Annotated in this window: 102 protein-coding genes and 1 pseudogene (2 of these 103 cut by a window edge); 52 read left to right on the top strand and 51 right to left on the bottom strand. The window is 65.0% G+C overall.

What is annotated here, in order from left to right; genetic code table 11:
* The 3 genes in view from XH79_RS32715 to XH79_RS32705 are tightly spaced (each overlapping or abutting the next) and all read left to right on the top strand, a layout consistent with a single transcriptional unit that may run on beyond the window.
* Positions 1–1,047, top strand: the 3' portion of a protein-coding gene (locus XH79_RS32715; RefSeq protein ID WP_271584336.1) for an ABC transporter substrate-binding protein. Its footprint begins 375 nt before the window's first position; the window shows 1,047 of its 1,422 coding nt (coding positions 376–1,422); its start codon lies off the left edge, out of view; its stop codon occupies positions 1,045–1,047.
* Positions 1,044–1,946, top strand: coding sequence for an ABC transporter permease (locus XH79_RS32710; protein ID WP_212344101.1), 903 nt, complete (start codon positions 1,044–1,046; stop codon positions 1,944–1,946). Before XH79_RS32715 ends, XH79_RS32710 begins: the two co-directional genes overlap by 4 nt.
* Positions 1,943–2,815 carry an ABC transporter ATP-binding protein gene (locus XH79_RS32705; protein ID WP_271584335.1) on the top strand — a complete coding sequence of 291 codons (873 nt, stop codon included), beginning with the start codon at positions 1,943–1,945 and terminating at the stop codon, positions 2,813–2,815. Before XH79_RS32710 ends, XH79_RS32705 begins: the two co-directional genes overlap by 4 nt.
* Before the next feature lie 141 nt (positions 2,816–2,956).
* Here XH79_RS32705 and XH79_RS32700 read toward each other — a convergent pair whose 3' ends face one another.
* The 7 genes from XH79_RS32700 to XH79_RS32670 form a co-directional block, all read right to left on the bottom strand.
* On the bottom strand, positions 2,957–4,015 hold the full coding sequence (locus XH79_RS32700) for a YeiH family protein (protein WP_271584334.1): 1,059 nt from the start codon (positions 4,013–4,015) through the stop codon (positions 2,957–2,959).
* Between the two features lie 111 nt (positions 4,016–4,126).
* Positions 4,127–4,345, bottom strand: coding sequence for a hypothetical protein (locus XH79_RS32695; protein ID WP_018647704.1), 219 nt, complete (start codon positions 4,343–4,345; stop codon positions 4,127–4,129).
* A 164-nt stretch (positions 4,346–4,509) separates the two neighbouring features.
* Positions 4,510–5,223, bottom strand: coding sequence for an ABC transporter ATP-binding protein (locus tag XH79_RS32690; RefSeq protein WP_271584333.1), 714 nt, complete (start codon positions 5,221–5,223; stop codon positions 4,510–4,512).
* Positions 5,220–5,975, bottom strand: coding sequence for an ABC transporter ATP-binding protein (locus tag XH79_RS32685; RefSeq protein WP_271584332.1), 756 nt, complete (start codon positions 5,973–5,975; stop codon positions 5,220–5,222). Before XH79_RS32685 ends, XH79_RS32690 begins: the two co-directional genes overlap by 4 nt.
* Before the next feature lie 2 nt (positions 5,976–5,977).
* A complete protein-coding gene (locus tag XH79_RS32680; protein ID WP_271584331.1) occupies positions 5,978–6,997 on the bottom strand; it encodes a branched-chain amino acid ABC transporter permease in 1,020 nt (339 codons plus the stop codon).
* On the bottom strand, positions 6,994–7,896 hold the full coding sequence (locus XH79_RS32675; protein ID WP_211401104.1) for a branched-chain amino acid ABC transporter permease: 903 nt from the start codon (positions 7,894–7,896) through the stop codon (positions 6,994–6,996). Before XH79_RS32675 ends, XH79_RS32680 begins: the two co-directional genes overlap by 4 nt.
* An 83-nt stretch (positions 7,897–7,979) precedes the next feature.
* Complete coding sequence (locus XH79_RS32670; RefSeq protein WP_271584330.1) at positions 7,980–9,239, bottom strand: ABC transporter substrate-binding protein; 1,260 nt, start codon at positions 9,237–9,239, stop codon at positions 7,980–7,982.
* Positions 9,240–9,412: 173 nt separating this feature from the next.
* Here XH79_RS32670 and XH79_RS32665 point away from each other — a divergent pair, with 173 nt between their 5' ends.
* The 4 genes from XH79_RS32665 (at position 9,413) to XH79_RS32650 (ending at position 14,278) form a co-directional block, all read left to right on the top strand.
* A complete protein-coding gene (locus XH79_RS32665) occupies positions 9,413–10,906 on the top strand; it encodes an AMP-binding protein (protein WP_271584329.1) in 1,494 nt (497 codons plus the stop codon).
* Entirely contained in the window at positions 10,903–11,544 is a 642-nt protein-coding gene (locus XH79_RS32660; protein WP_212344083.1) for a TetR/AcrR family transcriptional regulator, read from the top strand. The genes XH79_RS32665 and XH79_RS32660 overlap by 4 nt, the downstream gene beginning before the upstream one ends.
* A complete protein-coding gene (locus XH79_RS32655) occupies positions 11,541–13,451 on the top strand; it encodes a flavin-containing monooxygenase (RefSeq protein ID WP_271584328.1) in 1,911 nt (636 codons plus the stop codon). Before XH79_RS32660 ends, XH79_RS32655 begins: the two co-directional genes overlap by 4 nt.
* A gap of 191 nt (positions 13,452–13,642) precedes the next feature.
* The gene (locus XH79_RS32650) at positions 13,643–14,278 is read left to right on the top strand and encodes a 2-hydroxychromene-2-carboxylate isomerase (RefSeq protein ID WP_271584327.1); all 636 of its coding nucleotides are present in this window, start codon (positions 13,643–13,645) and stop codon (positions 14,276–14,278) included.
* A 3-nt stretch (positions 14,279–14,281) separates the two neighbouring features.
* Here XH79_RS32650 and ald read toward each other — a convergent pair whose 3' ends face one another.
* Positions 14,282–15,397 (bottom strand): alanine dehydrogenase, encoded by a 1,116-nt coding sequence (gene ald / locus XH79_RS32645; protein ID WP_271584326.1) that lies wholly within the window; start codon positions 15,395–15,397, stop codon positions 14,282–14,284.
* Positions 15,398–15,541: 144 nt separating this feature from the next.
* Between ald and XH79_RS32640 the strand changes: the two genes are divergently transcribed.
* The 3 genes from XH79_RS32640 (at position 15,542) to XH79_RS32630 (ending at position 19,043) form a co-directional block, all read left to right on the top strand.
* Positions 15,542–16,021, top strand: coding sequence for an Lrp/AsnC family transcriptional regulator (locus tag XH79_RS32640; RefSeq protein WP_211401110.1), 480 nt, complete (start codon positions 15,542–15,544; stop codon positions 16,019–16,021).
* An 82-nt stretch (positions 16,022–16,103) separates the two neighbouring features.
* A complete protein-coding gene (locus tag XH79_RS32635; RefSeq protein WP_271584325.1) occupies positions 16,104–18,461 on the top strand; it encodes an Orn/Lys/Arg decarboxylase N-terminal domain-containing protein in 2,358 nt (785 codons plus the stop codon).
* Positions 18,462–18,467: 6 nt separating this feature from the next.
* A complete protein-coding gene (locus XH79_RS32630) occupies positions 18,468–19,043 on the top strand; it encodes a GNAT family N-acetyltransferase (protein WP_212344073.1) in 576 nt (191 codons plus the stop codon).
* A 3-nt stretch (positions 19,044–19,046) separates the two neighbouring features.
* On the opposite strand, the gene XH79_RS32625 is transcribed toward XH79_RS32630, so the two are convergent.
* The 3 genes from XH79_RS32625 to XH79_RS32615 form a co-directional block, all read right to left on the bottom strand.
* Entirely contained in the window at positions 19,047–19,259 is a 213-nt protein-coding gene (locus XH79_RS32625) for a hypothetical protein (RefSeq protein ID WP_212344071.1), read from the bottom strand.
* Between the two features lie 279 nt (positions 19,260–19,538).
* Positions 19,539–19,979 carry a flagellar basal body rod protein FlgC gene (locus XH79_RS32620; RefSeq protein ID WP_271584324.1) on the bottom strand — a complete coding sequence of 147 codons (441 nt, stop codon included), beginning with the start codon at positions 19,977–19,979 and terminating at the stop codon, positions 19,539–19,541.
* A gap of 116 nt (positions 19,980–20,095) precedes the next feature.
* On the bottom strand, positions 20,096–21,145 hold the full coding sequence (locus XH79_RS32615) for a hydroxyacid dehydrogenase (protein WP_271584323.1): 1,050 nt from the start codon (positions 21,143–21,145) through the stop codon (positions 20,096–20,098).
* Between the two features lie 242 nt (positions 21,146–21,387).
* Between XH79_RS32615 and XH79_RS32610 the strand changes: the two genes are divergently transcribed.
* The 3 genes from XH79_RS32610 to XH79_RS32600 all read left to right on the top strand — a co-directional run bounded on the left by XH79_RS32610 (position 21,388) and on the right by XH79_RS32600 (position 22,999).
* Positions 21,388–21,939 (top strand): thiamine pyrophosphate-binding protein, encoded by a 552-nt coding sequence (locus XH79_RS32610; RefSeq protein ID WP_271584322.1) that lies wholly within the window; start codon positions 21,388–21,390, stop codon positions 21,937–21,939.
* A gap of 22 nt (positions 21,940–21,961) precedes the next feature.
* The gene (locus XH79_RS32605) at positions 21,962–22,558 is read left to right on the top strand and encodes a thiamine pyrophosphate-dependent enzyme (RefSeq protein ID WP_271584321.1); all 597 of its coding nucleotides are present in this window, start codon (positions 21,962–21,964) and stop codon (positions 22,556–22,558) included.
* Between the two features lie 78 nt (positions 22,559–22,636).
* Positions 22,637–22,999 (top strand): VanZ family protein, encoded by a 363-nt coding sequence (locus tag XH79_RS32600; protein ID WP_271584320.1) that lies wholly within the window; start codon positions 22,637–22,639, stop codon positions 22,997–22,999.
* A 57-nt stretch (positions 23,000–23,056) separates the two neighbouring features.
* Here XH79_RS32600 and XH79_RS32595 read toward each other — a convergent pair whose 3' ends face one another.
* The 11 genes from XH79_RS32595 to XH79_RS32545 form a co-directional block, all read right to left on the bottom strand.
* Positions 23,057–23,440, bottom strand: coding sequence for a DUF1236 domain-containing protein (locus tag XH79_RS32595; RefSeq protein ID WP_130367836.1), 384 nt, complete (start codon positions 23,438–23,440; stop codon positions 23,057–23,059).
* A 114-nt stretch (positions 23,441–23,554) separates the two neighbouring features.
* Entirely contained in the window at positions 23,555–24,442 is an 888-nt protein-coding gene (locus tag XH79_RS32590) for a 2-hydroxy-3-oxopropionate reductase (protein WP_271584319.1), read from the bottom strand.
* A gap of 12 nt (positions 24,443–24,454) precedes the next feature.
* The gene (gene hyi / locus XH79_RS32585) at positions 24,455–25,240 is read right to left on the bottom strand and encodes a hydroxypyruvate isomerase (RefSeq protein ID WP_212344060.1); all 786 of its coding nucleotides are present in this window, start codon (positions 25,238–25,240) and stop codon (positions 24,455–24,457) included.
* An 11-nt stretch (positions 25,241–25,251) separates the two neighbouring features.
* On the bottom strand, positions 25,252–27,036 hold the full coding sequence (gene gcl, locus XH79_RS32580) for a glyoxylate carboligase (RefSeq protein WP_271584318.1): 1,785 nt from the start codon (positions 27,034–27,036) through the stop codon (positions 25,252–25,254).
* Between the two features lie 155 nt (positions 27,037–27,191).
* Positions 27,192–28,994 carry an adenine deaminase C-terminal domain-containing protein gene (locus XH79_RS32575; protein ID WP_271584317.1) on the bottom strand — a complete coding sequence of 601 codons (1,803 nt, stop codon included), beginning with the start codon at positions 28,992–28,994 and terminating at the stop codon, positions 27,192–27,194.
* A gap of 85 nt (positions 28,995–29,079) precedes the next feature.
* Positions 29,080–29,880 (bottom strand): NYN domain-containing protein, encoded by an 801-nt coding sequence (locus tag XH79_RS32570; RefSeq protein ID WP_271584316.1) that lies wholly within the window; start codon positions 29,878–29,880, stop codon positions 29,080–29,082.
* A gap of 55 nt (positions 29,881–29,935) precedes the next feature.
* A complete protein-coding gene (locus XH79_RS32565) occupies positions 29,936–31,435 on the bottom strand; it encodes a tripartite tricarboxylate transporter permease (RefSeq protein ID WP_271584315.1) in 1,500 nt (499 codons plus the stop codon).
* Positions 31,435–31,917 carry a tripartite tricarboxylate transporter TctB family protein gene (locus XH79_RS32560; protein WP_212344054.1) on the bottom strand — a complete coding sequence of 161 codons (483 nt, stop codon included), beginning with the start codon at positions 31,915–31,917 and terminating at the stop codon, positions 31,435–31,437. Before XH79_RS32560 ends, XH79_RS32565 begins: the two co-directional genes overlap by 1 nt.
* Positions 31,914–32,882: a Bug family tripartite tricarboxylate transporter substrate binding protein gene (locus tag XH79_RS32555; protein ID WP_212344053.1), complete on the bottom strand. Its 969-nt coding sequence runs from the start codon at positions 32,880–32,882 to the stop codon at positions 31,914–31,916. The genes XH79_RS32560 and XH79_RS32555 overlap by 4 nt, the downstream gene beginning before the upstream one ends.
* Before the next feature lie 113 nt (positions 32,883–32,995).
* The gene (locus XH79_RS32550; RefSeq protein WP_271584314.1) at positions 32,996–33,838 is read right to left on the bottom strand and encodes an IclR family transcriptional regulator; all 843 of its coding nucleotides are present in this window, start codon (positions 33,836–33,838) and stop codon (positions 32,996–32,998) included.
* A 130-nt stretch (positions 33,839–33,968) separates the two neighbouring features.
* On the bottom strand, positions 33,969–36,098 hold the full coding sequence (locus XH79_RS32545) for an acetate--CoA ligase family protein (protein ID WP_271584313.1): 2,130 nt from the start codon (positions 36,096–36,098) through the stop codon (positions 33,969–33,971).
* A 349-nt stretch (positions 36,099–36,447) separates the two neighbouring features.
* On the opposite strand from XH79_RS32545, the gene XH79_RS32540 reads away from it, so the two are divergent.
* The 5 genes and pseudogenes from XH79_RS32540 to XH79_RS43345 all read left to right on the top strand — a co-directional run.
* Complete coding sequence (locus XH79_RS32540) at positions 36,448–37,143, top strand: GntR family transcriptional regulator (protein WP_164936202.1); 696 nt, start codon at positions 36,448–36,450, stop codon at positions 37,141–37,143.
* Between the two features lie 61 nt (positions 37,144–37,204).
* Positions 37,205–38,935, top strand: a complete 1,731-nt coding sequence (gene oxc / locus XH79_RS32535; protein ID WP_271584312.1) for an oxalyl-CoA decarboxylase — start codon at positions 37,205–37,207, stop codon at positions 38,933–38,935.
* Between the two features lie 62 nt (positions 38,936–38,997).
* Positions 38,998–40,275 (top strand): formyl-CoA transferase, encoded by a 1,278-nt coding sequence (gene frc / locus XH79_RS32530; RefSeq protein ID WP_212344039.1) that lies wholly within the window; start codon positions 38,998–39,000, stop codon positions 40,273–40,275.
* A 495-nt stretch (positions 40,276–40,770) separates the two neighbouring features.
* Positions 40,771–40,953 (top strand): hypothetical protein, encoded by a 183-nt coding sequence (locus XH79_RS32525; protein WP_271584359.1) that lies wholly within the window; start codon positions 40,771–40,773, stop codon positions 40,951–40,953.
* A gap of 4 nt (positions 40,954–40,957) precedes the next feature.
* Positions 40,958–41,101, top strand: a pseudogene (locus tag XH79_RS43345) (DUF6894 family protein); the annotation flags it as partial.
* Positions 41,102–41,137: 36 nt separating this feature from the next.
* Here the strand turns inward: XH79_RS43345 and XH79_RS32520 are convergent.
* The 7 genes from XH79_RS32520 to XH79_RS32490 form a co-directional block, all read right to left on the bottom strand.
* Positions 41,138–41,353 (bottom strand): hypothetical protein, encoded by a 216-nt coding sequence (locus XH79_RS32520; RefSeq protein WP_212344037.1) that lies wholly within the window; start codon positions 41,351–41,353, stop codon positions 41,138–41,140.
* A 62-nt stretch (positions 41,354–41,415) separates the two neighbouring features.
* Complete coding sequence (locus XH79_RS32515; protein WP_271584358.1) at positions 41,416–41,670, bottom strand: transcriptional regulator; 255 nt, start codon at positions 41,668–41,670, stop codon at positions 41,416–41,418.
* Positions 41,671–41,783: 113 nt separating this feature from the next.
* The gene (locus tag XH79_RS32510; protein WP_080135923.1) at positions 41,784–41,993 is read right to left on the bottom strand and encodes a cold-shock protein; all 210 of its coding nucleotides are present in this window, start codon (positions 41,991–41,993) and stop codon (positions 41,784–41,786) included.
* A gap of 312 nt (positions 41,994–42,305) precedes the next feature.
* A complete protein-coding gene (locus XH79_RS32505) occupies positions 42,306–43,331 on the bottom strand; it encodes a hypothetical protein (protein WP_271584311.1) in 1,026 nt (341 codons plus the stop codon).
* Between the two features lie 324 nt (positions 43,332–43,655).
* A complete protein-coding gene (locus XH79_RS32500; protein ID WP_442869987.1) occupies positions 43,656–46,061 on the bottom strand; it encodes a cytochrome c3 family protein in 2,406 nt (801 codons plus the stop codon).
* Between the two features lie 79 nt (positions 46,062–46,140).
* Positions 46,141–46,419 carry a hypothetical protein gene (locus tag XH79_RS32495; RefSeq protein WP_212344028.1) on the bottom strand — a complete coding sequence of 93 codons (279 nt, stop codon included), beginning with the start codon at positions 46,417–46,419 and terminating at the stop codon, positions 46,141–46,143.
* 72 nt (positions 46,420–46,491) lie between these two features.
* Positions 46,492–49,170 (bottom strand): arylsulfatase, encoded by a 2,679-nt coding sequence (locus XH79_RS32490; protein WP_271584309.1) that lies wholly within the window; start codon positions 49,168–49,170, stop codon positions 46,492–46,494.
* 365 nt (positions 49,171–49,535) lie between these two features.
* On the opposite strand from XH79_RS32490, the gene XH79_RS32485 reads away from it, so the two are divergent.
* Entirely contained in the window at positions 49,536–50,225 is a 690-nt protein-coding gene (locus XH79_RS32485; protein WP_271584308.1) for a hypothetical protein, read from the top strand.
* Between the two features lie 122 nt (positions 50,226–50,347).
* Positions 50,348–50,791 carry an SRPBCC family protein gene (locus tag XH79_RS32480; RefSeq protein WP_271584307.1) on the top strand — a complete coding sequence of 148 codons (444 nt, stop codon included), beginning with the start codon at positions 50,348–50,350 and terminating at the stop codon, positions 50,789–50,791.
* A gap of 29 nt (positions 50,792–50,820) precedes the next feature.
* Here XH79_RS32480 and XH79_RS32475 read toward each other — a convergent pair whose 3' ends face one another.
* Positions 50,821–52,152 (bottom strand): Hsp70 family protein, encoded by a 1,332-nt coding sequence (locus tag XH79_RS32475; protein WP_271584306.1) that lies wholly within the window; start codon positions 52,150–52,152, stop codon positions 50,821–50,823.
* A 346-nt stretch (positions 52,153–52,498) separates the two neighbouring features.
* Here XH79_RS32475 and XH79_RS32470 point away from each other — a divergent pair, with 346 nt between their 5' ends.
* From XH79_RS32470 to XH79_RS32395, 16 genes are all read left to right on the top strand, one after another.
* A complete protein-coding gene (locus XH79_RS32470; protein ID WP_212344022.1) occupies positions 52,499–52,636 on the top strand; it encodes a hypothetical protein in 138 nt (45 codons plus the stop codon).
* Positions 52,637–53,091: 455 nt separating this feature from the next.
* Positions 53,092–54,099, top strand: a complete 1,008-nt coding sequence (locus tag XH79_RS32465) for a Bug family tripartite tricarboxylate transporter substrate binding protein (protein ID WP_271584305.1) — start codon at positions 53,092–53,094, stop codon at positions 54,097–54,099.
* A gap of 87 nt (positions 54,100–54,186) precedes the next feature.
* Positions 54,187–54,684, top strand: coding sequence for a tripartite tricarboxylate transporter TctB family protein (locus XH79_RS32460; protein ID WP_271584304.1), 498 nt, complete (start codon positions 54,187–54,189; stop codon positions 54,682–54,684).
* 42 nt (positions 54,685–54,726) lie between these two features.
* Positions 54,727–56,226 (top strand): tripartite tricarboxylate transporter permease, encoded by a 1,500-nt coding sequence (locus XH79_RS32455; protein WP_018647758.1) that lies wholly within the window; start codon positions 54,727–54,729, stop codon positions 56,224–56,226.
* A gap of 414 nt (positions 56,227–56,640) precedes the next feature.
* Positions 56,641–57,930 (top strand): oxalate/formate MFS antiporter, encoded by a 1,290-nt coding sequence (gene oxlT / locus XH79_RS32450; protein WP_212344014.1) that lies wholly within the window; start codon positions 56,641–56,643, stop codon positions 57,928–57,930.
* A 262-nt stretch (positions 57,931–58,192) separates the two neighbouring features.
* Positions 58,193–59,515 (top strand): oxalate/formate MFS antiporter, encoded by a 1,323-nt coding sequence (gene oxlT / locus XH79_RS32445; protein ID WP_212344012.1) that lies wholly within the window; start codon positions 58,193–58,195, stop codon positions 59,513–59,515.
* Between the two features lie 183 nt (positions 59,516–59,698).
* A complete protein-coding gene (locus tag XH79_RS32440; RefSeq protein WP_212344010.1) occupies positions 59,699–60,127 on the top strand; it encodes a CBS domain-containing protein in 429 nt (142 codons plus the stop codon).
* Positions 60,128–60,312: 185 nt separating this feature from the next.
* Positions 60,313–61,332, top strand: a complete 1,020-nt coding sequence (locus XH79_RS32435; protein ID WP_212344008.1) for a 2-dehydropantoate 2-reductase — start codon at positions 60,313–60,315, stop codon at positions 61,330–61,332.
* Positions 61,332–62,117 (top strand): fumarylacetoacetate hydrolase family protein, encoded by a 786-nt coding sequence (locus XH79_RS32430; protein ID WP_271584303.1) that lies wholly within the window; start codon positions 61,332–61,334, stop codon positions 62,115–62,117. Before XH79_RS32435 ends, XH79_RS32430 begins: the two co-directional genes overlap by 1 nt.
* A gap of 576 nt (positions 62,118–62,693) precedes the next feature.
* Positions 62,694–64,100 (top strand): hypothetical protein, encoded by a 1,407-nt coding sequence (locus XH79_RS32425; protein WP_271584302.1) that lies wholly within the window; start codon positions 62,694–62,696, stop codon positions 64,098–64,100.
* 180 nt (positions 64,101–64,280) lie between these two features.
* The gene (locus XH79_RS32420) at positions 64,281–64,484 is read left to right on the top strand and encodes a hypothetical protein (protein WP_209965301.1); all 204 of its coding nucleotides are present in this window, start codon (positions 64,281–64,283) and stop codon (positions 64,482–64,484) included.
* Positions 64,485–64,528: 44 nt separating this feature from the next.
* On the top strand, positions 64,529–65,179 hold the full coding sequence (locus XH79_RS32415) for a hypothetical protein (protein ID WP_271584301.1): 651 nt from the start codon (positions 64,529–64,531) through the stop codon (positions 65,177–65,179).
* Positions 65,180–65,523: 344 nt separating this feature from the next.
* Positions 65,524–66,519, top strand: a complete 996-nt coding sequence (locus tag XH79_RS32410; RefSeq protein WP_271584300.1) for an NAD(P)H-dependent flavin oxidoreductase — start codon at positions 65,524–65,526, stop codon at positions 66,517–66,519.
* A gap of 25 nt (positions 66,520–66,544) precedes the next feature.
* Positions 66,545–67,513: a zinc-binding dehydrogenase gene (locus XH79_RS32405; RefSeq protein ID WP_271584299.1), complete on the top strand. Its 969-nt coding sequence runs from the start codon at positions 66,545–66,547 to the stop codon at positions 67,511–67,513.
* A gap of 251 nt (positions 67,514–67,764) precedes the next feature.
* Entirely contained in the window at positions 67,765–69,138 is a 1,374-nt protein-coding gene (locus XH79_RS32400; RefSeq protein ID WP_212343997.1) for a cation-efflux pump, read from the top strand.
* A gap of 226 nt (positions 69,139–69,364) precedes the next feature.
* On the top strand, positions 69,365–71,695 hold the full coding sequence (locus XH79_RS32395) for an ATP-binding protein (protein WP_212343987.1): 2,331 nt from the start codon (positions 69,365–69,367) through the stop codon (positions 71,693–71,695).
* Between the two features lie 216 nt (positions 71,696–71,911).
* Here XH79_RS32395 and XH79_RS32390 read toward each other — a convergent pair whose 3' ends face one another.
* Entirely contained in the window at positions 71,912–72,805 is an 894-nt protein-coding gene (locus XH79_RS32390) for a LysR family transcriptional regulator (protein ID WP_212343986.1), read from the bottom strand.
* 224 nt (positions 72,806–73,029) lie between these two features.
* Between XH79_RS32390 and XH79_RS32385 the strand changes: the two genes are divergently transcribed.
* From XH79_RS32385 to XH79_RS32365, 5 genes are read left to right on the top strand one after another with little or no spacing between them, the layout of a single operon-like run.
* Positions 73,030–73,518 (top strand): formate dehydrogenase subunit gamma, encoded by a 489-nt coding sequence (locus XH79_RS32385; RefSeq protein ID WP_212343984.1) that lies wholly within the window; start codon positions 73,030–73,032, stop codon positions 73,516–73,518.
* The gene (locus tag XH79_RS32380) at positions 73,515–75,071 is read left to right on the top strand and encodes a formate dehydrogenase beta subunit (protein ID WP_271584298.1); all 1,557 of its coding nucleotides are present in this window, start codon (positions 73,515–73,517) and stop codon (positions 75,069–75,071) included. The genes XH79_RS32385 and XH79_RS32380 overlap by 4 nt, the downstream gene beginning before the upstream one ends.
* A 10-nt stretch (positions 75,072–75,081) precedes the next feature.
* Positions 75,082–77,955 carry a formate dehydrogenase subunit alpha gene (gene fdhF, locus XH79_RS32375; protein ID WP_271584297.1) on the top strand — a complete coding sequence of 958 codons (2,874 nt, stop codon included), beginning with the start codon at positions 75,082–75,084 and terminating at the stop codon, positions 77,953–77,955.
* 4 nt (positions 77,956–77,959) lie between these two features.
* Positions 77,960–78,787: a formate dehydrogenase accessory sulfurtransferase FdhD gene (gene fdhD, locus XH79_RS32370; RefSeq protein WP_271584296.1), complete on the top strand. Its 828-nt coding sequence runs from the start codon at positions 77,960–77,962 to the stop codon at positions 78,785–78,787.
* Positions 78,777–79,010 carry a formate dehydrogenase subunit delta gene (locus XH79_RS32365; RefSeq protein ID WP_271584295.1) on the top strand — a complete coding sequence of 78 codons (234 nt, stop codon included), beginning with the start codon at positions 78,777–78,779 and terminating at the stop codon, positions 79,008–79,010. Before fdhD ends, XH79_RS32365 begins: the two co-directional genes overlap by 11 nt.
* Here the strand turns inward: XH79_RS32365 and XH79_RS32360 are convergent.
* Together XH79_RS32360 and XH79_RS32355 are read right to left on the bottom strand one after the other, a co-directional pair.
* Positions 78,967–81,954 carry a bifunctional [glutamine synthetase] adenylyltransferase/[glutamine synthetase]-adenylyl-L-tyrosine phosphorylase gene (locus XH79_RS32360; protein ID WP_271584294.1) on the bottom strand — a complete coding sequence of 996 codons (2,988 nt, stop codon included), beginning with the start codon at positions 81,952–81,954 and terminating at the stop codon, positions 78,967–78,969. The two genes, XH79_RS32365 and XH79_RS32360, sit on opposite strands and share 44 nt — an antisense overlap.
* A complete protein-coding gene (locus XH79_RS32355) occupies positions 81,951–83,411 on the bottom strand; it encodes a sensor histidine kinase (RefSeq protein WP_271584293.1) in 1,461 nt (486 codons plus the stop codon). Before XH79_RS32355 ends, XH79_RS32360 begins: the two co-directional genes overlap by 4 nt.
* A 411-nt stretch (positions 83,412–83,822) precedes the next feature.
* Between XH79_RS32355 and XH79_RS32350 the strand changes: the two genes are divergently transcribed.
* The gene (locus XH79_RS32350) at positions 83,823–85,253 is read left to right on the top strand and encodes a DUF1254 domain-containing protein (protein WP_271584292.1); all 1,431 of its coding nucleotides are present in this window, start codon (positions 83,823–83,825) and stop codon (positions 85,251–85,253) included.
* 56 nt (positions 85,254–85,309) lie between these two features.
* On the opposite strand, the gene XH79_RS32345 is transcribed toward XH79_RS32350, so the two are convergent.
* From XH79_RS32345 to XH79_RS32290, 12 genes are all read right to left on the bottom strand, one after another.
* Positions 85,310–85,990, bottom strand: coding sequence for a response regulator transcription factor (locus XH79_RS32345; protein ID WP_080136885.1), 681 nt, complete (start codon positions 85,988–85,990; stop codon positions 85,310–85,312).
* 282 nt (positions 85,991–86,272) lie between these two features.
* Positions 86,273–87,853: a Do family serine endopeptidase gene (locus XH79_RS32340; protein ID WP_212343969.1), complete on the bottom strand. Its 1,581-nt coding sequence runs from the start codon at positions 87,851–87,853 to the stop codon at positions 86,273–86,275.
* Positions 87,854–88,076: 223 nt separating this feature from the next.
* Positions 88,077–89,420 carry a methyl-accepting chemotaxis protein gene (locus XH79_RS32335; RefSeq protein ID WP_271584291.1) on the bottom strand — a complete coding sequence of 448 codons (1,344 nt, stop codon included), beginning with the start codon at positions 89,418–89,420 and terminating at the stop codon, positions 88,077–88,079.
* Positions 89,421–89,526: 106 nt separating this feature from the next.
* Positions 89,527–90,009 (bottom strand): cytochrome c-type biogenesis protein, encoded by a 483-nt coding sequence (locus tag XH79_RS32330; protein WP_271584290.1) that lies wholly within the window; start codon positions 90,007–90,009, stop codon positions 89,527–89,529.
* A gap of 4 nt (positions 90,010–90,013) precedes the next feature.
* Positions 90,014–91,996 carry a heme lyase CcmF/NrfE family subunit gene (locus tag XH79_RS32325; RefSeq protein ID WP_271584289.1) on the bottom strand — a complete coding sequence of 661 codons (1,983 nt, stop codon included), beginning with the start codon at positions 91,994–91,996 and terminating at the stop codon, positions 90,014–90,016.
* Positions 91,993–92,502, bottom strand: coding sequence for a cytochrome c maturation protein CcmE (ccmE, locus tag XH79_RS32320; RefSeq protein WP_271584288.1), 510 nt, complete (start codon positions 92,500–92,502; stop codon positions 91,993–91,995). Before ccmE ends, XH79_RS32325 begins: the two co-directional genes overlap by 4 nt.
* A 37-nt stretch (positions 92,503–92,539) precedes the next feature.
* On the bottom strand, positions 92,540–93,655 hold the full coding sequence (ccmI, locus tag XH79_RS32315; protein ID WP_271584287.1) for a c-type cytochrome biogenesis protein CcmI: 1,116 nt from the start codon (positions 93,653–93,655) through the stop codon (positions 92,540–92,542).
* A 132-nt stretch (positions 93,656–93,787) separates the two neighbouring features.
* Positions 93,788–94,057: a hypothetical protein gene (locus tag XH79_RS32310; RefSeq protein WP_212343960.1), complete on the bottom strand. Its 270-nt coding sequence runs from the start codon at positions 94,055–94,057 to the stop codon at positions 93,788–93,790.
* A gap of 100 nt (positions 94,058–94,157) precedes the next feature.
* A complete protein-coding gene (locus XH79_RS32305; RefSeq protein ID WP_271584286.1) occupies positions 94,158–95,558 on the bottom strand; it encodes a hypothetical protein in 1,401 nt (466 codons plus the stop codon).
* 161 nt (positions 95,559–95,719) lie between these two features.
* A complete protein-coding gene (locus XH79_RS32300) occupies positions 95,720–97,096 on the bottom strand; it encodes a sensor histidine kinase (RefSeq protein ID WP_212343957.1) in 1,377 nt (458 codons plus the stop codon).
* A 94-nt stretch (positions 97,097–97,190) separates the two neighbouring features.
* Positions 97,191–97,865: a response regulator transcription factor gene (locus tag XH79_RS32295; RefSeq protein WP_011085905.1), complete on the bottom strand. Its 675-nt coding sequence runs from the start codon at positions 97,863–97,865 to the stop codon at positions 97,191–97,193.
* Positions 97,866–98,094: 229 nt separating this feature from the next.
* Positions 98,095–98,250: a hypothetical protein gene (locus XH79_RS32290; protein ID WP_018315820.1), complete on the bottom strand. Its 156-nt coding sequence runs from the start codon at positions 98,248–98,250 to the stop codon at positions 98,095–98,097.
* Between the two features lie 235 nt (positions 98,251–98,485).
* Between XH79_RS32290 and ku the strand changes: the two genes are divergently transcribed.
* The 7 genes from ku (at position 98,486) to XH79_RS32255 (ending at position 106,772) form a co-directional block, all read left to right on the top strand.
* A complete protein-coding gene (gene ku / locus XH79_RS32285) occupies positions 98,486–99,469 on the top strand; it encodes a non-homologous end joining protein Ku (RefSeq protein ID WP_271584285.1) in 984 nt (327 codons plus the stop codon).
* Positions 99,470–99,528: 59 nt separating this feature from the next.
* Positions 99,529–99,765 (top strand): hypothetical protein, encoded by a 237-nt coding sequence (locus XH79_RS32280; protein WP_271584284.1) that lies wholly within the window; start codon positions 99,529–99,531, stop codon positions 99,763–99,765.
* Between the two features lie 141 nt (positions 99,766–99,906).
* Positions 99,907–100,089: a hypothetical protein gene (locus XH79_RS32275; protein ID WP_212343949.1), complete on the top strand. Its 183-nt coding sequence runs from the start codon at positions 99,907–99,909 to the stop codon at positions 100,087–100,089.
* A gap of 197 nt (positions 100,090–100,286) precedes the next feature.
* Positions 100,287–100,451: a Flp family type IVb pilin gene (locus XH79_RS32270; protein WP_018647793.1), complete on the top strand. Its 165-nt coding sequence runs from the start codon at positions 100,287–100,289 to the stop codon at positions 100,449–100,451.
* 151 nt (positions 100,452–100,602) lie between these two features.
* Positions 100,603–102,129 carry a thymidine phosphorylase family protein gene (locus tag XH79_RS32265; protein ID WP_271584357.1) on the top strand — a complete coding sequence of 509 codons (1,527 nt, stop codon included), beginning with the start codon at positions 100,603–100,605 and terminating at the stop codon, positions 102,127–102,129.
* Between the two features lie 4 nt (positions 102,130–102,133).
* Positions 102,134–103,723, top strand: a complete 1,590-nt coding sequence (locus XH79_RS32260) for an MBL fold metallo-hydrolase (RefSeq protein ID WP_271584283.1) — start codon at positions 102,134–102,136, stop codon at positions 103,721–103,723.
* Positions 103,724–104,018: 295 nt separating this feature from the next.
* A complete protein-coding gene (locus tag XH79_RS32255; RefSeq protein ID WP_271584282.1) occupies positions 104,019–106,772 on the top strand; it encodes a beta strand repeat-containing protein in 2,754 nt (917 codons plus the stop codon).
* Between the two features lie 713 nt (positions 106,773–107,485).
* Here the strand turns inward: XH79_RS32255 and XH79_RS32245 are convergent.
* From XH79_RS32245 to XH79_RS32220, 6 genes are all read right to left on the bottom strand, one after another.
* The gene (locus XH79_RS32245; protein WP_271584280.1) at positions 107,486–107,791 is read right to left on the bottom strand and encodes a putative quinol monooxygenase; all 306 of its coding nucleotides are present in this window, start codon (positions 107,789–107,791) and stop codon (positions 107,486–107,488) included.
* 93 nt (positions 107,792–107,884) lie between these two features.
* The gene (locus XH79_RS32240; RefSeq protein ID WP_271584279.1) at positions 107,885–108,556 is read right to left on the bottom strand and encodes a type 1 glutamine amidotransferase domain-containing protein; all 672 of its coding nucleotides are present in this window, start codon (positions 108,554–108,556) and stop codon (positions 107,885–107,887) included.
* 63 nt (positions 108,557–108,619) lie between these two features.
* A complete protein-coding gene (locus XH79_RS32235; protein WP_271584278.1) occupies positions 108,620–109,255 on the bottom strand; it encodes a hypothetical protein in 636 nt (211 codons plus the stop codon).
* Between the two features lie 5 nt (positions 109,256–109,260).
* Entirely contained in the window at positions 109,261–111,516 is a 2,256-nt protein-coding gene (locus XH79_RS32230; protein ID WP_271584277.1) for a xanthine dehydrogenase family protein molybdopterin-binding subunit, read from the bottom strand.
* Position 111,517: 1 nt separating this feature from the next.
* Positions 111,518–111,982: a (2Fe-2S)-binding protein gene (locus XH79_RS32225; RefSeq protein WP_271584276.1), complete on the bottom strand. Its 465-nt coding sequence runs from the start codon at positions 111,980–111,982 to the stop codon at positions 111,518–111,520.
* 82 nt (positions 111,983–112,064) lie between these two features.
* Positions 112,065–113,000 (bottom strand): helix-turn-helix domain-containing protein, encoded by a 936-nt coding sequence (locus XH79_RS32220; protein WP_271584275.1) that lies wholly within the window; start codon positions 112,998–113,000, stop codon positions 112,065–112,067.
* 337 nt (positions 113,001–113,337) lie between these two features.
* Here XH79_RS32220 and XH79_RS32215 point away from each other — a divergent pair, with 337 nt between their 5' ends.
* From XH79_RS32215 to XH79_RS32205, 3 genes are all read left to right on the top strand, one after another.
* Entirely contained in the window at positions 113,338–114,093 is a 756-nt protein-coding gene (locus tag XH79_RS32215; RefSeq protein ID WP_442869985.1) for an alpha/beta fold hydrolase, read from the top strand.
* 55 nt (positions 114,094–114,148) lie between these two features.
* Positions 114,149–115,162 carry an aldo/keto reductase gene (locus tag XH79_RS32210; protein ID WP_271584274.1) on the top strand — a complete coding sequence of 338 codons (1,014 nt, stop codon included), beginning with the start codon at positions 114,149–114,151 and terminating at the stop codon, positions 115,160–115,162.
* Between the two features lie 96 nt (positions 115,163–115,258).
* Positions 115,259–115,343: the beginning of a VOC family protein gene (locus XH79_RS32205; protein ID WP_271584273.1), read on the top strand. 767 nt of this gene lie beyond the right edge of the window; 85 of the gene's 852 nt are visible here — the first part of the coding sequence; the start codon lies at positions 115,259–115,261; its stop codon lies off the right edge, out of view.

Genomic DNA, 115,343 nt, shown 5'->3' with positions numbered 1-115,343 from the left:
TACAGCCTTTCCGGCTCGGGCAACGGCCTCGTCGTCCACAAGGACTCGCCCTATTACGATCTCGCCGATCTCAAGGGCAAGCTCGTCAGCGTGCCCTTCGGCTCCGCCGCGCACGGCATGGTGCTGAAGGCGATGCAGGATCGCGGCTATGCGTCCGACTTCTTCCAGCTCGTCAGCCAGAGCCCCGAGGTCGGCTCGACCAACCTGCAGGAGAAGAAGATCGACGCGCATGCCGACTTCGTCCCCTTCGCCGAGCTGCTGCCGTTCCGCGGCTTTGCACGCAAGATCTTTGACGGCGTCGAGACGAACCTGCCGACCTTCCACGGCATCGTCGTCCGCACCGACTTCGCCGAGAAATATCCGGAGGTCGTCGTTGCCTATTTCAAGGCGGTGATCGCCGCCAACCAGTGGCTGCGCGACGATCCGAAGCTGGCCGCGGAAAAGATCCAGGAATGGACCGGCATCAGCAAGGAAGTCGTCTACATCTTCCTCGGCCCCAGCGGCAACATGACCACCGATCCCACGATCAAGCCGGCGCTCATCGATGCGGCCGCAACCGACGTCAAGGTTCTGCAGAATCTCGGCCGCATGAAGGAGTTCGATCCGAAGAAATGGGTCGACGACAGCTATGTCCGCAAGGCCTATGCCGAGATGAAGCTCGACTATGACGCGCAGCTGGCCAGCACGAAGAATTACGAGATCTCGGGCGAAGACGCCTTCTGCAAGAAGCCGATCGCAGATCCGCGCAAGGCCGGCGAGGTCTGGGTGGATGAGGCCGGCATCATGCCCTTCTCGTCAGCCAGCTGCACGCTCGGTGCCTATGCCGACTTCAAGGCCAAGGGCAAGAAGATCAACGTCGCCTATGTCTTCGACACCACGCGCGGCATCAAGCTGTTCGCAGACCAGGCCTTCTTCGCGGTCGGCAATGGCGATGTCGCGCCGTTCCTGCTGAAGAAGGACGCCGAAGCCTATGCAGCCAAGATCGGCGGCAAGGTGCTCGGCTTCGATGACGCCGTGAAGGCGGCCGTCGGTGGAGGCAAGACGTGAGCAGTCCCGCGCTGGTCAGACATCCCGAGGACAACATGCCGGCAATTGCAGAGGCGGGCCCTGTGCCCGCCGTCACGCCGCCCGCAACGCCCCCTTCCTTCGGCACGCTTGCGCTGCGCTGGTACCGGCTCAACCAGGGCCGGCTGCGTGCGACCGCGATCGGCATCGCCTCCCTGATCGCGTTCCTGCTGGTCTGGCACCTGCTCACGACCTATCGCGTCGTGTTCTTCGTGCGCTTCACCAACGTGCCCTCGCCGCTCGCGGTCTATGCCAGCTTCACCAAGGCGATGCACGATCCCAAGTTCCTGATGCATATCCTGCTCAGCTGCCGGCGCATCTTCATCGGCTTCTCGCTGGCGGCCATCGTCGGCGTGCCGCTCGGCCTGATCATGGGCCGCTTCAAGCTGGTGCACGAGATCATCTTCCCGGTCGCGGAAGTGCTGCGGCCGATCCCGGCGATCGCCTGGGTGCCGATGGCGATCATGCTGTGGCCGACCAACGAGCAGAGCATCGTCTTCATCACCTTCCTCGGCTCGTTCTTCCCGATCCTGGTCAACACGCTGCACGGCATGTCGCTGGTCGATCCCGTGCTGGTGCGCGCCGCGCAATGCCTCGGCGCACGCGAGCGCTCGATCTTTCGCGAGGTGTACTTCCCGGCCTCGCTGCCGCACATCTTCACCGGCCTCACCGTCGGCATGGGCGTCGCCTGGGTGTCGCTGATCGCCGCCGAGATGATCTCGGGCCAGTACGGCATCGGCTATTTCACCTGGGAAGCCTATTCGCTGGTCCAGTATGCCGACATCGCGCTCGGCATGATCGCGATCGGCGTGCTCGGACTCGGATCGAGCCTGTTGATCCGCGGCGCCGGACAATTGGTGATGCCGTGGAGGTCGACATGAGCGAGATGCTTGCGAACACGTCGAAGGGCCACATCGAGGTCAAGAATTTTTCCCTCGCCTACGAGACGATCGAGGGACCGGTCCAGGCCGTCACCGACACGCAGATCCATGTGAAGCCCGGCGAGTTCGTCTCGATCGTCGGACCCTCGGGCTGCGGAAAATCGACGCTGCTCAATGCAGTCGCCGGCTTCCTTAAACCCACAACGGGGATCGTCACCGTCGACGGCGAGCGCGTCAACGGCCCCAGCGCCGAGCGCGGCATGGTGTTCCAGCAATACTCGCTGTTTCCCTGGAAGACCGTGCGGGAGAACGTCGAGTTCGGCTTGAAGATGCGCGGCATGCCGCGCTCGCAGCGCGAGCGCGCCGCGCGCACGCTGCTGGGCCTCGCTGGCCTCGAGGCGTTCGAGAAGCATTATCCGGAAAAGCTCTCCGGCGGCATGAAGCAGCGCGTCGGCATCGTGCGGGCGCTCGCCACGGGGCCAAAGGTGCTGCTGCTGGACGAGCCCTTCGGCGCGCTCGATGCGCAGACGCGCGTCATCATGCAGCAGATCCTCACCAACATGTGGCAGCGGCTGAAGATCTCCGTGCTGTTCGTCACCCACGACATCGACGAAGCGATCTTCCTGTCGGACCGCGTCTACTGCATGACCGCGCGTCCGGGCTCCATCAAGGCGGAGATCCCGATCCCGCTGGAGCGGCCGCGGCAGCAATCGATGATGATGTCGTCGGAGTTTTTGGCGCTGCGCCGCGGGCTGATGTCACTGATCCGAGAGGAGAGCCTGAAGGCGATGGGCGGCGAGATCAACGACATGGGCATGCAGGGGCTGAACATCGAGCTGCACGGACATTCGCTGGCGGATGTGATCTGATTTACCCGACCCGCTAACGGCGATGACGGTCTCGTAGGGTGGGCAAAGCGAAGCGTGCCCACCATCCTCACCTCGAATGCGGATGCATGGTGGGCACGGCGCTTTCGCGCCTTTGCCCACCCTACGGCAGTTTTGCCCTGATCATTTGAACCAATGCACCAGCGCGATGCTGATCCCGAGCAGCAGTATCAGCGACAGCGTCACGGCGGCCGTCACCCGGCCGCCGACATTCGCGAGCACGCGCACATCGACGCCGAGCCCCAGCGCCGCCATCGAGACCACCGTGAGAAAGCTGGTGATCTTCGTCACGGGGCCAACCACCGTGGCCGGCACGATCTCTAGGGAACGCAGCGTCGCGAGCGCGAGGAAGCCGAGGATGAACCAGGGGACCAGGCGGAAGAAGCCGACACTGGTCTTCTTGGCGTCGGCCTGCCAGCGCGAGGCGACCAGCGAGAGGCCGACGACGACGGGCCCGAGCATCAAGACGCGCATCAGCTTCACCAGCGTGCCGATCTGGGTCGAGACGAGGCCGGCCGGCACCGTCGCCGCAAGCACCTGTGGCACCGCGTAAACGGTGAGGCCGGCGAGGATGCCGTATTGCGTGGCGGACAGCTGCAGCAGCGGGATCAGCAGCGGCAGGCCCAGCACCATCATCACGCCGAGGATGGCGGTGAAGGAGATCGAAGATGCGATCTCGTCGTTGTTGGCGCCGATGATGGGCGCCACCGCGGCGATCGCGGAGTTGCCGCAGATCGAGTTGCCGCAGGCGATCAGGATCGAGAGGCGCGTCGACAGGCCGAGCAGCCGGCTGAGGCCGAAGGAGACGCAGAGCGCGACCACGACGACCGCGGCGATCGACGCGAGCAGCGCGATGCCCGAAGCCGCGATCGCGGCGAAGCTGATGGAGGCCCCGAGCAGCATCACCGCGACTTCGAGCAGCTGCTTGGCGCTGAAGGCGATGCCGGCCTGCCAGCGCGGGGCCGGCTTCCAGAAGCTGCGGAGCGCCATGCCGAGCAGGATCGCCATCACCAGCGCCTCGACATAGGGGTGCTCGAACACGCCCAGTTCCGCCCGCTCCAGCAGGGCCGAGACGCCGGCGACGAGAATGCAGAGGAGGATGCCCGGAATCAACGCCGCAATGCGGCTGACGGCGGTGGCCGGCTTGGACTCGGCCGGGCTGGATGCTTGATTCTGCGACACAAATTTCTCCCGGAGGAGAAGGATTTATACGCAGCGCGACCCGATTGGGAAATATGTTTTCGACATATCAGGGCCGAGAGAAGTTCTATCCTCGGCCCGGAATAATCGGGATCAGAAGATCAGGCTTTTCGCCAGCGAGGCGACGCGGCTGAAGCCGTCATAGATGCCGGGCTCGAAGAAGGCCGCACGCGCCAGCACGATGCCGGCGACCAGCGACCAGAACAGCGTGGTGCCGGCCCGCAGCAGGAGCTTCGAGGCGCGCGATTTCGGCTGGGCGTCCGTTGCGGACACCAGCTGCTCGCCGAAGGGCTCAAATGCGGTGCGTTCCATAGCTGCCGATCCATCGATTTCTGGCAGAAATGTCGTCGTTTCGGCCCAAAACAGCAATGGAAGCGATTGGCGTTTTTACCCTCCGGAGGGGAAACTCCTTCCTCGCGGCAGCGCCACGGCAATAGTTTTCTTCTTCCGGCCTATTTGGACACCGGCGGCGCGGGCTACAGGGCCAGATAACGCCGCCGGATCGTGTCATTGGCCTTCAGCTCGTCGATCCCGGCGGCATAGACGATCTGGCCCTTGTCGATGACGGTGGCGTGGCTGGCGAGGCCCAGGCAGAAATGCATGTTCTGCTCGGCGATCAGCACGGTCGAGCCGAGCTGGCGGAGCTGCCGCAACAGCTCGCCGATCCGCTGCACGATGATCGGCGCCAGCCCCTCGCTCGGCTCGTCCAGCAGGAGCAGCGCCGGATTGCCCATCAGCGTGCGCGCGATCGCGAGCATCTGCTGCTCGCCGCCGGAGAGGCGTCCGGCGATGCGGTGGCGCAGCGGCTCCAAGAGCGGGAAGACCTCATAGATGCGCTTGATCGGCCACTCGTCCTGGCCCTCCGGCCCCTTCTTGCGACCGATGACGAGATTGTCCTCGACCGTGTGCTCCGGAAAGATCTGACGATCCTCCGGCACGAAACCGAGACCGGCGCGCGCGATCGTATGCGGCTTGCGGCCCGAGATCACCGTGCCGCGCAGGCTGACTGTGCCGCGCCGCGGCGGCGCGAGACCCATGATCGCCTTCATGGTCGTCGACTTGCCTGCACCGTTGCGGCCGAGCAGCGCCATGGTCTCGCCCTGCCGCACCGAGAGGCCGACGCCGAACAGGATCTGGCTGGTGCCGTAATAGACGTCGAGATCGGCGACTTCGATGACAGCTTCGCTCATGCGGCAGCCCCCGCATGCTCGGTGCCGAGATAGGCGTCGATCACGGCGCTATTGTTGCGGATCTCGTCGGGCGTGCCGGTGGCGAGGATCCGGCCGTAGCAGAGCACGACGATCTTCGGGGCGATCTTGAACACGATGTCCATGTCGTGCTCGATGAAGACGACGGTGATCTTCTGGCTCTCCCAGAGCTCGCGCACCTTGTCGATCATGCGCCAGCGTTCCTCCGGCCCCATGCCGGCGGTCGGCTCGTCCAGCAGCAGCACTTTTGGTTCGAGCACCAGTGCGAGCGCAATGTCGAGCAGTTTCTGGTCGCCATGCGAGAGCGTCGCCGCGGTACGGTTGCGTTTGCCGGCGAGACCCAGGAGCTCCATCACATGCTCGGCGCGGTCGCGCGTCTCGGGCAAGGGAAAGCGCTTGTGCAGCACGGCGGAGGTGCGCTGGTCGGCGCTGACGGCGGCGAGCATGGTCTCCTGCACCGTGAGCGACTTGAAGATGCTGGCGACCTGGAAGGCGCGGCCGATGCCGTGACGCACGATCTCCGGCGGCGAGCGGCCGGCGAGATCGACGCCGTCGAGCAGCACCTGGCCGGAATCCGGCTTCAACGCGCCGGTGATCAGATTGAAGAACGTGCTCTTGCCCGCGCCGTTCGGGCCGATCACCGCGGTGAGCGAGCCGTCGGGGAAATCCAGCGAGACGTCGTTGGTCGCCTTCACGCCGCCAAAGGACTTTGCGAGGTTGCGGATCTCGAGCATGGCTAGCGCCCCTCGCCTGTCTCGCGCCGGTGCGCGTACCAGTCGGCGACGAAATCGAGCAAACCTTTGCGCAGGCCTAGCGCGAAGAACAGGATGACGATTCCGAGCACGATGCCGTGGTACTCGGTGAACCGAGTCACGGTGTCGTTGAGCAGCAGCAAGAGCACGGTGCCGACCATCGGACCGAGGAAGGTCGAGACGCCGCCGAGCATGTTGATGAAGATGGCTTCGCCTGAGATCGTCCAATAGGCGAACTCGGGATAAGCGCCGGAGACGAACAGCGCCATCACCATGCCGCCCATGGACGCGAACAGCGCCGCCAGCACGAACACCGTCAGCTTCGCCCGCCAGACGTCGATGCCGAGGAAGCTCGCACGCGCGGCGTTGTCGCGGATCATGCGCAAGGTGTAGCCGAACGGCGATTGCGCGATCTGGCGCATCGCCAGCAGGCCGAGGATGAGCAGCGCACAGCTCGCGATATAGAGATGGATGTGGTTGGCCAGGTTGATGCCGAGGAAGGCAGGCCTGGGAATGCCGCCGCGCAGGCCCTGGTCGCCGCCGGTGAAGGACGCCCAGGACAAGATGGTCGAGTGGATCAGCATCTGGAAGGCGAGCGTAACGAAGGCGAAATAGATCTCCTTCAGCCGCACGCAGATCGCGCCGATGACGCCCGCGACCACCGCCGTGATCGCCAGCGTCGCAACGAAGGCCACGGGAATCGGCACCCCGAGCTTCTGCATGATCAGGCCAAAACTGTAGGCCCCAAGGCCGAAGAACATGCCGTGGCCGAACGAGGTCAGGCCGGTGTAGCCGACCAAGAGATTGAGCGAGGTCGCGAACAGGCCGTAGGCCGAGCAGCGGATGACGAAATCGAGCAGCGCCTTGCTGCCCGTAAACAGCGGCAGGCTCGCCAGCACGGCGAAGGCGATCAGCGCGATCAGGACGTCGCGATAGCGGCGAAGCGCCGCCCCACTCTGCACCGGCGCTAGCGCCTGCGTGCGCCCGGCCTCGAGCTCGGTCATGCCGCCTCCTTGCCGAACAGGCCGGTGGGTTTGGAGACCAGCACGATCACCATGAACAGGTACATCAGGCCTTCCGTGAACAGGGGAAAGCCGAGCGAGCCGAACGAGCGGATGAGGCCGAGCAGCAGCGCACCGATCAGCGCGCCCAGGATCGAGCCCATGCCGCCGATCACGGTGACGATGAAGGACTCGATCAGCACGGAGAATCCCATGCCGGGGGTCAACGACCGCACCGGCGCGGCCAGTGCGCCGGCAAGCCCCGCCAGCATGCCGCCGAGCGCAAACACGCCGCCATAGATCAGGCCTGTGTTGATGCCCAGCGCCGAGACCATGCCGGGATTATGCGCGGCGGCGCGGATCACCTTGCCGATGCGGCTGCGCGACAATCCGATACCGAGCACGATGGCCGCGACCAGCGCGACGCCGATCAGCAGCAGATAATAAGGCGGCACCACGCCGCCGGCGATGAACAGCGGCATCACCTGGAACGCCGCCGGCATGCCCATCGCCTTGAACTCCGGCCCCCAGATGATGCGCACGACATCGTCGAAGATCAGCACGAAGGCATAGCAGACGAGCAGCTGCATCAGGACGTCGGCGCCGTAGACGCGGCTCATGAAGACGCGCTCGAAGATCAGGCCGAGGATCGCGGTGCCGGCCGCGCCGGCCAGCATCGCCAGCGCGAAGCTTCCCGTGAGCTGATAGGCCGTCATCGCAAAGTAGGCTCCGAACATGTAGAAGGCGCCGTGGCTGAAATTGACCACCTTCAGCACGCCGAAGATCAGCGTCAGCCCGACCGCCACCAGGAACAGCAGCATGCCGATGATGAGGCCGCTGGTGGTTTGCGTCACCAGGCAGGCGGAGCTGGAGAGACAGCCGGCGAGCGCGTCGAGATCCACGGGAGCACTTTCATTGCAGCGCGCCTGATGTGGCGCGGAAAACAAAAGGCGGAGACGGTCGCCCGCCTCCGCCGCACATCAGATCAGGTGTAGCCCTTGCTCTTCTTCCACTCGGCCTCGAGTTCGAAGATGGTCTTCCAGTCGCCGGCCTTGACCTCGGGCACATAGGGCTCTTGCGGGATCGTGGTGCCCCAGCCGATGGCGTAGCCGACCAGCGTGTGGTCGTCGCCGCGCATGGTCACGGTGCCGTCGGCACCGAACGGGCACTTGATGGTGAGGCCCTTCAGCGCCTCCGCGATCTTCTTGCCGTCGGCGGAGTTCGCCTTTTTCGCAGCTTCCGCCATCAGCATGATGGCGGTGGCATTCTCCCACGACCAGTTGGTCGGATATTCGTTGTACTTGGCCTTGTAGGCGTCGCCCCAGGCAGCGTTTTCCGGCGTAGTCGGGAACGTCTTGATGTAGCGGTTGCCGGAGTGGATGCCCTTGGGCAGGTTCTTCACCACGGTGAGCGCGGTGTAGTCGGCCATGTTGACCGCGAACACCTCCATCTGGCCGAACATCGCGTAGATGTTGGCCTGGTCGATGTAGGAGGTGAGATCGCCGCCCCACAGGCAGGAATAGAGCGCCTGCGGCTTGGCCTGCAGGATCTTGGTGACCACTTCGGTATAGTCGGGCTGAAACAGCTTCGGCCAGGACTCGCTGATGATCTCGACCTCGGGCGCGAAGCGCTTCAGGTACAGCGTGAACTCCGCCGTGGTGTCGCGGCCATAGGCATAGTCGGGCGAGCAGGTCGCCCATTTCTTCAAGCCCTTCGCCTTGGCGATCGCCGCGGCATAGCTGCCGCCGACGATGGAGTCGTGCACGCCCTGCCGCGCGGTACGGAACGCGTTCGGGATGTGCTGCTTGGGATCCGCAGTCAGCGACGAGGTCTCCGAATTGGTGTGGATGCAGAACACGCCGAGATCGCGCGCGACCTCGTGCACCGCGAAGGCGCCGGACGAGGCTTCGGCGTCGATCATCAGCTCGCAGCCGTCGGTGTTGACGAGCTCGCGCGCGACGCGGGCGGCTTCCTGCGGCTGCCCCTTGGAGTCGCGGATCACCATCTCGATCTGCCGGCCGGCAAGACCGCCGGCGGCGTTGATCTTCTCGACTTCGAGCATCACCGCATTGCGCGAGGACGTGCCGAGCTGCGCGACGCGCCCCGACAGAATGGTCGGCATGCCGATCTTGATGGTCTTGGCCTGGGCACGCGCCACCCAGGGCGCGGCAAATGTCATCGCACCGGCGCCCATCAGCGCCAGTGTTGAACGGCGGCTGATGCCCGGCGTGCGGGTTCTCGTCATTTTCCCCTCCCTCTTTCGGGTCGGCGTTTTCCTGGTCCCTTGCCGGAGATCATCTCGTCTCCGTGTTCCCAAGGATTTCAGAGGCAGGGGGTGACGTCAAGCCAAAGATGAACTATGAGTCAGAATTCAGAGGAGAGGAAACGAGGCCGGCAATCGGCCCGAAGCCAGCGAAAATGATCAATCTGTCGAGCTTCATCGCCTTTCATGCCCGGCGCACGCCGGAGCGGCCCGCGCTGAAATACCGCGGCGAGGAGATTTCCTACGCCGGTTTCGACACGCGCATCCGGAAAGCGGCCGGCTGGCTCGCCGCGCAGGGCATCGGCGCCGGCGATGTCGTGGCCGTGCTGATGAAGAACAGCGCGGCGTTCTTGGAGCTGGTGTTTGCCACCAGCCATCTCGGCGCGGTGTTCCTGCCGATCAATTTTCGTCTTTCGCGCGACGAGGTCGGCTACATCGCCGGCAATGCCGGCGCGCGCCTGCTGATCGTCGATGAGGAATTGGCGGCGAATGCCGCGGGCGCGAGGATCGTCGTGCTCGATGAGGCCGCGCAGCAGAGCATCGCGCATCTGGCGGGCGACGCGCCGCCCGCCTCGATGCACGTTCGTCAGCCATCCGACCTGATGCGGCTGATGTACACCTCGGGCACGACTGACCGCCCCAAGGGCGTGATGCTCACTTACGATAATTTCTACTGGAAGTCGGCCGACCAGACCATCGCGCTCGGCCTCAGTGCCAAGACGCGCCTTCTCGTCGTCGGCCCGCTCTATCACGTCGGCGCGCTCGACCTCCCCGGCATCGCCGTGCTCTGGCATGGCGGCTTCATCCGCATCGAACGCAATTTCGAGGCTGAGACGGCGCTTGCCGCGATCGCGGAGGACCAGCTCAACGCCGCCTGGTTCGCGCCTGTGATGACCACGGCGATGCTCACCTGCCCCACCCGCGATCGCTACGACGTCTCCAGCCTGAAATGGGCGATCGGCGGCGGCGAGAAGACGCCGGAGCTGCGCATCCGCGCCTTCTCCGAATACTTCCGCAATGCGCGCTACATCGATGCCTATGGTCTTACCGAGACTGTCGGCGGCGACACTTTCATGGAGGCCGGACGCGAGATCGAGAAGATCGGCTCCACGGGCCGCGCCATCGCCCATGTCGAGATCGAGATTCGCGACGAGGACGGCAAGACGCTGCCGCCGAACGTCAATGGCGAGATCTGCCTGCGCGGCCCCAAGATCACCCGCGGCTATTGGAGGGATCTAGAGAAGACGGCGTCAGCCTTCTTCGGCGACTGGTTCCGCAGCGGCGATGTCGGCTATCTCGACGACGAGGGCTTTCTGTACCTGACCGACCGCAAGAAGGACATGATCATCTCCGGCGGCGAGAACATCGCCTCCTCCGAGGTCGAGCGCGTCATCTACGATCTGCCTGAGGTGCGCGAGGTCGCAGTGATTGGGCTGCGCGATGCGCGCTGGGGCGAGCGTCCCGTCGCCATCGTCGTGCTCGCCGAAGGCGCCAGCCTCGAGCTCCCTGCCCTCATCGAGCACTGCCGCGCGCGGCTCGCGAGCTTCAAGGTGCCGAAACAGCTGATCATCCGCGACAGCCTGCCGCGCAATCCAAGCGGAAAAATCCTCAAGCGCGTGCTGCGCGCCGAGCTGGAGACGTCTGAATGACGCAAGCGAATGCCAAGGTGACAAAGCTCAACCGCGTCGAGCGCAATGCCTGGACCAAGCAGAAGATCTTCGACGCCGCGACGAAAGTCGTCGGCAAGTATGGCTATGCCGAAGCCTCCGTCGCCCGCATCACCGAACAGGCAGGCGTCGCGCAAGGCACCTTCTACAATCATTTCGAGAACCGGCAGGAGCTGCTCGACCAGCTGCTGCCGAAGATCGGCCTCGACATGGTCGAGTTCATCCGCGCCCGCACCGGCAATGCGCACGCGGCGCGGCAGGAGATCGAGCGCTTCTCCGCCTTCTTCGACTTCATCCGTGAAGTGCCGGAATTCCTGCGCATCCTCAACGAGGCCGAGTTCTTCGCGCCGATTGGCTACCAGAAGCATCTCGACAACATCTCGGTCGCCTATGTCCGCATCCTGCGCCGGGCTCGCCTTGCCGGCGCGATCGAGGATTACAGCGACGAGGAGTTCGAGGCGATCGTCCACATGCTGATGGGCGCCCGCGGCTATCTCAGCCGCCGCTATTCCTATTCGGAAAGTGGCGTCACCGCCGTGCCCGATCACGTCATCTCCGCCTATCGCAAGCTGATGACGCGCGGCCTTTTCACTGCCTCCGGAGATCAGGACACGCCATGAACATCGAATCTCCGCACAAGCCGCTCGACCTCGCCTCTGCGATCGCCGAGGGCGATATCCGTTGCCTGCTGATGGTGCTGGTTCACATGACCGGTGACGAGAAATGGCTTGAGCCCCCATACCTGCCCAAGCGCGACATCCGCCTCATTCCCGATCCCGATGCTGGCGTGCCCCGGGAGGTCCAGGACGAAATTCGCGCCGCCGTGGTCAGGCTGTTTGCCGACGGCACGCCAAAGCCCGTCATCACCGACCCCGGCGAGGGCTTGCTGCTGAGGATGATGCGCGCCTGCCTCGGCGAGAACGTCGCGCCGGAATACGCGCCCCTGATGCGCGAAGAGATGGGTTTTGTGCCGCGCGAAGCGCGTTGGACCAAGCAGCCGTCGAACGAGAAGCTCGCCGACCAGCATGTGCTGATCGTCGGCGCCGGCGTCTGCGCCATCGCGCTTGGCGTCGGGCTCGGGCATCTCGGCATCCCCTACACCATCGTCGAGAAGAACGCCGAGCTCGGCGGCACCTGGTGGATCAACCGCTATCCCGGCTGCGGCGTCGATACGCCGAACCACTCCTATTCATATTCGTTCGGCTCGCGCAATGCGTGGACGCGCTACTTCTGCCAGCGCGAGGAGCTGCTCGGCTATCTGCTGAAGGTCGCCGAGGAATACGGCATCCGCAAGCACCTGCGCGTCAACACCGAGCTGACATCGTCGCGCTGGGACGAAGACAGGAAGCGGTGGATTTCGACGCTGAAGACCAGGGACGGCGAAGAGATTTTCGAATCTACCGCGCTGGTCTCGGCCATTGGCCAGCTCAACGATCCCTCACGGGCACACTTCAAGGGCGAAGACAACTTCAAGGGAACGATCCTGCATTCGGCGCTATGGTCGGGCGATATCGAGCTCGAAGGCAAGCACATCGCCGTGATCGGTACCGGCGCGACCGCGATGCAGTTGGTGCCGTCGATCGCCGGCCGCGTCGCCTCGGTCACGGTCTATCAGCGCAGCGCGCAATGGGCGCGACCGGTGAAAGGCTATTCCGATCCGATCAGCGAGGGCGCGCGCTGGCTGCTCGCGCATCTGCCGTTCTATGTGCAATGGTACCGCTTCAACATGTTCTGGCGCTACGGCGATGGCCTGCTGCCGTTCCTGCGCAAGGATCCGGCTTGGCCGCATCCCGAGCGCGCTGTCAACAAGGGCAATGACAGGCACCGCCAGGAGTTGACTGACTTCATCCTGTCCGAATTGCAGGGCCGCCCGGACCTGATCGCAAAATGCGTGCCGACCTATCCGCCCTATGGCAAGCGCATCCTGCTGGACAACAATTGGTTCAAGACGCTCACGCGGAACAATGTCGAGCTGGTCACCGACGCGATCGACCATTTCGACCAGGGCGGCATCATCACCGCCGACGGCAAGCACCGCCCCGCCGACATCATCGTGGTCGCCACCGGCTTCAAGGTGACGGAGATGGCGGCGCGCCTCAACATCAGCGGCCGCGACAGCAAGGATTTGCGCGAAGCCTGGGGCAACGACAATCCGACCGCCTTCCTCGGCCTCACCGTGCCTGATTTCCCCAACTTCTTCTGCATGCTCGGCCCGAATTCAGGCCCGGCCCATGGCGGCAGCGTCATCTTCCAGTCGGAATGCCAGAGCCGCTACATCTCGGCGTGTCTCGCCAGTATGATCGAGCAGAACGTCGCCGCGATCGATGTCCGCCAGGACGTGCTCGACGATTATGTCCGCAAGGTCGATGCCGAGCACGAGGCGATGATCTGGACCCATCCGGGCATGACGACCTACTATCGCAATTCGAGCGGCCGCGTGTTCTCGGCGATGCCGTGGCGGTTCGTGGATTACTGGCGCATGACGCACGATCCGGATCTGCGGCAGTACAGGCTGACGACGGGGTAATTGCTGCCGCCACGGACCAGTTGTAGCGTTGGCGCCGCACTCTCGCCACGTCGTCATTGCGAGCGCAGCGAAGCAATCCAGAATCTTTCCGCGGTGGCACTCTGGATTGCTTCGCTGCGCTCGCAATGACGGAATATGCGGCGGCCCCTCGCCTCCTCGCAGGTAGCGCCGCGCCTATGAAGGAAACGCCAATGCCAAAACCAATCGTCCACGTCTACACCGATTACAAGAGCCCCTACGCGTTCGTGGCCAACAAACGCCTGTTCGCGCTCGAAGAGACGCACGGCGTCGCGCTGGAATGGCTGCCCTACACGCTACGGATCGCTGAGTTCATGGGCAAGGTCGAGGAGCGGACGCCGCATTTCTGGCGCAAGGTGCGCTACGCCTACATGGACGCACGGCGCTATGCCAATGCGCAAGGGCTCGTCATGAAGGGCCCGCGGCGAATCTACGACGCCTTCTATTCCAGTGTCGGTATGCTGTTCGCCCAGCGGCACGGCTTCTTCCGCACCTACCACGACACGGTGTTCCGTAAATTCTGGAGCCATGAGCTGGAGATCGACGATCTCGCCGCGATCACCGAAGTCATCACCTCGTGCGGAGGCTCGGCCAGCGAGTTCGCAGCCTACGTCAACGGCCCCGCCCGCGCCGAGCACGACCGCATCATTGACGAGGCCGAGGCACTTGGCGTGTTCGGCGTGCCGACCATGGTGTTCAACGGCGAGTTGTTCTGGGGCGGCGACCGCATCGACATGCTGATCGAGCGCATCAAGAAGCCCGAGACGATCGAGGCGGCGCTCGGTAGCCGCCATCGCAAGCCGGTATAACAATTACGCCGCCAGCCCGCTCTCCACCGGAGCAAACTCCAGCCCGAGACTCTCCGCCACCGCCTTGTTCGTAATCCGCCCACGATGGACGTTGAGCCCATTGCGCAGATGCGGATTCTCCAGCACCGCGGCATAGCCCTTGCTCGCCAGCATCAGGCCGAACGGCAGCGTCGCATTGTTCAGCGCCTGGCTCGAAGTCACCGGCACCGCGCCCGGCATGTTGGCGACGCAATAATGCACGACGCCGTCGACCTCGTAGGTCGGCTCGGTATGCGTGGTCGGGTGCGAGGTCTCGAAGCAGCCGCCCTGGTCGATCGCGACGTCCACCAGCACCGCGCCGGGCCGCATCGATTTGAGCATGGCGCGGGTGACGAGTTTCGGCGCGCTGGCGCCCGGCACCAGCACTGCGCCGATCACGACGTCGGCGGCGAACACCTCCTCCTCGACCGACTCGATCGTCGAAAAGCGCGTCCGCACGCGTCCCATAAAGAGATCATCGAGCTGCCGAATCCGGGGTATGGAGCGGTCGATCACGGTGACTTCCGCACCAAGGCCAGCGGCCATGCGCGCGGCCTGCGTTCCCACCACGCCGCCACCAAGCACGACGACGCGCGCCGGCTGCACGCCGGGCACGCCGCCAAGCAGCAGACCGCGGCCGCCGGCTGACCGCTTGAGCGCGGCGCCGGCTGCCTCGATGGCGAGGCGGCCGGCGACTTCGCTCATCGGCGCGAGCAGGGGGAGGTTGCCGGCCGCGTCGGTGACGGTTTCATAGGCGATCGCGGTGCAGCCGGAAGCAAGCAGGCCCTTGGCCTGTTCGGGATCCGGCGCAAGATGCAGGTAAGTAAACAGGATCTGGCCTTCGCGGAGCTGAGCCCATTCGCTTCGCTGCGGCTCCTTCACCTTCACGATCATGTCGGATTTGGCGAAGATCTCGCGGGCGCTGTCGGCGATCGCAGCCCCTGCCTTCCGATAGACCTCGTCGGACGCGCCGATGCCGCTTCCGGCGCCGGTCTCGACCGTCACCTGGTGCCCGGCAGCGACATATTCACGGACCGCCCCCGGCGTGAGCCCGACGCGATATTCCTGCACCTTGATCTCCTTGGGAACACCGACGTGCATCTTCCGCTCCTTCGCCAACGAAATTGATTCCGTTGTTGATCGTAGCGAGAGGGCCGGTTTGGTTTCGTGCAAATATCCGCTAGTTTGACTGAGCCCGCGCCGGTTTCCGGCGTGGAAACATCTTTTCACGCTGGAAACAAAACTTTGGCCCTGGACCGGAAAGACCTCGCCATCCTCGCGGAACTCACGACCAACGCGCGGGCCAGCCACACCGAGCTCGCCAACAAGGTCGGGCTGTCGAGCACCGCGCTGGCGCGGCGGCAGAAGGCGCTGGAGGACGACGGCTACATCCAGGCCTACCAGGCCGCGCTCGATCTGACGCAGTTCGGCCTCACCACGACGGTGCTGGTGCGTATCGCACTCGAAAGCCAGAGCGACGAGGCGCTGAAGGCGTTCGAGGCGGAAGTGGGGAAGTGCCCCTCCGTCGTGCGCTGCTTCCTGATGTCGGGCACCGACGATTACATCCTGATCGTGCTCGCCCGCGACATCCAGGATTTCGAGCGCATTCACCGCACCGAGCTGTCACGCCTGCCGCGCGTTGCCCGGGTGCAATCGAGCTTCGCACTGCGCGAGATCGTCAACCGCACGGTGCCGACCGTGGTGTTCGGCGAGGTGAAGCGCTAGCGGACGCGATCCCGCACCCCTGTCATCCAACTGTCATCGAATGTGCCGAGAGCTGTATCCACTGGCACATTCGGGACGGACCATGGACTATTTCAAGCGCTTCAACTTCCTGTTCGCAGCACCCATGTTCGACGCCGACGACCTCGAGGGCGTCCGCTTCAACCAGATCATCGAGGAGATCCAGCGTTCCGGCTTCGAGGTGGTCCGGGCCCGCAAGCTGGAGGACGCCGAGATGGCGGTGCAGACCGATGCCGCGATCGGTTGCATGGTGGTGGACTGGGGCAAGAAGGGCCTGGAGGGCAAGACCTCGGCGCTGATCAATTTGATGCGCCGCCGCGGCCTCGACTTCCCGATCATCCTCTTGATCCGGCGCAAGCGGTTCGAGGACCTGCCGGTCGAAGTGCTCGATTTCATCGACGGCTACGTCTTCCTGTCCGAGGAGACGCCGCCCTTCATCGCCAAGAACCTGATCAGCCGTCTCAAGCAATATGCCGAGACGCTGAAGACGCCGTTCTTCGGCGCCCTCGTCGACTATGCCGAGGAAGGCAACCAGCTCTGGACCTGTCCGGGCCACAATGGCGGCGTGTTCTACAACCGCAGCCCGATCGGCCGTGTGTTCGTCGAGCATCTCGGCGAGTCCGTGTTCCGCGACGACCTCGACAATTCCGTGCTCGACCTCGGCGACCTCCTTACCCATGAGGGGCCGGCGCTGAAAGCGCAGAAGGAAGCCGCCGCAATCTTCGGCGCGGAAAAGACCTATTTCGTGCTCAACGGCACCTCGACCTCGAACAAGGTCGCGCTCGGCGCCCTCGTCACCGACGGCGATCTCGTGCTGTTCGACCGCAACAACCACAAGGCCGCCCATCACGGCGCGCTGATGATCAATGGCGGCATCCCGGTCTACGTCCCGACCGTCCGCAACGCCTGGGGCCTGATCGGCCCGATGCGCTGGGACATGCTCGACGAGAAGACCCTGCGCGAGGCGATCCGCAACCACCCGCTGGTGAAAGATCGCGATGCCTGGCGCAAGGAGCGGCCGTTCCGCGTCGCCGTGGTCGAGCAGTGCACCTATGACGGCTCGATCCACAGCGCCGAGATGATCATCAAGCGCATCGGCCATCTCTGCGACTACATCCTGTTCGACGAGGCCTGGGCCGGCTTCATGAAATTCCACCCGCTCTATGCCGGCCGCTTCGCCATGGGCCTTGCGAACCTTTCCCCTGAAGCGCCGGGTATCATCGCGACCCAGTCCACCCACAAGCAGCTCGCGAGCTTCTCGCAGGCTTCGCAGATCCACATCAAGGACCGTCACATCCGCGGCCAGAAGCGGCGCGTCGAGCACCGCCGCTTCAACGAGAGCTTCATGCAGCACGCCTCGACCTCGCCGTTTTATCCGCTGTTCGCCTCGCTCGACGTCGGCGCACAGATGATGAAGGGCCGCTCCGGCGAAGTGCTGTGGGACGACACGATCCGCCTCGGCATCGAGCTGCGCAAGAAGGTCCGCGCGATGCGCCGGGAGTTCGAGGAGAAGGAGCAAAATCCGGATCGCCGCTGGTTCTTCGAACCCTTCGTTCCCGATCGCATCGCCATTCCCGATGTCAGCCGCCCCGGCGCGGCGCATAACGTCGCCTGGGAGACGCTCTCCACCGACGAGCTCGCGACCAATCCCGCGCTGTGGCAGCTCTCTCCTGATACCAACTGGCACGGCTTTCCCGATCTCGCGGAAGGCTTTGCCATGACCGATCCGAACAAGCTGACCTTGCTCACGCCCGGATTCGATCGTGCCACCGGCGCCTATGCCGAGCACGGCATCCCCGCGCCGGTCGTCGCACAATATTTGCGCGAGAACCGCATCGTCCCGGAGAAGAACGACCTCAACTCCCTGCTCTTCCTGCTCACCCCCGGCGTCGAGGCGAGCAAGGCCGGCACGCTGATCTCCGGTCTCGTCGCGTTCAAGAGGCTGCATGACGACAATGCGCTGCTGGCCGACGCGATCCCGGAATTCTATCAGCGCCGGCAGGCGCGCTACGCAGGCGTGCGCCTGCGCGACCTCTGCGGCGACATGCACCGCTTCTTCCGCGCCGCCGATGTCAGCGCGCTCCAGGCGCGGCAGTTCATGCCCGAGCACATGCCCGAGATCGCGATGTCGCCGCGCGATGCCGCGCGCTACCTGTTCAAGAACGACGTCGACTATCTGCCGATCGAGGCGATCGCGGGCCGGATCGCCACCACGCCCTTCGTCGTCTACCCGCCCGGCATCGCCACCATCGTGCCAGGCGAGCGGCTGACGGAACGGGCCAAGCCCATGATCGATTATCTCAAGATGTTCGAGACCTGCTTCAACACGTTCCCGGGCTTCGACGTCGAGATCCAGGGCGTCTACAAGGAGATCGATGCCCAGGGGCGCGTCGGGCTCTATACTTACGTCGTTGCCGAGTAGGTGCCGATGAACGAAACAGCTGCGCGCGCGAGTGATGAACCAGTCCTGGTCAGGCCGTCACGCGAGAGCGATGTCGAGGCGATGCTGGCGATCTACCGCCATCACGTCCGCACTGGCGTGCCGCGCGACGTCGAGGGAACCGGTGCGCCGGAGCCGGACGACTTGCGCGACCGCCGCAAGAATTTGAAGCAGACCCGCCTGCCGCATCTGGTTGCGACCTGGCGCGGCGAGGTCGTCGGCTATGCCTATGCCGTGCTCTTCCGCAAGCGCCCGGCCTATCGCTACACAGCCAAGCACTCGATCTATGTCCATCACGCGCAGCTCGGCCGCGGCGTCGGACGGCTTCTGCTGCAGGAATTGATCGATGCCTGCGCGGCGGCCGGCTTCCGCCAGATGATCGGCTATATCGATGCCGACAATGCACCCTCGCTGGCGCTGCACGAGAAGTTCGGCTTCGCGCGCGCAGGGCTGCTCGGCGGCGTCGCCTATCGCCACGGCCGCTGGTCCGACACCGTCATGGTGCAACGCTCGCTCGGCGCGGGGACGACGGCGCCCCCGCCGGTCACGGCCCCGGGCCGGTAGGCCTTACGACGGAAAGTCAGCCGGTTTGACGTGGATGCGATCGGCATGCAGCGACCAATGGTGCAACGCCTGGTCCTTGCAGAACTTCGCCTTCGCCCGTTCCCTGGCCTCGTCCTCGTCGGCGGCATCGATCTCGAGCGTGCCCTGGCAGACCTCGATCTCGCGGCCGTACTGGCCGAGCACATCCTTCATGAACTTGACCACAAAAGTTGTCATGGGACCTCCCTGCTGCCCCGGCGGCACTCTAATCCCATTTAGGCCGGACAGGGGAAGGAGATTTTGACGCGGATCAAGTGCTGTCCGTCCGAGCGGAAGATTCGTTGCGGAACCTGCCGTGCGGGTTTATGGGCAAATGCCGGTCGCCCATGAGGATTTTGCCTTGCACTTTGTCGGGCGGCGGCCATCTCGACCTCATGACCTGCGAGGCCGTGTTCCGGCAGCTTGGCGCAAAGCTGGGGTAAACGACCTACCGCGAGACCGGGCCAACCTCAGTCATCACGCCTTGATATCGAGGAGTGTGTCTTCCGTCTCGGCGTAGGCTTGAATCACCTTCGCATTGGCGATGAAGCTGTACTTTGCGGTCGCCAGCTCAGCGAACTCGCTGGCGAGATCGACATTCGGCGCGGCGACCAGGCCGTCCTGGTTTGCGAAGGGAGCGCCCGGGTCGGATTGGGCGGTATAGCTCGGCGAGACCGTCGACACGGTCGCAACCGTCCCGCCCGGCGTCGAGCCGTTCGATTGGGAGACCTGATCGACTCGCAGCGGCACATAAGCGGCGGGAAACGTCGGAGCAATGCCCGAACTGGCCGGCGTGCTCGATCCGCCTGATGCTGGGAGCGGGCCGGTCGTGTTGACGTTGGCGATATTGCTCGCGGCCGCGCTCACGCGCAGGCTCGCCGCAGAAAGTCCGGATGTCGCAATCGAAAGTATGCTCATGCTCCTTGATCTACAGGACAAGTTATACGCGTTCATTCACGCCATCGATAAGATGCGCCCCTCTGTATTTCCCTCGCGGTAACCAATGGCTGGCGCGCAATAGCCCTTCGCGCGCCCTACCCCGGCGTCACGCCAAAAGCCTGCTTGAAGCGTTCGGCGTAGCGCGGCCAGACCTCGGGATTGATGATGCGAGGCGGGCGCTTGCCGTCGAGCGTCTCCAGCACCTGCTCGGCGGCAATGCGGCCCATGTTCTGGCGCGCCTCGATCGTGACGCCGGCGGTGTGCGGGCTCGCCAGCACGTTGTCGAGCTGAAGCAGCGGATGCTCCGGCGGCGGCGGCTCCTTGGACCAGACGTCGAGGCCGGCGCCCGCAATGCGCTTGTCGCGCAGCGCCTGCAGCAGCGCATCCTCGTCGTGGATGAAGCCGCGCGCGGTGGTGATGAAGTAGGCATGCGGCTGCATCAGCGCGAACTCGCGCGTGCTGATCATGTTGCGGCTCTTCTTGTCGAGCGGGCAGGAGATCGAGACGAAATCGGCGCGGCGCAACAACTCGTCGAGTTCGACCTTCTCGCCGCCCCGCTCGGCCATCACCTCGGCGGTGAGATAGGGATCATAGGCCAGCACCTTCATGCCGAGCAGGCCCTTGCACAGCGCTGCGATGCGGCGGCCGACATTGCCGAGGCCGATGATGCCGACGGTCTTGTGCTCGACCTCGTTGCCGACGAGCTCGTTGCGGTTGACGTCGCGCTCGCGGCGCAGGCGGCGATCGGACTGGATGATCCGCTTGGACAGCGTCAGCATCATCGCCAGCGCGTGCTCGGCGACGGAATGGGCGTTGCCGCCGGACTGGTTGACGACCAGGACGCCGGCGGCCGTGCAGGCCTCGACATCGACGGGGTCGAAGCCCGCGCCATTGCTGGACACGAGCAGGAGGTTCGGCGTGCGCTTCAGGAACGCGGCGTCGACATGGAAGTGCGGCGCCAGTTCGTCCCGGGCTGCACCGATCTGATAGACATGGGCCGCGCTCAGGATCGGCGCGTAGAAATCTTCAGGGCTCTCGTTCTCGATGCGATCGAGCCGGACGTCCGGCCGCGCCTTCAGGATGTCGACATAGATCGGATTGGCCAGATATTTGACGTAGAAGACGCGCTTGCTGTTGACGGACATCAGGACCCTTCCGGCTCTCTCGTGGGAGATCCGCAAGGTCAGCGCGATGCGCGCCCATCCGTGCCCCTCCCGCTTTCTGGTTATAGCCGCTTATGCCATGGCGGCGCCGGTCACGGCAGGCCGTCTGGCGCAGATCACGGTGCCGGCCCGGACATGTTGACAATCCCGCTGCCTGCGTCAAGTTCGGCAGACCGCCGCGACGGCCAGAACCAAGAAGCATGCGCGGCTCGAGGGAGAACGCAATGGCGATTGCGGAACAGCAGACACAGGGGGCCAGCGACAGAAGCTGGCATGGCATCGTCCTGCAGACCCTGAAGCGGAACGAGATCAGCCTGATCCCCTACGTGCCCGACCGCGTGCTGACGCCGCTGATCAAGAATTTGCACGCCGATCCCTTCTTCACCACCTTCGCCACCGCCCGCGAGGAAGAGGCCGTCGGCATCGTCTCCGGCGCCTGGATGGGCGGACGGCGCGGCGCGGTGCTGATGCAGACCTCCGGCTTTGCCACGCTCGCCAACGTGCTGGCCTCGCTCGCAGTGCCCTACCAGATCCCGCTGATCATGTTCGTCTCCGAGCGCGGCACACTCGGCGAGTTCAACTACGGCCAGTCGCTGGTTTGCCGCACCATGCGCCCGGTGCTGGATTCGCTGGCGCTGGAGCATCACACCATCACCCGGCTCGACGAGCTCGAATTCATCGCCGACCGTTCGATCAAGCAGGCCGTCACCACGCAGGCGCCGGTGGCCCTGATCCTCAACCCGCTGCTCACGGGCGGCAAGACGTTCGACAAGTGAGCGCCGCCAAATGAGTTCAGATATGAACACTGGCAATACCAAGGTGATGAACCGGTTCGATGTGACCTCGCGGCTGATCGCAAAGCTCAAGCACGAGGAAGCCGTGATCGGCGGCATCGGCAACACCAATTTCGACCTCTGGGCCGCCGGCCACCGCCCGCAGAATTTCTATATGCTCGGCAGCATGGGCCTCGCCTTCCCGATCGCGCTCGGCGTGGCGCTGGCGCAACCCGACCGCCGCGTCTTCGCGCTCGAGGGCGACGGCTCTCTGCTGATGCAGCTCGGCGCGCTCTCGACGATCGCGGCGCTGAAGCCGAAGAACCTGATCATGATCGTGATGGACAACGGCATCTACCAGATCACCGGCGCACAGCCGACGCCGGCCGCTGGCGTCGCCGACATCGTCGGCATCGCCACCGCTTCGGGGCTCGTCAGGAGTTCGTGGGCCGCGGACGAGGAGGATTTCGAGCGCCTGCTCGACGAGGCCATGTCGGCTGACGAGCCCAGCCTGATCGCGGTTCGCATCGACGACAAGCCGGGCGTCGGCACCACCCGCAGGGATCCCGTGCAGATCCGGGAACGCTTCATGCACGGCCTCGGCGTGCGCGAGCCACTCTAAACATTTCGTCATTAACTACACGGCGATCTGATCCGCATCCCGCGGCAGGCCCCTGCCAATCCGTGCTAAGCGGCGCGGATGTCCATTCTTGTTCGCGCCTTTGCCTGGCTGCTTGCCGCCGCCGTGACCTTTGCCACCCTCGGGCCTCCGGGCCTGCGGCCCCATTCCGATCTCGGCCAGGACGGCGAGCATGCGCTGGCCTTCATCCTGATCGGGCTGGCCTTCGGCCTCGCCTACCGGCAGCGGCGGCTCGCAGTGGCGGTCGTTTCAGTGATCCTGATCGGCGTACTCGAGCTCATGCAATTCTGGGCGCCGGGGCGCCATGCGCGACTGGAGGATTTTCTGGTCGATGCCGGCACCGCCTGCATCGGCTTTGCACTCGCCGCCGTCGCCGATTGGGTCATGACCCGGTTTCGGACAAGCTCGGCCCTCACAAGCTGAGGCCCCGCGGAGCGACGCTCCGCAGGGCCCAAGTCCTCAAAGCCTGTATCGCGCCGATCAATCGATGATCTTGACGACGCGGCGCGTGCGCGGCTCGACGATCACGCGGCGATCGTTCACGACCGCATAACGATACTCGGTATAGTTCGGAACGGGCCGCAAGACCACGGTCGGAGGCAGCGGCTCGCCGACGACGACGCGCTCGTGGATCACGACGGAGTCATTGCGCGGGATCCCGCCTAGCACCGCGTTCGGAATTTCGAGGCCTGCGCCGACCGCAGCACCGACGGTGCCGCCGACCATTGCGCCGACCGGGCCGCCGATATCGCCGCCCGCGCGCGCGCCATCTCGGGCGCCCTGTTCGGTCGTCGACTGGGCAAAGGCTGCGCTCGAAGCCAGCAGCGACGCGGCAGCCAACGTAATCGCAAGACGGGTTTTCATGTCCTGATGTCTCCAGTGATTGTCCCTCGCTTTCAACCGCGGGACCGGATCATTGTTCCGGTTCCCGCTTGCCGAAGGACACACCAAAACTGGCGACTGTTACCGCGTAACAGTTCAGGCGGCAGCGATCTCGTGGCCCGCCATCAGTTCCAGTGCCCGCACCATGGCCGAGTGATCCCAGGCCTTGCCGCCATGCGCGGTGCAGGACGAGAACAATTGCTGCGCCACCGCCGTGCTCGGCAGCGAGAGGCCGAGCGCACGCGCGCCTTCGAGCGCGAGATTGAGATCCTTCTGGTGCAGCTCGATGCGGAAGCCCGGATCGAAATTGCGCTTCACCATGCGCTCGCCATGCACTTCGAGAATTCGCGACGAGGCGAAGCCGCCCATCAGCGCCTTGCGCACCAACGCGGGATTCGCGCCGGCCTTCGATGCGAACAGCAGCGCTTCACTTACGGCTTCGATGGTCAGCGCGACGATGATCTGGTTCGCGACCTTCGTGGTCTGGCCGTCGCCATTGGCGCCGACATGGGTGACGTTCTTGCCCATCTTGTCGAAAACCGGCTTCATGGTGCCAAAGGCCCGCTCCGGACCGCCGACCATGATGGTGAGGCTCGCAGCCTTCGCCCCGACCTCTCCGCCCGACACCGGCGCGTCGAGATAATCGGCGCCGAGCGCCTCGATCTTCTTTGCGAACTCCTTCGTCGCCAATGGCGAGATCGAGCTCATGTCGACGACGATCTTGCCCTTGGAGATGCCGCTTGCGACGCCGTCCTTGCCGAACAGCACCGCTTCCACATGCGGTGTATCCGGCACCATGATGATGACGGCGTCCGCTTCCTCCGCGACCTCCTTGGCCGATTTGCAGGCGATGCCGCCCGCCGAGATCAGCTCAGGCGCGACCGGCGCGACGTCATGCAGGAGAACGCGATGGCCAGCGGCCAGGAGGTGGCCGGCCATCGGCCGTCCCATGGTGCCAAGTCCGATGAAGCCGATGTCGATCATATCAGGATGTCCTCACGTCTCAAACGTCTGTGCCGCGTGCCAGGAGAGGCCTTCCAGCGTCGTGGTGCGCGGCTTGTATTCGCAGCCGATCCAGCCGCGATAGCCGATCGCGTCGAGATGACGGAACAGGAAGGGATAGTTGATCTCGCCGGTGCCGGGCTCGTGGCGGCCGGGATTATCGGCAAGCTGGATGTGGGCGATCTGGGGCAGATATTCCTGCATGGTGCGGGCGAGATCGCCCTCCATGATCTGCATGTGATAGATGTCGTACTGGATGAAGAGGTTGTTCGACCGCACCTCGGAGATCAGCTGCACCGCCTGCTCGGTGCCGTTGAGGTAGAAGCCGGGAATGTCGAGCGTGTTGATCGGCTCGACCAGCAGCTTGATGTTCTCCCGCGCCAGCGTCGACGCGGCGAAGCGCAGGTTGCCGACCAGCGTCTCCTGAAGCTCGCGCGGATCGGCATCGGAAGGCGCGATGCCGACGAGGCAGTTGAGCTGGTCGCAATCGAGCGCCTTGGCGTAGTCGATGGCGCGGAAGACGCCGTCGCGGAATTCGGCGGTGCGATCGGGCAGGATCGCGATGCCGCGCTCGCCGCCGGCCCAGTTGCCTGCGGGGAGATTGTGCAGCACCTGCGTCAAGCCATGGGCCTCTAGCTGCTCGCGCAGCTGCGCCTTGTCGAAATCATAGGGAAAGAGATACTCGACCCCGGCAAATCCCGCCGCCTTCGCCGCAGCGAAGCGGTCGAGAAACGGCATCTCGTTGAAGAGCATGGTGAGGTTGGCGGCAAACTTCGGCATGATGCTCTCCCCTATTCCGCCGGCTGCAGCACGCGTGTGGTGCCGACTTCGTCGAGCGGCAGATCCAGCACCTCCTCGAACTCGACGATGTTGTCGATCTCGGTGCCCATCGCGATGTTGGTGACGCGTTCGAGGATGAACTCGACCACCACGGGCACGCGGTGCTTGGCCATCAATTCGCGCGCGGTCGCGAATGCCGCCTGCGTGTCCTTGGGATCGGTGACGCGGATCGCCTTGCAGCCGAGACCTTCGGCGACCGTGACGTGGTCGACGCCGTAGACGCCGATCTCGGGCGCGTTGATGTTCTCGAAGGAGAGCTGGACGTGATAGTCCATCTCAAAACCGCGCTGGGCCTGGCGGATCAGGCCGAGATAGGAATTGTTCACGACGACATGGATGTAGGGCAGGTTGAACTGCGCGCCGACCGCGAGCTCCTCGATCAGGAACTGGAAGTCGTAATCGCCCGACAACGCGACGATCTCCCGATCCGGACACGCCGCGCGCACACCGAGGGCTGCTGGCAGCGTCCAGCCGAGCGGACCCGCCTGCCCCGCGTTGATCCAGTTGCGCGGCTTGTAGACACCGAGGAATTGCGCGCCGGCGATCTGCGACAGGCCGATCACGGTGACATAGGTGGTGTCGCGGCCGAACGCCTTGTTCATCTCTTCATAGACGCGCTGCGGCTTGATCGGCACGTTGTCGAAATGGCTCTTGCGCAGCATGGTCTTCTTGCGATCGCGGCAGGACGCGGGCCACGCCTGGCGCTCGCGGAGCCTGCCTGACCGGCGCCACTCCCTGGCGACGGTGACGAACAGCTCGAGCGCGGCCTTGGCGTCCGAGACGATGCCGAGATCGGGATTGAACACGCGCCCGATCTGGGTCGGCTCGATGTCCACGTGAACGAATTTGCGGCCCTTGGTGTAGGTCTCGACCGAGCCGGTGTGGCGGTTGGCCCAGCGATTGCCGATGCCGAGCACGAAGTCGGATTCGAGCAGCGTGGCGTTGCCGTAGCGGTGGCTGGTCTGAAGGCCGACCATGCCGGCCATCAGCACGTGATCGTCGGGGATCGCGCCCCAGCCCATTAGCGTGGGCACGACGGGCACGTTGGCGATCTCGGCAAACTCGACCAGCAGGTCCGACGCGTCGGCATTGATGATGCCGCCGCCCGCCACGATCAGCGGCCGCTCGGCGGCGTTGAGCATCTCCAGCGCCTTTTCGACCTGCTTGCGCGTCGCGGCAGGCTTGTAGACCGGCAGCGGCTCATAGGTCTCGTCGTCGAACTCGATCTCGGCGAGCTGCACGTCGAGCGGCATGTCGATCAGCACCGGTCCCGGCCTCCCTGAGCGCATCACATGAAACGCCTGGCTGAACACGCGCGGCACCAACGCCGGCTCGCGCACCGTCACGGCCCATTTGGTCACGGGCTTTGCAATCGACTCGATGTCGACGGCCTGAAAATCTTCCTTGTAGAGCCGCGCCCGCGGCGCCTGACCGGTGATGCAGAGGATCGGAATGGAATCGGCGATCGCCGAATAGAGCCCGGTGATCATGTCGGTGCCCGCCGGCCCCGAGGTGCCGATGCAGACGCCGATATTGCCGGCCTTCGCCCGCGTATAGCCCTCGGCCATGTGCGAGGCGCCCTCGACATGGCGCGCCAGGATGTGGCGGATCGAGCCGCGCTTCTTCAGTGCCGAGTAAAGCGGATTGATCGCAGCGCCGGGAACACCGAAGGCGGTCGAGATGCCTTCCTTCTCCAGGATACGCACGGCCGCATCGACAGCTCGCATCTTCGCCATATCGGACCTCGCTCAGGTTTAAGTCAGCGAGCGAGATCATCAGATGCGCAGGATGCGATCTCAACGAGATCGATTTTATTTTCCACGATGCGGCAACCGCTGGAAAAATCGCGGATGTCTCAATCGGTTAGATGAAACGGTGCGTGAAAGCCGCTTCACTCGAACAGCGGCGCCAGCTCCATCTGCGGCACCAGCACGAGGCCCTTGTCGGTGATGCGAATTTCCGGAATGACCGATAGGGGAATCAAATTGAAGCCCATGTAGGGGATGGTGCAGCCGGCTTCCGCCCATTCCTTCTTCAGCGCCTTGACCTCGTCGGCCACTTCCGTGACGCGCTTGTCGGAGAGCAGCCCCGCGATCGGCAGCGGAACCAGCGCCCTCACCTTGCCATCGGCCACGACGCAGACACCGCCCTGCTGCTCCCTGATCGCCGCGATCGCGACCTGCATGTCGGCCTCGTTGGTGCCGGCGACGATGATGTTGTGGCTGTCGTGGCCGACGCTGGAGGCCACTGCGCCGCGCTTCAGGCCGAAATCCTTCAGCAGGCCGTAGGCGACGTTGCCGGCCGATTTGCCGTGGCGCTCGACCACCGTGACGAAGCACAGGCCGTAGCGCGCGAACAGCGACGGCCAGTCCTTGGCCGGCTCGATCGCGACCTTCTCGTGGATCAGGGTGATGCCGGGCAACGCGGTCTTGATCGCATTGACGGTGCAGGCCTTCGCGGGCAGCTCCGGCGTCAACTTCATCTTCTCCGGCAGTTTTACGGTCACATAAGCCGCCTTCGGATATTGATAGCGCTGCGACAATGCCTGATCGAGACGGGGCGTGATCTTGCGGTTCTCCACCACGAGCTCGCCGCCATACCAGGTGCATTGCGGCTTGAGCTGATCGTCCATCAGCACCAGATCGGCGCGGCGGCCGCCGCCGAGGCCGCCGATGTCGCCCTCCATGCCGAAACGCGTCGCGCCGTGCAGCGAGCCCATCGACCACGCCTGCTCCGGCGACATCCCCGCCTTCACCGCCTCGCGCACCACCCAATCGAGCCCGAACAGAAGCAGATCGTCAGCGTCGCGGTCGTCGGTGCACACCGCCGTGCGCTTGTGCGAGGCCCCGAGCTCGGTGATCGTTCGGATCGCCTGCGGTAGCGAATGCCAGGGCGTGGTCGGCGGTCCCCCGCGCAAAAACACCCAGACGCCGGCGTCGAGCAGATCGTCGGCGATGTCGCGGTCGATCGCCTCATGGGTGTCGGTAACGCCGGATGCCGCGTAGGCCGCGACGAATTCGCGGCCGTAGACATGACCGGACACCGGTCGTCCGCGCTTCAAAGCCGCCGCTAGGATCGCATGACTGCGCTCGTCGCCCATGGTCACCGGCACGAAATCCATCTTCTCGCCGAGTGCGACCGCCTCAGGCCAGCGATCGAACAGGCCGGCGATCTTGTCCGGCGTGAGATCGCCGCCGGCCGTCTCCAATTCGGCCGACGTCGCCGGAACCGTGCTCGGCACCGTCAGGAAGATCGAGAGCGGCGCCTCGCGGGCGTCCTCCAGCATCGCCTCGACGCCCGCGACGTCCATCACGTTGCCGATCTCGTGGCTGTCGCAGAAGATCGTGGTGGTGCCGTTGAGCAGCGCGGCCTCGGCATAGGCGCAGGCCGTCACCATCGAGGATTCGATATGGATGTGCGGATCGACGAGGCCGGGCGCGATGATGCCGCCGGCGGCGTCGTAGAGCGGAACGTTGGGCCACGCCTTCTTCGCCGCCCCGGCCGGCTTCACCGCGGCGATGCGGCCGCCCGTGATCCAGACCTCGCGACCGGAGTGGATGCGCTCCGAATAGGTCGAGAGCACCCGCGCGCCGGTGATAACGAGATCGGGCGCAGCGCGCGCGGAGGCGACATCGGCCAGACGCCGGGTCATCGAATGCAGCGGTGCGACGGCGAAGCGGGTAAGTCTGGTCATCGGGACCCTCGCGTGGCGTTACAGCCCAGCGATGGTTACGCCCCCCGCCATAGCGGGCAAGCGCAAATATAACGGCAGGCCCTGCTTACGCCTTAGGCGCTGAGCCGCCCGCCGCCCCCGCCCTCGCAGGCCTGCGCGGGTTCCGCCTTCTCGGCGGCGCTGCGGCAGCGGGCTTGATCCGAATTCGCATCGACCGGCCCTTTGACTCGTCGATCTCGAACGAATTCGTCTTCCGCACGAGGTCGCTCAGCTTGCGGAACCCGAACGTTCTCGGATCGAAATCGGAGGCAAGATTGGCGAGCTGCCGGCCGACTTCACCGAGCGCGACCCAGCCGTCCTCGCTCTCCATCTGGGTGATCACCTTCTTGATGATGGGGGTCGCGGCATCAAGCGGCTGAAGCGACGTCGATCTTGAGGCGGCGTCCTGGTTGGTCGTCGGGACGGCAAGCAGGTTCTCGGTGTAAACGAACCTTCGGCAGGCCTGCCTGAAGCTTTCCGGAGTCTTCTGCTCGCCAAATCCGAAGACGTCGACGCCCTGCTCCCGGATGCGGGCGGCCAGACGGGTAAAGTCGCTGTCGGATGACACCAGGCAGAAGCCGTCGAACCGGCCGCTGTGGAGCAGATCCATGGCGTCGATGACCAAGGTTATGTCGGACGCATTCTTTCCCGTCGTATAGGCGAACTGCTGCTGCGGGATGATGGCGTGCTTCGACAGGATGTCAGCCCACCCCCTTGATCGCGCATTGGAGAAGTCGCCGTAGATGCGGCGAACGCTGGCCTCGCCGATCTTGGCAATCTCCTCGAACAGTCCATCCGCGATCTTTGCGGAGGCATTGTCGGCGTCGATCAGGACGGCGAGACGCGGCGAACGAAGTTCCGACGGCATGGCGTTTCCTCAACGAGATGGACGCAGCATTTGAAGACGCAACGCGTCGGAACGTCTAGTCCTCGTTCGCCTTGAATCGGCCGAGCCCCTTGAGCACGAAGGGGGCCAGCAGCGCAATCAGCGCGACGCCGAGCAGCGTCGCCGAGATCGGGCTCTGCAGCAGCGTCATGGGATCGCCGAGGCTGATGGCGAGCGCGCGGCGGAGCTGGCTCTCGGCGATCGGGCCGAGGATCAGGCCGACCACGACGGGCGCGATCGGAAAATCGAACCGCCGCATCAGGAAGCCGAGCACGCCGAAGCCGGCCAGCATCGACAGTTCGACCACCGACGGCTTTGCCGCGATGGTGCCCATGGTGGCGAACACGAGGATGCCGGCATAAAGCCAGGGCTGCGGGATCGCGAGCAGCCGCACCCACAGGCCAACCAGAGGCAAATTGAGCACCAGCAGCATCATGTTGGCGATGAACAGGCTGGCGATCAGGCCCCACACGAGGTCGGGCCGCTCGGCGAACAGCAGCGGGCCCGGGTTGAGGCCGTATTGCTGGAAGCCCGCCAGCATCATCGCGGCGGTCGCCGAGGTCGGCAGACCCAACGTCAAGAGCGGCACCAGCGTGCCGGCGGCCGACGCATTGTTGGCCGCTTCCGGTCCGGCGACGCCTTCGATCGCGCCCTTGCCGAACTCTTCCGGATGTTTGGTGAGACGCTTCTCGGTGGAATAGGACAGGAAGGTCGGGATCTCCGCGCCGCCCGCGGGCAGCGCGCCGATCGGGAAGCCGAACATGGTGCCGCGCAGCCACGGCTTCCATGACCGCTTCCAGTCTTCCCTGGTCATCCACAGCGAACCGCGCACCGGCTCGAGCTTCTCCTCGGTGTGGTGACGGCGCGAGGCGACGTAGAGCGCCTCGCCCACCGCGAACAGGCCGACCGCGAGCGTCGTCACCTCGACGCCGTCGAGCAGCTCGGGGACACCGAACGCAAGCCGCGCCTGCCCCGTCAGCTTGTCGATGCCGACGAGGCCGAGCGTCAGCCCGATGAACAGGCTGGTGAGGCCGCGGACCGGAGAATCGCCGAAGGTCGCCGAGACCGTGACGAAGGCGACGCACATCAGCGCGAAGTAATCTTCGGGGCCGAACCGCACGGCGAAATCGACCAGCCACGGCGCGAGAAACGCGAGCCCGATGGTGGCGATGGTGCCGGCGACGAAGGAGCCGATCGCGGATGTCGCAAGCGCCGGCCCGCCGCGGCCGGCCTTCGCCATCTTGTTGCCTTCGAGCGCGGTCGCCATCGAGGCGCTTTCACCGGGCGTGTTGATCAGGATCGCGGTGGTCGATCCGCCATACATGCCGCCATAGTAGATGCCGGCGAACATAATCAGCGAGCCGCCCGGGTCGAGCTTGTAGGTGACCGGCAGCAGCAGCGCGACCGTCAGCGCGGGGCCGATGCCGGGCAGCACGCCGACGGCCGTACCGAGGAACACGCCGATCAGCGCATAAAGCAGGTTCATCGGCTGGACGGCGACCGCCATGCCGTGCGCCAGGGCGGCAAAAGTGTCCATCACAGCAGTCGCTCCAGGGGGCCGGCCGGAAGGCTCAGCGTCAACAACCGGTCAAAGGCGAGATAGATGAGGGTCGACATCACGAGGGCGATGACGCTGTCGACGAGGACGGCGCGGCGCCCAAAGGCCGTAGACGTCGTCACGAACAGCGCCGACGTTGCCAGGATGAAGCCGCCGCCGAAGCCGATGATGGCGATCAGCAGCGCAAGGCCGACGAGGATCAGGACGACAGGTACGGGATCGGCACTCTCGCGCGCCGGCAAATTGCCGCGCATCGCATCGATGAAATTGCCGATTGCGAGCAGCGCAAGGCCGCTGGCGACGACGACCGGCATCGCCTCCGGCCCCATGCCGTACATCGCGGCGGATTGCAGGCCGCGCGCGTCCCAGACCAGCACGGCCGCAAGCACGGCGAGCAGTGCAGCGATGACAATGCCGGCGCGATCGACGCGCCGCGGCTGCGCAGGATCGCCTGAGCTCATGATTTGACGAGGCCAACCGATTTCAGCACGTCGGTGACGCGCACCGTTTCCTTCTTCAGGAAGTCGGCGAAGGCGTCGCCGCCGAGATAGGCGTCCTCCCAGCCCTTCTGCTTGAGGATCTCCTTCCAGGCGTCCGATTTCACCATCTTCTCGACCGCGTCGCTCAGGGTCTTCTTCTGCTCCGGCGTGATGCCGGGAGGCGCGACCACCGAGCGCCAGTTGGCGATCACGAGGTCGATGCCTTGCTCCCTGAAGGTCGGGATGTCGCTGCCTGCGATGCGCTTCTCCGAGGTCACGCCGATCGCGCGCAGCTTGCCGGACTTGATCTGCCCCTCATATTCGCTGAGCCCCGAAATGCCTGCAGTGACCTTGCCGCCGAGGATCGCGGCGAGCGACTCGCCGCCGCCGGAGAACGGGATGTAGTTGATCTTCTTGGCGTCGGCGCCGACAGCGCCGGCGAACAGCGCCGCCATCACATGATCGACGCCGCCGGCCGAACCGCCGGCGAAGGTCACCTTGGCGATATCGGCCTTCACCGCGGCGGCGAGGTCCTGCGCAGTCTTGATCGGCGAATTCGCGGGCACCACGATCACCTGGATTTCCTCGGTGAGGCGCGCGATCGGCGTCACCTGCTCCAGCGTGACGGGCGACTTGTTCATGGCGAGCGCGCCGACCATGACGAAGCCGTTGACCATCATCTGGTTGCCGTCGCCCTTGGCGCCGTTGACGAACTGGGCGATGCCGACGCTGCCGCCGGCGCCGGGAACGTTGGTGACCTGCACGCTGCGCGCGACGCCGGACGCCACCAGCGCCTGCTGCATCGAGCGCGCGGTCTGGTCCCAGCCCCCGCCCGGGGCCGCCGGCGCCATCAGCTTGAGCTCGAGCTGCTGGGCAAACCCCGGTGTGGCTGCCGCAAGGGTCAGCGCGACGGCTGCGCCGGCAAGGCGCGCGGGAAATTGAAACATGGGGGCATTCTCCAGGCTGGTGCGGACGTGTTGATCGTTTGCCGCATTGTGTCGTTTGGTCGCATATCAGCCAAAACGGCCGATGCTGTCCAGCGACAGGCCTGGGTTCCCGGTTAGCGGGAGGTCGGCATCACCCCGCCGAGTGCGACGGTCAGCTCGGCAGCGACATCGCGCACGATTTGGCCGATTTCCGGCAGCCTGTCGTCGGTCAGGCGGCTGGTCATGCCGGAGACGGAGATCGCGGCCAGCGGCTCGGCGCAGTCGCTGTAGACGACTGCGGCAATACAGCGCAGGCCCATAGAGGCCTCCTCGTCGTCGACCGCATAGCCCTGCTTGCGGATTTTTTCGAGCTCCCTGAACAGGTCGCTCGGCCGCACGATCGACTTTTCGGTCAGGCGCGGCATGCCGTGATGGCGGATCACCGCGCCGACATCCTCGTCCGAATAGGTCGCGAGCACCGCCTTGCCGACGCCCGACGTCACCATGGGGACGCGGCCGCCGACCTTGGTCAGCGAGCGCATAATCTCGCGGCTCTCCATGCGGGTCAGCACGATGATGAACTCGTCGTCGACGACGGCGAGATTGGCGGTTTCGCGGGTGAGATCGCGCAGCTTGCGCAAGTAAGGAACGGCCTGCGCCGAGAAATTGCGCCGCCGGGCGAAGCTGGCGCCCACCGTGAAGCTGCGCACGCCGACATGCCACTTGGATTGGGCGCGGTCGAACTGCACGAAGCGGCGGCTTTCAAGCGTCGCCAGCAGCCGGTGCACGGTCGAGGCCGACAGGCCAGTGCGGACGGCAAGATCGCTGAGGCGGTAGCCCTCGTCGTCCTCGGCCAGGGTTTCGAGAATCGACAGCGCACGGTCGACAGACTGCACGCCGCCGTCACGCGCCTCGTGCTCGGCCTCCGATGGCGGCCGGGCTTCGAGCGATTTGCGCCGGATCACGTTCTTGCTCATCGCGTGCGTCCGTCATTCCGGGATGGTGCGCCGGGACTGCGCGCAGCGCGGGCCCGGCGTACCAGACCCGGAATCTCGAGATCCCGGGTTCGACGCTGCGCGTCGCCCCGGGATGACAGGAGAGTTAGGCTCAGAGCAGCCCTGCCCCGCGCGCCCACTTGTACTTGGCACCGAGCACCTCGACCGGAAGCTCGGTCGAATAAGCATAAGCCGGGATGCCGTGCTGATAGAGATATTCGGCGGCTTCCTCGACCTCGACGTCGCCGGCGAGCGAGGCGACCATGGGCTTCACAAAGCTCTTGGCCTCCATCTCCTTCTTCACCTCGACCATGTTGCGGGCGAACACCATCGGCGGGGTGACGATGGTGTGCCAGTAGCCGAGGATCAGCGCATGGATGCGCTCATCCGACAGGCCGAGCTTCACGGTGTTGACGTAGGTGATCGGCGGCTCGCCGCCGGTGATATCCACAGGATTTCCGGCCGCACCGAACGGCGGGATGAACTTGCGGAAGGCCGCGTCGAGATCCGGCGGCATCGACATCAGCGACAGGCCGTTGTCGACACAGGAGTCCGACAGCAGCACGCCCGAGCCGCCCGCGCCGGTGATGATCAGCACGTTCTCGCCCTTCGGCGTCGGCAGCACCGGCACGCCACGGGCGAACTCGAGCAATTGACGCAGGGAGCGGGCGCGGATCACACCGGACTGCTTGAACACGTCCTCGTAGATGCGGTCGTTGCCGGCGAGCGCGCCGGTGTGCGAGGACGCCGCCTTCGCACCGGCCGATGTGCGGCCGGCCTTGAGCACGACGACCGGCTTCTTCTTGGAGACGCGCTTGGCGGCTTCCGCAAAGGCGCGGCCGTCCTTGAGGTCTTCGCAGTGCTGCGCGATCAGGTTGGTGTTCGGGTCCTGCTCGAAGAAGGCGAGCAGATCGTCCTCGTCGATGTCGGACTTGTTGCCGAGGCCGACGATCGCCGACACACCCATTTTCGCCGAGCGCGAGAAGCCGATGATGGCCATACCGATGCCGCCCGACTGCGACGACAGCGCCGCGTGGCCCTTGACGTCATAGGCGGTGCAGAAGGTCGCGCAGAGGTTGGCGGGCGTATAGTAGAAGCCGTAGATGTTCGGCCCCATCAGGCGGATGTCGTACTTCCTGCCGACCTCGACGATCTCGGCCTGAAGCTCCGGCGCGCCGGCTTCAGCGAAGCCCGACGGAATCAGCACCGCGCCCGGGATTTTCTTCTCGCCGCATTCGGTCAGCGCCGCCGCCACGAACTTGGCGGGGATCGCGAACACCGCGGTGTCGATCACGCCCGGCACGTCCTTGACGCTCTTATAGGCCTTGTAGCCGAGGATCTCGGCGGCCTTGGGATGGATCGGATAGATCTCGCCCTTGTAGCCGCCATTGATGAGGTTCTTCATCACGGAGTTGCCGATCTTGCCATCCTCCGCGGAGGCGCCGACCACGGCGACCGCCTTCGGCTGCATGATGCGGTTCATGGCCGCGACGATCTCTTCGGTCGGGCGCGGCTTGGGCTTCGGCACATAGGCGAAGTCGACGACGATGCGGACGTCGGCGGCGATCGCGCTCTTCGCCGTCGCGAACACCGGGTTGAGGTCGAGCTCGACGATCTCGGGGAAATCGGTGACGAGCTGCGAGACCTTGACGATGACGTCGGCGAGCGCCGTCCGGTTCACCGGCTCGCCGCCGCGCACGCCCTTCAAAATCTCATGCGCCTGGATGCCGTCGAGCATCGAGAGCGCGTCTTCCTTGGTCGCCGGCGCGAGGCGGAAGGTGATGTCCTTCAGCACTTCGACCAGCACGCCGCCCAGGCCGAAGGCGACCAGCTTGCCGAACGAGCCGTCGGTGATCGAGCCGACGATGACCTCGGTGCCGCCGGCCAGCATCTGCTGGACCTGGACGCCCTCGATCTTGGCGTCGGCCTTGTACTTCTTGGCGTTACCGAGAATGGTTTCGTAGGCCTTCTCGGCCTCCTCGGCCGTCTTGAGGCCGACGATGACGCCGCCGGCTTCGGTCTTGTGGAGAATGTCCGGCGAGACGATCTTCATCACGACGGGGAAGCCCATGGACGAAGCCATCTTGCCGGCCTCGCCCGCCGACTTGGCCACGCCTTCCTTCGGAACCGGAATGCCGTAGGCGTCGCAGACCAGCTTGCCTTCCGGCGCCGTCAGGCTGGTGCGGTTGTCCGCCTTGACCTGGTCGAGCACCTTGCGGACGGCATCTTTGGAATTGGACATATGGCTTCTCCCTTGACCTGAGTTCGTTCTTTGCAAAGCGCGCGCGTGTTGCGGCCGCCCGTGATGCTTGCCATTCGCCGCGCTCTGTTCCATGCCGCGGAACGGAGTGGCATAAAGCCTGAGACTACTCCGCCGGCTTGGATCAAAAATGGCTGGCGATGGCATTTGGTATGCCAGAAGCCAACTTGTCAAGTCGCGGTGCACCTTAGAACGCCGCAAAAAATAGCCAGCTTGACATTCTGGCATGTGGTATGCCAAAAACTTTCCCGTTAATATTCCTGTAAAAGACGACTCCCACTGGAGGAGATTCGTCGTGTCACTACGGAAACCAACCAAGGCGTTGCCGAACATGGCCGAGGCAGACATCGCAATCGTTCGTATTGCCCCGGAGAGCAGCTTCAAGAACAAGGCGTATGACGCCTTGAAGGAAGCCATCCTCAAGATGGACATCTATTCGACGCCCGAGCCGGTGATGCTCGACGAGCGCGCGTTGTCCGAACGCCTGGGTGTGAGCCGCACGCCGATCCGCGAAGCCATCGCGATGCTCGAGCAGGACGGTTTCGTGAAGACCGTGCCGCGCCGCGGCATCATGGTGGTGCGCAGGACCAAGAGCGAGATCGTCGACATGATCCGCGCCTGGGCGGCGCTGGAGAGCATGGCCGCGCGCCTCATCACCACCACCGCGCGCAAGAAGGACATCACCGCGCTGCGCGACTTCTTCAAGGACTTCGGCAAGGACCGCCTGCCCGAGGATCATGTGGAGGAGTATTCCAAGGCCAACATCGCCTTCCACCAAGCGCTGATCTCGCTGTCGGAATCGCCGGTGCTGGTCGATCTCACCAACGACCTGCTGCTGCACGTGCGCGGCTACCGCCAACTGACCATCGGACGCAAGGACCGCACCGCGACCTCGCTGCCCGAGCATCTCGGCATGATCGAAGCGCTCGAAGCGCGCGATACCGAGCTCGCCGAGAAGCGCGCCCGCGACCACACCCTTGGCCTTGCCGCTTACGTCGAAGCGCATGGCCAGGAACTCTTCACTTAGCAACGTTCACCAGAAGGGCGAAAAATTCGCCCCGTTACTTGAGACCAGGGAGACAAGGCCCATGCTGAATACCGCGACCAAGTCCGAAGCACCGGGCACCGAGCAGGAGCTGACGGATGGCTTCCATCTCGTCATCGACGCGCTCAAGCTGAACGGCATCAACACCATCTATAATGTGCCGGGCATCCCGATCACGGATTTGGGCCGCATGGCGCAGGCCGCCGGCATTCGCGTGATCTCCTTCCGCCACGAGCAGAACGCCGGCTACGCCGCAGGCATCGCCGGCTACCTCACCAAGAAGCCCGGCGTCTGCCTCACGGTGTCGGCGCCCGGCTTCCTCAACGGCCTCACCGCGCTCGCCCACGCCACCACCAACTGCTACCCGATGATCCTGGTCTCGGGCTCCTCCGAGCGCGAGATCGTCGACCTCCAGCAGGGCGACTACGAGGAAATGGACCAGCTCGCGATCGCAAAGCCGCTGTGCAAGGCGGCCTATCGCGTGCTGCACGCCCAGGACATCGGCATCGGCTTCGCCCGCGCCATCCGCGCCGCGGTCTCGGGCCGTCCGGGCGGCGTCTATCTCGACCTGCCGGCAAAACTGTTCGGTCAGGTGATGAACGCCGAAGCCGGCCAGAAGTCGCTGGTCAAGGTGATCGACGCTGCGCCCGCGCAGATCCCCTCGCCCGCTTCGGTCAAGCGCGCGCTCGACGTGCTCAAGAGCGCCAAGCGTCCGCTCATCATCCTCGGCAAGGGCGCGGCCTACGCGCAGGCCGATGAGGAGATCAAGACCTTCGTCGAGAAGAGCGGCGTGCCGTTCCTGCCGATGAGCATGGCCAAGGGCCTGCTCCCCGACACGCATCCGCAGTGCGCCGGCGCGGCCCGCTCGACCGTGCTGAAGGATTCCGACGTCGTCATGCTGATCGGTGCGCGGCTGAACTGGCTGCTCTCCCACGGCAAGGGCAAGAGCTGGGGCGAAACGCCGAAGAAGTTCATCCAGGTCGATATCGAACCGCGTGAGATGGACTCCAACGTCGAGATCGTCGCGCCCGTCGTCGGCGACATCGGCTCGGTGGTCTCCGCCTTCAACCAGGCCATCGGTGCGGGTTGGACCGCGCCGGCCGACTGGACCAAGGCCGTCTCGACCAAGCGCGAAGAGAACGTCGCCAAGATGGCGCCGAAGCTCATGAACAACAAGTCGCCGATGGACTATCACGGCGCGCTCGGCGTCTTGAAGAACGTCATCAAGGAGTATCCCGAGGCGATCCTCGTCAATGAAGGCGCCAACACGCTCGACCTCGCCCGCGGCGTCATCGACATGTACAAGCCGCGCAAGCGTCTCGACGTCGGCACCTGGGGCGTGATGGGCATCGGCATGGGCCAGGCGATCGCGGCCGCGCTCGAGACCGGTCATCCCGTGCTCGCGGTGGAAGGCGACTCGGCCTTCGGCTTCTCCGGCATGGAGGTCGAGACCATCTGCCGCTACAACCTGCCGATCTGCGTCGTCATCTTCAACAATGACGGCATCTATCGCGGCACCGACGTCAACGGCGCCAACGACGATCCGGCGACCACCGTGTTCGTCAAGGGCGCGCGCTACGACAAGATGATGGAAGCCTTCGGCGGCGTCGGCGTGAACGCGACCTCGCCCGACGAGCTCAAGCGCGCGGTGAACGAGGCGATGAAGTCCGGCAAGCCGACGCTCATCAATGCGGTGATCGATCCGGCCGCGGGCTCGGAGAGCGGCCGCATCGGCAACCTCAATCCGCAGAGCGTTCTGCAGAAGAAGAAGTAAGTCCACCCCTCAACCCTTATTCCCTGCCGGGTGCAGGGGCAGACAGAGTACGGAGCAACCTAATGACCAAAGCGCTCGAGGGCGTTCGCATTCTCGACTTCACCCACGTCCAGTCCGGACCGACCTGCACGCAGCTGCTGGCCTGGTTCGGCGCCGACGTGATCAAGGTGGAACGCCCGGGCGTGGGTGACATCACCCGCGGCCAGCTGCAGGACATCCCGAACGTGGACAGCCTGTATTTCACCATGCTCAACCACAACAAGCGCTCGATCACGCTCGACACCAAGAACCCCAAGGGCAAGGAAGTCCTCACCGAGCTGATCAAGAAGTGCGACGTGCTGGTCGAGAATTTCGGCCCCGGCGTGCTCGATCGCATGGGCTTCCCCTGGGAGAAGATCCAGTCGATCAACCCGAAGATGATCGTCGCCTCGATCAAGGGCTTCGGCCCGGGACCGTACGAAGACTGCAAGGTCTATGAGAACGTCGCGCAGTGCACCGGCGGCGCCGCCTCCACCACCGGCTTCCGCGACGGCCTGCCGCTCGTCACCGGCGCGCAGATCGGCGATTCCGGCACCGGCTTGCACCTGGCGCTCGGCATCGTCACCGCGCTCTATCAGCGCACGCATTCGGGCAAGGGCCAGCGCGTCACCGCCGCGATGCAGGACGGCGTGCTCAACCTCGCCCGCGTCAAGCTGCGCGACCAGCAGCGCCTCGCCCACGGCCCCTTGAAGGAATACAGCCAGTTCGGCGAAGGCATTCCGTTCGGCGATGCCGTGCCGCGCGCCGGCAACGATTCCGGCGGTGGCCAGCCCGGCCGCATCCTGAAGTGCAAGGGCTGGGAGACCGATCCCAATGCCTACATCTACTTCATCACCCAGGCCCCGGTCTGGGAGAAGATCTGCGACGTGATCGGCGAGCCCACCTGGAAGACCGATCCGAACTACGCCAAGCCCCCGGCCCGCCTGCCCCGGCTCAACGAGATCTTCGCCCGCATCGAGCAGTGGACGATGACCAAGACCAAGTTCGAGGCGATGGAAATCCTCAACAAGGACGACATCCCCTGCGGTCCGATCCTGTCGATGAAGGAGATCGCGGAAGACCAGTCGCTGCGCGCGACCGGCACCGTGGTCGAAGTCGACCACCCCACCCGCGGCAAGTACATCTCGGTCGGCAACCCGATCAAGCTGTCGGACTCGCCGGCCGAAGTGACCCGCTCGCCGCTGCTCGGCGAGCACACCGACGAGATCCTGCGCTCGGTGCTCGGCTTCAGCGATCACCAGGTCGCCGACATCCACAAGTCCGGCGCGCTCGACCCGCCGCAGAAGCAGGCCGCCGAGTAAGCCCGTCTGTCAGAGAACGACGAAAGGGCCGCCCGAAGGGGCGGCCCTTTTTGCTTGCGAAGGCGTGAAGCCGCAGGGCGCAAACTAAAAACTGGAAAAACAACCCCATGCACAGTAGCCACCCCCTTGGCACCAAAGGCAATTTCTGATTTAGCGAAAATGCCTTTGACCCGTCGGGCAAAACAGGGGTACTATGCCATCGTCGGGAAAAGCGAACGTTCTGTCCCACACGCTACCAGCCTGCGGCCTACAGTTGCGGCGGCCTTTTCGTTGGCGCCAGACGATAGCACTGCGATCCTCCGACAAGCGATCGACGCCGAATTAAGGCCGGCTCCAGGGAACAGACGGGGTCCTGCCCCGTTGTTCTCTGCACCGGTGCGCCCGTGGGAGCGCAGGCGGCCATCCGACGACAAGTCGATCGCTACCGGCCGCGAGCCGGACACGCCGGGTCCGGCGCGTTTCGAGATCGCGCCTATCCATCCAATCGAGGTCGAAATGACGAGAGATCATCCCGCGTCCCGGGCTCTGCGGGAGGCCCACAAGGCATTCAAGCCGGTCGAGACCAAGAAGCCGATGACCGACTATGCGAAGGCGCAACAGTCTCTTCATGAAAATCGCGAGCGCCTGAAAGCGGAACGGCTAGCTCGAGAAGCCCAGCAGGGACATCGTCCCAGATAAGGCAATGCCGGTGCCGCATTATTACTTCGACATCAGGGACGGCAAGGCACTCGCCGTGGACGAAGAGGGACTGAATCTGACGGACCATAGAGCTGCCGAGGTCGAAGCTGCGCTGTCGGCGCACTTTGCGTGGTCTGCCTCTCCCCGACGGAGAGAGGTGGACCGCATCCTGAGCCCGCGCGATTCAGAGCATCGAGAGGACGACGACGCCGTCCTCGAGCTCGCCGGAAGCCAGTCGCGCCCGCGCGATACGCTCGAACTCCGTCCGGTACTTCTGAAGATAGCTGAAGGCCTGCCTCTGCGTCTGAAACGTCGTCGCAAGACGGCATAGCTGTCGGCCTGCGCCGAGCGCGAGAAAGAAGGTGATTGTACCGCCGTCGTCCGGCTTGATCCTAGGCACGACCCGTACTCCTCGGCATGTGACCGGCCTTCCCCAGATTTCGCCGACGCTGTCGAGTTCGGCTATCGCGGCAATTTCCTCATCCGCTTCTTCGGTGCTGGCGCGGGCAACGATGCGCGAAGGTCGGCCTCGGCCGCTTGCTCAGCGGCTTCCTTGGCCTCACGCAGCCCGCGAAGCCGCGCCATGTTCTTGCGAACGTCGATCGCCCGTCTTTCGACATCCGCGATCGCGCGCGCACCTTCTTCAGCGGCCAGGCGCTGACGCTCGGACCGCGCGATGGATTCCGGGGACGGTTCGGCCGATTTCCTGGCGCTCATCTCTTGGCGCTCATCTTTCACCCTGCCCGGCAACGGAGAAAACCCGCTCAATCCCAGGGATCGAGCGGGTCGCATGGCCGTTTCAGTACATCCGTGAAACGGCAGTCCAGAGCTCAAGCCAGCGAGAGATTCTCAGCGCTGACCTTGCCTCGCATCTTGTCGGTCTTGGTCTCGAAGTTGACCTTCTGGCCCTCGGCGAGACCCGCAAGACCAGCCCGCTCGACCGCGCTGACGTGAACGAACACGTCATTGCCGCCGTCGTCGGGTTGAATGAATCCAAAGCCCTTCTGGCCGTTGAACCACTTCACAGTACCTGTCGCCATTCTTCCTCTCCAAAGCGCATAGACGCGCATTCCGCGTGACGCTCACGCAGATCGATTCAATTCGTCGATGTCTCTGGAAAAAGAGCCCGCAGGCGCATTCAACAAGCACAGCGGCTGAACGAATAAAGCGACGCTATACCTCACCATCGACCTTAGCAAGGCTTCGGGCAAACTTAATCATGCAGTTTCAATGGAACCTTTGCAGGTTTGAGGACTCGCGGTTGAAGGCATCGCACGCGCGCGAATGGATCCTGCGCGAACCTCCATCCGAGGTTCGCGCTCAATTCGCATCACCTCGGCGACGCACCGCGGTCATGTCGGTGCAGGAGTTGAGCGAGCAACGACCGCAATTGTGGCCTCGATCCGGCTAGTACCGCGCCCGTGGGACGATCCTCGCGAGCAGAGGCACGCGTGAGTGCCACAGCATGCAATCGCGCGCCCGGGCCGTCTGGCCGGCCGCCAGCTCGGAAAGCTGCTGCCGCGAGAACACATGCCGTTCGCAGAAGAACGGTCGAAGCGGCGTGCGCGAGAAGAACTTGTAGAACAGCGCACAACGGTGCGTGCGACCGCCGGACGGCCGCGATGGTAGTGGCTTGCGACATCGGCGAAGATCACGGTGCCGGCCACGCCGGTGCAGGTGGTCACGTTGCCGGCATCCAGCGTCGAGCCCAGTCTCTCCTCCAGCATTTCCTGCGTCAGGACCGGAAAGTTGGCGCCGTCGAGCACGTCGCTGCCGGGAAAGGAGCGGTGCAGGATTTCAAGCGGGCCGGTATCCTCATCGACATCGTGCAGGTAGACGATCACCCTGACCATCCGCCGATCCTCGACATCGCGATGCCATCTGCGGGCCGCGACCTGCCGGCCGTCGGCCTGGGTATAGAAGAGATTCACCGTGTCATAAGCTGCAGGCAGGCCGAGATAGGTCTCGACGATGTTGAGGATGCGATCGTTGAGGGGCCAGCGGACGATATGCGGATGACGCATCAGGTCCTCGGCGCCGACCTGCACGGTATAGTCACCGGCAAACTCGCCCGTTCTGGCACGCAGCGAATAGGCGTCCGCGAGACCGGTTGCCGATGCCCAGAGCGCGTCCGTGCCGGGCAGATCCAGCTCGTCGAGCGAGGTGATGTAGACGCCGTTCTTCTCCAGCCCGGCGACGATGTCCATGTCGGGCGGCGAGAGCCTGGGCAGGCGCGGCCTGTGAGATGCGCGCGCCCTTTCGTAGGCCTTGTTCAATTCCCGACTGATGGCTGGCATTCCGACCAATCTCGAGGCGGTCTCCGCTGGCAGGCTGCGGACCCGGCGCAAGGCCCGGTAACGCAGCGTCGTCTGCTTCATGTCGCAATTTCCCCTGATGCGATGGATTCGTAGCGCGGCCACGTCGCAAGACGCGACCGACGACTGACTCATCGCCGAGACCGGAGGCAAAAATCCGGCTCAAATGTTTCGAAGTATATCGGCCCACATGCTCGCAAATTGCGCGGATGCTGCAGGCGTGCAGTCGCAAGGGCTCAAACCAAAACCGGGAAAACAACCCCATGCACGGCAGCTGCCCCGTCGGGCAAAGCAGGGGCATGATGTCATCATCAGAAACACGCGCCGGAGCGCTTCGTGCCCTTTGGCGAAAGCCCGCCAGCACGGGCGGCTCGCTTCCTGAGCCGGCTATCGCTTGAGCTCTCTGATGAGGTTCGCCAATCGTGGATCGTCGGGCCGGAGGAGCGACAGTCGCTCGGCGTAACCAAGCGCCGCCGCGATGTCTCCCTTTTCCCTGCTGAAGTTCAAAGCGGCTGAAAGCAGCTCCAGATTGTTCGGATGTCCGCGCAGGCTCTGGCTCAGCACGGAAAGTGCATCGTCGCGCCGACCCATTCCGTTCAGTCCTACAGCATAGACGTAGGCGTACCGCATTTGGCCGGGGTCGAGAGAAGCAGCCCGATGCAGCTCGCCGAGGGCCTCCTCGCTGCGCTTCTGGCGCACGAGTGTCAGACCAAGCGCGTAGTGGAGTGATGCGTCCTGCGCCGACGTGGAGATCGCTTCACGCAGGATTTTCTCCCCGTCACTGTCGCGTCCGAGCTGCCGATACAGGTCGGACAGGTTGACGGCGGCCGCCGCAAACGAGGGATCGAGCCTGAGGGCGGCGCGGTATTCGGCCTCCGCCGCGCCGGGATTGGCCTGGCGCCGGAAGAAGTCGCCGAGCGCCGTTCGCGAATCCGGCCGATCAGCATTCAGCTTCTGCGCAACAAAGAATTCGGTAGCCGCCCGCATGAACTTGTCGCGATCGGCCGCTGGCTGGCGTGCTGGGGGCATGACGGCCAGAAGTTCGGCGGCGCGAATGCGCACACCACGCACGGGATCGCCCAGATGCGGCGAAGCGAGCGGCCAGAGCTGATCGGCCGGCACTCCTTCGAGCCGATCGAGCGCGCCGAGCCTCACGAGCGGATCGGAATCGGAAAGCCCCTGCCGGATCGGATCGAGAATCGGCGCCGGAAGCTCCGCCAGCGCGCTGGCGCGGACGATACCGGGAACGTCGGCCGATCCAGCGATTGCGGCGAGCTGCGCTTGCGCGTCGGCAGCCTCGCTCCAGGCAGCCTGAAACGCCCGCGCATAGGTCTGATGGCCGCGCCGCTCCGGCCCGTACCAGCCCTCGATCTGATGCGCTGCCCAGGCCGCCGGCTTGTCGCGATGGCAGTCGTTGCACGCATTCGGTGCGCCCGTCTGCACCGAGAGATCGGGGCGCGGAACGCGGAAGCCGTGGTCGTGGCGGCGGTCGACGACCATGTAGCGGCGTTCCGGCATGTGGCAGGATGGGCACCCCGGCGGCGGCGAGACATCGGCGTGATGTCGGTGCGCCACGGATTCATACTTTGCCGGCGCATGGCACTGGGCGCACACGCCATCGCCGGGCGCCCTCAACGCTGCACTGTGCGGGTCGTGGCAGTCGCTGCAGGTGACGCCCTTGGCGAACATCCTGCTCTGCTTGAACGGCGCGTAATTGTAGGTCTCCTCGTCGTCGCGCATCTGGCCATCGGCATGAAAGCGCTGGCGGTCGAGCAACGGTACGCGGTGCGTGTCAGAGAGCGGCCGGCCCGGTATCCAGTCTTCCGAAAGTTGCCCGCGGCGTGCGTGGCAGCGCCCGCAGGTCTCCACTTCCTTGCGCAGGGCCGGCGCCGGCGCGCTGCGTGCCGGCGTCAACGTGCCCGCGGAGGCGGACCAGGTGATGCCGGTGCGCTCGTCGAAGCGGACCAGCAGGCCGTTGTCGGCGGCACGCGCCACCGGCTTGCCGCGCGCCCAGGTGACGTGGCGCGAGCCCGCGCCGTGGCACGCCTCACAGCCGACGCTGATCTCGGAAAAGGTGGTCGCGAACATGTCCCGGTCGGCATTGTAGCCCTTGTGCACATCAGTCGAATGGCACTCCGCACACATGAAATTCCAGTTCTGGTTCAGTTTCGTCCAGTGCAGGGGATCGCTGCTGGTGATGGCGCTGTCCGGGTAGAGATGAAACCAGCGCTGACCGCCCTGCTCTTTCGGCCGCGTGTCCCAGGCGATGGACAGAGCCTGGACACGGCCGTCCGGGAATTGGATCAGATATTGCTGCAGCGGGTCGATGCCGAAAGTGTATTTCAGCTCGAAGGTCGCGAGCTTGCCATCGGTCCCGTCGGTCTCGACCATGAACTTGTCGTTCTTCCGGAAGAAGCGCGAGCGGGTGCCAGCGTAGTCGAAGGTCGCGTCGTTGAAATCGCCGCGCACGGATTGTGCGGTCGCATGATCCATGGCGTGGCGGTGTTGCGACGTCCGCCAGAGTTTCGCCTCTGCCTGGTGGCAGCCGGCACAGGACTCGCTGCCGACGAAGGCCAATTCGACCGCTGCGGGAAGCTGGATCGGGGCCTTTGACGTCGCGAACCAGAGCAGGCCGACGGCGATCGCGGCGGCAAATAGGCTCGCGACGGCGATCCACCACCTCGTGGTGCCCTCGGAGGCAGGCCGTGACTGCGGTGAGGAATGATCTGGCTCAGGCGCTCGCGCCGTACGGACCTTGTCGCGCTTGCGGTTCTTTCGCGAGCCTCGTGCCACGTCTGCTTACCGCTCCAGCCGTTCAACCGTCGTTTGGCTTACACGTGAAGATCGCTGCCATGAACCGCCGCGCGCTTCGTCACCGCAGCGGCTCGATCTTGGCGGGCATGTCTGGCCAGCGGCTAACCCGATAGCTCGCATTGCTGCATCTGAGCACCCAGACCCCATGATCGGCCCTCGAGCGCGCGGCATCCTTGGTTGCGCCCAGCGGCTTGTCGCAAGTAAACCCCTGCGAGCGGATTTGTGCGGCAAGCATGCCCTGAAGCGTCTCCGCCGCGCCCTGCGCTGCAGCGCGGCCGACGGCCAAGACGTCGATCAGCGCAAGCGCTGAAATGAAGATCCAACGACCGTTCTTCATGAGCTTCTCCGATCACGCATCCCGTGCATTTGGCCGGGAAGCCGATTGGCTTCCCCGCGGTCTCGCGCCGAGCTATTGGCGGGCACACTCCTGAACGAACTTGACGCGGTCCACCATACCAAGGCCCTTCGCCTCGGCCTGCTTGCGACAGCCTTCTCGCTTGTCCATTCGGACCTGGATCTTGTCGACAAGGCTCAGGCCAACGGTGCCCACTTGCGCCCCGGACGAAGCAGTTTGTCCGTCGTCGGCAGATGGCCCATCACCGGCGGCGCGGGCGGCCTCCTGCAGCCGCTTGACGTCGTCCGGGCTCAGCTTGGGTCGGTCGATGTCCAGCGCAAGCTTGTTGATCTTGCCGGTGAAGGCGAACGGCGCCTGATAGTCGTTGTCGTCGACCGGCGTGCCGGTGTCGGACCCGATGTCGAACGCCTCGTCCCATTGCAGGATGAACGGCAGCGTGTGCTCCATCTTCTCGGTGGCCACCACCTTGCCGTCGACCTTGAGCGTCCCGGTGCCGCCTTGTCCGATGCCGGTATAGTTGCCGAACACCATGGTGCCCGCACCAAGACCATCGTACTTGAAGTCAAACTCGATGAGGTGCTTGCCCGGTGTGAGCTCCGGCCCCTCCCAACGCACGCGCTTGAGGTCGACGAGGTTCCAGGTGAACACAGGCTTGCTCTTCAGGACATAGAGGCCATAGCCGCCGAAACGGCCGCCTTGCGTCACCAGCACACCTTCGGCGCCGCCATCGGGAATGTCGACGTCGACCTTGAAGCTGTAGGAGGAGTTGAGCAGGCTCGGCGCGTCACCATTCGGCGTGCCGGTCATCGGTCGCGTCCACGCAAAACTTGTGCGGCCGGCGCTGAGACTCGGACGCGGAGTGATCATGCGCGAGGCCACCGTCGAGTCGAGTGGCAGCACCTGATACTTTTCCGCCTCCTTCCAAAACAGCGCCTGCAGCTCTTTCAGCTTGTCCGGATTCCTGGCGGCGACGTCCTCGGCCTGCGTCCAGTCGTTGCGCAGGTCATAGAGCTCCCAGGGGTAGTCGCCCGGGCGCGGCAGTTTCGCGATCGTCACCCACGGCGGACGCAAGACCTTGGTGCTGGCGATCCAGCCGTCGTTATAGATGGCGCGATCGGCAAACATCTCGAAATACTGCGTCGTGTGCGTCGAAGGCGCATTCGTGTTCTTGGCATCGAACGTGTACATCATGCTGACACCCTCGATCGGGCTTTGCTTGATGCCGTCAACGATGTCCGGCTGCTTGATCTGCGCAGCCTCGAGAATGGTCGGCACGACGTCGATGACGTGGTGGAACTGGGTGCGGATGCCACCCTTGTCCTTGATCACTTCCGGCCAGGAGATCGCCATGCCCTGGCGCGTCCCGCCGAAGTGGGAGACGATCTGCTTGGTCCAGGAGAATGGCGTGTCGAACGCCCAGGCCCAGCCGATCGACATGTGATTGTAGGTGCGGTCGGTGCCCCAGACGTCGTAGAAATATTTGAGCTGGTCCTCGACCGACGGGGTGATCTGGTTGAACATCGCCACTTCGTTGGGCGTGCCGTTAGGTTGCCCCTCCGCGCTCGTCCCGTTGTCGCCCTCGATATAGATGATGAGCGTGTTGTCGAGCTTGCCCATATCCTGGATGGACTGGATCACGCGGCCGATTTCGTTGTCGGCATAGGCGGCGTAGGCCGCGAACACCTCAGCCTGGCGGATGAACAGCTTCTTCTCGTCGGCCGAAAGCTGATCCCATTCCTTGATCAGGTCCTTTGGCCACGGCGTCAGCTTGGCATTCTGCGGAATGACGCCGAGCCGCTTCTGGTTTTCGAAGATCGTGTCGCGCAACTTGTTCCAGCCCTGATCGAACAGGTGCATGTCGCCGATCTTCTTGACCCACTCCGGCGTCGGGTGATGCGGGGCATGGGTTGCGCCGGGCGCGAATTTCACGAAGAACGGCGTATCCGGCGATAGCGCGTTCATGCGATTGACGTAGTCGATGGCCTCGTCGGCCATGGCCGTCACCAGGTTCCAGCCGGGCTTTCCTTCATAGGGATAGATCGGCGTGGTATTGCGGACGAGATTGCCGGGCTCCCACTGATTGGTATCGCCGCCCATGAAGCCGTAGAAATATTCAAAGCCCATGCCGGTCGGCCACTGGTCGAACGGGCCGGCCTGGCTCGCCTGGTATTCCGGCGTGTTGTGGTTCTTGCCGAACCAGGCCGTATGATAGCCGTTGTCGGAAAGGATCCGGCCGATCGTCGCCTTGTCCCTGGTGATGATGCTGTCGTAGCCGGGGAAGCCGGTGGCCTGCTCGGCGATCACGCCGTATCCCACCGAGTGATGGTTACGGCCGGTGATGAGTGCTGCGCGCGTCGGCGAGCACAGCGCCGTTGAATGGAAGTTGGTGTAGCGCAATCCGCTTTGTGCGATGCGGTCGAGCGCAGGCGTTGGAATGACCCCGCCGAACGTGCTTGGCACGCCGTAGCCGGCATCGTCGGTGATGATGAGCAGCACGTTCGGTGCGCCCTTGGGCGGCACCACGCGCGCGGGCCAGAAAGGTGTCGAATTGCGCGCATCGCGCTCGATCTTGCCGCCGAACTGCGGCGGTGGCGGTGGCAGCTGATTGCCGGGAATGGTGGTGGTCGCGGCGGGCGAGCCCGGAGCCGGCGCGGCTTGTTGTGCGAATGCTGGCGCTGAAAACGCAAGGGTCAGTGAAAATGCGACAAGCTGAAAGGATCGGGCAATGCTCATGGCAATTCCTCCCTTCAAATGAGCCGCCATCATTTTCCGGCGACCAGAAAAAGGGCTTGATATGGATCAAGAGATCAAGATGACGGATCAGAAGCGGAGATGTTGGAGACGGAAGAGCAGCGCTTTTCCGTAAACTCCCGGAACCTCATCCCCATCGCGCCGGTATCATGGCGCTGCACTGTTCTCTTGCTACATCTGATTGCTAAATATTCCCGGCGCATCGGCAGCTATGGCAAGCCGGGTCGGCTGGGTCATATGATCCGCAACGTATCAGGCGCTCCCACTGAGCGAAGCTCGTCGTTCGGGAGGGGTCACCATGCGATTGACGAAAGCGTCCCGCAGCTGCCACGAAACTGGAGGTCAGCATGTCACTGCTCGGCAAGGCCGCCGTTGCGATGTGGTGGAGCGTCCGCGCCGAGCAGCGCACCGAGTTCGGCGACTGGCATTCCCACGAACATTTCCCGGAGCGGATGAGCATTCCCGGCTTCCGGCGCGGATCGCGCTGGAGCAGCACGACGGATGCCGAAGGCTTCTTCGTGCTCTACGAGCTCGAGCATTACGAGGTTCTCACATCGAGAGGCTATCTCGACCGGCTCAACGCGCCGACACCGTGGTCGACCAGGATGATGCCGCATCATCTCGGCATGATCCGCAGCCAATGCCGGATCGTGGCGAGCTTTGGCGGCGGTGTCGCGACCTCGCTCGCGACCATCAGGCTGTCGCCGGAAGCCGGACGGGAGACGGAGTTGCGGACGCACCTCTCGGAGACGCTCGGCGCATTGGCGCAGCAGCCGGGACAGACCGGCGCCCACCTCCTCCTCACGGACACGCCGAGGACGAGCGCGCCCACGACCGAACAGCAGATCCGCGGCAAGGACGGCGCCGCCGACTGGATCGTGCTGCTGTCCGGTTACGATGAAGACGCAGTCGAGCGCGCGGTTGCCGACCAACTGTCGCCATCGACGCTTCAGCCGTACGGCGTCTGCGACAATCCGGTCATCGGCCGCTACCGGCTGGCCTTCACGATGACACCGCAGGATGTCGCAGCGAATTAGCCGGCGCGGCGGCAAGAAAATCCGAGCCATCGTGTCGGATCGGCGGCATCCCGGTCGTCCTAGAGACATGAATGGGCTGTAGACGCCGAGATCGGGCCCATCAATCATTGAGGATAACAACCATGCCCAGCACTGTTCGCCTGCACCGCGTTCTCGCCACCAGCCCGGAGAGAGTCTATCGCGCCTTCCTGGAGGCGGATGCGATGGCGAAATGGCTGCCCCCGAACGGCTTTACCTGCACGGTGCATCATTTCGAGCCCAAGGTCGGCGGCACCTTCAAGATGTCGTTCCGGAATTTCACGACGGGCAACAGCCACTCCTTCGGCGGCGAATATCTCGAGCTCGTCCCCGGCGAACGCCTGCGTTACACCGACAGGTTCGACGATCCCAATCTGCCGGGCGAAATCCAGGTCACCGTGATCCTGAAGAAGGTCTCGGTCGGCACCGAGGTCGACATCACGCAGGCCGGCATCCCCGACGTAATCCCGCCGGAGGCCTGTTACCTCGGCTGGCAGGAGTCGCTGCGGAATCTGGCGAAGCTCGTCGAGCCCGAGATCAACCAGTAGCGCATCAGAATGAGCAGGGAGGCGGGCGGCTAAGCGCCCGCCTTCGGCGCAACCCCGCCGCTGGCGGTCCAGCGGTCCGGATCGGGACTGTGTCCGATCAAAGCGAGGCCGTAGGCGATCGACTCGAACTGGTCGCCCGACATCAGCCGCTCGTTGCCGAAGCGGTCGGCGAACAGCTTTCGGACGGCGGGCACGAAGGACGTGCCGCCGGTCAAAAACACCTTCTCCACCTCGCGCGCGGTGATGCCGGCCTCGCCCAGCACCTTGTCGACGGTCGCGCCGAGCCGGGCGATATCGTCGGCGATCCAGGATTCGAAATTCTTGCGGGTGATGGTCGCGCCGATGTCGACGCCGCCGCCCTTGAAGCGGAAGTCGGTCTGGTCCTGCCCCGACAGCGCGACCTTGGCGTCGGACACCGCGCGGTAAAGCGAAAATCCGAGGTCGAGGTCGACGATGGTGATGAAATCCTCGAGCAGCTCCGGCTTCAGCGCGGTGCGCGCAAGCTCGCGGAGCTCGCGCAGATCGCCGTTGCTCTTCATCATCGCGAGCTGATGCCAGCGCGCGAGGTTGGTGTAGTGGCCGCTCGGGACCGGCAGCACCTTGTCGAACGAGCGGAAGCTCGAGCCCTTGCCGAGCCGCGGCGAGACGACGTGGTCGACGATGCGATAGTCGAACGTGTCGCCGGCAATGCCGATACCGGCGTGTCCAAGCGGCTCGGCGCGAAGCGTGCCGCCCGCACGCGAAAACCGCATCACCGAGAAGTCGCTGGTGCCGCCGCCGAAATCCGCAACCAGCACGGTGGCGTCGCGCTCGAGCCTGCGGGCAAAGGAGAACGCCGCGCCCACGGGCTCATAGACGTAGCGCGCGTGCCCGGCACCTAAGCGCTCGAACGCAGCCCGGTAGCGCTGCATCGCCAGCGCCTCGTCGGGATTGCCGCCGGCAAAGCGCACCGGGCGGCCGACCGTGATGTTGGCCGCCTCGAAGCCGAACTTCTCGCCGCCATGCCGCGCCAATGTCCGCAGGAACGCCGCCAGAATGTCCTCGAACTTGAAGCGCTGCCGGAACACTTGCGTGGTCTGGAAGCTCGAGCTCGCGGCAAAGGTCTTGAACGACTGGAGGAAGCGATAGACATGGCGTCCTTCGAGGAACGTCTCGATCGCCCACGGGCCGCCTTCAGCCTGGGCGCCGGCACCCGGCCGATCCTCCCAGAAGCACAGCGCCGAAACGTAGGTGCTATGGCGCTGCCCGCCGTGATCGAAGCGGATGGCCTCGACCCGGCGGTCGTCCGCCGCAAGGGCTACGACCGTATTGCTGGTCCCAAAATCGATGCCGATCGAGACGGCGGGCGAGGCGCTCGACATGAACCACTCTGACAGTTGGCTGGAAAAGGGGGCAGACCACTAACGGCTTTGACCTGCGCTGCCAAGGCAAAAATGCTGCAATGCGGTTAGATTTGTGTCCTGTATGCACGATGGCCGTGTCCTCCTGCCGGCCGGAATCGACGGGTTTTGGGCCTAGTCCTGCGCCCGGCGTAGTCCCGTCGGCAATTTTAAGCCCGAAGCGGCCGCTTTAACGGCGTATTATGTTGCAATGCGGCAGAGCGCATGCTGCTATGCAATGGCATGCATGGACATTGGCATCTGGTATACATAGATTGCCCTTCGAAATGAGACAGCAATACTGACCGTCTCAAGAAAGGGAATTCCGATGTCCAAGACCGCCTCCGTCGCCCTCGCCCCCTCTAGCTCGCTGTTCACCCGTTTCCTGGCTGCGGTCGACCGCTTCCTGATGGCGAGCGCCGAGATCTCGAATCACAACGGCGACCTGCCCCGTTTCGGCCTCTGAGAGGGCTTTCCGCGCGCAGCCGGAACGGCGCGCCGGTGGACACGTCTCGAGGACCGTACGTCCGATCAAATGGCCCCGCATGCGGGGCCATTTTGTTTTTGAGCCCCTCGCGAACACAACTGCGACGATTGGTCCGCCGTCCTGACCCGCTGGTCCAATTGTTTGTCTGCTGGCATCTCGCATACCATTCGGCAACCAAGAACGATTGCACAATCGAAGGTGCAGGACGGGAACAGGAAGGACCGAGGGCGAAGCGCACTTGCCGTGATCCTCACCGGATTCTGGCAGAGCCTTAGCCGAAAGGAGCGGATGTCGGGCCCTGTCCCCTGCTCATAAAGTGTTGGCTGGGACTGCAACGGGAGATCGACCGAAAAGGTGACCCCGAGCATCTGGAATGAGATGGGCTGACGCAAGCCACCAGAGAGCGGCTGCGTTTCGACAGGGAGAGAAACAAGATGAAGCCATTCGTTCTGAATGTCGCTTTGGCGGCAATCGCGATGTCGTGCGTCAGTAGCGGCGCAAGCCATGCTGCCTGGGAGCCGGTTCGTCCGGTCGAGTTCATCGTGCCCGCGGGCACCGGCGGCGGCGCCGACCAGATGGCACGCACCATCCAGGGCATCGTCACCAAGCACAATCTCATGAAGCAGCCGCTGGTCGTCATCAACAAGGCCGGCGGCGCGGGCGGCGAAGGCTTCCTCGACGTGAAGACGTCGTCGGGCAATCCGCACAAGATCATCATCACGCTGTCGAACCTGTTCACGACGCCGCTGGCGACGGGTATTCCGTTCAACTGGAAGGATCTCACCCCGGTCGCGATGCTGGCGCTCGACGAATTCGTGCTCTGGGTCAACGCCGAGAAGCCGTACAACAGCGTCAAGGACTACGTCGACGCTGCAAAGAAGGCTCCGAGCGGCTCGTTCAAGATGGGTGGCACCGGCTCGAAGCAGGAAGATCAGATCATCACGGTCGGCATCGAGAAGGTGATCGACGCGAAATTCACCTACATCCCCTACAAGGGCGGCGGCGAAGTCGCGGTCCAACTCGTCGGCAATCACGTCGATTCAACCGTCAACAATCCGATCGAGGCGGTCGCGCAATGGCGCGGCGGCAAGCTTCGTCCGCTCTGCGTCTTCGATGCCCAGCCGATGGCCTATGACGAGCCGATCGCCGACGGCAAGGCCTGGAAGGATATTCCGACCTGCAAGTCTCAGGGCCTCGCGATGGAATATCTCATGCTGCGCGGCATCTTCATGTCGCCCAGGGCCACCAAGGACCAGATCGAATACTATGTCGAGCTGTTCAAGAAGGTCCGCGCCACGCCGGAGTGGCAGGACTTCATGAAGAGCGGCGCCTTCAACACGACCTTCCTGGCCGGAGCCGACTACGCCAAGTGGATCGAGGCGGAGGAGAAGCGCCACGAGGGCCTGATGAAGGAAGCCGGCTTCCTCGCATCGGGGAATTGAGCCGCGACATCGACGACGGCGAAGGACGCTCGTCGTCCTTCCGCCGGCAGCGACCGCAGAAGACTTGCGATTCCGCATGGAGGTCCCATGACTGAACGATCCGGCTCCGAATCCGGCCCGGCACACAAGACCTTGGAAATCGGCATGGCGCTGCTGATCGGCGCCTTCGGGCTGGTGGTGATCTTCGGAAGCCTGAAAGCCGGCATCAACTGGGGCGCGGAAGGCCCGCGTGCCGGCTTCTTCCCCTTCTACGTCGGCGCCGCCATCGTCGGCGCGAGCGCCATCAACCTCTGGCATGCGCAACGCGGCGATGACGGCCGGCTGTTCGCGGAATGGGGCCAGCTTCGCCAGGTCATGAGCGTCGTCGTGCCCACCGGCATCTATGTCGGCTCGATGCCGTTCGTCGGCCTCTACGTCGCCTCGATGGTGTTCATCGCCTGGTTCATGCGCTGGCTCGGCGGCTATCGCTGGCTGACGGTCGCCGCGGTGGCGGTCGGCATGCCGGTCGTGACCTATCTCGTGTTCGAGCGCTGGTTCCTGGTCCCGCTTCCCAAGGGGCCGCTCGAGGAGTGGCTCGGTCTGTAAGAGCTACGCATTCATTCAATTGCTGCTGCAGGACGTGTTGATATGGAAGAGTTGGCCAATCTGTTTCACGGCTTCGCGGTCGCCCTGCAGCCCTACAACATCATGCTGATGATCATCGGCATCACGCTCGGGGTCATCATCGGCGTGCTGCCGGGGCTTGGCGGTGCCAATGGCGTGGCGATCCTGCTGCCCCTCACCTTCAGCATGCCGCCGACATCGGCGATCATCATGCTGTCCTGCATCTATTGGGGCGCGTTGTTCGGCGGCGCCATCACCTCGATCCTGTTCAACATCCCCGGCGAGCCATGGTCGGTGGCAACCACCTTCGACGGCTATCCGATGGCGCAGCAGGGCAGACCCGGCGAAGCCCTGACAGCGGCCTTCACCTCCTCCTTCGTGGGCGCGCTGTTCGCCGTCATCATGATCACGCTCGTCGCGCCCCTGGTCGCGGGCTTTGCGCTACGATTTGGCCCGGCGGAAAAGTTCGCGGTTTACTTCCTCGCGTTCTGCAGCTTCGTCGGCCTCAGCAAGGAGCCGCCGTTCAAGACCATCGCGGCCATGATGATGGGCTTTGCGCTTGCAGCGGTCGGGCTGGATTCCATCACGGGACAGTTGCGGCTGACCTTCGGGGTGACCGAGTTGCTCAACGGCTTCGACTTCCTGATCGCCGTGATCGGCCTGTTCGGGATCGGCGAGATCCTGCTGACCATGGAGGAAGGGCTGGCGTTCCGCGGCGGCAATGCAAGCATCAACCTCCGCGTCGTGCTTCAGACCTGGCGCGAGCTGCCCGCCTACTGGATGACCTCGCTGCGCTCCTGCCTGATCGGCTGCTGGATGGGCGTCACGCCCGCCGGCGCAACGCCGGCGTCCTTCATGAGCTACGGCATCGCCAAGCGGCTGGCGCGGCGCGGCAACAATTTCGGCAAGGGCGAGATCGAAGGCGTGATCGCGCCGGAGACGGCCGCGCATGCCGCAGGCACCTCGGCGCTGCTGCCGATGCTGTCGCTTGGCGTGCCCGGCTCGCCGACGGCTGCCGTGCTGCTCGGCGGATTGCTGATCTGGGGCCTGCAGCCGGGCCCGATGCTGTTCGTCGAACAGAAGGAATTCGTCTGGGGCCTGATCGCGTCGATGTATCTCGGCAATCTCGCCGGCCTCATCGTCGTGCTCACCTGCGTGCCGATCTTCGCCGCGATCCTGCGCGTGCCCTTCGGCATCATCGCCCCGCTGATCCTGGTGCTCTGCGCGATCGGCGCCTACTCGGTGCACAACAGCACCTTCGACGTGATGCTGATGCTGGTGTTCGGCGTGCTCGGCTATCTCCTGAAGAAGTGCAACTATCCGCTCGCGCCCTTGGTGCTCGCCATCGTGCTCGGCGACAAGGCGGAGGAAGCCTTCCGGCAATCGCTGCTGGGATCGCAGGGATCGCTCGGCGTGTTCTTCTCCAACGGCCTCGTCAGCACGATCATGGCGCTCGGCCTGGTCGCCCTGTTCTGGTCCGCGATCCAGGAGGGCTACAGCCGGCTGCGCATGTCGATGGCGTGACGCGCGGCCGGCGTGATGCACGCCGCCGGTCGCGTCAAATTCGCCGCACCCTGGACTTCTGGAATAAAGAATTCCAGGAATCGCGCGGTCATCTGACGACGCTCATCCACACTGGCGGAGCTGCGCGCGCCGACATGCGCACAGGGGCGAATCCGACTTCCCACAGCCTGCTTGCGGCTCGCAGCGACAGCCGATATATCTCACAAAATCAAGAACTTGCGTGCATACGATCGCTGCGGCCGCCGTCACGCTGCAATGATTGGGGCTTTACATTTTCGCGGCCGAAGCGCATGTGAACTGATCCCGCGATATTTCGCCGCACCCTCAGTCCCTCGCTTGAATCTTGGCATAATGCATACCAGGATGCGAGCAGCGCATGCATAAAAATGATCGGCGCGTTCGGGAGGGTTTTTTATGACGGACATGGTGCAGTCGGCTGCGGCTCCTAGTGCCGCACGCGTAAGCGATGCCTATCGCTGGGCTCAATTGGCGATCGGTGTGGCGGCGATGGTGATGATCGCCAACTATCAATATGGCTGGACGTTCTTCGTCCCCGACATCCAGAAAAAGTTCGGCTGGGATCGCGCTTCGATCCAGTGGGCGTTCACGCTGTTCGTGCTGTTCGAGACCTGGCTCGTGCCGGTCGAAGGATGGTTCGTCGACAAATACGGTCCGCGCATCGTGGTTCTCGTCGGCGGCGTGCTCTGCGCCATCGGCTGGGCGATCAACGCACAGGCCACCTCGCTCAACGGCTATTATCTCGGCATGATCATCGCGGGCATCGGCGCCGGCGGCGTCTACGGCACCTGCGTCGGCAACGCGCTGAAGTGGTTTCCGGACAAGCGCGGTCTCGCCGCGGGCATCACGGCGGCAGGCTTCGGTGCAGGCTCCGCGCTCACCGTCGCGCCGATCCAGGCCATGATCAAGGACAGTGGATTCCAGACCACCTTCCTCTATTTCGGCCTCGGACAAGGCATCATCATCTGCATCCTCGCCTTCTTCCTGCTCGCACCGAAAGCGGGCCAGGTGCCGAGCGTGGTGGCGAATGCCAATATCATCCAGACCCGGCGCAACTATCAGCCGACCGAAGTGCTGCGCCAGCCGATCTTCTGGCTGATGTACTTCATGTTCGTGATCGTCGGCGCGGGTGGACTGATGGTCACCGCGAACCTGAAGCCGATCGCGGTCGACTGGAAGGTCGACAGCGTGCCGGTGACGCTGATGGCGGTGACGATGACCGCGGTGACCTTCGCAGCGACCATCGACCGCGTGCTCAACGGCCTGACGCGTCCGTTCTTCGGCTGGATCTCCGACAATATCGGCCGCGAGAACACGATGTTCATCGCCTTCGGCATGGAAGGGTTCGGCATCTGGATGCTCTATCTCTGGGGCCACGATCCGGTCTGGTTCGTGCTGCTCTCGGGCTTCGTGTTCTTCGCCTGGGGTGAGATCTACTCGCTGTTCCCCTCGACCTGCACCGACACGTTCGGCGCCAAGTTCGCGACCACCAATGCCGGCCTGCTCTACACCGCCAAGGGCACCGCCGCGCTGCTCGTCCCGGTCGCAAACCTGATGCAGCAGTCGTCGGGTACCTGGGACAGCGTGTTCATCATCGCGGCCGGCGCCAACATCCTGGCTTCGCTGCTGGCGATCGCGGTGCTGAAACCCTGGCGCAAGATCGTGGTTGCCAAATCCACGCTCTGACGCGCTTCAACAATTGCTCACCTCGAGCAGGACGCCCGGCCTCACGGCCGGGCGTTTTCGTTTTGCGCGAAATTGTTGCCGCCTCCGCCAGCCGAATGGAACCGCAGATTTTGTGACGAGTCGCGCGAGATAGGGCTTGCGTTCTGGAATATGGTATACCAATCTCCCCGCCGCGCTTGCGACGATAAGCCACAACATTTGCGACATCAGGTCATCTTGGCAAACTGATGCGCGACCAGACAGGCGCGTTGGGAGGTTCTTGATGATTTCCAGCACGGACGGCGCCGTCACGGCCGCGCCTCTTCGCACCGGTTTCCGTTGGCTCCAGCTCGCCATGGGCATCGTCTGCATGGCGATGATCGCCAACCTGCAATACGGCTGGACGCTGTTCGTCGATCCGATCGATGCCGCGCACCATTGGGGACGCGCCGCGATCCAGCTCGCCTTCACCATCTTCGTCGTCACCGAGACCTGGCTGGTGCCGGTCGAGGCCTGGTTCGTCGACAAATACGGCCCGCGCATCGTCATCATGTTCGGCGGCGTGATGATCGCGCTGTCCTGGGTGCTCAACTCCTACGCCGACTCGCTCACCCTGCTCTACGCGGCCGCGATCGTCGGCGGCATGGGCGCCGGCGCCGTGTACGGCACCTGCGTCGGCAACGCGCTGAAATGGTTTCCCGACCGCCGCGGCCTCGCCGCCGGCGCGACCGCCGCGGGCTTCGGCGCGGGCGCCGCGCTCACCATCGTCCCGATCGCGACCATGATCGCATCGAGCGGCTATCAGCAGGCATTCCTCACCTTCGGCATCGGCCAGGGCGTGATCGTGTTCGTGCTCGCCTTCTTCATCCAGCCGCCGCGGATCTCGATTCCGCCGAAGAAGAAGCAGCTCAATTTGCCGCAGACCAAGATCGACTTCACTCCGCCGCAAGTGCTGCGCAGCCCTATTTTCTGGGTGATGTACCTCGTCTTCGTCATGGTCGCCTCCGGCGGCCTGATGACCGCGGCGCAGATCGGCCCGATCGCGCACGACTACAAGATCGCCGACACGCCGGTGACGCTGGCCGGCTTCCAGATGGCGGCGCTGACCTTCGCGATCTCGCTCGACCGCATCTTCGACGGCTTCGGACGGCCCTTCTTCGGCTGGGTCTCCGACACGATCGGCCGCGAGCACACCATGTTCATCGCCTTCGGCACCGCCGCGCTGATGCTCCTGGCGCTGTCGGCCTACGGCCAAAATCCCGTTGTCTTCGTGCTCGCGACCGCGGTGTATTTCGGCGTGTTCGGCGAGATCTACTCGCTGTTCCCCGCGACCTGCGGCGACACCTTCGGCTCGAAGTTCGCAACGACCAACAACGGCATGCTCTACACCGCAAAGGGCACCGCCTCCCTGCTCGTTCCGCTCGCCAGCGTGATCTCGGCAACCTACGGCTGGAAGGCGGTGTTCGTGGTGGCTGTGGCGCTGAACGCAACGGCGGCGCTGATGGCGCTGTTCGTGATCAAGCCGCTGCGCCGCTCCTTCATCCTCGGCAAGGAAGCCGAGAGCGCCGACACCGCAACGGGCAACGCCAAGACCGAGACGGCGTAAGCAACCACACACGAGAGCTTTCAAAAGGGGCGCAGCGATGCGCCCCTTTCTTTTTGGCTTTTTGGCCGACGACAAACGTCAGTATTGCTGCCGCAAGATTTTTCGGATCAGCCAAATCCAGCGCTTGACGATTGGCATTATGTATACCACACTTCCTCCTGTCATTCACCCAGGGAGGTCGCAATGCTGGTCGGAGACATTCTGCGCAAGAAGACGCCGCGCGTTGTCACGGTGCGAATGAACGAAACGGTGGGTATCGCCGCCAAGCTGATGCGCGCCAACAATATCAGCGCGCTGGTGGTCAAGGACGTGGTCCGCTCCGAGGGCAACACCGCGGTCGGCATGTTCACCGAGCGCGACGTGGTGCGCGCCGTCGCCGAGCACGGCGCCAATGCCATCAACGTCAAGGTCTCGCAGCTCGTGTCGGTGCAGCAGCTGGTGTCCTGCACCTCCTCCGACACGATCGAGCACGTCCGCCACCTGATGAACCGGCATCACATCCGCCACCTGCCGGTCATCGACGACTACAGCCTCGTCTCCGTCATCAGCATGCGCGACATCGCCGCTGCCGTTGACGAGGCCATCAACGGCACGCCGCAAGCGGCAGCCTAGAGCATGATCCGGACCCGGAGGGCCGCGCTAGCGCAAAGTGCGTAAGCGGTTTTCCGACAAGATCCTGCTCAAACAATAAACTATAGCGGCAACACTTCCCCTGCGACTACCGGCCCCGGCTCGGATCCTTCCGAGCCGGACCGGATCTTTCGTCCCAAAATCCGGTCTCTGCTCGCGAGGAATTCATGAAAATCTGCATCTACGGCGCCGGCGCGATCGGCGGATATCTCGGAGTTCAGCTCGCACGTGCGGGCGCCGATGTCAGCCTGGTCGCACGCGGCGCGCATCTTGCCGCCATGCGCGAGCGCGGCCTGACGCTGCTCGCCGGCGAGGAGACGCACACCGTGCATCCGCGCTGCACTGACGATCCCACTGAACTCGGCGTGCAGGACTACATCATCATTACGCTGAAGGCGCATTCGATCACCGGCGTGATCGAGAAGATGCAGCCGCTGCTCGGGCCGCACACCCGCATCGTCACCGCCGTCAACGGCATCCCCTATTGGTATTTCTACAAGCATGGCGGCCAATACGAGAACTCCACGCTGGAGAGCATCGACCCCGGGGGTCGGCAATGGCGCGAGATCGGGGCCGAGCGCGCCATCGGCTGCATCGTCTATCCCGCCACGGAGATCGAGGCACCCGGCGTGATCCGTCACGTCTACGGCAACAATTTTCCGCTCGGCGAGCCCTCCGGCGAGATCACCTCCGACGTGCAGCGCCTCGCCGACCTGTTCGTCGCCGCGGGCTTGAAGGCCCCGGTGCTCGATCGCATCCGCGACGAGATCTGGCTGAAGCTCTGGGGCAACGTCTGCTTCAACCCGATCAGTGCGCTGACCCATGCCACGCTGGACGTGATCTGCACCGATCCCGCCACGCGCTCGCTGTCGCGCGCGATCATGGTGGAGACGCAAGCCATCGCCGAGACCTTCGGCGTCAAATTCCGCGTCGACGTCGAGCGCCGCATCGAGGGCGCCCGCAAGGTCGGCGCGCACAAGACCTCGATGCTGCAGGATCTCGAGCGCGGCCGCCCAATGGAGATCGATCCGCTCGTCACCGTGGTACAGGAGATGGGCCGCCTCACCGGTATCGCAACGCCCGCACTGGATTCGGTGCTGGCGATGGTGACCCAGCGCGCCCGCATCGCCGGGCTCTATGACGGCGTCTCGGCGCCGGCTGATCCCCGCGCACTGGCGGTGGCGTGATGGCGGGCGAGATCAAGCACTGGCTCCGTTTTCGCCATGGCGGCACGACCGGCTTCGGCACGCTGACACCCTCGGGCATCAGCGTGCATGAGGGCGAGATGTTCGGCCGCAATGCCAGCACCGGCAAGACACTCGCGCCGTCGGAAGTCGAGCTGCTCGCGCCCTGCGCCCCCAGCAAGATCGTCGCGCTCTGGAATAACTTTCACGCGCTTGCCGCAAAACTCAACCAGCCCGAGCCGCCGGAGCCGCTCTATCTGCTCAAGGCCACCACCAGCATCACCACGCCGGGCGCCGTGATCCGCCGCCCCTCCTATTACGACGGCAAGACCACCTATGAAGGCGAGCTCGGCATCGTCATCGGCAAGACCTGCGCCCGCGTCGCGCCTGGCGAAGCCGACGGCTTCATCTTCGGCTACACCTGCGTCAACGACATCACCGCCAACGACATCCTGACCGGCGACCCGACTTTCCCGCAATGGGCGCGTGCCAAGGGTATCGACGATTACGGTCCGTTCGGGCCAGTGATCGCGACCGGCCTCGATCCGGCGAAGCTCGTGGTCCGCACCATCCTCAACGGCGCCGAGCGGCAGAACTATCCGATCTCGGACATGATCTTCACCGCGCAGGAGCTGGTAAGCAGGATTTCCCACGACATGACCCTGCTCCCCGGCGACCTCATCGCCGTCGGCACCTCGGTCGGCGTCGGCGTGATGAAGGAGCCGGTGAATACGGTTACCGTCGCGATCGACGGCATCGGCGAGCTCACCAACGAGTTTCGGCTGTAGCCGGTCCGTCATTCCCGGCGCAACTCCGTCGTGCCCGAGAATGAAGGCCCGCCGGCCATTTTCGCCGCGAGCCCCGGCAAAATTGATCCTGCGCAAATCGCGCCGTCGCGGCCGCCACTATCCTTCCCGGCAACAGATCGATTTCTGATGCAAGGGAGGACGCCATGTCGAATGCCGCCAATGCACTTTTGTGGACAGCCCTGTACTTTGCTCTCTCGTTCGCGGCGATCTTCGTAGTCTGGTTCGCCGACAAGATGCGCTCGAACTTCCTCGGGAAGTGATAGCGCACACGACGCCGTCGCCCGGATGAGCGCCGTAGCCCGGATGGAGCGCAGCGTAATCCGGGACCATTGGCGCTGCGCGTACAGACCCCGGATTGCGCTGCGCTCCATCCGGGCTACGGACCTCGTATTCGGGAAAACTCGGCAATTCCAGGCCCTTCCATCGATCGGCTGACGCAATCAGTCGTGGATTCGCGCGACCAGACGCATCCAGCAAGCCCCGCCCCGCTTGATCTCGGTTCCGCTCTCCAATAGCAACTATGGCGAAAATGTGTGCCGGCGTGAGGAATTCACGATGTGGCTGTTTTTCCTGGTTGCCTGGTTTGCCCTGCTGGCCGCCCTCGCGCTTCTCGCCCAGCAGGCGTTCGGTTACGACGTCGGTCACCTGCCGGCGTGGTTCGCGGCCCTGTCCATGCCGCAGCGGCTCGCGGCCGGCACGATCCTGGCCGCAGGCCTGGCGCTGATCGGCGCAACCGCCTGGCGGCTGTCGCGCCAGGACCGGCGCCTCGACACGCTGCGCGACCGCCTGAAGAAGACCCGGGAAGACGTCGTCGTCGCCCACGCCCTGCAAAACCACCTCGACGCCACCGTCCAGCACCTGATCGAGAGCGATCCACGGCAGGCCGTCTCCGCCCTTCACGACAAGCTCGGCGAGACCGAGCAGCGCGCGCTGCTGCAGCAGGGCCGCAACGAAGCCATCGACATGCACGACCAGCTCGCCGAGATCCGCCGCCGCCAGCAGGCGCTGCGCGAGATGGTCGGCAAGGTCGCCGACCAGCGCCGCGCGATCGAGCCCGTCTTCACCGAGATCCGTGACCGCCAGAACCAGCTCGAACGCTCCCTGCACGACCTCGAGACCGACGACCGCAAGAACAACCTCGCCGACCGCCTGAAGGACATCGCGCGCGACGTGTCGACATTGCTGACGCGGGTGAGCGCGGTCCAGGACACGTTCGCAACCCTCAGCCAGTACAAGGAGGATCTGGCGAAATCCCATGCCGAGCTGGCGCCGCTGCGATCAAACGACGCCGGCATCAACACCCTGATCGGCGAGCTCAGCCTCAGCCATGACCGCCTCGAAAAAAGCATCGATGAGCTCGAGACCGGCGGCGAAGCGCCGCTCGGCACGCGCGTCGAGACGCTGTCGAAGAACAAGATCGAGATCGAGCAACGCCTCGCCCGCATCGACGACAGCGCCAACATCCTCAAAGCCATCGGCCTCGACTTCGAGGAGCTCGGCCAGCGCCGGGGCCAGCTCGAACGCGCGATCGCGGACGTCGAGACCGACGGCGACGGCAGGAGCCTCACCGAACGCCAGAATGCGCTGAATGATTTCGTCCTCCGGTCGCGCCAGCGCCTCGGCGCGTTGCAGGAGACGCTGGCGACGCTGAACACCTTCAAGACCGAGCTGTCGAAGTCGCAGGCCGACCTCGTCCCGCTGAAGGCTCCGGTGTTCGGTATCGAGGCGATGATCGCGGAGGTCGGCACCACCCGCGACCTGCTCGCCGAAACCGTCGGCGAGATCGAGGTGAACGCCGGCGTGACGCTGGCCTCGCGCGTCGATGCGCTGACGAAAAGCAAGCGCGAGGTCGAAGACCGCATCGCCCGCATCTTCGAGAATTTCAACGCGCTGGACGCGTTGCGCAAGGACATCGGCGGCATTTTCGCGACGATCCGGAATAGTTTGAACCGGATCGGGTGAGCGGCGCTGCTGTAGGTCGCAGCCCCCGGAAACATCCAGACACATCACATCTGCGCGCATCCGATCAATGCCGCCAACATGTCCCGCGCTCGCCGCAACTTGGACGCATTCGGGCGCCCTTCTGTGAGGCGTGTCTGGGGGGCACGGCACTGCCGTGTTTGGACCAAACCTTCTAGGGGTATGACTGTGAAGAAGATTGTATTTGCTCTGGGTGCCACGCTTGCTCTGGTGACGGCTGCGAACGCTGCGGATCTGCCGCGCCGGCAGCCCGTGCCGGTCTATCCGGCGGAGCAGGCCCCGATCGGCAAGATGCCGATTGGCAAGAGCCCGGTTGGCAAGGCTCCGATCGGCAAGGCGCCCGGCCCGGTCGCTGCGCGCTACTGACGCGCAGACTCTGCGCAGGCGGCCGAAAGTCGAGGGGGCTCAACGTGACGAACACAGCTGATCGATCGGGATCCTGCATCCTCGCGGGGCTCGCCCTCGCGGCGATGATCGCATGCACGACGCCCACGGCCTCTGCCCACGAAGCGAACAAGCGCGTTGCCGATGCAAACGCGCTTGCCACGACCGAGACCGCATCGCGGCCTCAACCGCAAGCGACGCGGCGTCCCATCGCGCGCGCGGAGAAAGGCCCGTACTATGTCGACTTCCGCGCCCGGACGGCGGCAAGCTGGGGCCATGCCTTCGTCTGGTACGGCAAGACCAGCGAGAAGGCGGTCGAGGTCGCGGGCCTCACGCCGGCCGGCGACACGCTCGCCTACGTGCTCGGTCACATCACCTTCGTACCGTCCGAGACCGGTGCGAGCTACGGCGACCTCGATCCGGAATATCTGACCGCAAGCTACCGGGTCTATCTCAACGAAGCCGACGCCAAGCGCGTGTTCGCCTATATCAAGAAATTGCAGGCGAACTCGCCGGTCTGGAACGCCGAGACCGCCAACTGCACGGGCTTCATCGGCGACATCGCCGAGTTCATGGGCCTCGAGGTCCCCAATCGCTGGCAACGCCCGGAAAAGTTCGTCAACCGCCTCAAGGAAATGAACCGCGGCCGCCAGATGGTGCGGCTGTCGACGGAGTAAGCTGAGGCTCTTGGTAGCCCGGGTGAGCGTAGCGATACCCGGGACAACTCGCGGTGAGAATCCCGGATGTCGCTTCGCTCATCCGGGCTACAAGATGTGTGTCGCCACCATCGCGCAAAACAACATCTCCCTGTGGTTATGGGTCCTGGCTTTCGCCAGGACGACGGCGGTGAATGTGGCAGGCGCCGCGCCCCAATTATCCGCCCGGCGGAATCCCCGTCACTCCCCGCATGACACCCCGCCTCTACCGCACACCCCTGCAATAGACATTTCCCGACCCCGGCGGCATCCTGCTGCCATCAAACGATAACAGAGCGCCACGCGGGGCGCGGGGGAAACAGATCATGCTGCAGACACGATTCACCAGGCTCGTCGGCGTCGAGCACCCGATCGTCCAGGGCGGCATGCAATGGGTCGGACGGGCCGAGCTGGTCGCCGCCGTTGCTAATGCCGGCGCGCTCGGCTTCATCACGGCGCTGACCCAGCCGACCCCGGAGGACCTGACCAAGGAGATCGCGCGCTGCCGCGACCTCACCGACAAGCCGTTCGGCGTCAACCTCACCATCCTGCCCGCGATCAAGCCGCCGCCTTACGCCGAGTATCGCGCGGCGATCATCGAGGCCGGCATCAAGGTGGTCGAGACCGCCGGCAACAAGCCGCAGGAGCATGTCGACGAGTTCAAAAAGCACGGCGTCAAGGTCGTGCACAAATGCACCAGCGTCCGCCACGCCCTCTCGGCCGAGCGGATGGGCGCCGACGCCATCTCGATCGACGGTTTTGAATGCGCCGGCCATCCCGGCGAGGACGACACCCCCGGCCTGATCCTGATCCCGGCCGCCGCCAACAAGGTCAAGATCCCGATGATCGCCTCCGGCGGCTTTGCCGACGCACGCGGCCTCGTCGCGGCGCTGGCGCTGGGGGCGGAAGGGATCAACATGGGCACCCGCTTCATGGCGACCAGGGAGAGCCCGATCCACCAGTCCATCAAGGAGAAGATCGTCGCCAATGACGAGCGCGAGACCGAGCTGATCTTCCGCACCATGCGCAACACCTCGCGCGTGGCGAAGAACGCCGTCTCGACCAAGGTCGTCGCGATGGAGAAGGAGGGTGCCAAGTTCGAGGACATCCGCGAGCTCGTTGCCGGCGCCCGCGGCAAGATGGTCTATGCGACAGGCAATTCGGACGAAGGCATCTGGTCGGCCGGTCAGGTCCAGGGCCTGATCCAGGACATCCCGAGCTGCGCCGAGCTCGTCTCCCGCATCGTGCGCGAGGCGGAGGCGATCATTCGCAGCCGGCTGGAGGGGATGATCGCTCAACCAAGCGCGCAAGCCGCGGAATAGTCACTGTAAGAAGCGAGAGCAATTCATGAAGGCTTACGTCTACGGCCCTGAGGGCGCTCGGATTTCCGACGTCGCTCAACCAAAGCCGAAGGGCACGCAGGTGCTGGTAAAGGTCCGCGCCTGCGGCCTCAATCGCGCCGACACCGGCATGCGCAAGGGCCACGCCCATGGCGCGGCCGGCGGGGTCGGCACTGTGCTCGGGATGGAATGGGCCGGCGAGGTCGCCGAGCTCGGACCGGATGCGAAGGGTGTCAAGGTCGGCGACCGCATCATGGGCTCGGGCGGCGCGGCGTTTGCCGAGTACACGCTGGCCGATCACGGCCGGCTGTTCCGCGCCCCCTCGAACATGAATTTCGAGGAGGCCGCCACCCTCCCCGTCGCGCTGGCGACCATGCACAACGCGGTGGTCACTGTCGGCGGGATCCAGGCCGGACAGGCCGTGCTGATTCAGGGTGCCAGCTCCGGCGTCGGCCTGTTGGCGATGCAGATTGCAAAGCTCAAGGGCGCGAGACTCGTGATCGGCTCGTCGACCGACGCCTATCGCCGGGGCCGGCTGAAAGAATACGGCGCCGACCTCGCGGTCGACTCCTCCGACCCGAAATGGGTCGATGAGGTGCTGAAGGCGACCAACGGCGAGGGCGTCGACCTCATCGTCGACCAGGTCTCGGGCAAGGTCGCAAACCAGAATCTCGCCGCGACCAGGGTTTTGGGTCGCATCGTCAATGTCGGCCGGCTCGGCGGGACGCACGCCGACTTCAACTTCGACCTGCATGCGGCGCGCCGTATCAGCTATATCGGCGTCACCTTCCGCACCCGTACCATCGAGGAGGTCCGCGAGATTTTTGAGGAGGTCCGCAAGGACATCTGGGGCGCGGTCGAGTCGCGCAAGCTGCAGCTGCCGATCGACAAGGTCTATGCGTTCGACGACATCGACAAGGCGTTCGAGCACATGGAGGCGAACAAACATCTGGGGAAGATCGTGGTGACGCTTTAAGGGGCAGGCTCGGCCAAAGCGACGGTCCCGTAGGGTGGGCAAAGCGAAGCGTGCCCACGATCTGTATCCATCACGGACGGATGGTGGGCACGGCGCTATGCGCCTTTGCCCACCCTACGAGACCGAGCTCGTAGCAGCGAGCGACCATTCAATTCAGAAGCATTCGCAATGGCTTCGCTCCTGCAACTCACTTGCGACTAGAGCTGTGGATCGTCGCTTGATGTTCAGCTCTAGGCTGCTAAATCCCCGCCATGAGCGCACAGCACAACAAAACCTCGGTCGCGGCCATCTCGATCTTCGCCAGTGGCGGCATGGCGGCGGCCAAGTTCGTGGTCGGCATCGCGATCGGCTCGCTGGCGCTGATCTCCGAGGCCCTGCACTCCTCGATCGACCTGGTCGCGACCATCATCACCTGGGCGGTGGTGCGGGTCTCCGACAAGCCGGCCGACGAGGAGCACCATTACGGCCATGGCAAGCTGGAAAGCGTCTCCGCGCTGGGCGTCACTGCCCTGCTCTACGTGCTCGCCGGCGGCATCCTGGTCGAAGCCTATAGCCGGCTGCGCGAGGGAACGTCGCCGCCGACCATCTCGGCCGTGCCGTTCGTGGTGCTCGTGGTCGACATCGCCGTCAATCTGTGGCGTGCCCGCGCGCTGCACCGCGCCGCACGCGAGACCCGGAGCCAGGCGCTCGCCGCCGATGCGCTCCACTTCGCCTCCGACGTGATGGGCTCCTGCGCCGTGATCGTGGGCCTGGTCCTCGCCGCCCTCGGTTTCTGGTGGGGCGACGCGGCGGCTGCGGCCGCGGTCGCGGTGATGATCGCCGCTCTCGGCCTGCGCATGGCCGGCTCGACCGTGCAGACGCTGGTCGACCGCGCACCGGAGGGCGCGCAGGAGAAGGCCACGGCCGCGATCTGCAGCGTGCCCGGCGTGATCGACGTCGAGCGGCTGCGCCTGCGCATGGTCGGGGCGACCACCTTCATCGACACCATCGCAAAGGTGCCGCGGACCTACCCGATCGACCGCATCGAGGAGATCAAGCGCAAGGCGCAGGCCGCCGTCGACAAGGCGTTCGGCGACGCCGACCTCACCTTCACCCCGGTCCCGGTCGCGCGCAACAACGAGACCGTCCGCGACCGCATCATGGTGATCGCGCGCAATTCGAGCCTCGCCATCCACCACGTCACGGTGCATGATCTCGGCGCCAAGCTGATCGTCGGCATCGACCTCGAGGTCGACGCCGGGATGCGGCTCGACGCCGCCCATGACATCGCCAACACGCTGGAACGCAACATCCAGGAGGAGTTCGGCGAGGACGTCGAGGTCGACGTCCACATCGAGCCGCTGGAACCGGAACTGCCTTTCGGCGTCGACGCCGCGCCGGAGAGGGTGCAGACCATCGCCGCCGCGCTGGCCGAGTTCGCCGGTGAAGGCGAGATCCACGACATCCATAATGTGCGCGTCCGCAACACCGACGCCGGCGAGATCGTCAACTTCCACTGCCGCGCTGCGCCGTCGATGAGCGTGATCAAGGTGCACGAGCATGTCGATGCGATCGAGCGCGCGTTGCGCCGTGCGTTCCCGAGCGTGAAGCGCGTCATCAGTCACGCCGAACCGCCGCGCGCGTGACATACAATGTGCGCGGAGTCACACGTTCTCGTTTCGGACTCCTCGCGCCCGCGGGTTTGCGGACGCGCGATGCGCGAACTGCGCGTTGGATAAGAATAATTTCGCGTTAACGATTCGTTGACTCTCGACAGCCCGGTAAAACTGGATTCAAATCGGTCTGATTCGGAAGCGACGTGGGGCTGCCTCCGAACTCAAGTTGCAAGCTGGTTTTCAGGGGGCCGAAGGCATGTCGCGTGCAGACGCCGCGAACGCGTGCGTCCAATCCGATTCGATCAAGGGATTGGCGCAATCGATCGCGAAACCTGCCTATCATCGGCTCCTGATCGCAGAGCCGGCGTTGCGCCGCGCTGTGCCGACCCTCATCATCGCGTTCCTGATCACGATCTGCCTCGGCGCGTTCGTGCAGGTCGTCGACCAGACGCGCCAGAAGCGGATGGTGATCCGGCACGACATCTCCGCGCTCGCCGATCTGCTCGCAGAGCGCATCGACCGCCTCACCTCGTTGCGGATCGAGCGGCAGAAGAACATCGAGCGCCTGCCGACGCTGCTGCCCGACCTGATCCCGTCCTGGGGCACAGCCAGCGGCCGCCACGTCATCGTCACCTCGGCCGGGATCGACCGCCGCCTCCTCGCCCGCATTCCCATCGACAGTGACCCTTCGGGCAACGACCGCCTGCTCGATGCCATCACCACGGCGCAGCTGCTCGCGGCGCCGCCGCGCGACGGCAACGTCTCCGACATGACGCTGCCGAGCGGCAATGCTGCGATGGCGACCTCGCGGCAGATCAAGTCGCTGCCCGGCTTCGTCACCGTGATCCAGGAGCGCAACGAGCCGATCTGGGGCTCGGACGCCGCGCTCTCGGTCACGCTGTCGGCGACGACAGGCTTCGTCGTCCTGATCCTCGGCTTCGCCTTCCACTGGCAATCCACCCGCGCCCGCGAGGGCGATCTCATCAACGACGCCGTGCGCGGCCGGATCGACACCGCGCTGAACCGCGGCCGCTGCGGATTGTGGGACTGGGATCTGTCGCGCGGCCGGATCTTCTGGTCGCAGTCGATGTTCTCGATGCTCGGCCTCGACGGCCGCCACGAGCTCCTCACCTTCGGCGAGGTCAACGCGCTGGTGAAGTCCGACGACATCGACCTGTTCGAGATCGCCGACCAGCTGATCTCCGAGAAGATCGACCACATCGACCAGACCTTCCGCATGCAGCATGTCGACGGTCACTGGATCTGGCTGCGCGTCCGCTGCGAAAAGACGCGCGGCGCGACCGATTCCAGCGTGCACCTGATCGGCATCGCGGTCGACATCACCGAGCAGAAGAGCCTCGCCGAGCGGACCGTCGAAGCCGACCTGCGGCTGCGCGACGCCATCGAGACCATTCCGGAGGCCTTCGTGCTCTGGGACGCCAGCGACCGCCTCGTGCTCTGCAACTCGCACTTCCAGCGCCTGCACAAGCTGCCCGACAGCGCCGTCATCCCCGGCACATCCTACGAGACCGTGCTCGAGGTCGGCCGCATGCCGGAGGTGCGCACCCGCCACAACGAGACCGCGAGCCAGGGCCCGGGTGCCCGCACCTTCGAGGCGCAGCTCGACGACGGCAGCTGGCTGCACATCAGCGAGCGCCGCACCAAGGACGGCGGCTACGTCTCGGTCGGCACCGACATCACCCGCATCAAGGAGCACGAGCAGAAACTGGTCGACAACGATCTGCGCCTGCGCGCTACCGTGATCGACCTCAAGCGCTCGCAGGCCGCCCTGGAGCGCCAGACCAACGAGCTCGCCGACCTCGCCGAGAAGTACCAGCGCGAGAAGACCCGCGCCGAGGAAGCCAACCAGACCAAGTCGAAATTCCTCGCCAATATGAGCCACGAGCTGCGCACGCCGCTCAACGCCATCATCGGCTTCTCCGAGATCATGGGAAGCGGGATGTTCGGCGAGCTCGGCAGCGAGAAGTACCAGGAATATTGTCAGGACATCCTGACCAGCGGCCACTATCTGCTCGAGGTCATCAACGACATCCTCGACATGTCCAAGATCGAGGCCGGCCGCATGAAGCTCGACATGGAAGAGCTCGACCTCGCACGGACGCTCGCGGAGTCGCTGCGGGTCGTCTCCGGCCGCGCGCAGGACAAGCACCTGACGCTCGATGCCGATATCGCAAAATCCATCTCCGTCGTCGCCGACCGCCGCGCCACCAAGCAGATCATCGTCAACCTGCTCTCCAACGCGGTGAAGTTCACGCCCGACGGCGGGCGCATCGTGGTCCGCAGCCGACAGCTCGACGACAGGATCGTGCTGATGATCGCCGACACCGGCATCGGGATCGCGCCGCATTCGCTGGCGCGGCTCGGCCGCCCGTTCGAGCAGGTCGAGAGCCAGCTCACCAAGACCTATCACGGCTCGGGGCTGGGCCTCGCCATCGCCCGCTCGCTGGCGCAACTCCACGGCGGCTCGATGCGGCTGCGCTCGAAGATCGATGTCGGCACCGTCGTCCGCGTGACGCTGCCGCGCGACGCCGTCAAGGCGTCCGCCGGGATATCGGCCGCCGCCTAGCGCACGGCGGGAAGCTCGCCTGCGGCCATCCTTCGAGACGCCCGCCTGCGGCGGGCCCTCAGGATGAGGGCAGCGTGCGCGGCAGCAGTGCCAAAGGAGTCCATGGAGCCTCATCCTGAGGAGACCGCCACCGGGTCCGCGCAAAGCGCGGCCCGATGACAGGCTCCGCGGTCGTCTCGAAGGACGAGGCGCTTGCTCGTCCTATCCCAACAGGCTCTACAATTGCAGCGTCGGCGCGACTTCCCGCGCCACATTGACCAGCGCCGCGATCAGCGGCGTCATCGGATCGCGCTGCGGGATCACCATGCCGATGCTGTAATTGACCTCGGGGTCGATGATCGGGATCGACCGCACCGTATCGGACAGGCCGAGCGTCTCGGCGAGCTTGGCCGGCATCACGCTCGCCCACCGCCCCGTCTTCACATGCGTGAACAGCACGAGCAGCGAGTTCGAGGTCAGCGTCGGCGTCGCCTCCGCGCCGACCGAGCGCAGCGCGCGGTCGATGATGCGGCGGTTCTGCATGTCGGGCGTCAAGAGGCAGAGCGGCACCTGTCCCACTTCCTTCCAGGTCACCGTCTCGCGGTCACCGAACATTCCGTCCGGCGCAGTCAGCAGGCGATAGCTTTCATTGTAGAGCGGAATGGTGCGGACCTTGCCGATCGGCTCGTTCTCGATATAGGTCAGCCCCGCATCAACCTCGAGATTTTCGAGCAACCCGAGCACCTCCGATGAGGTCGTCGAGCGGATGCTGAAACGCACCTCGGGATGCCGGGCGCGGAACGGCGTCGTCAGTGACGCCACCATGCCGAGCACGGTCGGGATCGCGGCAATGCGGATCTCGCCGGAGAGCTGGTGCTTCAGGCCGTTGATCTCGTCACGCATGGCGCGGGCATCGCCCACGATCCGCCGCGCCCAGTCCAGCGCCCGTTCGCCTTCCGGCGTAAAACCCTGAAAGCGGGAGCCACGCTGGACCAGCATCACACCGAGGATCTCCTCGAGCTGCTTCAGCCCGGTCGACATGGTGGGCTGGGTGACGCCGCAGGCCTCTGCCGCGCGTCCGAAATGCCGCTCCTTCGCCAGCGCCAGCAGCAGTTCAAGCTTGTCGATCAACCGGTCGTCCCCTCGGATTCTGTGTTGGCATGCAAGCTAGCATGCCGGGCCTGCACCAACACGCAAAAACCGGCAGCCGATACAGTTTTCATTACCATTTCGTATCGACCGATTGTGGTTGCAAATCGATCCGAATTCGCAATCGCAGCATGAGACAGCTTTATTGATCTTCGAACGATTCCAAATACTTTGCGCTCAAGGAACGCTCAGGTTGAGAACGAACAATGACAACGCTTTACGAACCTCGTTACGAGCCTTGGGACGAAGCGCGCGGCGCCGAGATCATCGCCGAACATGCCGGACAGGAAGGCGCGACGCTCGTCATCCTGCACGCGCTTCAGGAGGCGTTCGGCTACGTGCCGGAGGCCGCGATTCCCATGGTCGCGCAGGCGCTCAATCTGTCGCGCGCCGAGGTGCACGGCGTGTTCACCTTCTACCATGATTTCCGTCACAAGCCGGCCGGTCGCCACGTGCTGAAGCTGTGCCGCGCCGAAGCGTGCCAGGCCGCAGGCGGCGATGCGCTGGCTGCGCGAGCGGAGGCGAAGCTTGGCGTTGCCCTCGGCAACACGACAGCCGACGATCGCGTCACGCTGGAGCCGATCTACTGCCTCGGCCTGTGCGCGACGGCGCCGTCCGCAATGCTCGATGGTCGCCTCATTGGCCGGCTCGACCAGAAGCGTCTCGATGCACTGGTCGCGGAGGCACAGCGATGAGCATGCGTCTCTTCGTCTCCCGCGATGCGGGTGCGGTCGCCGTCGGCGCAGATGAGGTCGCGCTGGCTCTGGAGCAGGCTGCGGCCAAGCGCGGTATTGCCATCGAGATCGTCAGGACCGGCTCGCGCGGGATGTATTGGCTGGAGCCGCTGGTCGAAGTCGCAACGCCGCAAGGGCGGATCGCCTTCGGGCCTGTGACCGAGACCGATGTCCCCTCCCTGCTCGACGCGCTCGCCAGCAACACGCCGCATCTCTTGCGGCTGGGTGCGACCGACGAGATCCCCTGGCTGAAGCGCCAGACCCGCCTCACCTTCGCCCGCTGCGGCGTGATCGATCCGCGCTCGCTCGACGATTACCGCGCCCATGGCGGTTACAAGGGTTTTGAGCGTGCGCTCTCGCTCGGTCCCGACGCGATCCTGAACGAAGTCACGGCGTCCGGCCTGCGCGGCCGCGGCGGCGCCGGCTTCCCGACCGGCATCAAGTGGAAGACCGTCGCGCAGGCGAAAGCCGATCGCAAGTTCATCGTCTGCAACGCCGACGAAGGCGACAGCGGCACCTTTGCCGACCGGATGATCATGGAAGGCGACCCCTTCCTGGTGATCGAGGGCATGACCACAGCCGGCATCACCGTCGGCGCCACCAAGGGCTACATCTACATCCGCAGCGAATATCCGCACGCGGTCGAGGCCATGAACGCCGCCATCCAGGCTGCCAGGCGCGGCGGCTATCTCGGCGACAAGATCGGCGGCTCCACTTACAGCTTCGATCTCGAAGTGCGCGTCGGCGCCGGCGCCTATGTCTGCGGCGAGGAGACCTCGCTGCTGGAGAGCCTCGAAGGCCGCCGCGGCATCGTGCGCGCCAAGCCGCCGCTGCCGGCTCATCACGGCCTGTTCGGCAAGCCGACCGTCATCAACAACGTGCTGTCGTTCGCCGCGATCCCCTTCATCCTCGCCGAGGGCGCCAAGGCCTATGCCGATTTCGGCATGGGCCGCTCGCGCGGCACGATGCCGATCCAGCTCGCCGGCAACATCCGTTACGGCGGACTGTTCGAGACCGCATTCGGCGTGACCCTCGGCGAGCTCGTCGACGACATCGGCGGCGGCACCTTCACGGGCCGGCCGGTTCGTGCGGTGCAGGTTGGCGGCCCGCTCGGCGCCTACTTCCCCCGCGCCCTGTTCGACACGCCGTTCGACTACGAGGCCTTTGCCGCGCGTGACGGCCTGATCGGCCATGGCGGCATCGTCGTGTTCGACGACAGCGTCGACATGCGCAGGCAGGCGCGTTTCGCGATGGAGTTCTGCGCCGTGGAATCCTGCGGCAAGTGCACGCCGTGCCGGATCGGCTCGACCCGCGGCGTCGAGACCATCGAGAAGATCATCAACGGCGAGCGCGTCCATGAGAACCTCGCGCTCGTCGAGGACCTCTGCAACACCATGAAATTTGGCTCGCTCTGCGCACTCGGCGGCTTCACGCCCTACCCCGTGCTCAGCGCATTGAAGCACTTCCGGGAGGATTTCGCACCCATCCCGACCATGCTTCAGGCCGCGGAATAGGAGAACGACAATGTCTCTGATCGAAGAAATCGACTACGGCACGCCGCGCTCCAAATCGACGACGATGGTAACGCTGACCATCGACGGCAACCAGGTCACCGTGCCCGAGGGCACCTCGATCATGCGCGCCGCGATGGACGCCGGTCACCAGATCCCGAAGCTGTGCGCGACCGACATGGTCGACGCATACGGCTCCTGCCGGCTCTGCCTCGTCGAGATCGAGGGACGCGCCGGCACGCCGGCCTCGTGCACCACGCCTGTCATGAACGGCCTCGTCGTGCACACCCAGACCGAGCGGCTGAAGAAGCTGCGCAAGGGCGTGATGGAGCTCTACATCTCCGACCATCCGCTCGACTGCCTCACCTGCGGCGCCAACGGCGATTGCGAATTGCAGGACATGGCCGGCGCCGTCGGCCTGCGCGACGTGCGCTACGGCTATGAGGGCGAGAACCACGTCTTCGCCAAGTCCCACGGCTGCGACAACGACCACTGGATGCCGAAGGACGAGTCCAATCCGTACTTCACCTACGATCCCTCCAAGTGCATCGTCTGCTCGCGCTGCGTCCGCGCCTGCGAGGAGGTGCAAGGCACCTTCGCGCTGACGATCTCCGGCCGCGGCTTCGACAGCCGGGTCTCGCCGGGCATGAGCGAGAGTTTTCTGGGCTCCGAATGCGTCTCCTGCGGCGCCTGCGTACAGGCCTGCCCGACCGCAACGCTGACGGAAAAGTCCGTGATCGAGATCGGCCAGCCCGAGCACTCCGTCGTCACCACCTGCGCCTATTGCGGCGTCGGCTGCGCCTTCAAGGCGGAGATGCGCGGTGAGGAAGTCGTGCGCATGGTGCCCTACAAGGACGGCAAGGCCAACCGCGGCCATTCCTGCGTCAAGGGCCGCTTCGCCTGGGGCTACACCAACCACAAGGAGCGCATCCTCAAGCCGATGATCCGCGAGCGGATCGAGGATCCCTGGCAGGAAGTGTCCTGGGACGAGGCGTTCTCGTTTGCCGCCGCCAGGATGCGCGGCATCCAGAAGAAGTACGGCCGCGACGCCATCGGCGGCATCACCTCGTCACGCTGCACCAACGAGGAAACCTATCTGGTGCAGAAGCTGATCCGCGCCGGCTTCGGCAACAACAATGTCGACACCTGCGCCCGCGTCTGCCACTCGCCGACCGGCTATGGCCTTGCCACCACCTTCGGCACCTCCGCCGGCACGCAGGATTTCGACTCGGTCGAGGACACCGACGTCGTCGTCGTGATCGGCGCCAATCCGGCCTCCGCCCACCCGGTGTTCGCCTCGCGGCTGAAGAAGCGGCTGCGCCAGGGTGCGAAGCTGATCGTGATCGATCCGCGCCGCACCGAAATGGTGGAATCGCCGCATGTGAAGGCGCTGCACCTGCCGCTGATGCCCGGCACCAATGTCGCGGTGATGACCGCGCTCGCGCATGTCATCGTGACCGAGGGCCTCGTCAACGAAGCCTTCGTGCGCGAGCGCTGCGACTGGGCCGAGTTCGAGGAATGGGCAGCGTTCGTCGCCCAGCCGAACAACAGCCCGGAAGCCACCGCCATCCTGACCGGCGTCAATCCGAAGGATCTGCGCGAGGCGGCCCGCACCTACGCCACCGGCGGCAACGGCGCGATCTATTACGGCCTCGGCGTCACCGAGCACAGCCAGGGCTCGACCACCGTGATCGCGATCGCCAACCTTGCGATGGTAACAGGCAATATCGGCCGTCCCGGCGTCGGCGTGAACCCGCTGCGCGGCCAGAACAACGTGCAGGGCTCCTGTGACATGGGCTCGTTCCCGCACGAGCTGCCCGGCTATCGCCACATCTCGGGCGATGCCGTGCGCGACCAGTTCGAGGCGCTGTGGAACGTCAAGCTCAATCCCGAGCCGGGCCTGCGCATTCCCAACATGTTCGACGCCGCGGTCGAAGGCACGTTCATGGGCATCTACGTGCAGGGCGAGGACATCCTGCAGTCCGACCCCAACACCAGCCACGTCGTGGCGGCGCTGTCGGCGATGGAATGCGTCATCGTCCACGACCTCTTCCTGAACGAGACCGCGAACTACGCCCACGTGTTCCTGCCCGGCTCGAGCTTCCTCGAGAAGGACGGCACCTTCACCAACGCCGAGCGCCGCATCCAGCGCGTGCGCAAGGTGATGACGCCGAAGAACGGCCTCGCCGACTGGGAGGTCACCATCGGCCTTGCCAAGGCGATGGGCTTCGAGATGAACTACAGCCACCCCTCCGAGATCATGGACGAGATCGCGGCGCTGACCCCGACCTTCGCCGGCGTCTCCTACGCCAGGCTCGACGAGCTCGGCTCGGTGCAGTGGCCCTGCAACGAGAAGGCGCCCGAGGGCACGCCGGTGATGCATATCGACGGCTTCGTCCGCGGCAAGGGCAAGTTCGTCGTGACCGAATATGTCGCGACCGACGAGCGCACCGGGCCGCGCTATCCGCTGCTGCTCACCACGGGCCGCATCCTCAGCCAGTACAATGTCGGCGCGCAGACGCGGCGCACCGACAACGTGGTCTGGCATGCCGAGGATCGCCTCGAGATCCATCCGCACGATGCCGAGCAGCGCGGCGTGCGCGATGGCGACTGGGTGCGGCTGAAGAGCCGTGCCGGCGAGACAACGCTGCGCGCGGAGATCACCGATCGCGTGGCTCCCGGCGTCGTCTACACCACCTTCCACCACCCGGACACCCAGGCCAACGTCATCACCACCGACTATTCGGACTGGGCGACCAACTGCCCCGAATACAAGGTCACCGCGGTGCAGGTCTCGCCCTCGAACGGCCCGTCCGACTGGCAGAAGGCCTATGACGCCCAGGCGCGGCAATCCCGCCGCATCGTACCCGCCGAGGCCGCGGAGTAACCGCATGCACGTGCCCGTCCAGGCTATCGACCGCGAGATCTGGCGCGACGGCGCCACGTCCGAAGGAACACGGCTGATCCCCGAGGAGACGCCGCTGGCGCTGACCTACAATGGCGGCACCTATGCCGTGATGATGGGGACGCCGCAAAACCTCGAGGATTTCGCCGTCGGCTTCAGTCTGGACGAAGGCATCATCAAGTCGGTCGACGACATCAAGTCGCTCGAGGTGGTCCGCCTCGACGACGGCATCGAACTCAGGATGTGGCTTGCACCGGAAGATGCGGCACTCATCAGCGAGCGTCGTCGCCACGTCGCGGGTCCCACCGGCTGCGGCATCTGCGGCGTCGAGTCCATTGCCGAAGCGGTGCGGCCCGCGGCGGTCGTGCCGCAGGGGCAGACCTTCACGCCGGAAGAAATCATGGCGGCGATGCAGGCGATCGCGCCGCTGCAATCGATCAACCTGCAGACCCGCGCCGTTCACGCCGCTGCGTTCTGGTCTCCTGCCGGCAACATCGTGGCGTTGCGCGAGGACGTCGGCCGCCACAACGCGCTCGACAAGCTCGCCGGCGCCCTGGCGCGCAGCCGCACCGATGCAAGCGGCGGCATGGTGCTGCTGACCAGCCGCGTCTCGGTCGAGATGGTGCAGAAGACCGCTGCGATCGGCGCGCCGGTGATGGTCGCGGTGTCCGCGCCGACCGCGCTCGCGGTGCGCACCGCGGAAGCCGCGGGCATCACGCTGATCGCCATTGCCCGCCAGGACGGGTTCGAAGTGTTTTCGCATGGCAGCCGGATTGTCGCCCGCCATGCCACGGAGGTTGCCGATGTCGCCTGACCGCCTGATCTACATGGCCAACCAGATCGGCAAGTTCTTCCAGAGCCAGGGCCATGACAAGGCCGTGCCGGGGATCGCCGAGCACATCAAGAAGTTCTGGGATCCCCGGATGAAGCGCGCGATCTTCGCCCATCTCGATGCCGGCGGCGCGGGCCTGGAGCCGAACGTGCGCGAAGCCCTCACCGCGCTGAAGCTGACGACGTCCCTTCCAGCAGCGCTCTGAACACGCGCCGCACCTCGCTCTGGGTTTCCTTCACACGCGCCTCCAGCGAGGAGAAGTCCGGCGCATCGCCGGCGCGCGCCATGACGCGCTGCAGATCGGTGCCGGCGGTTTCCGGCTTGAAGCGGTCGCTGACGCAGAGCCGCAGGATCTGCGTCAGATCGTGATAGAGCCGCACTGCTGCGCGCAGGATCTCGGTCTCCGATTGTCCGAGCACGCCGAGCCTGCAGGCATTGTCCAGCACCTGCATCGTGCTGACGTCGAGTATCTCGGGCTTGTCGTGGGCATGCACGAGCTGGAGATATTGCGCGATGAAGTCGATGTCGATCATGCCGCCGGCGGCATATTTGAGATCCCAATAGTCGGTCTCGCCCTTCTCCTGGCCGATCGCGCCGCGCATGTCGGCGACGTCGTTGGCGATGATCGCGTGATCGCGGCGGCGGGTCAGGACATCGCGGATGACGCGCTCGATGCGTTCCCGGAATTCAGGTGACGCCGACACCACGCGCGCGCGCGTCAGCGCCATGTGCTCCCAGGTCCAGGCCTCGTTGGCCTGGTAGTCGGCGAAGGAGGCAAGGCTCGACGCCACCGGGCCGGCGCGCCCCGACGGGCGCAGCCGCATGTCGATCTCGTAGAGCACGCCGTAATTGGTGCGGGTCGTGAAGGCGCTGATCAGGCGCTGGGTGAAACGGGCGAAATAATGCGCGCCCTGCAGCGATTTCGGCCCATCGGAGTCCGGGTTCTCGCTGTCGAAATCGTAGAGCAGGATCAGGTCGAGGTCGGACGAGGCCGTCATCTCGCGGCTGCCGAGCCGGCCCATCGCGATGATCGCGGTCTCCTGCCCCTTGATCCGGCCGTGCTGGGCGGCGAAGCGGTCGGCGACGAGACCATGCACGGTGTGGACGATACCTTCGGCGACATCGGCAAAGGCCGTGCTCGCCTGCTGCGCCGAGACGGTGCCGGACAGAATACGTGTGCCGATCAGGAACAGGCTCTCCTGCCCGAACAGGCGCAGGCGATCGAGGAACTCCTCGTAGGAGGCGGCGTCCTGCACGGTCGCAGCTAACCGCCCCGACAATTCCTGCCGGTCGGGCATCGCGCCGAAGAAGCGTGGATCGATCAGGCCGTCCATCAGCTGCGGCTGCCGCGCCAGCATCTCGCCGAGCCTGGGCGCTGCGCCCAGCACCAGCGCCACCAGCGCGACGAGATCGCGGTTCTGGCCGAGCAGCGTGATCAGCCGGCCGCCGCGCTGCAGCGCCCCGAGGAAATGATCGAACGCCACGACGGCGCGATCCGGCTCCTCGGCATGTGCGAGACCGTCGATCAGGGCCGGCACGAATTCGATGAAGGCGCTGCGCGTCGCCTCATTGCGGAAGACGCGATAGTCGCCGGTGATCCAGTCGCGCAACGTTTGCGCGACGGCGGCGGGCTTCTTGAATCCGAGCGTCGACAGATGCTGGAGCAGGCGCGGGTCATCGGGACCCGCACTGTAGTCCAGGGCCGGCAGCTTGGCCGTGCCGGTCGGATCATCGCCCTCGAACAGTTTTTCGTAGTGGCCCTGGACGATCTCGAGCTGCCGCAGCAGGTCGCGCGCAAACGCCTCGCGATCGGGATAACCGAAGAAGCGGGCAAAGCGCTCGACCGCCTCTTTGTCGTCGGGCAGCGCATGGGTCTGCTCGTCGGCGACCATCTGGAGGCGGTGCTCGACCCGGCGCAGGAATTCGTACGCCGTGGTCAGCTCATCACGCGCGTCAAAGGTGATCCAGTTGCTGGTCGCGAGCACGTCGAGCGCCCTGAGCGTCGGCCGCACCCGCAATTGCGGATGGCGGCCACCGGCGATCAGCTGCTGGGTCTGCGCGAAGAACTCGATCTCGCGAATGCCGCCGCGGCCGACCTTGACGTTGTGGCCCTCGACCGCAACCTCGCTCTGGCCGCGATAGGTCTGCATCTGCCGCTTCATGTCGTGGACATCGGCAAGCGCGGCAAAGTCGAGGTGCTTGCGCCAGACGAACGGCGCGATCTCGGCGAGCAGCGCCTCGCCTGCCCTGGCATCGCCGGCACAGGCGCGCGCCTTGATCATCGCGGCGCGCTCCCAGGTGCGCCCTTCCCGCTCGTAGTAATTCAGCGCCGCGTCGCGCGAGATCGCCACCTGCGTCGAGGACGGATCGGGGCGCAGGCGCAGATCGACGCGGAAGACGTAGCCGTCATAGGTGCGCTGCTGCAGAATCCGCGCCATGCCCTGCGTCACGCGGACGAAGAACGGCTGCGGTTCGATGTCGGGCGCGAGCGTCGTCGCATCGGGATCGAAAAACACGATGAGATCGATGTCGCTGGAATAGTTCAGCTCGCCCGCCCCCATCTTGCCCATCGCGAGCACAATCAGGCCGCAGCCCTCTTCCGGTGCCTCCGGATTGGGCGGCAGGATCTTTCCACGTGCGGCTTCCTGCCGCAGCTGATACTGCAGCGCCGCCTGCACCGAGGAGACCGCGACGTCGGTGAGCGCCGCCGTCACTTGCATCACCGGCCAGACGCCGCCGATGTCGCACAGCGCGGTCAGCAGCGCGGCCTCGGCCTTCATGCGGCGAAGCAGCCGCATCACCTCGGCCTCGTCGGATGCCGCGAACACCGCGCCCCTTGCCTCAGCGATCAATGCAGCGAGATGCGCATCCGGATCGCATTCGAGCAGCCGGATCAGGCGCAGCGCATCGGCGCGCACCAGATCGAACAGATAGGGCGAGAATTCCGCGATGCCGGCCAGGATATTCCGGGCGAAGGGATGAACCAGCAACACTCCGAGACGGGCCGATTGTGCCGGCTCGAGCTCGGCCAGCCAGTTTTCAAGACGGCGTTCGTCGGTTGTGGAAGCGACAATATGGGGAGCCTCCGCGAAGCGTGCGGCCAGACTCTCACCATGCTTGTCCGCGTTTCCCGGCGCGGAGTGGTTCATGCCACCTTCTGTGGCACATCCGGTATTGGCGGAGCAACCCTGTCGCCCGCGCCCGTGCGCGCCGGCAGCACCAGCGTGGCGACGAGGCCCGGATGGGCATCGCCCAGTCGCAATTCTCCGCCATGCAGCGTCGCAACAGCCGAGGCGAGGCTGAGGCCGAGCCCGGAGCCCGGTAGCGTGCGGCTCGCTTCCAGCCGGACGAATCGTTCGACGGCATGTTTGCGGTCGGCTTCGGGAATGCCGGGGCCGCGATCGGTGACGCTGAGCAGCACCTGATCGCCCTCGCGCTTCGCCTCGATGGTGATCTGCCGCGCGTCCATGCTGACGACGGTTCCGCCGGCCTGCGCGACCGGCTTGCCGTATTTGATGGCGTTCTCGACCAGATTGGCGAGCGCCTGGCTGATCAGCTCGCGGTTGCCGTGAACCGGCGTCGGATCGGCCTTGACCTTCAAGGTCATGCCGTCGTCCTCGGCCAGCGGCTCGTAGAGCTCGTGGATGCCGCCCGCGACCTCCGCGGCATCGAAATCATCCATGTTGCCGCGCGCCTGCCCGGATTCGGCCCGCGCGATCATCAGCAATGCGTTGAAGGTACGGATCAGCCCGTCGGATTCCTCGATGGTCCGCTCCAGCGCGGCACGGTAATCGGCCTCGCAGCCCGATTTCGCCAGCGCCTCCTCGGCGCGGTTGCGCAAGCGCGTCAGCGGCGTCTTGAGATCGTGGGCGATGTTGTCGGAGACTTCCTTCAGCCCCGCCATCAGCGCCTCGATCCGCTCCAGCATGGCGTTAAGGTTTTCCGCGAGGCGGTCGAGTTCGTCGCCGCTGCGTCCCACGGGCAGGCGCCCGCTGAGATCGCCGGTCATGATGCGCTGCGCGGTGCCGGTCATCGCGTCGATGCGCCGGAGCACCCTGCGCGCGACGAAGATGCCGCCGCCGAGGCCGAGCACGACGACGATCAGGATCGACCATTGCGCGGCCTTGGCAACGATGCCGAACAGGCGTCGCCGCTCTGCGAGGTCGCGGCCGATCAGCAGCCGGAAGCCGTTTTCGAGCTCGGTGACGCGCACCAATGCACGATGATCGCGGTCATCGGCATCCTCGATGCGGCGGTAGGCGGTCTCGGACCAGCCGCGCGTGGCCATCACGCCGGGCGCCAGCGAGCCGACATTACCGGCGATCGCCTGCCCCGTTGGCGTGGTCACGAGATAAAGGTTGGCGCCCGGACGCAGCGCGCGGTACTCGATCGTTCGCACGAGGCCGACCAAGCCGCGGCGATCATAGATCTCGTTGATCTCCGAGGTCTCGGCATTCACCGTCTGCGTGATTTCCTCGGTGATCAGCCGCCGCGTATTCCAGGCGAAATAGCCGAGCAGCGAGGCCGCGAACATCGCGAACAGCAGCAGATAGACCAGCGTCAGCCGGAACGCCGTGGTGCGGACGAGTTTACCGAATGCCGTCACGGATCATTTACGGCACTGGCAGAACGGTAAATTCAAAACCATTTTCCTCGCCGTCCTCTCAGGGGGTGGTCCTTTTGGCAAGCGGCCACAATGCCTTATCGAGCTATCGCGAACCGCACCGTCTTGTCATGATAAAGGCAGAAGGGGCCCCTCTCTACTTAATTCTGTGCAATCTCGCGGGCTGCCTGGGTCTGCTTTCGGAGCTGGAGCCGACCTTGGGACGGCGGATTGCTTGATCCCCGTTTTTGACCCTTCGCGGGCGTCCATTGATGTAGATCAACCAGACCGCGGCGCTTCGCTTCTTGGCTGGCTCGTCCACTGTCCCTTCTCCGTCCTTGAAGGAAATGGGGAACATATTCCGCCGCAGGAAAGCAATTGCTCGCCACTGCAGGGGTAACCAGGAGGAAGATCATGACGAAGCATTTGTCATCGCTGGCTGCGGTCTTGTCGGGCCTGATTTTCATGGTCCCGACATCGGTGCCGAGCGCGGCTCAATCAATTTCTGCCGACGAGGCACAGGTCATCGCCGCGGAAGCGTATGTCTATTTCTATCCGCTCGTGACGATGGACGTGACACGCAAGCAGCTCATCAATTCCGATCCCAAAGCCGGCGGAATCGGCGGCCCGCCCAACACGTTCGACAATATCCAGGCCTACCCGACCGCGGACATGAGGGCAGTGGTGCGGCCCAATTTCGACACGTTGTATTCGAGCGCCTGGCTAGACCTGACGCAGGAGCCCATGGTCGTTTCGGTTCCTGATACCGGTGGCCGCTATTACCTACTGCCGATGCTCGACATGTGGTCCGATGTGTTTGCATCGCCGGGAATGCGCACGACAGGCACCAAAGCGGCCAATTTCCTGGTCGTGCCGCCGGGCTGGAATGGAGACGTGCCGGCGGGCTTCACGCGCATCAATGCGCCGACGCCCCATGTCTGGGTCATCGGTCGCACCAAGACCGATGGACCCGCCGACTATGCCGCAGTTCACGAGGTGCAGAAGGGCTACAAGATCACGCCGCTGTCTGGATGGGGCAAGCCCCCGGTCGCCGTTACACAAACCATCGATCCCAGCGTCGACGTCAAAACGCCGCCGAAGACGCAAGTCGACACGATGGCGGGGGATAAGTTCTTCGCTTATGCCGCGGAGTTGCTCAAGATCAACCCGCCACACATCACCGATGAGCCGATCCTCGCGCGCATGAAGCGGATCGGTTTCGAGCAGGGCAAGAGCTTCGACATAGCCAAGGTTGACGCAACGGTACGGAAAGCCATCGACGGCGCACCGGCGCAGGCGCAAAAGCTGATGGCATGGAAAGTCCCGACATTGGCGCGCGTCGCAAACAACTGGTCCATGAACACAGACACGATGGGCGTTTACGGGACCTATTATTTGAAGCGCGCGATCGTCGCCCAAGTCGGACTCGGTGCCAATCTGCCGGAGGATGCGATCTACCCGGGTAGCGTTGGCGATGAAAACGGCAAGCCGCTCGACGGCGCAAACAAATACATCATCCGCTTTGCCAAAGACGGACTGCCACCGGTCGATGCATTCTGGTCGATCACCCTGTATGACAACGAAGGCTTCCAGGTCGCCAATCCAGTCAATCGCTTTGCGGTAAGCAGCTGGATGCCGTTCAAGCGCGACGCCGACGGCTCGCTGACGCTCTATTTCCAGAATGAAAATCCCGGCAGCGATCGCGAAGTCAACTGGCTACCCGCACCCAAAGGTCCGTTCAACCTCACCATGCGTCTCTATGCGCCGAAGTCGGACGCGCTGACAGGCGTGTGGAATCCCCCGGCCATCAACCGGATCGATAGTGACACCGTTGGCCGGAAGTGACGATAGACGCCGACGCGGCAAGGTCTAGTTGGAGGACCTTGGAGGCGCCGGCGTCTCTACCGAATGCCGTCCCGGATCATGTACCCGGCGCCGCGGATCGTGTGCAGCAGCGGCCGATCGAAGCCCTTGTCGATCTTGGAGCGCAGCCGCGAAATGTGCACGTCGATCACGTTGGTCTGCGGATCGAAATGATAGTCCCAGACGTTCTCCAGGAGCATGGTGCGGGTCACCACCTGGCCGGCATGCTTCATGAGGTATTCGAGCAGGCGGAATTCGCGCGGCTGCAGCGTCAGCTCGTCCTTGCCGCGGGCGACGCGATGGGAGAGACGGTCGAGCTCGAGATCGCCGACGCGATAGAGCGTGTCCTCGGCGGGGCCGCCGCGGCGGCGCGACAGCACCTCGACCCGGGCGAGCAGCTCGGCGAAGGAATAGGGTTTTGGCAGATAGTCGTCGCCGCCGGCGCGCAGGCCCTTGATGCGGTCGTCGACCTGTCCGAGCGCGGAAAGGATCAGCACCGGCGTCGCGTTGTCCTTGTCGCGTAGCGCACCGATCAGCGACAGGCCGTCGCGCTTGGGCAGCATGCGGTCGACCACCAGAACGTCATAGTCGCCGTTCTCGGCCATGGCGAGGCCTTCCTCGCCGTCCGCGGCGTGGTCGGCAATGTGTCCGACCTCGCGGAACGCCTTCACGAGGTAGTCGGCGGATTCGCGATCGTCTTCAATGATGAGGAGGCGCATCGTGCGTTCGGCGGCGGTCAAGGAGGTCAACCTTCTCTAAACATGGCGCGAGCGGCAATCGCATGCAAGCCGAGCGGGAGAGTGTCGAAGCGAGAAAAAGGGCGGGCGGTGAAGCTGGGGGGACCTCACCGCCCTATGCCTTCCGACGGAGGGGGGCGTAATTCCACCGGAAGGTAGGCTGGGGAAGCGAAGTTTACGCTGCTCCCCCGAAGGGCGCCGGCGGCGGGGGCGACTGATGCCGACGACACCCTTCATCACTTGGTTTCCTGGGCCTCCTGAGGCTTACCCCTTGGCGAGGGGGATCGCGACGAAGCGCGACTGGCCGCCGCTCTTCACGCGCATCAGGACGCTGTTCTTGTTGTCGGTCCGCGCCGCGTTGATGGCGTCACGGACTTCGCCGGCGGTGGCCACGCTCTTGCCGCCGACCTCGAGAATCACGTCGCCTTCCTTGAAGCCGCGTTCGGCCGCGGCGCTCTTCGGATCGACTTCGGTGACCACGACGCCTTCCTTGCCGGCGCCGGCCACGGAATTCGCGGGCGCAACGGTCATGCCGAGCTTCGGCACGTCGGTGCCCTTGTTCGCACCCTTGCCGCTGTCCTTGTCGAGGTCGGCCTTGGCCTCGACGGTGTTCGGCAGCTGGCCGAGGGTGAGATTCACGACCTTGTCCTGGCCCTTGTGCAGCACGTTGAGCTTCACGGTCGCGCCGGGCGCCATGCCGCCGATGGTGCGGGCGAGCTCGCGGGCATCCTTGACCGATTCACCGTTGACCGCGGTGATCACGTCGCCGGATTCGATGCCGGCCTTCGCCGCCGGACCGTTCGCCTGCGGCTCCGCCACCAGCGCGCCTTCGGCCTTCTTCATGCCGAGGCTGTCGGCGATGTCGGACGTGACGGGCTGAATCTGCACGCCGATCCAGCCGCGGCTGACCGAGCCCTTGTCCTTGAGCTGGGCCACCACGCTCTTGACGGTGTTGGCCGGAATCGAGAACGCGATGCCGACGCTGCCGCCGGAGGGCGAGTAGATCGCGGTGTTGACGCCCATGACTTCGCCGTTGGTGTCGAAGGCCGGACCGCCGGAATTGCCCTTGTTCACGGGCGCGTCGATCTGGATGAAGTCGTCATACGGGCCGTTGCCGATGTCGCGGCCGCTGGCCGAGACGATGCCGGCGGTGACAGTGCCGCCGAGACCGAAGGGATTGCCGACCGCGAGCACCCAGTCGCCGATCCGCGGCTTGGCGTCGGCAAGCTTGGCGAACGGGAAATTGGAGCTGCCCTCGACCTTGATCAAAGCGAGGTCGGTGCGCTGGTCGGTGCCGATCACCTTGGCGGTGTAGGTCTTGCCATCATCGGTGGTGACCTCGACCTTGTCGGCGCCGTCGACCACGTGGTTGTTGGTCACGGCAAAGCCGTCAGCCGAGATGAAGAAGCCGGAGCCCTGGCCTTGCACGACGCGGCCACGGCCGCCGCCCTTCAGGCCGGGAATGCCATCCGGACCGCCGAAGCGGCGGAAGAAGCGCTCCATCGGCGAGCCCGGCTGGAACGGTGACTGTGCGTCGTCGCCATCATCGTTGCTCGCGGTCTTCTCCTTGATGTTGACCTTCACCGAGATCACCGACGGCTTCACGCGCTCGACGATGTCGGCGAAACCGACCGGACGCTCGACCTTGCGGACCTCGTTGTTCACCTGCGCATGCGCCGGGCTCGAGAACAGGTCGGCCGGCGACACCGACGGGCTGAAGCCGTAGACGGCGGCGCCGAGGCCGGCGACCACCGAGGCCATCAGCGCGAGCTTGCGCGCAGAGAAGACCGACCGGCGCGGCTGCCGGTAGGGCGGGAGGTTCGAGAGGTCGATACGATCGGTCATGCAGATATCTCCAGGGCCTTGAATTCCTTTTGGTGCCGGATGTCGGGCACCTTGCGGACCTGAAGATGGGGACTCCCGCCTTACCGTGCGCTGGCGGCGGGGTTAAACTTTCGTAATGAAGAGGCGGCGCGGATGCGGCAGTTTAGCGCAGGCCGAAAAGCGTGGCCCAACAGGAACTTAGTCGAGTTCCCGTGACCGGCGCCGAGCGAGGCCTTGGCCGGCCTTAACCGGCCCGGACGCTGACGATGAACTCGTCGACTTCACGCTTCAACGTCTCGGCCTGCTGCGACAGGTCGACGGCGGAATCCCGTGCCTCGTCCGCCATGCGCCCGGTCTCCGCCGAGGTCGAGGTGATCTGGGCGATGTGATTGGAGACGTCCAGGGTTCCCTGTGCGGCGTCCTGCGCGCTGCGGGTGATGTCTCGCGTCGCGGTACGCTGCTGGGCGGTGTCGACCTCGATGCCGGACATGATCGACGAGATCTCCGACAGCGTCTTCGCGATGCCGTCGATCGCGCCGCGCGTCTCCGCGGTGATGCCCTGGATGCTGGCGACATGGGAGGTGATCTCCTCCGTCGCCTTGCTGGTCTGGTGCGCCAGATTCTTTACCTCGGAGGCCACCACGGCAAAGCCCTTGCCGGCTTCGCCAGCCCGCGCCGCCTCGATGGTGGCGTTGAGCGCCAGCAGATTGGTCTGCGAGGCGATCGCCTGCACGAGCTGCACGACCTCGCCGATCTTGTCGGCGGCGCCCGACAGGGTGTGGATGGTGTCGCGGCTCTTCTCGGCCTGCGACGCCGCGCCCTCGGCGCGCTGGGTCGCATCGGTGACGCGGCGGCTGATCGTGCCGATCGAATTCGTCATCTCCTCGGCCGAGCCCGCAACCGTCTGCACGCTGGCGCTGGCCTGGCTCGCGCCGCTCGCCACCGCATTGGCCTTGGTGCTGGTGTCGTTGGCCGTCCGCGACAACGTCTCGGCGTTGCGCTTCAGATGCACGGCCGACGCGGCCACGCTGTCGACCACGCTGGCGACGAGATCGTTGAAGCGCTTGATCCGTGCGTCCAGGAATTTCGACCGCTCGGCCTGGTGCTGTGCCTCATGCAATTGCCGTTCGGTGAGGCGGCGCCGCTCGAGCCCGTTGGTCTTGAACACCTCGAGCGCGCCGGCAAGCAGTCCGATCTCGTTGGTGCCGCCGAGCCCCGGAACTTGTGTCTCGAACTTCTGGTCGGCGACCTCGCGCATGGCATGCACGATCGCCGCCAGAGGATTGAGGATGCCGTTGCGCACCGCGAACCAGGTGGTGAGGCAGATCGCGACAGCTATGACCGCGATCACGCCGCAGGCGATCAGGAACCAGGAGAACGCGGTCTGCGCCTGCTGGTAGATCTGCATGGCATGGTCACGCGCGGGGCCGCTCAACGCGGCGAAGTCCGACGACAGGCTGGTGATCTCGTTGTTGAGATAGAGCACCGCGATGAAGCCGGTGCCGCCGCCGATGCCCAGCAGGAACAATAATGCAGCGACGACGGCGCCAACCAGGAAGCGGATCGTCAAATTGCTGTTCGCGAACATCTCGAGGACTCAGAGGCTGGAATCGAATCTCGCGACAAGCTTCCAGACAAAGGTCAATAGAGGATGAAACGCACAGCGACCGACAGGCTACGTATCATTACGTAGGTCAGGACGACTTCGCATCATCGGACATCAGGGCGGCGAGCCGCGCCTCTTCCTCCGCAGTGAGCGGCGGAGCCGGTACGTCTGCACCGCTTCGCGCGCGGCGGCGGATTTGCAGCCACAGCGCCAGGCCGCCGCCGATCAGCAGCAGCGGCGCGAGCAGCCACAACAGAATGGTCTGGCGCTCGAAGCGCGGCTTGAGCAGCACGAACTCGCCGTAGCGCGCGACCAGGAAATCGAGCACCTGCGAATTGCTGTCGCCGGCCGCAATGCGCTCGCGCACCAGGAGGCGCAGGTCGCGCGCCAGCGGCGCATCGGAATCGTCGATCGACTGGTTCTGGCAGACCATGCAGCGCAGCTCGCGCGACAATTCGCGCGCGCGGCCCTCCTTCACGGGATCCGACATGATCTCGTCGGGCTGCACGGCGTACGCCGCGGGCGAAGCCAGCAGCATCAACGCGACGAACGCGGCCATCATCCGGCGCATCGGATCACTCCGCCGGCTGCAGGCGCTGCTTGGCCCGCGCCGGCTTCGGCGCGCCGACCCGCAGACGCCGGTCGGACAGCGACAGCACGCCGCCGAACGCCATCAGCACCGGCCCCCACCAGATCAGCAGCACCAGCGGCTTGTGATAGATGCGCACGGCAATCGCGCCTTCGGCATTGGCGTCGCCGAGCGAGATGTAGAGCTGGCTCGCGCCGCGCGTCAGCAGCGCGGCCTCCGTAGTGGAGGAGCCACGCGTGGTAAAACTGCGCTTGGACGGCGTCATGACGCTCAGCATCTCGCCGTCGCGGCTGACGTTGAACTCGGCGATCATCTCTCGGTAATTCGGACCCTGGCGCTGGAACAGGCCGTCGAGCTTCACGTCGTAGCCGGCGATGTGGGCGACCTCGTTCTGCTTCATGGTCGCGATATATTCGCTGTTCCAAGTGGTCTCGCAGACGATGCCGATCAGCGCGACGCCGAGGCCGGCATGCGCGAACGCCGTGCCCCACGCCGAGCGCGGCAGGCCGCGGGCGCGATGCAGCGCCGTTGCGAACGGCAGCCGCACGAGGCCGGTCCGCTCGACGATATCAGTGACCGCGCCGGCAATGACGAAGATGCCGAGCCCGATCCCCAGCGGCGCCAGCGTAGCGCCGCCATTTGCCCAGCCCCAGGCAATGGCGATTGCGACAAGGCCTGCGACGCCCGCTGCAAGCAGACGCTGCGTCACGCCGAGCAGATCGCCGCGCTTCCACGCCAGCATCGGCCCGAACGGCACGGCGAGCAGCAACAGGGCAAACAGCGGAGCAAAGGTGAGATTGTAGAAGGGCGCGCCGACCGACATCTTGAAGTCGGCGAGCATCTCCATCGCCAGCGGATAGAGCGTGCCGAACAGCACCACCGCGCAGGCGACCGTGAGCAGCAGATTGTTCAGCACCAGCGCGCCCTCGCGCGAGATCGGCGCGAACAGGCCGCCCTGCTTCAGCGACGTGGCGCGGCCCGCAAACAGCGACAGGCTGCCGCCGATGAACAGGCACAGGATCAGCAGAATGAACACGCCGCGGGTCGGATCGGTGGCGAAGGCGTGCACGGAGGTGATGACGCCGGAGCGGACCAGGAAGGTGCCGAGCAGCGACAGCGAGAAGGTCAGGATCGAGAGCAGGATGGTCCAGACCTTCAGCGCGTTGCGCTTCTCCATCACCAGCGCCGAATGCAATAGCGCGGTGCCGGCGAGCCACGGCATCAGCGAGGCGTTCTCGACCGGATCCCAGAACCACCAGCCGCCCCAGCCGAGCTCGTAATAGGCCCAGTAGGAGCCCATGGCGATGCCGAGGGTCAGGAAGATCCAGGCGACCAGCGTCCAGGGCCGCACCCAGCGCGCCCAGGCCGCATCGATCCGCCCTTCCATCAGCGCCGCGATGGCGAAGGAGAACGAGATCGAGAAGCCGACATAGCCGAGATAGAGCATCGGCGGATGCACGGCGAGCCCGATGTCCTGAAGCACCGGATTGAGATCGCGTCCCTCGATCGGCGGGTTGGCGATGCGCAGGAACGGGTTCGAGGTCACCAGGATGAAGAGATAGAAGGCGCTGGCGATCCAGGCCTGCACGGCGAGCACATGCGCGCGCAGCGACAGCGGCAGGTTATTGCCGAACGCTGCGACGAGCCCGCCGAACAGCGCGAGGATCGACACCCACAGCAGCATCGAGCCTTCATGGTTTCCCCACACGCCGGTGATCTTGTAGAGCAGCGGCTTCATGGAATGGGAATTCTCGTAGACGTTGGCGACGGAGAAGTCCGAATTGACGTGCAGCATCACCAGCGCCACGAACGACGCACCGACGAACAGCAGCTGCGCCAGCGCGGTGGACCGCGCCACGTTCATCAGCGCGGTATCGTGCAAGCGCGCGCCGATCAGCGGCACGATGGACTGGATCAGCGCCAGCCCAAGCGCCAGCACCAGCGCGTAATGTCCAGACTCCGCGATCAACGAACTGCTCCCTGCGGGTTGCCCTGCGCGGTCGTCGCCGCGGGCGCGGCGCCACCGGAAGCCTGGGTGCCGTAATCGTCCTTCCAGTGTCCCTGCTTCTTCAGGGCATCGGCGACGTCCTTGGGCATGTAGGTTTCATCATGCTTGGCGAGCACGGTATCGGCCTTGAACACGCCATTGGCATCGAGCGCGCCTTCGGCGACGACGCCCTGCCCTTCGCGGAACAGATCGGGCAAAATGCCCTTGTAGGCGACGGGAAGTTTTGCGCTGCCGTCGGCGACCTCGAAGGTCACCGCGAGATTTTCGCCGCGCTGGAGCGAGCCGGGCTGCACCAGGCCGCCGAGACGAAACCGCTTGCCGGGCGCGACGTGCTTCTCCGCCACCATGGTCGGGGTCGAGAAGAACACGATGGAGTCGCGCAAGGCATTGAGCACCAGCGCGGCTGCGAGCGCGAGCACGGCGAGCGAGCCGCCAATGATGGTCATACGTCGCTGCTTGCGCGTCATGGCGTATCCGTTCTCCGCTCGTCTCGCTCTGAAATCATCATCCGTCGAGCCCGAGAGTCTTGAGGCCTTCGTTCAGCTGGCGGAGCCGCTCGGCATCCTTGGCGACCGCTTGGCGGGCGTCGGTCGACGCGCCCATCGCCTTGTCACGATCACCCATCACCAGATAGGCGCGCACCAGGCGCAGCCAGCCCTCGACGTCGTCGCCGTTCTGCTTCAACCGGGTCGCAAGACGCTCGACCATGCCGCGCACCATCGCGTTGCGATCGCCTTCGGCCATGTCCTTGGAAGCCGCGATGGTCTCGTCCGACAGCGCCGGCATCGTGCCGCCGCCGACCCGCGCCAGCGAGGATTGCACCAGCGGCCGCCACGGTGCATCCGCCGGGGCCTTGGCCAGCAGCGCGCGCCAGATGTTGGCGGCATCGTCCTTGCGGCCATCCTGCTCGGCCGCGAGCCCGAGGAAGTAGTTCGCCTTGGGATCATCGGCGTCGAGCGCATGCGCACGCTCGAACTCGGCCTTGGCCTCGGCGGTGACGACGCCGCCGGCTGCGGCCGAGATCGCTTCGCCGAGATCGGACCGGCGCTCCGGGCTCTCGCCATTGTAGGTGAGCGAGTTGCGATAGGCCCGCACCGCATCGTCGAAGCGGCCGAGCCGTTGCAGCACCGGCGCGAGCACGTTCCAGCCGCGCCCATCGGTCGGGTTCTTTTCCAGATGTTGCTCGACCTGCACGACGAGATTCTCAAGCGATCGCGCCATGCCGGAACCGGCCCCGCGTTCCCGCTGCGCCAGCGGAAAGTCCTGAAGCCGCGGCGAGCCGAGCGGCATGTAGACGCCGATCGCGACGAGCGGCAGACCGACGAGCGCCAGCACCGCTGCCGCGCGGCGCCAGTTGAGGCTCGGCGCCGACTTGAGATCCGGCGAGGACTCGCTTCCGGCCGCGGCGAGCAGCCTGCGGCTGATCTCGACGCGCGCCGCCTCGGCTTCGGGCGCCGCGATCAACCCCGCGGCAAGATCACGCTCGATCTCCGCCAGCTGGTCCTTGTAGACCGCGACCTCACTGCCCTGATCCTGCGCGCGTCCGCTGCGGCCAAGCGGCCAGAGCACGGCGAAAATCGCCGCGACCGTCATCAGCGCGAACACGAACCATAACGTCATCTGGCAAGCTTCCGGCAGCGCGCCACCCGCGCCCACAGGTGGCTTTACACCACGGCCGGACGATGCGGCAATTGACAATTGTCAATCCGGCGTGACCGCGCGCTGTCCTGAAACGGTCAAGATCCCAACGGCTTAGCCGATCTCGAAGTCCGCACTCCGCGCGGCATCCTCGCCGCGACCGTTGAAGGCCTTCAGGAAGTACGTTCCCGGCGGAATCGCATCCGGCAACCTGATGCGCACCGCGCCGACCGGAACCGGAGAAGCAACCCTGGTGACCGTCTCAGGCAGTTGCCGGCCGCTCGCCTTCTCGACGAGCACGACCTTCGCGCCGACCATCAGCCGTTGATATTTGGCCACAATGACGCGGTTCTCGATCTCGATGGAGCTGATAATGGATTTCATGCGCCCACAGGTAGAAATTCCAAAAGCTTGCGCAGCGACCGTAGGGCCCGCCACCGGCAGCGTCAACCACAAATTGTGATCACGAAAATATGCGCTTGGATCAGCTCGCGCGCGACGATTTGCGCTCACCGGTCGCAGCGTTCTCCGCAGCGCGGCTCATCAGCGACGCATAGTCATCGCCGAACAGCACCTGGCAGAAGCGAATCGCGGCCTGCACCTGTTGCTGGCGATAGATGCGGACCTTGTGATCGGCGGCGCGCAGCGACTGCACCAGCTGCTCGGTCGAGCGTTCGACATATTGCTGCAGGTCGGAATAGGTGCGCAGCGTCACCTCGTTGATCGCGAGCTCGCTCGCGTAATTACGGCAGGTCGCGACGAAATCGATCAGCGCCGCGGTTTCCTCCACTTCGGTGCTGTCGATCCGCGCCCCCGGCGGAATGTCCTTCTCGGGCCGCTGGCGCAGGATGCGGCGCACGCGGCCGGGAACGCTGTCGATCTCCGATTGCAGCGCATTGGAGATGTCGGCCCGGATCGAGGTCAGCTGCTTGCCCCAGACTGAATCGTTGCGCAGATCGAGCTCGGTGCGCAGGCCGCGCACGCCATCGTGCAGCGCCTTGAGGTTGTCGGCGACGTTGTCGAAATGGCCGCGCTTGATGTCCATGCGCAGGATCGCGGCGACGCAGGACAAATCGTGCAGGGCGATCGTGACGGCGACGCCATAAGGCGTTGCCGCGACGCGGATCTCGTCGTCGGAGGCGGCGATCTTGATGGCGAGGCGAATGATCTGCCACGGCGCGATCATGCGCTGCACGACGATCGACAGCGCGAAGGGCAGCATCTGCGGCGTCTGCAGAACCGGAATGTTGAGCGCCGAGGTCACCGAGGCGATCTGGGGGTCGCCGAAGGCGCGCAAGGTACGCGGCAACTTCTCGTTCAGCGTGGCGATGGCTTCCCGGACCTGGAGCACCGCCCCGACCGAATAGAGATCCTCGATCACGCTGGGTGGGCCGACCCGGGCGAGCGCGCGCGACTTGTCACCACCACCGGGACCGGTCAGCGCGAAGATCGCATCCGCGGCGACGACCTGGAGCTTCTGGGCAAGAGCCTCGACCTGCCCCGCACTGTCAGCCGGCATGCGCGCCAGCGCCGCCTCGAATTCGTTCACCTTGTCCGGGGCGCCGTCACGGCCGAGCCATTGCCAGATCGGCTGGAGCGAGGAACGCCGGATCTGGCCGACCCGGATGGGAGCGCCTGCCTCGACCAGGAACGGTTCCAGCGCCTGGAACAGCAGCCGCGACAGATCGTCGGTGCGCGGCGGCGGGGCGTCGTCGGCTTCGGTCTTGCGGACGATCTTGCGCAGCTGCTCGAGCACGAGGGTGGCCACAGCCGTGTCCTGGCCGCGCTCGAGCGCGCGCTCGAACTCCCGCATCAGCAGCGCCTGCGACTGCGGCGGGAGCTGCGCGAGATATTCCCTCAGCCGCTCGATCGATGTCTGGCTCATGCGCCCGGGTAATGCACGGTAAAATGGCGGACATGGGATGCGTCCGGGCGCGATCATAGGAGGGAGCGCCTTAAGAAGCCGTTGAGGACGTTGGCTCGAATGCCCCCGTTTTGCTCCGGATCGGCGCTCCGCGGGCCCAGTAACCCCTTGGGAACAGAGGATTATATTCCGGGGAGCACCAGTTCGGCCCGCAGGCCCCCGGTCGGCGCGCCGCTGAGGGAGAGGCTTCCGCCATAGAGGGCGGCAAGGTCGGTCACGATGGACAGGCCGAGCCCCGAGCCGGGCTTGGATTCGTCGAGCCGCTGGCCGCGCCGGGAGACCTGGGCCCGCTCCGCCTCCGACAGGCCGCGGCCGTCGTCATCGACGATGATCCGCAGCCGCGGGCCCGCGCCCGCCTGCTGCGGCGCCTCGACCAGCGCCTCGATGAAGACCCGCGAGGCCGCCCATTTGCAGGCATTGTCGACGAGATTGCCGACCATCTCCTCGAGGTCCTGCCGCTCGCCACGGAATTTGGCCGACGGATCGGCCTTGGCCTCGACCACGATGCCGCGGTCGCGGTGGATCTTCTCCATGGTCCGCCGCAGCGCCTCGATCGCAGGCGCAACCTCGGTCACGGTGGCAACGACCGAGACGCGCGCCGCGATGCGCGCACGCTCCAGATGATGGGCGACCTGGTCGCGCATCACGTCCGCCTGCTCCATCACCTTGGCCGCGAACGGCTCCGCGGAATGGGCGCCGGCCTCGTTGACGATGACCGACAGCGGCGTCTTGATGGCGTGAGCGAGATTGCCGACATGGGTGCGGGCGCGCTCGACGATCTCGCGATTGGCGTCGATCAGCGCATTGGTCTCGCGTGCCAGCGGAGCGATCTCGACCGGGAATTCACCCTCGAGCCGCTCGGCCCGGCCCGAGCGGATGTCGGCGATCGATTCCGAGATGCGCTTGAGCGGCGCGAGGCCGAAGCGGACCTGGAACACCGTGGTCAGGAGCAGCACGATGCCGAGAGCGGTGAAGGTGCCGCCGAGGTAGTAGTCGAAGCTCCGCGTCTCGTCGAAGATCTCGGTGTCGTCACCGGCGACACTGACGAGGTATTTGCCGTCGGCGCCGAGGTCGACCGGCCGCTCCACCATCCGCAAATTCTGCCCTTCAGGCCCGTCGACATAGCCGAGCCTGATGCCGGCGGCGGTGAGCTCGGCGCCCTGCTCCTCAAGCTTCGGCAGCTTCTTGTCCCAGAGCGAGCGCGAGGAGCGCACCTCCGGCTTCTCGGTATCGGTGCGCGTGATCTGCCAGTACCAGCCGGACAGCGGCAGCTCGAACAGCGGCTCGCCGAGCGACTGGAACTGGCGGTCCGGCGGCTCGTCCGGAGTGGCGACTTCGGCGATGAGGGTGCGCAGATAGAGATTGAGCCGGCGGTCGAAGGCGCGCTCGGTGGCGTTCTTGTAGACCGACGACAGCACCACGCCGGTGATGGCCAGGATCACCACGAGCCACCCCGTCGCCGACAGGAACAGACGATTGGCAAGTGAGCTAGCAGCCATCGGCAGGGTCCCGGCAGGCGCAGGATATCGGGGCGTCGGAGGTCATGACCGGACCAAGGGCCCTGTTCGGCCTCCCGTCAAGCCCGAGACGACCTCAAGCGCCGGGCGCGGGCGGCGGGGTCAGGAGATAGCCGAGACCGCGGACGGTCTGGATGATGTCGACGTCGAGCTTCTTGCGGATGCGGCCGACGAACACCTCGATCGTATTGGAGTCGCGGTCAAAATCCTGGTCGTAGAGATGCTCGACCAGCTCGGTGCGGGAGACGACGCGCCCGGAATGGTGCATCAGGTAGGCCAGAAGCCGATATTCGTGCGACGTCATCTTGACGGGGTTGCCCGACACGCTGACCCGGCCAGTCCTGGTGTCGAGGGTAACAGGGCCGCAGCTCAGCTCGCTCTGGGCATGGCCGGTGGAGCGGCGCAGCAGCGCGCGGATGCGGGCCAGCACCTCCTCCAGGTGGAACGGCTTTGCGACATAGTCGTCGGCGCCAGCGTCGAAGCCCTGCACCTTGTCGCTCCAGCGGTCGCGCGCGGTCAGGATCAGGACCGGCATGGTGCGCCCGTTGCGGCGCCAGGCCTCCAGCACCGAGATGCCGTCCTTCTTCGGCAGGCCGATGTCGAGCACCACGGCATCGTACGGCTCGTTGTCGCCGAGATAGTGTCCCTCCTCCCCGTCGAAGGCGCGGTCGACGACATAACCGGCGTCCGTCAGCGCTTTGGTGAGCTGGCGATTGAGATCGGGGTCGTCCTCAACAACGAGCAGGCGCACGCTTCTCTCCAGAAATAGACCGCATGAACACCGCTCCAGATGAGCAATTCCGGCGTGAACTGAATATGAACGCCGGGAACCGCCGACGTTACTTTTTGGTCATATACGATTTCTCGTGCACCAATGCGACTGCGCCCGCCGCGCGGCCGGACGAACCGGCGGCATGGCGGGCGCAATGTGCCGCGTTACGCGGCGATCAGGAAGGCCCGGAGCGTTCCGGTCGGGGCCGTCAGGTCCGGAAGAACACGAACCAGATGACGGCGAGGATCAGGATCGCCAGTCCGGTCGAGATGGCGAGCAGCGCCGCCACCGACGGGCCGGGCTCGCCCTGGCGCGCCTCGGTCGGAGTTTCGACGATCTGGCGCTGCTCTCGCGTGGTTGCCATGATGCCCTCAATCTCTGGATGCTGCCCCAGTGGCCGCGACCTCCTCGCAGCCTAGTGTCCTGAGCCAACGCCCGATCCGATATGATGTTCCGGCTTTTGCCATCCGATCGGGCAGCAACCACGCGCCCGGCAACCGGTTAACGCAGTTGCAAGATTCCGCGTCGAGCCGTGTATGATTCGGTGTTCCCCGATGGTATCCTCATAGGTCTGTCCCCTGTTGCGTTTGGAGTAGCCCATGGCCCCCCGCGCCAATTGGAAGGGTTTTCTGCGTTTGTCGCTCGTGACCTGTCCGGTCGCGCTCTATCCGGCCACTTCGGATACCGAGAAGGTCTCCTTCAACCAGATCAACCGCAAGACCGGCCACCGGATCAAGTACCTCAAGGTCGACGCCGAGACCGGTGACGAGGTCACGTCCGAGGACATCGTCAAGGGCTACAAGGTCGACACCGACACCTATATCGAGGTCACCAAGGACGAGCTCGACGACATCGCGCTCGATTCAACGCATACGATCGAGATCGACGAGTTCGTGCCGAGGACCGACATCGACAGCCGCTACCTGATCCGCCCCTACTACCTCGTGCCGGACGGCAAGGTCGGCCATGACGCCTTTGCGGTGATCCGCGAGACCATCCGCAGCATGGACAAGGTCGCGATCGGTCGCGTGGTGCTGACCAACCGCGAGCACATCATCGCGCTGGAGCCGCTCGAGAGCGGCCTGATGGGCACGCTGCTGCGCTACCCCTACGAGGTGCGCAGCGAGCAGGAATACTTCGACGACATCCAGGACGTGAAGCTGACCAAGGACATGCTCGACCTTGCAAAGCACATCGTGGAGAAGAAGTCCGGCGCGTTCGAGCCCGAGCTGTTCGAGGATCACTACGAGACCGCGCTGATCGATCTCATCAACAAGAAGCGCAGCGGCATGCCGATCACCGCGAAGGCGGCGCCGAAGACGGGCGGCAACGTCATCAACCTGATGGACGCGCTGAAGAAGAGCCTAGCGAGCGAGAAGGAAGCGGCGCCCGCCGCGAAGGTCGCCAAGGAGGCCGTCAAGGGCAAGAAGCCGAAGAAGCGCGTCGAGGGCCAGCGCGAGATGCTGCTGCCGATATCAGGCAACGGCGGCAAGGACGCTGCGGCGAAGACGGCGAAGGAAGCCCCGAAGAAGGCTGCCGACAAGCCGGTGCGCGCGCCGGCACGGGCGAAGAAGGCCAGCTAGCAGCACCCGACCTTTCGATCGCGCCGTGATGTCCCTCCCCTCCGGTCGGCCGGCCTGACATGCCCTGGTCGGCGGCGTTCGACGATCCGATCCCATTGCGCAATGGGCGCAAGCTGCGGACGCTGCAGGAGGCGGCCGATCACATCATGCAGCTGCCCGAGGATTCGCAGCACGCCGGCCACTGGCAGACCGCGATCGAGACCCTGATCAACGCGGCCGAGACCGGCGGCGGCTGGATGATGTTCGCCCGCATCGCGATGTTGCGGGCGCTGCACGCAGACGCACCCCGCAAATAGCCTCAACAATCCGTTAAGCCGCGCCATTCTTTCCGGTCCGCTTGCGGGCCGACAAGTAGTCCTACGGAAGACAAAATTAACCGTCGATTCCCGTTGCCGAGGACAAGGTCGCGCCGTCGATCGAAGCAGGATTTGCGCACGATGCAGCGGCAGAATGCCAGCAAGAACTATATCGGTCTCGTGAATGACACGACCGAGGACAAACGCCTTGCCGACAGCTCGGCGCAATCGCAGCCGCGCGTCATGGGCAATCTGATCGGACGCCTCGCAGCCGCGCTGAGACGCCCCGGCAAGGCCGCGTCCGGACGCCGGATCGAATCCTGAGGCAGCGGCGACACGGGCGAATGCACCTGCATCGGGTGACGAAACCTTAAATCAAGGAATGGCAGCATATAAAGCTGGAGGTTGGGACCATCCGACCTTGCGCTTTGGCGTGCGCGCGCCGCGAAAAACTTACTGAATCAATTTACCATTCCGAAAACGGCACCAGCCTAAATTAGACGGATGAACAGGAGTTGACGATGGCTTTGCTCAGGTCCTTTCTTGCCGATGAAAGTGCAGCCACCGCTATCGAGTATTGCCTGATCGCCGCCGGCATCGCGCTCGCGATCGTCGCTGTCGTGAACAACACGGGCAGCGCGCTGCTGAACAACAAGTTCAACTCGATCGACGCCGCCACGAAGTAGGCGGCATATCCGGCCCGGCGCGGCCTCCCGAGATCGGCGATATCGTCGCGGCGTGCGGCCCTGCCGGCGTCGCAGACCATGATCTGCGTCAACAGCAAAGGGGCGGCGACGGCTAAGCATGGAAGCCGAGCTTCCTGCTGCCGGCCTGTCCATGCATCCAGACTTCCCGCGCTCCCAACTGAAGATCCGCCGCGTCCGCCTCGACACCGGCCGCGAAAACGTCGTCGTCATCTCCAGGCAATCAAAGGCGCTGCGTGCGGAGATCTTTCGCGGCTTCAGCCGCGTCGAGCTCCGCCTCAATGGCAAGGTGCTGCTGGCGACCTTGCTGATCACTGACGACGACACGCTGGCGGCCCAGGACGAGATCGGCCTCTCCGAGCCCGCCTTCCGCCGTTTCGCCGAACCGGTCGGCACGGCGGTCACGGTGACGCCGGCCTCGCCTCCGGAAAGCCTGGAAGCGGTGCGCGCGAAAATCCACGGACGGACGTTGAGCGAGGCCGAGATCGGCGCAATCATCAACGACCTCGCGCATTATCGCTACTCCGACATGGAGATCGCGGCCTTCCTGATCGGCTCGGCGAGCTTCATCACCAGCGACGAGCTTCTGGCTCTCACCGGGGCGATGGCGAAGGCCGGCACGCAACTGGTGTGGCCCGACCCTGTCATCGTCGACAAGCACTGCATCGGCGGCATTCCCGGCAACCGCACCTCGATGGTCGTGGTGCCGATCGTCGCCGCGCACGGCCTGCCGATCCCCAAGACCTCCTCGCGCGCCATCACCTCGCCCGCCGGGACCGCCGACACGATGGAGGTGCTGGCGCAGGTGAATGTCGGCGTCGAGGAGATGAAGGCGATCGTCTCGGCCTGCAACGGCTGCCTGATCTGGGGCGGGCACGTGAACCTGTCGCCGGCCGACGACGTGCTGATCTCGGTCGAGCGCCCGCTGAGCCTCGATACCCGCGAGCAGATGGTCGCCTCCATCATGTCCAAGAAGATCGCCGCAGGTTCGACACATCTGTTGATCGACATTCCGGTCGGGCCGACCGCGAAGGTCACGAACGCGGTCGAGGCGATGCGGCTGCGAAAGCTGTTCGAATTCGTCGGCGACCGCTTCGGGCGCACGGTCGAAGTGATCACGACCGACGGAAGCCAGCCGATCGGCAACGGCATCGGGCCGGTGCTCGAGGCCAATGACGTCATGGCGGTGCTCGGCAATGAGAAGGATGCGCCGCGCGATCTGCGCGAGAAGTCGCTGCGGCTCGCCGCCCATCTCCTGGAATACGATCCGAAGCTGCGCGGCGGCGCCGGCTATGCGCGGGCGCGCGAGTTGCTCGACAGCGGCGCGGCGTTGAAGCAGATGCAGAAGATCATCGACGCCCAGGGTCCCTCGACATGCAGCACCGAGCTTGGATCGCTCAGCTTCGACGTCAAGGCGGCGCATGACGGCGTGGTGTCCGCGATCGACTGCCTGCGCCTCAATCGCCTCGCCCGTACCGCGGGCGCGCCGCTCGACAAGGGCGCGGGCATTCGCCTGTTCAAGAAGACAGGCGACCGCGTCGAGCAGGGCGAGCCGCTCTATCGCGTCTACGCCTTCGACCGGCCCGAGCACGATCTGGCGGCGAGCGCAGCCACTGCGGACAACGGCTATGCGATCGGCGGCAGCTTCGCGGGGGAGTGAAGACATGAGCGTAACCGTTCGATTTTGCGGCGCGGCCCGCACCGTGACCGGCTCGAGCTATCTGTTCCAGACCGCCGGCGGTCGCTTCCTCGTCGACTGCGGCCTGTTCCAGGGACAGAAGACGCTGAAGGCGCTCAACTACGGCGCCTTTCCTTTTCGCCCGGCCGACATCCAGGCGGTTCTGCTCACGCACGCCCATATCGATCACAGCGGATTGCTGCCGAAACTCGTGCGCGAGGGCTTTGACGGCCCGATCCTGGCGACACGCGGCACGATCGACCTCTGCTCCTGGATGCTGCCGGACGCCGGCAGCATCCAGGAGTCCGAGGTCGCGCAGCTCAACCGGCGCAATGCGGCGCGCCGATGGAAGGAGGTCGCGCCGATCTACACGCAGGCGGACGCGACGGCATCGCTGCAATCCTTCCGTGCGGTCGACTATGAGCGTTGGACCGACGTCATCCCCGGCGTTCGCGCGCGCTACTGGAACGCCGGCCACCTGCTCGGCTCCGCCTCGATCGAGCTGGAGTTCGACCAGGCCGGCCGTGAGCGGCCGTTGCGCGTGCTGCTCTCCGGCGACGTCGGGCCGGAAGCCAAGCTGCTGCAACCCGATCCCGAAGCCCCGGTGGACCTCGACTACGTCATCTGCGAATCCACCTATGGCGACCGCGTGCGCGCGGTCACCACGCCCGAGCAACGGCGGCAGCACCTCGCAAGCGAGATCCGTGAGGCCGCGGCCGCCAAGGGAGCCCTGCTGATCCCGGCCTTCGCGGTCGAGCGCACGCAGGAGCTGATCGTCGACATCGTCCATTTGATGGAGCGCGGCGAGGTTCCGGCGGCGCCGATTTTTCTCGATTCCCCCCTCGCGATCCATGCCACCGAAGTCTTCCGCCAGCACGCCGCGAGCCTCGATCCCGACGTCGACGTCGACCGCCTGCTCAACTCGCCGCATCTGAAATTCACCGAGACGGTCGCCGAGAGCAAGGCGATCATGCGCCTGACCGGCTTCCACATCATCATCGCCGCCAGCGGCATGTGCGACGCGGGCCGCATCCGTCATCATCTCAAGCGCTGGCTGTGGAACGAGCGCGCAACCGTGCTGCTCTCCGGCTTCCAGGCGCACGGCACGCTCGGCCGCTTCCTCCAGGACGGCGCCAGGGCGGTGCGGATCCAGGGCGAGGAGATCAGGGTCGCCGCGCGCATCCGGATGATCGACGAATATTCCGGACATGCGGACGCTGCCGGGATCGCCGGCTGGATCGCGGCGCGCCGCCCGATCGCGCGCGGCCTGTTCCTCACCCATGGCGAGCAGGACGCGATCGCGGGCCTTGCCGAACGGCTGGGCGAACGCATTCTTCCCGCTGCAAAGATCTATCAGCCGGTGCTGGACGACATCTACGAGCTCGCATCGGCCGAGCCGCGCGTGCTCGACGTCGACCATCGCCGCCGCCTTGCGCCCGAGGCCGTCACGCATCTCGACTGGCACAACGAGATGTCCGAGCTGATGCTTGACATCAGCGACAAGGTCGCAGCCGCCGCCGACGACCGCGCCCGCGGCGTCATCATCCGCAGGCTGCGGCGGGCGTTGAACGAATAGAGCAGCGTCGGAATAGCGTTGGGCGACACGGCACCTTCACAGACTCGTCATTGAAACGCTGCTGCATGGGCGAGGCTCAGCAGCACGCCGTCCCGTTTCACGAGTGATGTGACCGCCCTCTCGAAAATCAAGCTGCTCTCAAGAAAAACAGGAGCCGGTCCGAAGACTTCCGCCAAGCCGGAACTGCCATCTCCGCCTACAGACGTGGTCATTTGCCGCTCACCCCGGCCCATCGCGAAAAAGCGTCGCGATGCCGCCGCGGTCCATTTCGACGATCACGCAAGCGAGAGCACACATGGCTGTCACAGCAAATTTCTCTGCCGGAATTCTCACCGTCCTCGGCAATGGCCTGAACAATACGATCGCGCTCGGCCGCAATGCGGCTGGAACGATCGTCGTCAATGGCGGCGCGGTCGCGATCAACGGCGGCCCCGCGACGGTCGCCAACACCAAGCTGATCCAGGCCTTCGGCCAGGACGGCAACGACATCATCACCATCGACGAGAGCAACGGGGCGATGCCCGCAGCCAACCTGTTCGGCGGCGCCGGCAACGATAAGCTGACCGGCGGGTCCGGCGGCGACATGCTGTTCGGCCAGTCCGGCAACGACACGCTGTTCGGCAAGGGCGGCAACGATCTGCTGTTCGGCGGCTCCGGCAATGACGTGCTGGTCGGCGGCGACGGCAACGACCAGATGTTCGGTGAGGCCGGCGACGACCGCATGATCTGGAACCCCGGCGACGACAGCGACCTGATGGAAGGCGGCGAAGGGACCGACACCGCCGAGGTGAACGGCGGCAACGGCAGCGAGACCTTCGCCATCACGGCCAACGGCACGCGCGTCCGCTTCGACCGTGTCGACCCGGCGCCGTTCTCGCTGGACATCGGCACCACCGAAAACCTCGAGCTTCATGCCGGCGGCGGCGACGACCTCATCACCGCCACCGGCAATCTCGCCGCGCTCATCACGCTGACGCTCGACGGCGGGGCCGGCAACGACACGATCGTCGGCGGCAATGGCGCGGACCGCCTGCTGGGCGGCGACGGCAACGATTTCATCGACGGCAACCAGGGCAACGACACCGCCCTGCTCGGCGCCGGCAACGATACCTTCCAGTGGGACCCCGGCGACGGCAGCGACAAGGTGGACGGTCAGGCCGGAGCCGACACCCTGCTGTTCAACGGCTCGAACATCGGCGAGAACATCACCCTCTCCGCCGCCAATGGCGGGCGCGTGCTGCTGACCCGCGATGTCGGCAACATCACGATGGACCTCGACGCCATCGAGACCATCACGATCAACGCGCGCGGCGGCAGCGACAACATCGTTGTCAACAATCTGGCTGGGACCGACGTCAAGCAGGTCAACGTCGATCTCGGGTCGGGCGGGACCGGCGACGGCGCGGCCGATACGGTGACGCTCGAGGGCACGCGCAGCGCCGACATGATCGAGGTCTCCGGCTCGGGCACGTCGGTTTCGGTTACGGGATTGCCCGCCGCTGTTGCCATCGCCAACGCGGAGGGCGCGAGCGATGCGCTCGTCATCGAAGGCCTTGGCGGCAACGACACGATCTCGGCGGCCCTGCTTGCCGCGGGGGTCGTGCACCTCACGATCGACGGCGGCGCCGGCAACGATACGATCACTGGCAGCGCCGGCAACGACACGCTGATCGGCGGCGACGGCAATGATTCCGTCGTCGGCGGCCGGGGCGACGACCTCGTGCAGCTCGGCGACGGCCGCGACGTGGTCCAGTGGAATCCGGGCGACGGCAGCGACACCGTCGATGGCGGAGCCGGTGTCGACACGCTGCAGTTCTTCGGTGCCAACATTGCCGAGAATATGGTCCTTGCGGCGAACGGCGATCACGCCCGGCTCGTGCGTGACGTCGCAAACATCACGATGGACCTGCACGCCGTCGAGCACGTCGATATCCACGCGCTGGGCGGCGCCGACCATATCGCGGTGGGAGATCTGACCGGGACCGACGTGACGCAGGTGAACATCGACCTCGGCGGTTCGACTGGTACGCCCGACGGCGCCGTCGATACGGTCTCGGTCGATGCGACCCAGGGCGCCGACACGTTCGGCGTCTCCGGCAATGCCGCCGGCGTGACCGTGTTCGGCCTGCATGCGGCCACCAGCCTGAGCGCCATGGACGCAACCGACCAGCTGACGATCAACGGCCTCGGCGGCGACGACGTCATCGACGCCAGCGGACTTGCCGCCGGCGTGCTGCAGCTGACGATCAATGGCGGACTTGGCAACGACACCATCCGCGGCAGCCAGGGCGATGACGTGATCAACGGCGGCGACGGCAACGACGTCGCGCTGATGGGCGCGGGCAACGACACGTTCGTCTGGAATCCCGGCGACGACAACGATACGGTCGAGGGCCAGGGCGGCGCCGACACGCTGCTGTTCAACGGCGCCAACATCGCCGAAACCATCAACATCTTCGCGAACGGCTCCCGTGCCGAGCTGACGCGGGACGTCGCCTCGATCACGATGGATACACACGGCGTCGAGACGATCGCGTTCAATGCCCGCGGCGGCGCCGATACGATCAATGTCGGCGACATGAGCGGGACCGACGTGACGGAGGTCAAGATCGACCTCGGCGGCGTTCCCGGCAACCCGGGCGGCGATGGCGCGGCCGACAAGATCGTGATCAACGGCACCGGCGGCGACGACGTCATCACGCTTTCGCTCAACAGCAACGGCGCGCTGGTGATCGACGGCCTGGCAAGCCAGGTCGTGATCGAGAACTTCGACTTCAACGACACCATCACCATCAACGGCCTCGGCGGTGACGACGTGATCGAAGCATCAGGTGTCGGTCCCGGCGGGCCGCACCTCGTTTTCGACGGCAGCGCCGGCGACGACGTGCTCATCGGCAGCGCCGGCAACGGTACGCTGCTCGGCGGGCTCGGCGACGATGTGCTGATCGGCGGCGGCGGAACCGACGTGCTGGACGGAGGTCCCGGCGACAACGTCGTGATCCAATCGCTGCTGGCCCATGCGAGCTTCCACGCGGGCACGCTGGTCTGAGCCGACGGTCGCGCTTCGCCCGGTGATGGCTTTGCCGGGCAAAGCGAAAGGAATCGCAGCCCGGATGGTGCGGAGCGCCATCCGGGCGACGACGCTTTGACGGCCATGGGAGTCCTGATACTCTGCACCACGTCGTGGCTCGGCGCGCCATGCCGCCAACCGGTGAACCAGAGCTGATCGAAGGATTCTGATGAGACTCGTGACGCTCCTGGCTCTCAGCCTGATGTTTACCGGCCCGTGGTCGCACAACAGCGCGAGCGCGCAAACTCCGGCCCCGCCAGTTTCGCTTGCTCCGCCTGATGCATCGCCCCCGCGCCCGAGCGCCAGCAAGCCCGCGCGGGTAACGACAAACAGAACTCCGCCGGTATCGGGCAGAGAGCCTTCCGTGATTGGCGGGCCTCAACCGATGCCGAATCCGGCCGCCGACTATGACGGCTTCAGCGTCGGCGCCGGCGATGACACTGACACCCCGAGCCGGGTAACGCCGCCCGTGCGGTCACGCGCCGCAAAGGACACCAGGTCCACTCCGGATGCAAATGACCTCGATCAGGAAGATGGGGCGTTGAAGCGAAAGCTGATGATCTGCAAGAACTGCAAATAGGATGTTGTCAGTCGGCTCCGGATTGCGGCTCTGGCAGTTCACAAGCTCGCAGCGCGGATGGAGCGGAGCGGTTCGCGCGGATGCAGTTACTTCAAAGATTGGCTGACGCTGTTCACCTGTCCCCAACCTCGACCGCTTCCAGGACCACTGCCGTCCGATCAGCCAGCTCGGGAATCTTGGCCAGGTAGGCCTGGTAATGCGGCGTGGCTCGGTGAGCTTCGACGGCTGCAACGTCCCGGTACAGCTCGTCGAGAACGTAGCGATCTTCGTTTGATGTGTCGCGCCAGACGTCCCAGCGCAGGTTGCCAGGTTCGGCCCTGGAATGCGGTGCCATGGCGACAAGTAGGGCCCTGAGTTCAGCGGACTTGCCCGGGCGAGCAACCAGGATACCGGTGATCTTGGATGGCGATTGCGTCATTCGATAGCTCCAATGCGAGGGCAAGCGCGGCTTCGGAGATGCCGAGCCCGCCCTCGCGAATTGCGTCCACTCGGAGAATTCAAATTTCTCGCGTCACCGGTCCTTGAGGGCGGACAGCAACTCTTTTCCCAGCGGTCCGGCCGAAGCGGGGTTCTGCCCCGTGATGAGACGGCCATCGACGACGACGTGAGGTTGCCAGTTGGCTGCCGACGAGTACTCGGCACCCTCTGCCCTTAACGCGTCCTCAAGCTCGTAAGGCACATCATCGCGGGCGTAGTCGTACTCTTCCTTCTTCGAGAAGGACGTGAGCTTCTTGCCGCGAACGAACGGGACGCCATCACCAAGGTTGACGCCAAGCAGCGCGCACGGCCCGTGACAAACAGCGGCGACGAGCTTGCCGGTGCTCCAGGCCCGCACGATGGCATTCTGGACCGTTGCATTGCGCTGGATGTCCACCATGGGCCCAAGACCGCCGGGCACCAGGATGGCGTCGTAGTCGGCGGCGTCCACCTCGGACAATTTGCGACTGTGATTTAGGCGACGAAAGGCTTTACTCGCGAGAAAATCCTTCTGAGCGGGATCTTTCTCGTCGTACGCATCGTAAGGCGTCCATCCCCCGGCCGGGGATGCGAACTCCACCGCGACCCCGGCCTTGTCGAGCACCTCGAAGGGATGGGCGACCTCGGCGAAGAAGAAGCCGGTCTTGCGATTATGCGGACCGAGCACGGCTGCGTTGGTGACGATGAAGAGGACATGTTGGGTCATGGGTTTCTCCTTTGGATATCGGTGTGCATGCAGGCGGCCAGTTGGCGCGACGCGGAGAACGGATCAATTCGGACAGGGCTGTCCGGCCGCGCCCCACATTGCCATGTCCTTGACGTGATCCTCGAAGGTGCCCGGCGGCGTCGAGCGGCCTGCTCCGGGGGCCCAGCCCCGGGGAATGAAACCGTTCAGAGATGCATCGTGCCGCAGATGGTCGACGAGGCCGGCGGCGTCGCGGCCGCCATTGCGCTTGGGATCCTTCAGCTGCGCGCAGATCTCGGCGCCGCTCTTGCCGAACCAGATGAAAGCCACCGGCGCGAGCTGCCAGTCGATGCCGGCGCGCGGCGGCGCCGGTGCCGGCTCGTTCGCCTGGGTCGAGGTCATGTGGCAGGTCGAGCACGGAATCGCCTCCGCGCCGATGCGGCTCTCGCCACCGTGGATGTTCATGCCGTGCACGCGCGGCCTGGTTTCGCCTGCTGGCGTCCATATCGGGACGGCCTTGGCATCGACGTGGCAGTTGGCACAGCGCGGATGCATCACCACGGCTTCGATCCGCTTCCAGGCCTCCAGCCCCTCTGCCCGGCTGACGCTGCCGGGCCGCAGCACGTCTTTGGCGGCCTCGTCCTTGGCCGCGACGATCCCGGTGAGGGCCGCGATGGCTGAAGCTGCGAAGACGACCGCGATCAGAGATCTCTTCATCATCCGCCTCACACGAAATCGATGAACTTGTTGAAGGGCATCTCGCGGATACGCTTGCCGGTCGCCGCAAAGATCGCATTGGCGAGCGCAGGCGCGGCCGGCGGAACCGGCGGCTCGCCGACACCCCTCACCTTCGGATCGTTCTCGAGCCCGCGAACCTCGATGACCGGGCATTGATAGATCCGCATCGCCTCGTGGTGATTGTAGTTGGTCTGCTGCACCGCGCCCTTGGCGTAAGTGAGCTCGCAATTGATGGCATGGCCGAGCCCCCAGATGACGCCGCCCTGCACCTGGTTCTCGAAATTGACGGGATCGACAACCTTGCCGACATCGACCGCGACCCAGACCTTGTCGATCCTGATGCCTCTGTCCGTCATCGAGACTTCGACGACTTCGGCGGTCGGTGTCCCGAAGGACTCGACGAACGCGACGCCGCGGCCTCTGCCGTTGCCGAGCGGACCCTTCCAGTCCGACATCTCCGCCACGGTCTCCAGCACCTTGCGATAGTGCGGCACGGTGCACATCGCGATGCGCGCCTTCATCGGATCGAGGCCCGCCGCATGAATCAATTCGTCGATGAAGCTTTCGGTGAAGAAGCCTGATGTCGAGGCGCCGACCGAGCGCCATGTGGTGCTCGGCGACAACCCCTGCGCCTCGTAGCTCGTGGCCCGGAAATTGGGGATGTCGTAATAGACGTTCCAGAGCCCAGCGGCCAACTGCCCGTCAGGATCCTTCGAGGGGGTGCCCGAACGCTCGAGCAGCCCCTTGAGCGGTGTCGTCGAGGCCAGAGCAAGGTCGGCGGCGACGATCTTTCCCTTGTCGATGCTGCCGCGGTGCCGGGCGATCGCAATCTGGCGCGGAATGTCCTGGAGGAAATCTTCTTCGCGCGAGAACACGAGCTTGATCGGCGTGCCCTTCATCTGATTGGCGATCTCGGCGAGAACGCGAACGTTCTCGTATTCGAGGCGATGTCCGAAACTCCCACCAGTCCATTGATTGTGGAAGGTGACCTGTTCCGGCTTGAGGCCGATCGCCGTCGCCGCGACATATTGCACGAAGCGGGGGCTCTGATGGCCGACCCAGATCTCCATCCCGTTGTCGGTGACGAGGCCGATCCCGTTCAGCGGCTCGAGCGGCTGATGCGCCACGTAAGGAGCGCGATACTCGGCCTCGACGCGCGTCCCTGTCTTCAGCCCGGCTTCGATGTCGCCGATCTTCCGCCACTCCTTGCCCAGGAACTCAGGCTTGAATGACGATTCCAGAACCTTCCAATGGTCGGCCTGCTCCGCGGGATAGGCCGAGGGCGCCCACTCGCAAATGATGGCGTCGACCGCCTTCATTGCGTACCAGCTGTTCGTCGCGATCACCGCGACGCCATTCTTGATTTCGAGGATCTTCTTGACCCCCGGCATCGCCCGCGCCTTGCTGGCGTCATATGATTTCAGCGGCTGCCCCTTGGCGGGGTTCAGCTTGACGGACGCATACAGCATGCCGTCCATTTTCATATCGATGCCGAACTTCAGCTCGCCCATCACCTTCGAGCGGACGTCGAGCCGCATCATCGGCTTGCCGAGCATGCGCCATTTGGACGGGTCGCGCGGCTGCGCATCGAGCACCGGCGGAATCTTCGATGCTTCCGCCGCGAGCTCGACATAGGCGATCCTGCTTCCGTTGGGCAGGATCACATGGCCGGATTGCGTGCGAAGGTCGGCTACCGCGACGCCCGAACGTTTGGCCGCGGCGGCCTTGAGCGTTTCGCGCGCGACCGCACCGGCAACACGCAGCTTTTGATAGGTGTCCGGGATCGTGCTCGATCCACCCGTCATTTGCAGGCCGGCCTTTCGCAGCCATTCGAGCGTGGCAGCGCGCGCTTCCTCGGCGGCCGGGCTTTGGTCCGCGGCCACGAACGGCGCGAACTCGTCCGCGAAGCCGGTGTTGAAATAGGCGGGGCTTGGACCGGCGAAGCGGATTTCGAACTGGCCGGGGTCGAGGTCCATCTCCTCGGCGATCATGATCGGCTGCACCGATCCGACGCCCTGGCCGATGTCGGCGTGCTGGGCGATCAGCGTGATCTTGTCCGGGCTGATCTCGACCCAGGGGTTGAAGCTCGCGGAATTCGGCCCGAGGCCCGTGACCAATGGATTGTCGGTGGTGATCGGCGCGGCCGCTTCGGCGTGGCCATAGGCGCCGAAAGCAACGCCGCCGGCGACAGCAGCAGAGCCGAAAACGAAGGCGCGACGGGAAAGGCGCTGCACGTGGCCCATCTCACTTCTCCGCCATCTTGTTCGCAGCAGCCGCATGAATCGCCGCGCGGATGCGCGGATAGGTGCCGCAACGGCAGAGATTGCCGGACATCACCTGATCGATCTGCTCGTCGGTTGGCTTGGAGATCAATGCAAGCAGCGAGACGGCCTGCATGATCTGTCCGGTCTGGCAGTAGCCGCATTGCGGCACCTGATGCGCGATCCAGGCCTGCAAGACCGGGTGCTGCTCCTTCTTCTCCAGCCCTTCGAGCGTGACGACCGATTTGCCGGCGACCTCGCCGATATGCGCCTGACAGGACCGGACCGCCAGTCCGTCGATCTGGACGGTGCACGCGCCGCATTGTGCGACCCCGCAGCCATATTTGGGACTGGTGATGCCGAGCTCGTCGCGCAGCACCCACAAGAGCGGCATCTCGGGGACGACGTCGACCTGGCGCTTGATCCCGTTCACCGTGAGCTCGATCATGTCGGTACATCCCCTTGCAGATATGGTCGGCACGACAGCACTGCCTGATGGACGCTGAGCCGTATTTCCGATTCCTGCGGGATCATGCGCAATCCCTGCGGGATGCCGTATCGGAACGAGCGGTTTTCACGTCAGCCTGGCCGCAGCACAATTCGCGATACTGCCCCGGCGTGAGACTTGCGGCCTTGCGGAACACGCGCGTGAAATTGGCTTGCGAGCCGAAACCGAACTCCAGGGCAATCTCGACCAGGGACAAACGGTTGCGCGCGAGCTCTTGCCGCGCGGCCTGGACGCGGCGATCGGTCACGTAACGGTGCGGTGACAACCCGGTCGCCTCGCGAAACAGCCGGGAAAAATGATAGGGGCTGAGGCAGGCCTCGGCCGCCAGATCCTCGAGCCTGATGTCGCCGCCAAGAGAAGCCTCGATATAGTCCAGCACGCGCTGCAGGCGCCGCGGATCGAGCGCCGGCAATTTGTCGGGCGCGCGCCAGCGGTCGATCGTGTAATTCCCCAGCAGATGCGCCGCGAGCGCGACCTGGATTCCCTCGACGAACAATGCGTCGGTCGGCTGGCGCGGGCGATGGAGCAGATCGCGCAGCGGCGAGCAGATGTGGAAGAGCACCTGGTCCGTCAGACCGTGGGCGTAGGCGATCTCGACTTTTGCCGGATCGATATCAAAGTCCGCAAGCGCACTCTGGTCCAGCAGCGCCGGCGGAAGATAGAGATGAAGACATTCCATCCGGTCCGAAAGCTCGAGATGGCTCTCCTGCGTCCCCACGGGGACGAGGTAACTCATACCCGGCCGTGCGAGGCTCTTCTGGACTTCACCGTTGCCGGCCCGGCACACCATCCCGCCACCTGACAGCAGCATGACGAGCTCGGTGCAGATGGGAACGGGCGTTGCCTGGCGGCCCGCCTCGAACTTGCGATGCTCGATGCTCAGCCCCGGCCAGTCGCTGGTCTCCGCGAGCTTCTCGCTGTTCTTGTATTTCTGATCTCCATGCGTCACGAGCGCCATCACGACCTCCGCTGGTTGCGGCGAATCCCGGCCCCGTATCGCGAGCGAGCGATCATTCCATCCGGTGGTGAGTTGCAGCCCCGGCCGCTGCCACGCCGACCGCGAATTTCTCACAAGCGGCGATAGCGAAGTCCAGAGGCGGCGCGGTTAAAAGAGGTAAAAGCCAGGCAAAGCAAAGGCTTGGAGCCAGGCACGATCGGCTTCCAACGCCGGCTTCTCCGCGGATGAGCAAGATGCGTCGGTCATCGCGCAGGAATCGGAAATACCGCAGTGCTCACGAACGCTAGTGAAGCGCACATCAACGGCAATGCCGCCGTATCGAGGATCGGAGCCTGGTATGAAGCCGCTTATCTCCGCGCTTGCCGCAATGACGCTCGCAACGGCCGCCCCCGCGATCGCGGCCGAGAGGACCGTTTCCATCGTCCTTGTCCACGGCGCCTTCGTCGATGGCTCGGGCTGGAAGAACACCTACAACATCCTCTCGGACGCCGGTTACGAGGTGCTCGTCGTCCAGCAGCCGACGATCACGCTTCGCGACGATGTCGCAGAGACCGAACGCGTGATCGCCAAGGCCCGGCATCCGGTCATTCTCGTCGGGCACTCCTATGGTGGAATGATCATCACGGAAGCAGGCGACAATCCGAAGGTCCGCAGCCTCGTCTATCTCGCGGCATTCGCGCCCGACGCCGGCGAGTCGGTCAGCACGCTGGCGGAGGCCCCCGTGCCGGCCGGCGAGCACAAGGCTCCGCTGGTCACTGAGGGCAATTATCTCCTGGTCGACCGCGACAAATTCCCCACCTCGTTCGCCGCCGATGTCGACACGGCCACGACCCGCTTCATGGGTGCAGCACAACTGCCCTGGGGATTGCAGGCGGTCCAGACCAAGGTCGATCGCGTGGCCTGGAAGACGAAGCCGACCCATTACATGGTGACGAGCGAGGATCACATGATCCCCCCGACGGCACAGCGCACCATGGCCAAGCGCTCGGGCGCCAAGGTGACGGAGATGAAAAGCAGCCACGCGGTGATGCTGTCGCATCCGCGCGAGGTCGCGGCGTTCATCAGAAGCGCAGATACGTCCGCAGCCGACTGAGATCGGTCGCGCCGCGCACGGATGGTCTTGGCTGTCACAAACAAGGACTCTCAACATGGCCCTCAAGGATATTCTGCCGGGGAAACTGGGTTTCGGGGCGGCGCCGCTCGGCAACATGTTCCGCGACATCCCGGAGCAGGAAGCGCTCGCGACGGTGAATGCGGCCTGGGACGACGGCATCCGCTATTTCGACACGGCGCCCTTCTACGGCGCGGGTCTTGCCGAGATCCGCATGGGCGCTGCGCTCGCCGGCCGGCCGCGCGGCGACTATGTCGTCAGCACCAAGGTCGGACGCGTGATCCTGGACGAGATCGAGGATGTCAGCGCCCGCGACCTCGGCGAGAAGGGCGGCGTCTTCCAATACGGGCGCCCGAACAGGATCGTGAACGACTATTCCCGGGACGGGACGTTGCGCTCGATCGAGGACAGCCTGAAGCGGCTCGCTACCTCGCACATCGACATCGCCTTCGTGCACGATGTCGCGCAGGATTTTTACGGCGACGAATGGCTTTCGGTCTTCGAAAGCGCACGCAAGGGCGCTTTCCGCGCGCTCGACCGGCTGCGCGACGAGGGCGTGATCAAGGCGTGGGGCCTCGGCGTCAACCGTGTCGAGCCGATCGAGCTGCTGCTCGCGCTCGAAGAGCCGCGCCCCGACGGCTTCCTGCTCGCGGGCCGCTACACGCTGCTCGACCATGCAAGGGCGCTTCAGCGCGTGATGCCGATGGTTGCGGAGCACGAGCTCGCGATCGTCGTCGGCGGCCCCTACAGTTCGGGCGCGCTCGTCGGCGGTCCGAACTTCGAATATGCGCCGGCACCCCCGGAAATCCTCAACAAGGTGGCGCGGATCAAGGCCATCGCCGATCGCTACGGCATCAGCATGAAGGCGGCGGGCCTGCAGTTCGCACTCGCCAACCCCGTGGTGGCGGCCGTCATTCCCGGTGCGAGCCGCCCGGGCCGCATCGCCGAGGATCGCGTTGCGCTCGAGGAAGCCATCCCCGCCGATTTCTGGCGCGAGCTCCGCTCGGAGGGACTCGTCAACCCCGCAGCTCCGCTTCCCGCAGCCGCTTGAGCCGTCGGAGTGCGCAGCAGGCTCATCCCGGTCGGGCACCGGTCCGGCTGGCAGGACAACACACGCAAAATCCACCGAACCACTGAGGAAAGCGACATGACAGACAAAGCCGACAACGCCACCGACATGGGCCGCCGTGTCCTGCTCCAGACGGCCGGCGCAGCCGTCGTCACCGGCCTCG

The sequence above is a fragment of the Bradyrhizobium sp. CCBAU 45389 genome, assembly GCF_028128625.1.
In the GTDB taxonomy this organism is placed as follows: domain Bacteria; phylum Pseudomonadota; class Alphaproteobacteria; order Rhizobiales; family Xanthobacteraceae; genus Bradyrhizobium; species Bradyrhizobium liaoningense_B.
Note: the sequence above shows the minus strand (reverse complement) of the source record. Positions and strands in the feature narration are given on the sequence as shown.

Coding starts and splice junctions, on each gene's coding strand:
- XH79_RS32705 (WP_271584335.1), top strand. CDS start 1,943: ATGAGCGAGATGCTTGCGAACACGTCGAAGGGCCACATCGAGGTCAAG.
- XH79_RS32695 (WP_018647704.1), bottom strand. CDS start 4,345: ATGGAACGCACCGCATTTGAGCCCTTCGGCGAGCAGCTGGTGTCCGCA.
- XH79_RS32690 (WP_271584333.1), bottom strand. CDS start 5,223: ATGAGCGAAGCTGTCATCGAAGTCGCCGATCTCGACGTCTATTACGGC.
- XH79_RS32685 (WP_271584332.1), bottom strand. CDS start 5,975: ATGCTCGAGATCCGCAACCTCGCAAAGTCCTTTGGCGGCGTGAAGGCG.
- XH79_RS32680 (WP_271584331.1), bottom strand. CDS start 6,997: ATGACCGAGCTCGAGGCCGGGCGCACGCAGGCGCTAGCGCCGGTGCAG.
- XH79_RS32670 (WP_271584330.1), bottom strand. CDS start 9,239: ATGACGAGAACCCGCACGCCGGGCATCAGCCGCCGTTCAACACTGGCG.
- XH79_RS32665 (WP_271584329.1), top strand. CDS start 9,413: ATGATCAATCTGTCGAGCTTCATCGCCTTTCATGCCCGGCGCACGCCG.
- XH79_RS32660 (WP_212344083.1), top strand. CDS start 10,903: ATGACGCAAGCGAATGCCAAGGTGACAAAGCTCAACCGCGTCGAGCGC.
- XH79_RS32655 (WP_271584328.1), top strand. CDS start 11,541: ATGAACATCGAATCTCCGCACAAGCCGCTCGACCTCGCCTCTGCGATC.
- XH79_RS32650 (WP_271584327.1), top strand. CDS start 13,643: ATGCCAAAACCAATCGTCCACGTCTACACCGATTACAAGAGCCCCTAC.
- ald (WP_271584326.1), bottom strand. CDS start 15,397: ATGCACGTCGGTGTTCCCAAGGAGATCAAGGTGCAGGAATATCGCGTC.
- XH79_RS32635 (WP_271584325.1), top strand. CDS start 16,104: ATGGACTATTTCAAGCGCTTCAACTTCCTGTTCGCAGCACCCATGTTC.
- XH79_RS32630 (WP_212344073.1), top strand. CDS start 18,468: ATGAACGAAACAGCTGCGCGCGCGAGTGATGAACCAGTCCTGGTCAGG.
- XH79_RS32625 (WP_212344071.1), bottom strand. CDS start 19,259: ATGACAACTTTTGTGGTCAAGTTCATGAAGGATGTGCTCGGCCAGTAC.
- XH79_RS32620 (WP_271584324.1), bottom strand. CDS start 19,979: ATGAGCATACTTTCGATTGCGACATCCGGACTTTCTGCGGCGAGCCTG.
- XH79_RS32615 (WP_271584323.1), bottom strand. CDS start 21,145: ATGTCCGTCAACAGCAAGCGCGTCTTCTACGTCAAATATCTGGCCAAT.
- XH79_RS32610 (WP_271584322.1), top strand. CDS start 21,388: ATGGCGATTGCGGAACAGCAGACACAGGGGGCCAGCGACAGAAGCTGG.
- XH79_RS32605 (WP_271584321.1), top strand. CDS start 21,962: ATGAACACTGGCAATACCAAGGTGATGAACCGGTTCGATGTGACCTCG.
- XH79_RS32600 (WP_271584320.1), top strand. CDS start 22,637: ATGTCCATTCTTGTTCGCGCCTTTGCCTGGCTGCTTGCCGCCGCCGTG.
- XH79_RS32595 (WP_130367836.1), bottom strand. CDS start 23,440: ATGAAAACCCGTCTTGCGATTACGTTGGCTGCCGCGTCGCTGCTGGCT.
- XH79_RS32590 (WP_271584319.1), bottom strand. CDS start 24,442: ATGATCGACATCGGCTTCATCGGACTTGGCACCATGGGACGGCCGATG.
- hyi (WP_212344060.1), bottom strand. CDS start 25,240: ATGCCGAAGTTTGCCGCCAACCTCACCATGCTCTTCAACGAGATGCCG.
- gcl (WP_271584318.1), bottom strand. CDS start 27,036: ATGGCGAAGATGCGAGCTGTCGATGCGGCCGTGCGTATCCTGGAGAAG.
- XH79_RS32575 (WP_271584317.1), bottom strand. CDS start 28,994: ATGACCAGACTTACCCGCTTCGCCGTCGCACCGCTGCATTCGATGACC.
- XH79_RS32570 (WP_271584316.1), bottom strand. CDS start 29,880: ATGCCGTCGGAACTTCGTTCGCCGCGTCTCGCCGTCCTGATCGACGCC.
- XH79_RS32565 (WP_271584315.1), bottom strand. CDS start 31,435: ATGGACACTTTTGCCGCCCTGGCGCACGGCATGGCGGTCGCCGTCCAG.
- XH79_RS32560 (WP_212344054.1), bottom strand. CDS start 31,917: ATGAGCTCAGGCGATCCTGCGCAGCCGCGGCGCGTCGATCGCGCCGGC.
- XH79_RS32555 (WP_212344053.1), bottom strand. CDS start 32,882: ATGTTTCAATTTCCCGCGCGCCTTGCCGGCGCAGCCGTCGCGCTGACC.
- XH79_RS32550 (WP_271584314.1), bottom strand. CDS start 33,838: ATGAGCAAGAACGTGATCCGGCGCAAATCGCTCGAAGCCCGGCCGCCA.
- XH79_RS32545 (WP_271584313.1), bottom strand. CDS start 36,098: ATGTCCAATTCCAAAGATGCCGTCCGCAAGGTGCTCGACCAGGTCAAG.
- XH79_RS32540 (WP_164936202.1), top strand. CDS start 36,448: ATGGCCGAGGCAGACATCGCAATCGTTCGTATTGCCCCGGAGAGCAGC.
- oxc (WP_271584312.1), top strand. CDS start 37,205: ATGCTGAATACCGCGACCAAGTCCGAAGCACCGGGCACCGAGCAGGAG.
- frc (WP_212344039.1), top strand. CDS start 38,998: ATGACCAAAGCGCTCGAGGGCGTTCGCATTCTCGACTTCACCCACGTC.
- XH79_RS32525 (WP_271584359.1), top strand. CDS start 40,771: ATGACGAGAGATCATCCCGCGTCCCGGGCTCTGCGGGAGGCCCACAAG.
- XH79_RS32515 (WP_271584358.1), bottom strand. CDS start 41,670: ATGAGCGCCAGGAAATCGGCCGAACCGTCCCCGGAATCCATCGCGCGG.
- XH79_RS32510 (WP_080135923.1), bottom strand. CDS start 41,993: ATGGCGACAGGTACTGTGAAGTGGTTCAACGGCCAGAAGGGCTTTGGA.
- XH79_RS32505 (WP_271584311.1), bottom strand. CDS start 43,331: ATGAAGCAGACGACGCTGCGTTACCGGGCCTTGCGCCGGGTCCGCAGC.
- XH79_RS32495 (WP_212344028.1), bottom strand. CDS start 46,419: ATGAAGAACGGTCGTTGGATCTTCATTTCAGCGCTTGCGCTGATCGAC.
- XH79_RS32490 (WP_271584309.1), bottom strand. CDS start 49,170: ATGAGCATTGCCCGATCCTTTCAGCTTGTCGCATTTTCACTGACCCTT.
- XH79_RS32485 (WP_271584308.1), top strand. CDS start 49,536: ATGTCACTGCTCGGCAAGGCCGCCGTTGCGATGTGGTGGAGCGTCCGC.
- XH79_RS32480 (WP_271584307.1), top strand. CDS start 50,348: ATGCCCAGCACTGTTCGCCTGCACCGCGTTCTCGCCACCAGCCCGGAG.
- XH79_RS32475 (WP_271584306.1), bottom strand. CDS start 52,152: ATGTCGAGCGCCTCGCCCGCCGTCTCGATCGGCATCGATTTTGGGACC.
- XH79_RS32470 (WP_212344022.1), top strand. CDS start 52,499: ATGTCCAAGACCGCCTCCGTCGCCCTCGCCCCCTCTAGCTCGCTGTTC.
- XH79_RS32465 (WP_271584305.1), top strand. CDS start 53,092: ATGAAGCCATTCGTTCTGAATGTCGCTTTGGCGGCAATCGCGATGTCG.
- XH79_RS32460 (WP_271584304.1), top strand. CDS start 54,187: ATGACTGAACGATCCGGCTCCGAATCCGGCCCGGCACACAAGACCTTG.
- XH79_RS32455 (WP_018647758.1), top strand. CDS start 54,727: ATGGAAGAGTTGGCCAATCTGTTTCACGGCTTCGCGGTCGCCCTGCAG.
- oxlT (WP_212344014.1), top strand. CDS start 56,641: ATGACGGACATGGTGCAGTCGGCTGCGGCTCCTAGTGCCGCACGCGTA.
- oxlT (WP_212344012.1), top strand. CDS start 58,193: ATGATTTCCAGCACGGACGGCGCCGTCACGGCCGCGCCTCTTCGCACC.
- XH79_RS32440 (WP_212344010.1), top strand. CDS start 59,699: ATGCTGGTCGGAGACATTCTGCGCAAGAAGACGCCGCGCGTTGTCACG.
- XH79_RS32435 (WP_212344008.1), top strand. CDS start 60,313: ATGAAAATCTGCATCTACGGCGCCGGCGCGATCGGCGGATATCTCGGA.
- XH79_RS32430 (WP_271584303.1), top strand. CDS start 61,332: ATGGCGGGCGAGATCAAGCACTGGCTCCGTTTTCGCCATGGCGGCACG.
- XH79_RS32425 (WP_271584302.1), top strand. CDS start 62,694: ATGTGGCTGTTTTTCCTGGTTGCCTGGTTTGCCCTGCTGGCCGCCCTC.
- XH79_RS32420 (WP_209965301.1), top strand. CDS start 64,281: ATGACTGTGAAGAAGATTGTATTTGCTCTGGGTGCCACGCTTGCTCTG.
- XH79_RS32410 (WP_271584300.1), top strand. CDS start 65,524: ATGCTGCAGACACGATTCACCAGGCTCGTCGGCGTCGAGCACCCGATC.
- XH79_RS32405 (WP_271584299.1), top strand. CDS start 66,545: ATGAAGGCTTACGTCTACGGCCCTGAGGGCGCTCGGATTTCCGACGTC.
- XH79_RS32400 (WP_212343997.1), top strand. CDS start 67,765: ATGAGCGCACAGCACAACAAAACCTCGGTCGCGGCCATCTCGATCTTC.
- XH79_RS32395 (WP_212343987.1), top strand. CDS start 69,365: ATGTCGCGTGCAGACGCCGCGAACGCGTGCGTCCAATCCGATTCGATC.
- XH79_RS32385 (WP_212343984.1), top strand. CDS start 73,030: ATGACAACGCTTTACGAACCTCGTTACGAGCCTTGGGACGAAGCGCGC.
- XH79_RS32380 (WP_271584298.1), top strand. CDS start 73,515: ATGAGCATGCGTCTCTTCGTCTCCCGCGATGCGGGTGCGGTCGCCGTC.
- fdhF (WP_271584297.1), top strand. CDS start 75,082: ATGTCTCTGATCGAAGAAATCGACTACGGCACGCCGCGCTCCAAATCG.
- fdhD (WP_271584296.1), top strand. CDS start 77,960: ATGCACGTGCCCGTCCAGGCTATCGACCGCGAGATCTGGCGCGACGGC.
- XH79_RS32365 (WP_271584295.1), top strand. CDS start 78,777: ATGTCGCCTGACCGCCTGATCTACATGGCCAACCAGATCGGCAAGTTC.
- XH79_RS32360 (WP_271584294.1), bottom strand. CDS start 81,954: ATGAACCACTCCGCGCCGGGAAACGCGGACAAGCATGGTGAGAGTCTG.
- XH79_RS32350 (WP_271584292.1), top strand. CDS start 83,823: ATGACGAAGCATTTGTCATCGCTGGCTGCGGTCTTGTCGGGCCTGATT.
- XH79_RS32345 (WP_080136885.1), bottom strand. CDS start 85,990: ATGCGCCTCCTCATCATTGAAGACGATCGCGAATCCGCCGACTACCTC.
- XH79_RS32340 (WP_212343969.1), bottom strand. CDS start 87,853: ATGACCGATCGTATCGACCTCTCGAACCTCCCGCCCTACCGGCAGCCG.
- XH79_RS32335 (WP_271584291.1), bottom strand. CDS start 89,420: ATGTTCGCGAACAGCAATTTGACGATCCGCTTCCTGGTTGGCGCCGTC.
- XH79_RS32330 (WP_271584290.1), bottom strand. CDS start 90,009: ATGCGCCGGATGATGGCCGCGTTCGTCGCGTTGATGCTGCTGGCTTCG.
- ccmE (WP_271584288.1), bottom strand. CDS start 92,502: ATGACGCGCAAGCAGCGACGTATGACCATCATTGGCGGCTCGCTCGCC.
- ccmI (WP_271584287.1), bottom strand. CDS start 93,655: ATGACGTTATGGTTCGTGTTCGCGCTGATGACGGTCGCGGCGATTTTC.
- XH79_RS32310 (WP_212343960.1), bottom strand. CDS start 94,057: ATGAAATCCATTATCAGCTCCATCGAGATCGAGAACCGCGTCATTGTG.
- XH79_RS32305 (WP_271584286.1), bottom strand. CDS start 95,558: ATGAGCCAGACATCGATCGAGCGGCTGAGGGAATATCTCGCGCAGCTC.
- XH79_RS32300 (WP_212343957.1), bottom strand. CDS start 97,096: ATGGCTGCTAGCTCACTTGCCAATCGTCTGTTCCTGTCGGCGACGGGG.
- XH79_RS32290 (WP_018315820.1), bottom strand. CDS start 98,250: ATGGCAACCACGCGAGAGCAGCGCCAGATCGTCGAAACTCCGACCGAG.
- ku (WP_271584285.1), top strand. CDS start 98,486: ATGGCCCCCCGCGCCAATTGGAAGGGTTTTCTGCGTTTGTCGCTCGTG.
- XH79_RS32280 (WP_271584284.1), top strand. CDS start 99,529: ATGCCCTGGTCGGCGGCGTTCGACGATCCGATCCCATTGCGCAATGGG.
- XH79_RS32275 (WP_212343949.1), top strand. CDS start 99,907: ATGCAGCGGCAGAATGCCAGCAAGAACTATATCGGTCTCGTGAATGAC.
- XH79_RS32270 (WP_018647793.1), top strand. CDS start 100,287: ATGGCTTTGCTCAGGTCCTTTCTTGCCGATGAAAGTGCAGCCACCGCT.
- XH79_RS32265 (WP_271584357.1), top strand. CDS start 100,603: ATGCATCCAGACTTCCCGCGCTCCCAACTGAAGATCCGCCGCGTCCGC.
- XH79_RS32260 (WP_271584283.1), top strand. CDS start 102,134: ATGAGCGTAACCGTTCGATTTTGCGGCGCGGCCCGCACCGTGACCGGC.
- XH79_RS32255 (WP_271584282.1), top strand. CDS start 104,019: ATGGCTGTCACAGCAAATTTCTCTGCCGGAATTCTCACCGTCCTCGGC.
- XH79_RS32245 (WP_271584280.1), bottom strand. CDS start 107,791: ATGACGCAATCGCCATCCAAGATCACCGGTATCCTGGTTGCTCGCCCG.
- XH79_RS32240 (WP_271584279.1), bottom strand. CDS start 108,556: ATGACCCAACATGTCCTCTTCATCGTCACCAACGCAGCCGTGCTCGGT.
- XH79_RS32235 (WP_271584278.1), bottom strand. CDS start 109,255: ATGATGAAGAGATCTCTGATCGCGGTCGTCTTCGCAGCTTCAGCCATC.
- XH79_RS32230 (WP_271584277.1), bottom strand. CDS start 111,516: ATGGGCCACGTGCAGCGCCTTTCCCGTCGCGCCTTCGTTTTCGGCTCT.
- XH79_RS32225 (WP_271584276.1), bottom strand. CDS start 111,982: ATGATCGAGCTCACGGTGAACGGGATCAAGCGCCAGGTCGACGTCGTC.
- XH79_RS32220 (WP_271584275.1), bottom strand. CDS start 113,000: ATGGCGCTCGTGACGCATGGAGATCAGAAATACAAGAACAGCGAGAAG.
- XH79_RS32215 (WP_442869985.1), top strand. CDS start 113,338: ATGAAGCCGCTTATCTCCGCGCTTGCCGCAATGACGCTCGCAACGGCC.
- XH79_RS32210 (WP_271584274.1), top strand. CDS start 114,149: ATGGCCCTCAAGGATATTCTGCCGGGGAAACTGGGTTTCGGGGCGGCG.